This is a genomic window from Flavobacterium sp. SM15 (genome assembly GCF_022012335.1).
Classification (GTDB): Bacteria; Bacteroidota; Bacteroidia; order Flavobacteriales; family Flavobacteriaceae; genus Flavobacterium.
In genome coordinates, this window is the sequence record NZ_JAKLTO010000001.1 from 288,357 (window position 1) to 403,699 (window position 115,343).

At 39.6% G+C, this 115,343-nt stretch carries 104 protein-coding genes and 1 tRNA gene (2 of these 105 cut by a window edge); 55 read left to right on the forward strand and 50 right to left on the reverse strand.

Translation table 11 applies throughout. The features are described 5' to 3' along the window. The 18 genes from aspS to LZZ90_RS01465 form a co-directional block, all read left to right on the forward strand. On the forward strand, positions 1 to 130 hold the end of the coding sequence (aspS, locus tag LZZ90_RS01380; RefSeq protein ID WP_237788891.1) for an aspartate--tRNA ligase. The gene continues 1,625 nt to the left of window position 1, outside the view; 130 of the gene's 1,755 nt are visible here — the last part of the coding sequence; its start codon lies beyond the left edge, outside the window; the stop codon is at positions 128 to 130. A gap of 168 nt (positions 131 to 298) precedes the next feature. After that, on the forward strand, positions 299 to 499 hold the full coding sequence (locus LZZ90_RS01385; protein ID WP_023569437.1) for a cold-shock protein: 201 nt from the start codon (positions 299 to 301) through the stop codon (positions 497 to 499). Positions 500 to 732: 233 nt separating this feature from the next. Continuing rightward, on the forward strand, positions 733 to 1,098 hold the full coding sequence (locus LZZ90_RS01390; RefSeq protein WP_237788892.1) for an NADH-quinone oxidoreductase subunit A: 366 nt from the start codon (positions 733 to 735) through the stop codon (positions 1,096 to 1,098). 12 nt (positions 1,099 to 1,110) lie between these two features. Next, complete coding sequence (locus tag LZZ90_RS01395) at positions 1,111 to 1,662, forward strand: NADH-quinone oxidoreductase subunit B (RefSeq protein WP_237788893.1); 552 nt, start codon at positions 1,111 to 1,113, stop codon at positions 1,660 to 1,662. A 1-nt stretch (position 1,663) separates the two neighbouring features. After that, entirely contained in the window at positions 1,664 to 2,185 is a 522-nt protein-coding gene (locus tag LZZ90_RS01400; protein WP_237788894.1) for an NADH-quinone oxidoreductase subunit C, read from the forward strand. 24 nt (positions 2,186 to 2,209) lie between these two features. After that, positions 2,210 to 3,445, forward strand: a complete 1,236-nt coding sequence (locus tag LZZ90_RS01405) for an NADH-quinone oxidoreductase subunit D (RefSeq protein ID WP_237788895.1) — start codon at positions 2,210 to 2,212, stop codon at positions 3,443 to 3,445. Positions 3,446 to 3,450: 5 nt separating this feature from the next. Continuing rightward, complete coding sequence (gene nuoE, locus LZZ90_RS01410; RefSeq protein WP_237788896.1) at positions 3,451 to 3,981, forward strand: NAD(P)H-dependent oxidoreductase subunit E; 531 nt, start codon at positions 3,451 to 3,453, stop codon at positions 3,979 to 3,981. 4 nt (positions 3,982 to 3,985) lie between these two features. Then, complete coding sequence (gene nuoF / locus LZZ90_RS01415; RefSeq protein WP_237788897.1) at positions 3,986 to 5,353, forward strand: NADH-quinone oxidoreductase subunit NuoF; 1,368 nt, start codon at positions 3,986 to 3,988, stop codon at positions 5,351 to 5,353. Between the two features lie 50 nt (positions 5,354 to 5,403). Next, entirely contained in the window at positions 5,404 to 6,432 is a 1,029-nt protein-coding gene (locus LZZ90_RS01420; RefSeq protein ID WP_237788898.1) for a 2Fe-2S iron-sulfur cluster-binding protein, read from the forward strand. 3 nt (positions 6,433 to 6,435) lie between these two features. After that, positions 6,436 to 7,485 (forward strand): NADH-quinone oxidoreductase subunit NuoH, encoded by a 1,050-nt coding sequence (gene nuoH / locus LZZ90_RS01425; RefSeq protein WP_237788899.1) that lies wholly within the window; start codon positions 6,436 to 6,438, stop codon positions 7,483 to 7,485. An 11-nt stretch (positions 7,486 to 7,496) separates the two neighbouring features. Next, a complete protein-coding gene (gene nuoI, locus LZZ90_RS01430; protein WP_237788900.1) occupies positions 7,497 to 8,039 on the forward strand; it encodes an NADH-quinone oxidoreductase subunit NuoI in 543 nt (180 codons plus the stop codon). 7 nt (positions 8,040 to 8,046) lie between these two features. Next, positions 8,047 to 8,559, forward strand: a complete 513-nt coding sequence (locus tag LZZ90_RS01435; RefSeq protein ID WP_237789178.1) for an NADH-quinone oxidoreductase subunit J — start codon at positions 8,047 to 8,049, stop codon at positions 8,557 to 8,559. 1 nt (position 8,560) lies between these two features. After that, positions 8,561 to 8,881, forward strand: a complete 321-nt coding sequence (gene nuoK / locus LZZ90_RS01440; protein ID WP_237788901.1) for an NADH-quinone oxidoreductase subunit NuoK — start codon at positions 8,561 to 8,563, stop codon at positions 8,879 to 8,881. Between the two features lie 6 nt (positions 8,882 to 8,887). Further along, positions 8,888 to 10,768 (forward strand): NADH-quinone oxidoreductase subunit L, encoded by a 1,881-nt coding sequence (nuoL, locus tag LZZ90_RS01445; protein WP_237788902.1) that lies wholly within the window; start codon positions 8,888 to 8,890, stop codon positions 10,766 to 10,768. Between the two features lie 10 nt (positions 10,769 to 10,778). Next, on the forward strand, positions 10,779 to 12,212 hold the full coding sequence (locus LZZ90_RS01450; RefSeq protein WP_237788903.1) for a NuoM family protein: 1,434 nt from the start codon (positions 10,779 to 10,781) through the stop codon (positions 12,210 to 12,212). A gap of 14 nt (positions 12,213 to 12,226) precedes the next feature. Further along, complete coding sequence (locus LZZ90_RS01455; RefSeq protein WP_237788904.1) at positions 12,227 to 13,594, forward strand: NADH-quinone oxidoreductase subunit N; 1,368 nt, start codon at positions 12,227 to 12,229, stop codon at positions 13,592 to 13,594. Between the two features lie 76 nt (positions 13,595 to 13,670). Beyond that, entirely contained in the window at positions 13,671 to 14,933 is a 1,263-nt protein-coding gene (locus tag LZZ90_RS01460; protein ID WP_237788905.1) for a Y-family DNA polymerase, read from the forward strand. Next, complete coding sequence (locus tag LZZ90_RS01465) at positions 14,927 to 15,364, forward strand: LexA family transcriptional regulator (RefSeq protein ID WP_237788906.1); 438 nt, start codon at positions 14,927 to 14,929, stop codon at positions 15,362 to 15,364. The genes LZZ90_RS01460 and LZZ90_RS01465 overlap by 7 nt, the downstream gene beginning before the upstream one ends. Here LZZ90_RS01465 and LZZ90_RS01470 read toward each other — a convergent pair. From LZZ90_RS01470 to LZZ90_RS01495, 6 genes are read right to left on the reverse strand one after another with little or no spacing between them, the layout of a single operon-like run. Continuing rightward, positions 15,361 to 15,717: a hypothetical protein gene (locus tag LZZ90_RS01470; RefSeq protein ID WP_237788907.1), complete on the reverse strand. Its 357-nt coding sequence runs from the start codon at positions 15,715 to 15,717 to the stop codon at positions 15,361 to 15,363. The genes LZZ90_RS01465 and LZZ90_RS01470 overlap by 4 nt on opposite strands. 49 nt (positions 15,718 to 15,766) lie before the next feature. After that, a complete protein-coding gene (locus LZZ90_RS01475) occupies positions 15,767 to 17,023 on the reverse strand; it encodes an MFS transporter (protein WP_237788908.1) in 1,257 nt (418 codons plus the stop codon). Beyond that, complete coding sequence (gene recJ / locus LZZ90_RS01480) at positions 17,016 to 18,710, reverse strand: single-stranded-DNA-specific exonuclease RecJ (protein WP_237788909.1); 1,695 nt, start codon at positions 18,708 to 18,710, stop codon at positions 17,016 to 17,018. Before recJ ends, LZZ90_RS01475 begins: the two co-directional genes overlap by 8 nt. Positions 18,711 to 18,758: 48 nt before the next feature. Beyond that, positions 18,759 to 19,184 carry an OsmC family protein gene (locus LZZ90_RS01485; protein WP_237788910.1) on the reverse strand — a complete coding sequence of 142 codons (426 nt, stop codon included), beginning with the start codon at positions 19,182 to 19,184 and terminating at the stop codon, positions 18,759 to 18,761. 11 nt (positions 19,185 to 19,195) lie between these two features. Then, on the reverse strand, positions 19,196 to 19,873 hold the full coding sequence (gene rsmI / locus LZZ90_RS01490) for a 16S rRNA (cytidine(1402)-2'-O)-methyltransferase (protein ID WP_237788911.1): 678 nt from the start codon (positions 19,871 to 19,873) through the stop codon (positions 19,196 to 19,198). Then, positions 19,874 to 20,848 carry a hypothetical protein gene (locus LZZ90_RS01495; protein ID WP_237788912.1) on the reverse strand — a complete coding sequence of 325 codons (975 nt, stop codon included), beginning with the start codon at positions 20,846 to 20,848 and terminating at the stop codon, positions 19,874 to 19,876. Positions 20,849 to 20,950: 102 nt separating this feature from the next. Between LZZ90_RS01495 and LZZ90_RS01500 the strand changes: the two genes are divergently transcribed. Then, positions 20,951 to 21,577, forward strand: a complete 627-nt coding sequence (locus LZZ90_RS01500) for a thymidine kinase (protein ID WP_237788913.1) — start codon at positions 20,951 to 20,953, stop codon at positions 21,575 to 21,577. A gap of 44 nt (positions 21,578 to 21,621) precedes the next feature. Here LZZ90_RS01500 and LZZ90_RS01505 read toward each other — a convergent pair whose 3' ends face one another. Beyond that, on the reverse strand, positions 21,622 to 22,395 hold the full coding sequence (locus tag LZZ90_RS01505; RefSeq protein WP_237788914.1) for a T9SS type A sorting domain-containing protein: 774 nt from the start codon (positions 22,393 to 22,395) through the stop codon (positions 21,622 to 21,624). Positions 22,396 to 22,573: 178 nt separating this feature from the next. Between LZZ90_RS01505 and LZZ90_RS01510 the strand changes: the two genes are divergently transcribed. The 6 genes from LZZ90_RS01510 to LZZ90_RS01535 all read left to right on the forward strand — a co-directional run bounded on the left by LZZ90_RS01510 (position 22,574) and on the right by LZZ90_RS01535 (position 31,585). Then, complete coding sequence (locus LZZ90_RS01510) at positions 22,574 to 25,009, forward strand: bifunctional UDP-N-acetylmuramoyl-tripeptide:D-alanyl-D-alanine ligase/alanine racemase (RefSeq protein ID WP_237788915.1); 2,436 nt, start codon at positions 22,574 to 22,576, stop codon at positions 25,007 to 25,009. Between the two features lie 85 nt (positions 25,010 to 25,094). Then, complete coding sequence (mscL, locus tag LZZ90_RS01515) at positions 25,095 to 25,520, forward strand: large conductance mechanosensitive channel protein MscL (RefSeq protein WP_237788916.1); 426 nt, start codon at positions 25,095 to 25,097, stop codon at positions 25,518 to 25,520. 155 nt (positions 25,521 to 25,675) lie between these two features. Continuing rightward, on the forward strand, positions 25,676 to 26,665 hold the full coding sequence (locus tag LZZ90_RS01520) for an aspartate-semialdehyde dehydrogenase (protein ID WP_237788917.1): 990 nt from the start codon (positions 25,676 to 25,678) through the stop codon (positions 26,663 to 26,665). A gap of 76 nt (positions 26,666 to 26,741) precedes the next feature. Next, on the forward strand, positions 26,742 to 27,092 hold the full coding sequence (locus LZZ90_RS01525) for a hypothetical protein (RefSeq protein ID WP_237788918.1): 351 nt from the start codon (positions 26,742 to 26,744) through the stop codon (positions 27,090 to 27,092). Between the two features lie 56 nt (positions 27,093 to 27,148). Next, positions 27,149 to 29,356, forward strand: coding sequence for a TonB-dependent receptor (locus LZZ90_RS01530; RefSeq protein WP_237788919.1), 2,208 nt, complete (start codon positions 27,149 to 27,151; stop codon positions 29,354 to 29,356). A 144-nt stretch (positions 29,357 to 29,500) separates the two neighbouring features. Further along, a complete protein-coding gene (locus LZZ90_RS01535) occupies positions 29,501 to 31,585 on the forward strand; it encodes a prolyl oligopeptidase family protein (RefSeq protein WP_237789179.1) in 2,085 nt (694 codons plus the stop codon). 45 nt (positions 31,586 to 31,630) lie between these two features. Here the strand turns inward: LZZ90_RS01535 and LZZ90_RS01540 are convergent, their stop codons facing one another. The 7 genes from LZZ90_RS01540 to LZZ90_RS01570 are packed head-to-tail and all read right to left on the reverse strand — an operon-like array spanning position 31,631 to position 37,576. After that, positions 31,631 to 32,098 carry a hypothetical protein gene (locus LZZ90_RS01540; protein WP_237789188.1) on the reverse strand — a complete coding sequence of 156 codons (468 nt, stop codon included), beginning with the start codon at positions 32,096 to 32,098 and terminating at the stop codon, positions 31,631 to 31,633. Further along, entirely contained in the window at positions 32,079 to 32,879 is an 801-nt protein-coding gene (locus tag LZZ90_RS01545) for a TIGR00266 family protein (RefSeq protein WP_237788920.1), read from the reverse strand. Before LZZ90_RS01545 ends, LZZ90_RS01540 begins: the two co-directional genes overlap by 20 nt. Before the next feature lie 60 nt (positions 32,880 to 32,939). Further along, positions 32,940 to 33,755: an SDR family NAD(P)-dependent oxidoreductase gene (locus tag LZZ90_RS01550; RefSeq protein WP_237788921.1), complete on the reverse strand. Its 816-nt coding sequence runs from the start codon at positions 33,753 to 33,755 to the stop codon at positions 32,940 to 32,942. Then, the gene (mtgA, locus tag LZZ90_RS01555; protein WP_237788922.1) at positions 33,756 to 34,517 is read right to left on the reverse strand and encodes a monofunctional biosynthetic peptidoglycan transglycosylase; all 762 of its coding nucleotides are present in this window, start codon (positions 34,515 to 34,517) and stop codon (positions 33,756 to 33,758) included. Then, entirely contained in the window at positions 34,517 to 35,629 is a 1,113-nt protein-coding gene (locus LZZ90_RS01560; protein WP_237788923.1) for an FAD-binding oxidoreductase, read from the reverse strand. The genes mtgA and LZZ90_RS01560 overlap by 1 nt, the downstream gene beginning before the upstream one ends. A 6-nt stretch (positions 35,630 to 35,635) precedes the next feature. Then, entirely contained in the window at positions 35,636 to 36,319 is a 684-nt protein-coding gene (locus LZZ90_RS01565) for a DedA family protein (RefSeq protein WP_237788924.1), read from the reverse strand. A 21-nt stretch (positions 36,320 to 36,340) separates the two neighbouring features. Next, on the reverse strand, positions 36,341 to 37,576 hold the full coding sequence (locus LZZ90_RS01570) for a dicarboxylate/amino acid:cation symporter (RefSeq protein WP_237788925.1): 1,236 nt from the start codon (positions 37,574 to 37,576) through the stop codon (positions 36,341 to 36,343). Between the two features lie 335 nt (positions 37,577 to 37,911). Here LZZ90_RS01570 and LZZ90_RS01575 point away from each other — a divergent pair, with 335 nt between their 5' ends. The 4 genes from LZZ90_RS01575 (at position 37,912) to LZZ90_RS01590 (ending at position 47,375) form a co-directional block, all read left to right on the forward strand. After that, the gene (locus LZZ90_RS01575; protein WP_237788926.1) at positions 37,912 to 41,580 is read left to right on the forward strand and encodes a reprolysin-like metallopeptidase; all 3,669 of its coding nucleotides are present in this window, start codon (positions 37,912 to 37,914) and stop codon (positions 41,578 to 41,580) included. 125 nt (positions 41,581 to 41,705) lie between these two features. Next, positions 41,706 to 43,607: a S9 family peptidase gene (locus LZZ90_RS01580; RefSeq protein ID WP_237788927.1), complete on the forward strand. Its 1,902-nt coding sequence runs from the start codon at positions 41,706 to 41,708 to the stop codon at positions 43,605 to 43,607. A gap of 130 nt (positions 43,608 to 43,737) precedes the next feature. Beyond that, positions 43,738 to 44,934, forward strand: a complete 1,197-nt coding sequence (locus LZZ90_RS01585; protein WP_237788928.1) for an aminopeptidase C — start codon at positions 43,738 to 43,740, stop codon at positions 44,932 to 44,934. A gap of 155 nt (positions 44,935 to 45,089) precedes the next feature. Further along, positions 45,090 to 47,375, forward strand: coding sequence for a GH92 family glycosyl hydrolase (locus LZZ90_RS01590; protein ID WP_237788929.1), 2,286 nt, complete (start codon positions 45,090 to 45,092; stop codon positions 47,373 to 47,375). A gap of 79 nt (positions 47,376 to 47,454) precedes the next feature. On the opposite strand, the gene accC is transcribed toward LZZ90_RS01590, so the two are convergent. The 6 genes from accC to pdxA all read right to left on the reverse strand — a co-directional run bounded on the left by accC (position 47,455) and on the right by pdxA (position 52,424). Next, positions 47,455 to 48,795, reverse strand: a complete 1,341-nt coding sequence (gene accC / locus LZZ90_RS01595) for an acetyl-CoA carboxylase biotin carboxylase subunit (RefSeq protein WP_237788930.1) — start codon at positions 48,793 to 48,795, stop codon at positions 47,455 to 47,457. Between the two features lie 96 nt (positions 48,796 to 48,891). Then, entirely contained in the window at positions 48,892 to 49,374 is a 483-nt protein-coding gene (gene accB / locus LZZ90_RS01600; protein WP_237788931.1) for an acetyl-CoA carboxylase biotin carboxyl carrier protein, read from the reverse strand. Between the two features lie 26 nt (positions 49,375 to 49,400). Continuing rightward, on the reverse strand, positions 49,401 to 50,399 hold the full coding sequence (locus LZZ90_RS01605) for a beta-ketoacyl-ACP synthase III (protein ID WP_237788932.1): 999 nt from the start codon (positions 50,397 to 50,399) through the stop codon (positions 49,401 to 49,403). 158 nt (positions 50,400 to 50,557) lie between these two features. Then, positions 50,558 to 50,752 carry a 50S ribosomal protein L32 gene (gene rpmF / locus LZZ90_RS01610; RefSeq protein ID WP_081694205.1) on the reverse strand — a complete coding sequence of 65 codons (195 nt, stop codon included), beginning with the start codon at positions 50,750 to 50,752 and terminating at the stop codon, positions 50,558 to 50,560. A 9-nt stretch (positions 50,753 to 50,761) separates the two neighbouring features. Next, positions 50,762 to 51,304, reverse strand: coding sequence for a DUF177 domain-containing protein (locus LZZ90_RS01615; protein WP_237788933.1), 543 nt, complete (start codon positions 51,302 to 51,304; stop codon positions 50,762 to 50,764). Between the two features lie 70 nt (positions 51,305 to 51,374). Beyond that, complete coding sequence (gene pdxA / locus LZZ90_RS01620) at positions 51,375 to 52,424, reverse strand: 4-hydroxythreonine-4-phosphate dehydrogenase PdxA (protein ID WP_237788934.1); 1,050 nt, start codon at positions 52,422 to 52,424, stop codon at positions 51,375 to 51,377. 58 nt (positions 52,425 to 52,482) lie between these two features. Here pdxA and LZZ90_RS01625 point away from each other — a divergent pair, with 58 nt between their 5' ends. Next, complete coding sequence (locus tag LZZ90_RS01625) at positions 52,483 to 53,073, forward strand: riboflavin synthase (protein ID WP_237788935.1); 591 nt, start codon at positions 52,483 to 52,485, stop codon at positions 53,071 to 53,073. Between the two features lie 19 nt (positions 53,074 to 53,092). Here LZZ90_RS01625 and LZZ90_RS01630 read toward each other — a convergent pair whose 3' ends face one another. From LZZ90_RS01630 to mce, 3 genes are all read right to left on the reverse strand, one after another. Then, positions 53,093 to 53,287, reverse strand: coding sequence for a hypothetical protein (locus LZZ90_RS01630; RefSeq protein WP_237788936.1), 195 nt, complete (start codon positions 53,285 to 53,287; stop codon positions 53,093 to 53,095). Between the two features lie 504 nt (positions 53,288 to 53,791). Beyond that, positions 53,792 to 53,865 (reverse strand) — tRNA-Ile (locus LZZ90_RS01635). A 45-nt stretch (positions 53,866 to 53,910) separates the two neighbouring features. After that, entirely contained in the window at positions 53,911 to 54,315 is a 405-nt protein-coding gene (gene mce / locus LZZ90_RS01640) for a methylmalonyl-CoA epimerase (protein ID WP_237788937.1), read from the reverse strand. Between the two features lie 178 nt (positions 54,316 to 54,493). On the opposite strand from mce, the gene rbfA reads away from it, so the two are divergent. From rbfA to LZZ90_RS01655, 3 genes are all read left to right on the forward strand, one after another. Next, positions 54,494 to 54,886, forward strand: a complete 393-nt coding sequence (rbfA, locus tag LZZ90_RS01645) for a 30S ribosome-binding factor RbfA (RefSeq protein WP_237788938.1) — start codon at positions 54,494 to 54,496, stop codon at positions 54,884 to 54,886. A gap of 3 nt (positions 54,887 to 54,889) precedes the next feature. Next, positions 54,890 to 56,089 carry an FtsX-like permease family protein gene (locus tag LZZ90_RS01650; protein ID WP_237788939.1) on the forward strand — a complete coding sequence of 400 codons (1,200 nt, stop codon included), beginning with the start codon at positions 54,890 to 54,892 and terminating at the stop codon, positions 56,087 to 56,089. A gap of 155 nt (positions 56,090 to 56,244) precedes the next feature. Then, entirely contained in the window at positions 56,245 to 57,672 is a 1,428-nt protein-coding gene (locus tag LZZ90_RS01655) for an MATE family efflux transporter (RefSeq protein ID WP_237788940.1), read from the forward strand. A gap of 158 nt (positions 57,673 to 57,830) precedes the next feature. On the opposite strand, the gene dusB is transcribed toward LZZ90_RS01655, so the two are convergent. Next, positions 57,831 to 58,823: a tRNA dihydrouridine synthase DusB gene (gene dusB / locus LZZ90_RS01660; protein WP_237788941.1), complete on the reverse strand. Its 993-nt coding sequence runs from the start codon at positions 58,821 to 58,823 to the stop codon at positions 57,831 to 57,833. A gap of 276 nt (positions 58,824 to 59,099) precedes the next feature. On the opposite strand from dusB, the gene lepA reads away from it, so the two are divergent. From lepA to thiL, 3 genes are all read left to right on the forward strand, one after another. Next, positions 59,100 to 60,896: a translation elongation factor 4 gene (gene lepA / locus LZZ90_RS01665; RefSeq protein WP_237788942.1), complete on the forward strand. Its 1,797-nt coding sequence runs from the start codon at positions 59,100 to 59,102 to the stop codon at positions 60,894 to 60,896. A 142-nt stretch (positions 60,897 to 61,038) separates the two neighbouring features. Further along, positions 61,039 to 65,214 (forward strand): T9SS type B sorting domain-containing protein, encoded by a 4,176-nt coding sequence (locus tag LZZ90_RS01670; RefSeq protein ID WP_237788943.1) that lies wholly within the window; start codon positions 61,039 to 61,041, stop codon positions 65,212 to 65,214. 82 nt (positions 65,215 to 65,296) lie between these two features. Next, positions 65,297 to 66,349 (forward strand): thiamine-phosphate kinase, encoded by a 1,053-nt coding sequence (thiL, locus tag LZZ90_RS01675; protein ID WP_237788944.1) that lies wholly within the window; start codon positions 65,297 to 65,299, stop codon positions 66,347 to 66,349. Between the two features lie 33 nt (positions 66,350 to 66,382). Here thiL and LZZ90_RS01680 read toward each other — a convergent pair whose 3' ends face one another. Beyond that, positions 66,383 to 67,921: a glycine--tRNA ligase gene (locus LZZ90_RS01680; protein WP_237788945.1), complete on the reverse strand. Its 1,539-nt coding sequence runs from the start codon at positions 67,919 to 67,921 to the stop codon at positions 66,383 to 66,385. Between the two features lie 66 nt (positions 67,922 to 67,987). Then, on the reverse strand, positions 67,988 to 68,653 hold the full coding sequence (locus LZZ90_RS01685; RefSeq protein WP_237788946.1) for a hypothetical protein: 666 nt from the start codon (positions 68,651 to 68,653) through the stop codon (positions 67,988 to 67,990). 59 nt (positions 68,654 to 68,712) lie between these two features. On the opposite strand from LZZ90_RS01685, the gene LZZ90_RS01690 reads away from it, so the two are divergent. After that, the gene (locus LZZ90_RS01690) at positions 68,713 to 69,399 is read left to right on the forward strand and encodes a ComF family protein (RefSeq protein ID WP_237788947.1); all 687 of its coding nucleotides are present in this window, start codon (positions 68,713 to 68,715) and stop codon (positions 69,397 to 69,399) included. Positions 69,400 to 69,469: 70 nt separating this feature from the next. Next, positions 69,470 to 71,068, forward strand: coding sequence for an Ig-like domain-containing protein (locus tag LZZ90_RS01695; RefSeq protein ID WP_237788948.1), 1,599 nt, complete (start codon positions 69,470 to 69,472; stop codon positions 71,066 to 71,068). Here LZZ90_RS01695 and LZZ90_RS01700 read toward each other — a convergent pair. Continuing rightward, positions 71,052 to 71,819 (reverse strand): amidohydrolase, encoded by a 768-nt coding sequence (locus tag LZZ90_RS01700; RefSeq protein WP_237788949.1) that lies wholly within the window; start codon positions 71,817 to 71,819, stop codon positions 71,052 to 71,054. The genes LZZ90_RS01695 and LZZ90_RS01700 overlap by 17 nt on opposite strands. 209 nt (positions 71,820 to 72,028) lie before the next feature. On the opposite strand from LZZ90_RS01700, the gene LZZ90_RS01705 reads away from it, so the two are divergent. After that, positions 72,029 to 72,613, forward strand: coding sequence for a fasciclin domain-containing protein (locus LZZ90_RS01705; protein ID WP_237788950.1), 585 nt, complete (start codon positions 72,029 to 72,031; stop codon positions 72,611 to 72,613). A 70-nt stretch (positions 72,614 to 72,683) separates the two neighbouring features. Here the strand turns inward: LZZ90_RS01705 and LZZ90_RS01710 are convergent, their stop codons facing one another. From LZZ90_RS01710 to LZZ90_RS01730, 5 genes are all read right to left on the reverse strand, one after another. Next, the gene (locus tag LZZ90_RS01710) at positions 72,684 to 73,445 is read right to left on the reverse strand and encodes a succinate dehydrogenase/fumarate reductase iron-sulfur subunit (RefSeq protein ID WP_237788951.1); all 762 of its coding nucleotides are present in this window, start codon (positions 73,443 to 73,445) and stop codon (positions 72,684 to 72,686) included. 45 nt (positions 73,446 to 73,490) lie between these two features. After that, positions 73,491 to 74,069, reverse strand: a complete 579-nt coding sequence (locus tag LZZ90_RS01715) for a DUF2846 domain-containing protein (protein ID WP_237788952.1) — start codon at positions 74,067 to 74,069, stop codon at positions 73,491 to 73,493. Positions 74,070 to 74,075: 6 nt separating this feature from the next. After that, the gene (locus LZZ90_RS01720; protein WP_237788953.1) at positions 74,076 to 76,085 is read right to left on the reverse strand and encodes a fumarate reductase/succinate dehydrogenase flavoprotein subunit; all 2,010 of its coding nucleotides are present in this window, start codon (positions 76,083 to 76,085) and stop codon (positions 74,076 to 74,078) included. 17 nt (positions 76,086 to 76,102) lie between these two features. Next, complete coding sequence (locus LZZ90_RS01725) at positions 76,103 to 76,954, reverse strand: succinate dehydrogenase cytochrome b subunit (RefSeq protein ID WP_237788954.1); 852 nt, start codon at positions 76,952 to 76,954, stop codon at positions 76,103 to 76,105. A 150-nt stretch (positions 76,955 to 77,104) separates the two neighbouring features. Beyond that, complete coding sequence (locus LZZ90_RS01730; protein ID WP_237788955.1) at positions 77,105 to 77,983, reverse strand: hypothetical protein; 879 nt, start codon at positions 77,981 to 77,983, stop codon at positions 77,105 to 77,107. A gap of 179 nt (positions 77,984 to 78,162) precedes the next feature. Between LZZ90_RS01730 and LZZ90_RS01735 the strand changes: the two genes are divergently transcribed. The 4 genes from LZZ90_RS01735 to LZZ90_RS01750 all read left to right on the forward strand — a co-directional run bounded on the left by LZZ90_RS01735 (position 78,163) and on the right by LZZ90_RS01750 (position 83,562). After that, positions 78,163 to 79,455, forward strand: a complete 1,293-nt coding sequence (locus LZZ90_RS01735) for an aminopeptidase P family protein (protein WP_237788956.1) — start codon at positions 78,163 to 78,165, stop codon at positions 79,453 to 79,455. Positions 79,456 to 79,537: 82 nt separating this feature from the next. Beyond that, positions 79,538 to 81,610, forward strand: a complete 2,073-nt coding sequence (locus LZZ90_RS01740) for a T9SS type A sorting domain-containing protein (RefSeq protein WP_237788957.1) — start codon at positions 79,538 to 79,540, stop codon at positions 81,608 to 81,610. A gap of 104 nt (positions 81,611 to 81,714) precedes the next feature. After that, positions 81,715 to 82,773 (forward strand): DUF2891 domain-containing protein, encoded by a 1,059-nt coding sequence (locus LZZ90_RS01745; protein WP_237788958.1) that lies wholly within the window; start codon positions 81,715 to 81,717, stop codon positions 82,771 to 82,773. 6 nt (positions 82,774 to 82,779) lie between these two features. Further along, the gene (locus LZZ90_RS01750; protein WP_237788959.1) at positions 82,780 to 83,562 is read left to right on the forward strand and encodes an alpha/beta fold hydrolase; all 783 of its coding nucleotides are present in this window, start codon (positions 82,780 to 82,782) and stop codon (positions 83,560 to 83,562) included. On the opposite strand, the gene LZZ90_RS01755 is transcribed toward LZZ90_RS01750, so the two are convergent. The 6 genes from LZZ90_RS01755 to LZZ90_RS01780 form a co-directional block, all read right to left on the reverse strand. Continuing rightward, positions 83,559 to 84,227, reverse strand: coding sequence for an ATP-binding cassette domain-containing protein (locus LZZ90_RS01755; protein ID WP_237788960.1), 669 nt, complete (start codon positions 84,225 to 84,227; stop codon positions 83,559 to 83,561). The genes LZZ90_RS01750 and LZZ90_RS01755 overlap by 4 nt on opposite strands. Continuing rightward, positions 84,224 to 84,562 carry a hypothetical protein gene (locus LZZ90_RS01760; protein WP_237788961.1) on the reverse strand — a complete coding sequence of 113 codons (339 nt, stop codon included), beginning with the start codon at positions 84,560 to 84,562 and terminating at the stop codon, positions 84,224 to 84,226. The genes LZZ90_RS01755 and LZZ90_RS01760 overlap by 4 nt, the downstream gene beginning before the upstream one ends. 14 nt (positions 84,563 to 84,576) lie before the next feature. Then, a complete protein-coding gene (locus LZZ90_RS01765; RefSeq protein WP_237788962.1) occupies positions 84,577 to 87,339 on the reverse strand; it encodes a PD-(D/E)XK nuclease family protein in 2,763 nt (920 codons plus the stop codon). Between the two features lie 61 nt (positions 87,340 to 87,400). Further along, entirely contained in the window at positions 87,401 to 88,807 is a 1,407-nt protein-coding gene (locus tag LZZ90_RS01770) for an OmpA family protein (RefSeq protein ID WP_237788963.1), read from the reverse strand. A gap of 113 nt (positions 88,808 to 88,920) precedes the next feature. Then, positions 88,921 to 90,111 carry a glycine C-acetyltransferase gene (gene kbl / locus LZZ90_RS01775; protein ID WP_237788964.1) on the reverse strand — a complete coding sequence of 397 codons (1,191 nt, stop codon included), beginning with the start codon at positions 90,109 to 90,111 and terminating at the stop codon, positions 88,921 to 88,923. A gap of 35 nt (positions 90,112 to 90,146) precedes the next feature. Then, on the reverse strand, positions 90,147 to 93,299 hold the full coding sequence (locus LZZ90_RS01780; protein WP_237788965.1) for an exodeoxyribonuclease V subunit beta: 3,153 nt from the start codon (positions 93,297 to 93,299) through the stop codon (positions 90,147 to 90,149). Between the two features lie 121 nt (positions 93,300 to 93,420). On the opposite strand from LZZ90_RS01780, the gene LZZ90_RS01785 reads away from it, so the two are divergent. Beyond that, a complete protein-coding gene (locus LZZ90_RS01785) occupies positions 93,421 to 94,026 on the forward strand; it encodes a superoxide dismutase (RefSeq protein ID WP_237788966.1) in 606 nt (201 codons plus the stop codon). 233 nt (positions 94,027 to 94,259) lie between these two features. On the opposite strand, the gene LZZ90_RS01790 is transcribed toward LZZ90_RS01785, so the two are convergent. The 5 genes from LZZ90_RS01790 to purN are packed head-to-tail and all read right to left on the reverse strand — an operon-like array spanning position 94,260 to position 98,900. Beyond that, positions 94,260 to 96,158 carry an amidophosphoribosyltransferase gene (locus tag LZZ90_RS01790; protein WP_237788967.1) on the reverse strand — a complete coding sequence of 633 codons (1,899 nt, stop codon included), beginning with the start codon at positions 96,156 to 96,158 and terminating at the stop codon, positions 94,260 to 94,262. A gap of 60 nt (positions 96,159 to 96,218) precedes the next feature. After that, positions 96,219 to 97,148, reverse strand: coding sequence for a PfkB family carbohydrate kinase (locus tag LZZ90_RS01795; protein WP_237788968.1), 930 nt, complete (start codon positions 97,146 to 97,148; stop codon positions 96,219 to 96,221). A gap of 57 nt (positions 97,149 to 97,205) precedes the next feature. Next, entirely contained in the window at positions 97,206 to 97,823 is a 618-nt protein-coding gene (locus LZZ90_RS01800; RefSeq protein ID WP_237788969.1) for an START domain-containing protein, read from the reverse strand. Between the two features lie 27 nt (positions 97,824 to 97,850). Then, the gene (rnhA, locus tag LZZ90_RS01805; RefSeq protein WP_237788970.1) at positions 97,851 to 98,321 is read right to left on the reverse strand and encodes a ribonuclease HI; all 471 of its coding nucleotides are present in this window, start codon (positions 98,319 to 98,321) and stop codon (positions 97,851 to 97,853) included. 15 nt (positions 98,322 to 98,336) lie between these two features. Further along, a complete protein-coding gene (gene purN, locus LZZ90_RS01810) occupies positions 98,337 to 98,900 on the reverse strand; it encodes a phosphoribosylglycinamide formyltransferase (RefSeq protein WP_237788971.1) in 564 nt (187 codons plus the stop codon). 198 nt (positions 98,901 to 99,098) lie between these two features. Here purN and LZZ90_RS01815 point away from each other — a divergent pair, with 198 nt between their 5' ends. From LZZ90_RS01815 to LZZ90_RS01840, 6 genes are all read left to right on the forward strand, one after another. Beyond that, complete coding sequence (locus tag LZZ90_RS01815; protein WP_026980165.1) at positions 99,099 to 99,335, forward strand: acyl carrier protein; 237 nt, start codon at positions 99,099 to 99,101, stop codon at positions 99,333 to 99,335. Positions 99,336 to 99,516: 181 nt separating this feature from the next. Further along, positions 99,517 to 100,770 carry a beta-ketoacyl-ACP synthase II gene (fabF, locus tag LZZ90_RS01820; protein ID WP_237788972.1) on the forward strand — a complete coding sequence of 418 codons (1,254 nt, stop codon included), beginning with the start codon at positions 99,517 to 99,519 and terminating at the stop codon, positions 100,768 to 100,770. Positions 100,771 to 100,779: 9 nt separating this feature from the next. Further along, positions 100,780 to 101,529: a ribonuclease III gene (gene rnc / locus LZZ90_RS01825; RefSeq protein WP_237788973.1), complete on the forward strand. Its 750-nt coding sequence runs from the start codon at positions 100,780 to 100,782 to the stop codon at positions 101,527 to 101,529. Positions 101,530 to 101,625: 96 nt separating this feature from the next. Continuing rightward, positions 101,626 to 102,111, forward strand: coding sequence for an IPExxxVDY family protein (locus LZZ90_RS01830; RefSeq protein WP_237788974.1), 486 nt, complete (start codon positions 101,626 to 101,628; stop codon positions 102,109 to 102,111). A 4-nt stretch (positions 102,112 to 102,115) separates the two neighbouring features. After that, positions 102,116 to 103,546 carry a pyruvate kinase gene (pyk, locus tag LZZ90_RS01835; RefSeq protein ID WP_237788975.1) on the forward strand — a complete coding sequence of 477 codons (1,431 nt, stop codon included), beginning with the start codon at positions 102,116 to 102,118 and terminating at the stop codon, positions 103,544 to 103,546. 51 nt (positions 103,547 to 103,597) lie between these two features. Beyond that, on the forward strand, positions 103,598 to 104,365 hold the full coding sequence (locus LZZ90_RS01840) for a Bax inhibitor-1/YccA family protein (protein ID WP_237788976.1): 768 nt from the start codon (positions 103,598 to 103,600) through the stop codon (positions 104,363 to 104,365). A gap of 57 nt (positions 104,366 to 104,422) precedes the next feature. Here the strand turns inward: LZZ90_RS01840 and dinB are convergent, their stop codons facing one another. Together dinB and LZZ90_RS01850 are read right to left on the reverse strand one after the other, a co-directional pair. Continuing rightward, positions 104,423 to 105,508, reverse strand: a complete 1,086-nt coding sequence (dinB, locus tag LZZ90_RS01845) for a DNA polymerase IV (RefSeq protein WP_237788977.1) — start codon at positions 105,506 to 105,508, stop codon at positions 104,423 to 104,425. 9 nt (positions 105,509 to 105,517) lie between these two features. Next, positions 105,518 to 107,563, reverse strand: a complete 2,046-nt coding sequence (locus LZZ90_RS01850; RefSeq protein WP_237788978.1) for a site-specific recombinase — start codon at positions 107,561 to 107,563, stop codon at positions 105,518 to 105,520. Positions 107,564 to 107,636: 73 nt separating this feature from the next. Between LZZ90_RS01850 and LZZ90_RS01855 the strand changes: the two genes are divergently transcribed. Then, positions 107,637 to 108,107 (forward strand): CYTH domain-containing protein, encoded by a 471-nt coding sequence (locus LZZ90_RS01855; RefSeq protein ID WP_237788979.1) that lies wholly within the window; start codon positions 107,637 to 107,639, stop codon positions 108,105 to 108,107. Here LZZ90_RS01855 and LZZ90_RS01860 read toward each other — a convergent pair whose 3' ends face one another. The 5 genes from LZZ90_RS01860 to LZZ90_RS01880 all read right to left on the reverse strand — a co-directional run bounded on the left by LZZ90_RS01860 (position 108,108) and on the right by LZZ90_RS01880 (position 111,182). Continuing rightward, positions 108,108 to 108,557, reverse strand: coding sequence for a septal ring lytic transglycosylase RlpA family protein (locus LZZ90_RS01860; protein ID WP_237788980.1), 450 nt, complete (start codon positions 108,555 to 108,557; stop codon positions 108,108 to 108,110). Between the two features lie 74 nt (positions 108,558 to 108,631). Continuing rightward, a complete protein-coding gene (locus LZZ90_RS01865; RefSeq protein WP_237788981.1) occupies positions 108,632 to 109,054 on the reverse strand; it encodes a hypothetical protein in 423 nt (140 codons plus the stop codon). A gap of 56 nt (positions 109,055 to 109,110) precedes the next feature. Beyond that, positions 109,111 to 109,770: an aspartate kinase gene (locus LZZ90_RS01870; RefSeq protein WP_237788982.1), complete on the reverse strand. Its 660-nt coding sequence runs from the start codon at positions 109,768 to 109,770 to the stop codon at positions 109,111 to 109,113. Positions 109,771 to 109,844: 74 nt separating this feature from the next. After that, positions 109,845 to 110,204 (reverse strand): YraN family protein, encoded by a 360-nt coding sequence (locus LZZ90_RS01875; protein ID WP_237788983.1) that lies wholly within the window; start codon positions 110,202 to 110,204, stop codon positions 109,845 to 109,847. Then, the gene (locus LZZ90_RS01880; RefSeq protein ID WP_370640594.1) at positions 110,205 to 111,182 is read right to left on the reverse strand and encodes an LD-carboxypeptidase; all 978 of its coding nucleotides are present in this window, start codon (positions 111,180 to 111,182) and stop codon (positions 110,205 to 110,207) included. A 123-nt stretch (positions 111,183 to 111,305) separates the two neighbouring features. On the opposite strand from LZZ90_RS01880, the gene LZZ90_RS01885 reads away from it, so the two are divergent. The 4 genes from LZZ90_RS01885 to LZZ90_RS01900 form a co-directional block, all read left to right on the forward strand. Then, positions 111,306 to 111,857: a hypothetical protein gene (locus LZZ90_RS01885; RefSeq protein ID WP_237788984.1), complete on the forward strand. Its 552-nt coding sequence runs from the start codon at positions 111,306 to 111,308 to the stop codon at positions 111,855 to 111,857. 113 nt (positions 111,858 to 111,970) lie between these two features. Further along, the gene (gene metG / locus LZZ90_RS01890) at positions 111,971 to 114,031 is read left to right on the forward strand and encodes a methionine--tRNA ligase (protein ID WP_237788985.1); all 2,061 of its coding nucleotides are present in this window, start codon (positions 111,971 to 111,973) and stop codon (positions 114,029 to 114,031) included. Between the two features lie 55 nt (positions 114,032 to 114,086). Next, the gene (locus tag LZZ90_RS01895; protein WP_237788986.1) at positions 114,087 to 114,776 is read left to right on the forward strand and encodes an HAD family hydrolase; all 690 of its coding nucleotides are present in this window, start codon (positions 114,087 to 114,089) and stop codon (positions 114,774 to 114,776) included. After that, positions 114,773 to 115,343: the 5' portion of a chloramphenicol acetyltransferase gene (locus LZZ90_RS01900; protein WP_237788987.1), read on the forward strand. The gene runs 59 nt beyond the window's last position; only the first 571 of its 630 coding nucleotides appear in the window; its start codon is at positions 114,773 to 114,775; the stop codon falls past the right edge of the window. Before LZZ90_RS01895 ends, LZZ90_RS01900 begins: the two co-directional genes overlap by 4 nt.

Sequence of the window (115,343 nt, forward strand, 5' to 3'; positions counted from 1 at the left end):
GGAAACGATTCGTGATTTCATCGCGTTCCCAAAGAACAATTCCGGCAGAGATGTCATGATTGATGCCCCAGCAGTTATCGATCCCAAACAACTCGATGAACTATCAGTAAAGCTGAACTTAAATTCTTAAACATAAAGCGACTTTCGGGTCGCTTTCTTATTTTATTAATAAATAATTAACTTTCGTTTAAACTTTTCAAAACTTAAACATTTTTTTTGAAAATTTCTTATCAAAAACTTGTTTGTTTTAAAAAAAAGTTTATCTTTGGAATATTATTAATTATTTTTTTATTACAGAATGCGCACAGGCAAAGTAAAATTTTTTATTGAATCCAAAGGATATGGGTTCATTACAGACGATGAAACAGGAAATGACATTTTCGTTCACGCTACAGGTCTAAAAGCTGAAGGCTTAAGCGAAGGCACTCGTGTTTCTTACGTTGAAGAAGAAGGAAGAAAAGGTAAAGTAGCTGCTGATGTAGCTGTTATCGAAGACTAATACATATTATTTTTTGATTACCTAGAGGTCTAGCCGCTCCAAAATTTGGAGCGGTTTTTTTATTAAGAAAATTCAGAAAAACACTAACAACACTACGTTAATTATTTGTAATTAGTCTAAATATGTTTTACATTTATAAGTGATCTAACGTCAAAATCATTAAAAAATTACATTGTGTATATCTTTTAGGAATGTATATTTGTGAATTAATTTTCTTTTAAGAGATTTTAAACATGCAAACGAACCAAATCGACTACATTCCAATTATCATGCAGTTGCTGTTAGCAACCGGGTTTGTAGGTACTACAATAGTAATTTCAGGTCTTTTAGGACCGAAAAGACATTCGGCAAACAAAGACAAAAACTTCGAGTGTGGAATTGAGTCTGTAGGTAATGCCCGAATTCCGTTCTCAGTAAAGTATTTCTTGGTTGCCATCTTGTTCGTTCTTTTCGATGTAGAGGTGATTTTTATGTATCCTTGGGCCGTAAATTTCAAAGAAATGGGCTGGGAAGGATTGGCAAAAATGGGCATCTTCATGACGCTTTTGGTAATTGGTTTTTACTACGTTATCAAGAAGCGTGGTTTAGAATGGGAATAAAAAATTAAAACAATGAGCGATTCATCTAAATATACAATGGTAGACGCTCCGGAAGGATATGCCGGAGAAGGTTTTTTTGCTACCAAATTAAGCGACGTGGTAGGATTGGCAAGAGCAAATTCACTATGGCCTTTACCATTCGCAACTTCTTGTTGTGGAATTGAATTCATGGCAACCATGGCCTCTCACTACGATGTGGCACGCTTTGGATCCGAGCGTATGAGTTTCTCTCCGCGTCAGGCCGATATGTTGTTGGTAATGGGAACCATCGCTAAAAAAATGGCCCCGATTTTACGTCAGGTGTACGAACAAATGTCAGAACCTAAATGGGTTATCGCTGTTGGTGCCTGCGCTTCTTCAGGAGGGGTTTTCGATACTTATTCTGTACTACAGGGAATTGACAAAGTAATTCCGGTTGACGTTTACGTACCGGGTTGCCCTCCAAGACCGGAACAAATCCTTGACGGGATCATGAAATTACAGGAAATTGTAAAAAATGAATCGGTAAGAAGAAGAAGTTCCGACGAATACAAAGACTTATTAGGTTCTTATAACATCAAGTAAAATGGCCTTAGAAACCTCAGTAATACAAAACAAACTGATTGAAAACTTCGGATTAAACGTTTCCGATTTTGTTCAAATCCACGATATTTTAACCTTTGAAGTAGCACCGGATTCCATCTTGGAAATCATGAAATTTTTAAGAGACGATGCTACGATGCGTTTTAACTTCCTAACTGATGTTTGCGGTATCCACTACCCGGATTACGTCAAAGACCGCCAATTTGCCGTGGTATACCATATGCACAATTGGATCGACAATGTGCGTATTCGTATCAAATGTTATCTAAACGGAGACAATCCTGAAATCGATTCAGTGACTTCATTGTTCTTGGGAGCCAACTGGCAGGAAAGAGAAACCTATGACTTTTACGGAATCATCTTCAAAGGACATCCGCAGTTAAAACGTATTTTAAACATGGACGAAATGACCGTGTTCCCAATGCGAAAAGAATTCCCGTTGGAAGACGGCGGAAGAACCGACAAAGACGATCGTTTCTTCGGAAGAACCAAACAAAATTGCTAATAGTAACCTGAAATAACAACCCAAATGTCAGATCTATTATTAACGCCGGAAGCCCGATTTGCAAAAGAAATCGAGAATCGAAGAAACGAAGACGGAAGCGAACTTTCGGTTTTGAATCTTGGGCCGACACACCCGGCTACCCACGGAATTTTCCAAAACATCCTGTTAATGGATGGAGAACGTATTGTTGATGGAGAAGGAACCGTTGGATACATTCACCGTGCTTTCGAAAAAATTGCCGAAAACCGACCTTTCTACCAAATCACAGTATTGACTGACCGTATGAACTATTGTTCGGCTCCGATCAACAATATGTGCTGGTGGATGACTTTGGAAAAAGCCTTAGGCATTGAAGTTCCGAAACGTGTACAATACATGCGAGTGATCGTGATGGAATTGGCGCGTATCGCAGACCATATCATCTGTAACTCTGTATTAGGAGTAGATACGGGAGCCTTAACCGGCTTCTTGTACGTGTTCCAGTTCCGCGAAAAAATCTATGAGATTTACGAGGAAATCTGTGGCGCGCGTTTAACGACCAACATGGGACGTATCGGAGGTTTCGAAAGAGACTGGAGCCCTGCAGTTTGGGAAAAATTGGACAAATTCTTAGAAGAATTCCCTCCTATCTGGGAACAATTCGAAAACCTGTTGACTAGAAACCGAATCTTTATGGATCGTACCATTAACGTGGGGCCGATTTCTGCAGAAAAAGCGATCAGCTACGGTTTTACAGGTCCTAACCTGCGTGCTGCCGGGATAGATTACGACGTGCGTATCGCGCAACCGTATTCTTCCTATGAAGATTTCGACTTTAATATTCCGGTTGGACAATCCGGAGATACTTACGATCGTTTCTGTGTGCGTAATGCAGAGGTTTGGGAAAGTTTGAGCATCATCAAACAAGCCTTGGCTAAGATGCCTGAAGGCACTTTCCACGCTGATGTTCCGGAATACTACCTACCTCCAAAAGAAGACGTGTATTCCACTATGGAATCTTTAATCTGGCACTTTAAAATCGTAATGGGCGAAGTTCCGGTGCCGTTAACCGAAGTATACCATGCAGTAGAAGGCGGTAACGGAGAATTAGGTTTCTATTTGATTACCGACGGAAGCCGTACCCCATACAGATTACATTTCAGAAGACCTTGTTTTATATATTATCAGGCATTTAACGATATGGTTAGAGGACAAATGCTATCCGATGCCATTGCAACCTTATCAAGTTTGAACGTAATTGCCGGAGAATTAGACGCTTAATGATTATGGAAAAATATATCTACAAACAGGATATCAACATCACTCCCGAATTGATGGTGCGTATCAACGAACTGATCAGCCACTATCCGGAAGACAAAAGAAAATCGGCTTTATTACCAGTACTGCATGAAGTTCAGGATGCTCACGATAACTGGTTGAGCTACGAACTACAAGACAAAGTAGCCGAAATCCTAAACATTCAACCGATTGAAGTATACGAAGTGGTTTCCTTTTATACCATGTTCAATCAAAAACCGATTGGGAAATACATGTTCGAGTTTTGCAGAACCTCTTGTTGTGCAACACGCGGTGTGGAAGATTTAATGGACTACACTTGCAGTAAATTGGGCATCAAAGAAGGAGAAACTACCGTTGATGGCATGTTTACCGTGGTAGGCGTGGAATGTTTAGGCGCTTGTGGTTATGCTCCAATGATGCAAATCGGGGATTTCTACCACGAGAATTTAAACCAGGAAAAAGTAGATCAGTTAATCGCCGACTGCAGAGCCGGTAAAGTAACGTTACACGATAAATAATACCATGGGAAGAAAGATATTATTAGATAAGATAAACATTCCGGGTATCAAAACCTATGAAGTATACCGCCAAAACGGAGGGTATGCTTCTGTGGAAAAAGCATTAAAAGCGATGACGCCGGATGAAGTAACCGAGGAAGTAAAAACTTCAGGACTTCGCGGACGTGGTGGTGCAGGATTCCCAATGGGATTGAAGTGGAGTTTCATCGATAAAAAATCAGGAAAACCAAGACACCTTGTTTGTAACGCCGACGAATCCGAACCGGGAACCTTCAAGGACCGTTACCTAATGGAATACATCCCCCACTTGCTAATCGAAGGAATGATTACTTCAAGTTATGCTTTAGGCGCGAACCTGTCGTACATCTACATTCGTGGCGAATACATGTGGGTTTATAAAATTCTGGAAAGAGCCATCAAAGAAGCCTATGCAGCCGGATGGTTAGGCAAAAACATCCTAGGAAGCGGATTCGACCTGGACTTGCACGTTCATTGTGGCGCGGGTGCTTACATCTGCGGTGAAGAAACGGCATTAATCGAATCGTTGGAAGGAAAAAGAGGAAATCCGAGAATCAAACCACCCTTCCCTGCTGTTAGCGGATTGTGGTCAAATCCTACCGTGGTAAACAACGTAGAATCCATTTCTGCAGTGCCATGGATTGTGATGAATTCCGGAGAAGAATACGCGAAAATCGGTGTTGGTCGTTCAACCGGTACAAAACTGATTTCAGCATCAGGACACATTAAAAATCCGGGGGTTTATGAAATCGAATTAGGATTATCCGTAGACGAGTTCATGAATTCCGACGAATATTTAGGAGGAATGTTAAACGACAGACCGTTAAAGGCTTTAGTGCCGGGTGGTTCTTCGGTGCCAATTCTTCCTGCTAATTTAATATTCAAAACCGCTAACGGTGAAGACCGTTTGATGACCTACGAGTCACTATCCGATGGAGGTTTCGCTACAGGTTCCATGTTAGGTTCCGGAGGATTCATCGTGTACAACGACACCACTTGTATCGTTCGCAACACTTGGAATTTCTCCCGTTTCTACCACCACGAATCATGTGGGCAATGTACCCCATGTCGTGAAGGAACTGGTTGGTTGGAGAAAATCTTACACCGTATCGAAAACGGTCACGGTCGTGAGGAAGATATCGAACTGTTGTGGAGCATTCAGAGCAAAATCGAAGGAAACACGATTTGCCCATTAGGAGATGCTGCTTCTTGGCCTGTTGCGGCGGCGATCCGTCACTTCAGAGAAGAATTTGAATACCACGTTCGTTTCCCTGAAAAAGTAAAAAACAGAGACCACTTTGTAAACGAGCCTTTTGAAAAAGTTCGTCACTTAGTTGGAAAAACCATAGTATAACCCAAGTCGAAAGTTGAAAAAGTAAGTTTTTCGCTTTAAACAAAAGCAATATGAAAGTAACAATAGACGGTCAGGAAATACACGTAGAACCGGGGACCACCATCCTGCAGGCTGCGCGAATGATTGGAGGCGAGTCCGTACCGCCGGCGATGTGCTACTACTCCAAATTACAAGGAAGTGGCGGAAAATGTCGTTGTTGTCTGGTGGAAGTATCGAAAGGTAGTGACGCCAACCCTACTCCTATGCCTAAATTGGTAGCCTCGTGTGTTACCGGTGTAATGGACGGTATGGAAGTGAACAGTAAAAATTCTGCCCGTGTGGAAGAAGCAAGAAAATCGGTTACCGAGTTTTTGTTAATCAACCACCCGCTGGATTGCCCGGTATGTGATCAGGCCGGAGAATGTGATTTACAAAACTTGAGTTTCCAGCACGGAAAATCCGAAACGCGTTTCATCGAAGAAAAAAGAACCTTCGAACCGGAAGATATCGGTCCAAACATTCAATTACACATGAACCGTTGCATTTTGTGCCAGCGTTGTGTACTGACAGCGGACCAATTAACCGACGGACGCGTACACGGAGTAATCAGCCGTGGAGATCATGCACAGATTTCGACTTGTTTATCCAAAGCGATTGACAACGAGTTTTCCGGAAACATGATCGACGTATGTCCGGTTGGAGCTTTAACCGATAAAACCTTCCGTTTCAAATCAAGAGTTTGGTTCAACAAACCGTACAACGCACACAGAAATTGTGATAAATGTTGTGGAAAAACTACCGTTTGGATGTTTGGAAACGAAATTCAGCGTGTAACGGCCCGTAAAGATGAGTACCATGAAGTGGAAGAATTCATCTGTAACACTTGTCGTTTCGACAAAAAAGAAGTGAACGATTGGGTAATCGAAGGACCTCGTAAATTCGAGAAGTTCTCGGTGATCAACCGAAATAATTATGCGCTTCACGCTCCAAAAGTGGAAATCAAAACCGAAAAACACATTTTGGAAGGACGCGATCAGGATCAGAAACGCATCAGTATGATCGAAGTTCCTGAAAACACTAATGGTAATTCAAATTCATAAGAAATGGACAGTGCAATTATCATAGAAAAAGGAATTTTTATCCTAGCTATTTTCGCCGTGACGATGTTTATGGCGATGTATTCTACCCTTGCAGAACGTAAAATTGCTGCATGGTTACAAGACCGTATCGGTCCGAACCGCGCGGGTAAAGGAGGAATCTTACAACCTTTGGCCGATGGTTTGAAACTTTTCGCTAAAGAAGAATTCATGCCAAGTACCCAAAACACGTTCTTGTTCGTTTTAGGTCCGGCGATTTCCATGTCGATGGCTTTGATGACCAGTGCCGTTATTCCTTGGGGTGACAAACTGGAAATCGGTGGTAGAACCGTAATCCTTCAGGCTACTGATATCGATGTGGCGATGTTGTATATCTTCGCGGTACTGTCCGTGGGAGTTTACGGAATTATGATCGGAGGTTGGGCTTCTAACAATAAATTCTCATTAATGAGTGCCATGCGTGCGTCTTCCCAGATGATTTCTTACGAAGTAGCAATGGGATTGGCTATTATCGCTTTAATTATGGCAACCGGAACCTTGAGTGTACGTGAAATCGCAGCGCAACAATCTGGTTTTTGGAACGACGGTTGGTTTACTTGGAACGTGTTTAAACACCCGGTAAGTTTCCTAATCTTCTTAGTATGTTCTTTTGCGGAAACCAACAGAACACCGTTTGACTTAGCAGAATGTGAGGCAGAGCTAATCGGTGGACACCACACGGAATATTCTTCGATGAAAATGGGATTCTATTTGTTCGGGGAATATGCGGCGATGTTTATTTCCTCCGCAATTCTATCTATTTTATACTTCGGAGCTTACAACTACCCAGGGTTTCAATGGGCTGTTGAGAACTGGGGCGTAAATGTGGCAAACATCCTAGGAATCATTGCTTTATTTGCTAAAATCTGTTTCTTCATCTTCTTCTATATGTGGGTACGTTGGACGATTCCACGTTTCCGTTACGACCAGTTAATGAACTTAGGATGGAAAATGTTGATTCCATTAGCAATCGCTAATATTGTGATTACGGGATTGGTAATTATACTAACCCAATAAATTTGTAAGAGATGTCATTAGATACCATTTCATTATCAGGAAAGAAAAAAGAGGTTTCCAACAAGAAGATGACCTTCTGGGAAAGCCTTTATCTGGTTGCGATCTTCAAGGGATTGATGATTACCATTCGTCACTTGTTCCAGAGAAAAGTAACCATTAAATATCCGGAGGAAAAACGTCCGTTAAGCCCGGTTTACCGTGGTCAGCACATGCTAAAACGCGACGAATTCGGTAGAGAAAATTGTACCGCTTGTGGTATGTGTGCCGTAGCTTGTCCTGCAGAAGCGATTACCATGAAAGCAGCGGAAAGAAAACCGGACGAAAAGCTATTGTACCGCGAGGAAAAATATGCCGAAATCTACGAAATCAACATGCTGCGTTGCATTTTCTGCGGTTTGTGTGAGGAAGCGTGTCCAAAAGACGCTATTTACTTAACCGAAACCAAAGTAATGGTTCCTTCGGCTAGTAAACGTGAAGATTTCATCTTCGGAAAAGACAAATTAGTGATGCCTCTTACCGAGGCTATGAAAAACCGTCAAAATCAGTTGAGTTAATATGGGAATGGGAGAAATTATTTTTTACGCGTTAGCCACTATTACCCTTGGAACTGCTTTATTGACCATTTTCAGCAGAAACCCAATTCATAGTGCCTTGTCTTTGGTGGTTTGTTTCTTTTCAATTGCCGGACATTATTTATTACTGAATGCTCAGTTTTTAGCCATAGTACACATCATTGTTTATTCAGGAGCAATCATGATTTTGATGCTTTTCACCATCATGCTTATGAACCTGAACAAAGACGACGAATCGCATAAACCAATCGCCGCTAAAATTGCTGCCACCATTGCCTTCTGCTTGGTTGGACTTGTTTTATTAGCCGGTTTATTGCGCACAAAACCAGTAGTGGAAAGCTACTACTACTCAGGTGAAGACTTCCAGTCGATTAAAGTGCTTGGAAAAGTATTGTTGAACGAATATATGGTACCGTTTGAATTTGCTTCCGTATTGTTATTGGTGGCAATGATCGGAGCGGTGTTGATATCCAAAAAAGAAAAAGAAAAAAGCCTAAAATAATATGGAAACGATTTTAAAAGAAATTGGGGTAGAAACCTACTTGTACCTGTCCGCCTTATTATTCAGCATAGGCGTTTTCGGAATTTTATTTAGAAGAAATGCCATCGTAATGTTCATGTCTATTGAAATTATGCTGAATGCCGTGAATATGATGTTGGTCGCTTTCTCTACTTACCATCAGGATGCTTCCGGACAAGTGTTCGTATTCTTCTCGATGGCGGTTGCTGCTGCCGAAGTAGCAGTCGGACTAGCGATTCTGGTATCAATTTTCAGAAACCACGGATCGGTAGATATTGACAATTTAAAGAATTTAAAAGGATAAGCCCGAATGGAGACAAGTTTAGTTTTACTCTTATTGTTGGCCCCGTTTGTTGGGTTTTTATCTAATGTTTTTATAGGAAAGCAATTCGGCAGAACCGGTTCCGGAGTTTTGGGAACTTTGGCTGTTGTGGCTTCTTTTATTGCTACTGTTATTTTCTTCATGCAGGTGAACACCACCAAAGAACCGATCAACATTCATTTGTTCGATTGGATTGCCATGGGGAAATTCAGCATTGGTTTTGACATTTTATTAGATCAGTTGTCTTTATTGTGGCTTATGTTCGTTACAGGAATTGGTGCGCTAATTCATATGTATTCGATCAGCTACATGCACGACGACGAGAATACACACAAATTCTTCTCTTACTTAAACCTGTTCGTTTTCTTTATGATCATGTTGGTGGTGGGAAGTAATTTACTGATCATGTTCATCGGATGGGAAGGTGTTGGATTATGTTCCTACCTACTTATCGGATTCTGGTACAAAAACCAGGATTATAACGATGCAGCTAAAAAAGCGTTCATCATGAACCGTATCGGAGATTTAGGTTTCCTTATCGGAATCTTCATCATCGGTTATTTGTTCAACACGTTGGATTTCGTTGCCTTGAAACAAGCAATCTTAGCTGGTAACGGGACTGCGAATGTAGCTTTAATCGGAACAGCAGCTTTATGTTTATTCATCGGTGCTTCCGGTAAATCGGCGCAAATTCCATTGTACACTTGGCTTCCGGATGCGATGGCAGGACCTACTCCGGTTTCAGCTTTAATCCACGCTGCCACGATGGTTACCGCTGGTATCTTTATGATTACCCGTTTAAACTTTTTGTTCGAATTGGCACCCGATGTAAAAATGATCATTGCTGTTGTTGGGGTATTTACCGCTTTAGTAGCAGCTGCTATCGGATTAGTTCAAAACGACATTAAAAAAGTATTGGCTTACTCAACCGTATCGCAATTAGGATTGATGTTCTTAGCTTTGGGATTAGGCGCTTATGAAGTAGCCGTTTTCCACGTGATTACGCATGCGTTCTTCAAAGCCTGTTTGTTCTTAGGTTCAGGTTCGGTAATTCACGCATTACACGGTGAGCAGGATATGCGTAATATGGGTGGTTTGAGAAAAGCCATGCCAATTACATTTATGACGATGTTAATTTCAACATTAGCTATTTCAGGAATCTTTCCATTTGCAGGATTCTGGTCGAAAGATGAAATCTTATTGACTGCTTTTCACGGAAATACCGTATTATGGGTGTTAGGATCGATTGCATCTATCATGACCGCTTTTTATATGTTCCGTTTGATGTTCCTTACGTTCTTCGGAGAATTCAGAGGAACTGAAGAGCAGAAACATCATTTACACGAAAGTCCGGCTTTAATTACGGTTCCTTTAATCGTTTTGGCGGCTTTGGCTGCAATTGGTGGAGCAATTAACTTGCCGGGAAGCAACTGGTTGAACCACTATTTAGCTCCGTTGTTCAAAGGACACGAAGCGCATCATTTAGACAACACGGCTTATATGTTGATGGGAATTGCAACGGTAGGTGCTTTAATTGGCATCGGTATCGCCTACAGCATGTACATCAGCAAAAAACAAGTTCCGGAAGCAGACGATAAAGTTCAAGGTTTACATAAAGTATTGGCTAATAAATTTTATTTGGATGAAGTCTATATGGCCGTTATTGTTAAACCGATTTACGCTTTAGCGAAATTCTCCCGCGATTATATCGAAAAAGGGCTTTCCAACATCGTGTTCGGTTTTGGAACGGTAGCCGACGGCTTAGCTTTACAAGGTAAAAAATTGCAGAACGGGAACATTGGTTTCTACCTGTTTGCCTTTGTATTCGGACTTTGTTCGATAGTATATTATTTATTCTTTGTACGATAATCTCATAAAAATGGACGTAACTCTATTACTCATACTTTTATTGATTGGAGCATTAGCCACCTATTTCTCAGGAAATGGCTTGGCTTCCAAAGTAGCCCTGTTTTTCAGTGTGGCGGCTTTGGGTGTTTCGTTGGCCCTTTTAAATCAATTTTCTCAAGGAACCGACATCGGTTTTTCGGCTCAATGGATTAAAAATCCAAATGTATTGTTTGCCTTAAAAGCAGACGGTTTATCCATAGCGATGGTGCTTTTGACCACAGCTTTAACACCGTTAATTATTCTTTCAGGTTTTGGAAACAATTTCAGTAACGCGAAGAATTACTATGCTTTAGTATTGTTCATGGCATTTGCGATGATTGGTACTTTCCTGGCATCAGACGGTTTTGTCTATTACATCTTCTGGGAACTTTCGTTGATTCCGATTTACTTTATCGCCTTAATTTGGGGGAACGGTGATGCGGAAGAACGTAAAAAAGCAGTAATCAAATTCTTTATCTATACTTTCGCAGGATCGTTGTTCATGTTGGCGGCTTTCATCTACTTGTACCAAAAAGCGGGATGTTTTAAATGGGATGTATTGGTAGGACTGAATTTATCATCTACTGAAGAATTCTGGATTTTTTTAGCTTTCTTCTTAGCCTATGCGATTAAAATTCCTTTGATCCCGTTCCACACTTGGCAGGCGAACGTATACCAAAAAGCACCGACTATCGGAACGATGCTATTATCCGGTATCATGCTAAAAATGGGACTGTACTCCGTTTTACGTTGGCAATTGCCCCTTGCACCAAACGCTGCCAAAGAATTACAGTACGTAATCATCGGAATGGCGCTTGCCGGAGTGATTTATGGTTCCATCGTAGCTTTAAAGCAAAAAGATTTAAAGAAATTATTGGCTTACTCATCACTTGCACACGTTGGTTTAATCGCTGCGGGATGTTATGTTATGAATATGGACGGTTTACGCGGAGCTGTTTTACAGATGATTGCTCACGGATTCGTAATCGTTGGTTTGTTCTTCGCTGCAGAAGTAATTTACAGACGCTATGAAACACGAACCATCAGTGAAATGGGTGGTATTCGTCAGCAAACTCCAAAATTCTCCTCCATGTTCATGATTTTGGTCTTGGCTTCCGTAGCCTTGCCGGGAACATTTAATTTTGTGGGAGAGTTCACTGTTCTATACAGTTTATTTACAGAAAATATGGCGTTCGCTGTTATCGGTGGAACCACGATTATATTAGGAGCGTTCTATATGTTGAGAATGTTCCAGCATGCGATGTTGGGTGAAACCAATGCAAGAGCTTTTGCCGATGTAACTTTATCGGAGGGAATTGTATTTGTAGCTGTTATCGGTTTCTTATTATTCTTCGGATTGTACCCGAAACCGATAATCGAGCTGATCACACCAAGCATCCAGGAAATTTTAGTACACGTTAAATAATTTAGACCTACAGAATGAATACACTTATAGCAATTGCAGTTTTAGGCGTTATCGTCCTTCTAGCTGAAATTTTCAACTTAAGAAAAGCCATTATTCCTGTAACAATCGCAGGTTTAATCGCAACTTTAGGTCTTACCGTAACTGACTTTGGCGTAAGCGAAAGCCATTACAACAACATGATCAAAGTCAACAATTTTACGGTGACTTTCTCCAGTTTGTTTATCGTATTAACTATTTTCTTAATTACCTTAAGCGCTAATTTTTATCAGGATCGTGCTTCCAAAATTTCGGATTTCGTTTCCATTAAATTATTTCTTTTGGCAGGAGCGGTTTCAATGGTATCGTTTGGAAATTTAGCCATGTTCTTCTTAGGAATTGAAGTATTGTCGATCTCCCTATATATTTTAGCAGGAAGCGACCGTTTGAATATAAAAAGTAACGAAGCGGGGATGAAATACTTCTTGATGGGATCTTTTGCCTCAGGAATTATCCTTTTCGGTATTGCCTTAATTTATGGTGCCGTAGGTTCTTTCGATATGGACATGATTTACGAAGCTTCCAATTCGGCCACCACAGTAGATTGGTTTTATATCGGAGTTTCGATGATTACCGTGGGAATGTTATTCAAAATCGCAACGGTTCCGTTCCATTTCTGGGCTCCGGATGTTTACGAAGGCGCGCCGGCTTTAACAACGGCTACCATGAGTACTTTGGCTAAAGTTACAGCAATGGCAACGTTCTTCAAACTAAATCAGGCCATGAATGGCAACATGAAATTCGAATACGAATTGGTAATCGTGATTGTTGCTATTGCATCGATGACTGTGGGTAACATTATGGCATTACGTCAGAACAATATCAAAAGAATGTTGGCGTTTTCGGGAATTTCTCATGCCGGTTTCATGCTGATGGCGTTATTGAACCTGCAAAATGCAACCGGAAGTTTATTCTACTACACGGCGGCTTATGGTTTAGCCGGTATTGCTGCCTTTACGGTGATTTTATACGTTTGTAAAGGAAAAGACAACGAAAATATTGAAAACTTCAACGGTTTAGGAAAAAGAAGTCCGCTTATGGCCGGAATTTTAACTGCTTCTTTATTATCTATGGCAGGTATTCCGATTTTTTCCGGATTCTTCGCTAAATTCTTCTTATTAAACCAAGTGTTACAAGCCGGATGGTTGATTCTTGTGATTGCCGGAGTAATCAATTCGATGCTAGCCGTATACTACTATTTCAAAGTAATTAGTGCAATGTATACTAAAGAAGCGACCGAAGAAGCAACCAAAGTACCATTTGAATTTTACATTGTGGCGGTTTTAGCCATCGGTTTGAACATCGCTATCGGTATTTTCCCATCAGCTTTAATGGATTTATTCTAGAAAAACATCTTTACTATAGAAAAGGCTGTTCATAAGTTTGAGCAGCCTTTTTTCTTTTTCTCCGTACCTTTACACTATGTATGCTTTAGTTGATTGCAATAATTTTTACGCTTCGTGCGAACGGGTGTTTCAGCCGCAGTTTGTAGGCAAACCGATAGTGGTTTTGTCCAACAATGACGGTTGCATCATCTCACGCAGTGAAGAAGCCAAAGCACTCGACATTCCCATGGGCGCCCCGGAATTTCAGGTTCGGGAGCAATTAAAAAAGCATAACATCCTTGTTTTTTCTTCCAATTACACCTTGTACGGAGACCTCAGCGGGCGTGTGATGAATATTTTACGGGATTTTACCCCAAATGTAGAAGATTATAGTATTGACGAGGCCTTTTTGAATTTCGAAGGCATAACCATAAATGATTATCACACCCACGGATTGCAGATCCGAAAGCGCATCCATAAATGGTTGGGGTTACCGGTTTGTATCGGCATTGCTCCTACCAAAACACTGGCAAAACTCGCCAATCGTATTGCCAAAAAATTCCCTGAAAAAACTTTAGGCACACATGTAATTGATACTGACGAGAAGCGACTCAAAGCGTTGAAATGGGCAAAAATTGAAGACGTTTGGGGTATCGGTTACCGGTTGTCCAAAAAAATGAAAGCCAAAAAAATTCTTACCGCTTACGATTTCATTCAGCCCGAAAACGAAGCTTGGATCAAAACGACTATGGGGGTTTTAGGCAAACGAATGCTCAGCGAACTCAAAGGCATTCCCGTCCTGGATTTGGAAACGCCTCTGGAAAGCAAAAAAAGCATCGCCATCACCCGAAGTTTCAAGACCAAACTGACCCAGCTGCAGGATCTGAAAGAACGCGTTTCCACTTTCGGAACGGTTTGCGCGGAAAAACTCCGCAAGCAAAATTCATGTTGCTACACCGTTAATGTGTTTTTGGCTAAAGATCCGCATAAAACAACGGGAAGAACGTATTTCAGCAGAACAGAAACCTTGCCTTTTGCCACCAATTCCAATTTAACCATCAGTCAATTGGCGGTTGAAATGCTGGAGAAGATTTACCAGCCAAATCAAATCTATATGAAAGCCGGGGTGATTGTCACGCAAATCATTCCGCAAAACCAAAAACAATTCCATTTGTTTGAAGAGGAAAATCCGAAGCATCAAAAACTCATGGAAGCGATCGACAAGTACCATTCGAAAATTGGTCAGCGAAAAATCCGTTTGGGCAATCAGGATTTACAGCAAACCTGGATCATGAATCAAAATTTTCTATCGAAAAACTATACCACCGATATTAACGAAGTAATTACCGTAAAATGTTAGGAGATCAGGCTAAAATATCCATGTTTGAAGCACAGGAAAACAATCCTTCGGAAGTTCCTTTTGTGAGCAGCGGGATCAAAGCCGGTTTTCCATCGCCGGCCGCAGATTTTGACGGGACTAAGATCAGTCTGGACAACATCGTTATTAAACATAAAGACGCCACATTTTACGCTAAAGCCAGCGGAAATTCGATGATAGGTGCCGGAATTGACGACGGTGATATTTTGGTAATTGATCGAAGTTTAGAGCCCACACACAACAAAATTGCCGTATGCTTTATCGATGGGGAATTTACAGTAAAACGCATTCAGATTGAAAAAGATTGCGTCTATCTGATGCCGGAAAACAACGCATACCAGCCCATAAAAGTTACCCAAGACAATGAACTGCTTATCTGGGGCATTGTCACCTATGTACTGAAGAGTCTTTAATTTTTACAAAGATTGTTCAGATAGGTGCTCAATTGCAATTGAAATAATGCGCCTTCAACCAAATCTTTAATGAGTAGCGCTTCGTTTGCAGAAACGGCCAACTCCATGCCTTCAAAAGGAGTACGCAACAAATAACGCTGGCAGGAATTTTGAAATTTACAATCGGAACAACCGATTTTCGAACAAGTGGCATCGAGTTCATGAGCAAATTTCAGCAAATCGCTTTCTGATAGGTAAAACCCCGATTCCTTAAAGACCAATTGTACTTTTTCCAGTATAACAGTTTCATTCTTACACCAGAAAAAAGCGACACCTAAATCATTTTGATAAATTTCCTGTAACTGTTGCATCATGATCGATTTTCAACAAATATACAAATTATTTAAAATGATTCTAAATAAATTAGGTTTCTAAATCTTTTTCAATATTAAGATTTCGAAATTTGGGAGAAACAATTCCCATAGTACCAACAACAACAAGGGTCATAACCCCGCCAAAGACAACAGCCGGCACAACACCCATTAGCTTGGACGTAAAACCACTTTCGAAAGCCCCCAATTCGTTAGAAGAACCCACAAAAATTGAATTTACGGAAGACACGCGCCCTCGCATATGGTCAGGCGTATAAATTTGCAGGATAGTTTGACGGATTACTACGGAAATTCCATCGGTGACTCCGCTCAAAAACAAGGCGACAACCGACACCCAAAAATTGGTAGACAAGCCAAAAACAATGATACAGATCCCAAAGCCAAAAACGGCAAATAGTAATTTTTTTCCCGCGTTGTGGTTCAAAGGCATTGAGGTTGCTATTAGCATCGTAATCAAACCTCCAATGGCGGGTGCAGCACGCAAAACACCGAAACCTTCCGACCCCACTTTGAGGATATCTTGGGCAAAAACAGGCAATAGCGCAACAGCTCCTCCAAAAAGCACCGCGAACATATCCAAAGAAATGGCATTGAGAATTGTTTTATTCTGGAACACAAAAGAAATCCCTTCCTTCAAACTTTTGGTAATCGGTTCCCCTACTTTGGGGTTAAGAATTGGCTTGGATTCAATTTGAGTAAGAACGATCAATCCGATGACAATACAACTCACAACAAACACCATCGACCAGAAAACACCGATCCAACCAATGGTAAAACCTGCAAGCGCAGGTCCGAAAACAGCGGAAATTTGCCAAGTCGAACTACTCCAGGTTGCGGCATTAGCATATTCTTTCTTCGGCACAATCAATCCTAACAAACTGAAAACCGAAGGAATGATAAAAGCGCGCACAATTCCTCCAAGAAAAACCAAGGCGTAAATCCCATAAAGCACCATATCTTGACTGAACATTGCAGATAACTCAGGCTTTACCAGCATACACATTAAAAAACTAATCAAGCCTAAAGCCGAAAAACACTTCAACAACAAGCCTCGCTTTTCGCTCTGGTCTACGATATGTCCTGCAAAAAGCGCCATTGAAATTGCGGGAATCACTTCCATAAGTCCTATTAAGCCTAAAGAAAATGGGCTTTTGGTGATACTGTACACTTCCCATTCTATCAACACGAATTGCATTGACCACGCCAGTACAATAGCCAATCGCATGGCCAAAAACCATCGAAATTCTTTTATTTTCAGGGAAGAAAAGGGATCTTTTTTCTTAGTCATTTTTTATATCTCTTAAACGCAATTGTAGCGAAACGGTTCCATTCCACTCATTTTCCTCTACTGAAAAAACAGCGTCAAACTTCTTTTTAGTATCAGTGAGTTCTTTTTTTGAAGCCAAACCGAAACCAATGGCTCCAAATCCTTCAGAATCCTGTTGCCTGACAAACAATTTCAAATGTTCTTGCTCTGAACCTATTTTCTTAGCAAAACCACTGTCTTGCAAATCTTTACCTAAAAATATTGGGGTCATGTTTTGCGGACCGAATGGTTCAAACTGTTTTAAAATCCTAAAGAACTTAGGATTAATTTCCGAAAGATTGATCTCAGCATCTATGGAAATTTCAGGCGTTAGCAAATCCGGATGGATTGTATTGGCAACTACCTGTTCGAAAGCATCCTTAAATTTTTCGTAATTCTCTTCTTTAAGGGTCATTCCCGCAGCGTACATATGACCGCCAAACTGTTCCAAATGTTCAGAACAAGCCTCAAGTGCATTATAAACATCAAAATCTTTAACAGAGCGTGCCGAGGCCGCCAATTTATCGCCGCTTTTAGTGAAAACCAAGGTGGGACGATAATAGGTTTCGGTTAAACGTGAAGCTACAATTCCGATCACGCCTTTGTGCCAGTCTTCCTGATACACCACCGTTGTAAACCGCTCCTGCTCGTTATTTTCGATGATTTGTTGTAATGCTTCCACCGTAATCTGTTTGTCTAAATCACGGCGGTCTGCGTTCAAACTTTCTATATTAGCTGCAAATTCTTCCGCTTGTTGTAAATCGAATTCCGTCAACAATTCAACAGCATAATTACCGTGTTTGATACGTCCGGCCGCATTAATTCTCGGAGCTACCACAAACACAACATCTGTTATCGTTAAGGTTTGTCGTTTTAAATTTTGAATCAGGGCTTTAATTCCCGGTCGTGGATTGGTATTGATTACTTCCAAACCGAATTTTGCCAATACGCGATTTTCTCCTGTAATCGGGACAATATCCGCAGCAATAGCCGTAGCTACCAAATCCAGATAAGAAACCAGATCATAAATGGTTTGATTTCTGTTTTTGGCTAAAGCCTGAATCAGTTTAAAGCCTACACCACAACCACATAATTCATCGTAGGGATACGTACAGTCAGCTCTTTTCGGATCAAGAATTGCAACAGCATCGGGTAAAACCTCTCCCGGTCTGTGGTGATCGCAAATAATGAAATCTATATTTTTTGCTTTAGCATAAGCAACATGATCAATGGATTTTACCCCGCAATCCAACGCAATGATTAACGAAAAGCCGTTATCATCGGCAAAATCGATTCCCTGATACGAAACACCGTAGCCTTCCTGATAACGATCCGGTATGTAAGTGGCCACATTCGGATAAAAACTTTTCAGATAAGAAGCCATCAAAGAAACCGCAGTAGTTCCGTCAACATCGTAATCTCCGAAAACAAGTACATTTTCTCCTTCTGCAATGGCTTTTTCAAGACGATCTACCGCCTTGTCCATGTCTTTCATAAGGTAAGGGTCGTGCAGATCTTCCAGACTTGGTCGAAAGAATTGACGGGCCTGATCAAAAGTCCCTACACCTCTTTGCACTAAAAGCTTGGCAATAATGGGCGCAACATTCAGCTCGTTAGCTAATTGGTTAACTTTTTCAGATTGGGGTTCGGGTTTAAGGGTCCAGCGCATGTATTCAAGATTTTGGATTATAAAAAATTAATTTAGTTTGGCTTGTACTTACTGTTGATGATAGTGTATTTTAATATCGATTTTGGCAAACTGGCGGAACATTTCCATCACACCGCAGTATTTCTCTACCGAAAGATTCACAGCGCGTTCAATTTTTTTCTCATCCAGATTACTTCCGTAAAAATGATAATCCAGTCGAACGGTATGGTATGTTTTCGGATGTTCTTCGGTTAAATCACCTTCGGTTTCAATTTTAAACTCGTCTACTTCGAGTTTCATTTTTTCCATTAGTGAAGTGACGTCTAAACCTGTGCAGCCCGCCAATGCAGAAAGCATCAAGGCTTTAGGACGAAATCCTTTCCCTTCTCCCCCGTTTTCAGGCCCGGCATCAATTTGCATCACATCGCCACTTGGGTTAGTAGAATCAAACTGCATTTTTCCTTGCCAGGTAGTAGTTATTTTGTGTGTGTCCATTTTTCAAATAATTATTTTGCAGATTTACCCGCTACAATTACCACGATTTCTCCTTTCGGTGGTTTGGCTTCGAAATGTTTCAGCACTTCTTCTGCTGTACCGCGCACGGTTTCCTCATGGAGTTTAGATAATTCCCTTGATACCGAAACCTGTCGGTCGCCTCCGAAATATTGTATGAATTCCGCTAAGGTTTTTACCAGTTTATGTGGTGATACGTATAAAATCATGGTTCGGGTTTCTTCCGCTAAAGCCAAATAACGCGTTTGACGTCCTTTTTTATCGGGAAGAAATCCTTCAAAAACAAATTTATCGTTGGGTAAACCACTGTTAACCAATGCTGGAACAAAAGCTGTAGCTCCAGGCAAACATTCTACCTCAACTCCATTTTCCACACACGCCCTGGTTAACAAAAATCCCGGGTCGGAAATTGCAGGTGTTCCTGCATCGGAAATTAAGGCAATGTTTTCCCCAGCCTGCAAACGACGAACAATTCCTTCAACGGTTTTGTGCTCGTTGTGCATATGGTGACTGTGCATTTGGGTGGCAATTTCGAAATGCTTGAGCAATTTTCCACTATTACGGGTGTCTTCGGCTAAAATCAAATCGACCTCCTTCAGAACCTTAATAGCTCTGAAGGTCATATCTTCTAAGTTGCCGATGGGCGTGGGCACCAAATACAATTTTCCCATTTAAGCGAATTTTTTCTCTACCAATTCCATAAAACGCTCGGCAAATTCATCTTTACCTTTCCAGTTATTGTAATCGGGTTTTACCAAATCTTCGATAAAACTTTTGGCCTCATCTAAGGTATTGAAGGTATTTAACTGGGAAACCACGCGATTAAGGTCTTCCCCGCTTCCGTCGAAAAGGTATTTTTCAAAGGTAATACGATCGTTCAAACCTAAAGTGATGCTCTTGCTGAATTTATCATTAAGGTTAAGGGAAGACGTTTTGTATTCTTCTTTCTCCTTGGCGATTTCTTCTTTGATCGTGGCAATTACTTCCTCTTTTTTAGTTTCTTCAACTATTGACTCTTCTGCTTTGGTTTCAACAACCGGTTCTTCAGTTTTTTCAAATACGACATCAGTAACTTTTTCAACTTCAGCAGGCACATCATCTACCTTTACAAACTCAGGCTCTTTATAACTGTCGCCCAATAAATCTTCAAACGAAATTTGCTGGGTCTTTTTTTCTTCTTTTAGTTCTTCAACAGGTTCTTCTGCAACCGGTTCAAAAAGCGGCTCGATGATTTCTTCCTGATGCTCCTCAGTAGTAACAACAGGCTCTTCCTCCTCTTCTTCGATGTCGTTTTCGTCTATGTCAACCTGACCAACCAAGACTTTTTCCTCTTCAACCGGGATTTCTTCCGTGGTAACCTCAGCAACATTCTCTTCAGCTTTAACTACCTCAACAATTTCTTCAGGTTTTGATTCCTTAACAATTACAGGTTTCTCAACATAAGCCGTTTCGATCTTTTCCTCCAGTTCTTCATGGGTAAGCGTTGGTTTTAAAGCTTCGAAATTTTCCTCATAAAAACGTAAAATCGACAGTTTCTCATACAATTTTTGCGCTTCCTGATGCAGTAAAACAACATCTTCCTTCCCTTTCAACTTTAAAATACGGTGTGCAATACTGATTAATTCGGCTTCTAATTTTTTCTTCATAACTTTTGAATTTATATGGAGTAAAGCAATGTTTTTTTGATATTTTTGTTTCAGTTACAAATCTAAACAGAAAAAGATTCTGTTGCGTCTGAAAATTACAAAATGTTTCTCGAAAATACGGTAAATCATAAAGAACAATTTGGGTGGATTGAAGTCATCTGCGGCTCGATGTTTTCCGGGAAGACCGAAGAGCTTATCCGAAGGCTCAAACGTGCCCAGTTTGCCAAGCAGAAAGTGGAAATTTTCAAGCCTGCCATCGATACGCGCTACCACGATGAAATGGTAGTTTCCCATGATTCTAATGAGATTCGCTCCACTCCGGTTCCTGCTGCGGCCAACATCCGCATTTTGGCCCAAGGCTGCGATGTGGTAGGAATTGACGAAGCCCAGTTTTTCGACGATGAAATTGTTTCAATTTGCAACGATTTGGCCAATTCAGGAATCCGTGTGATTGTGGCTGGACTGGATATGGATTTTAAAGGCAATCCTTTCGGACCAATGCCGGCTCTTATGGCTACCGCAGAATATGTTACCAAAGTGCATGCGGTTTGCACGCGCACCGGAAACTTAGCCAATTACAGCTTCCGAAAAGCACAAAGCGATAGCCTGGTACTCTTGGGAGAAACCGAAGAATACGAACCTTTAAGCCGTGCCGCTTATTTTAACGCCATGAAAGAACAGGCGGAAAAAGAAGAAAACGATTCAAAAGATAAAAAAAATCAACACTAAAAAAAGCCCTTATTTCAAAGGGCTTTTTGTTGCTTATTCAAGACTTATTTCTTTATAAACTTTCCAGTTGTTCCATTGATTTTGTAAACATAAACTCCGCTGCTTAACGCTGAAGTATCTAACGCAGTATTGGTTTCAGCTCCTGAAAGATCTTTCTGCAATACTTTCATCCCGTTAGTAGTAAACACTTCCAATTTTCCTTTTTCTCCATTCAGTTTTAGGTTCTCAAACGTAATTTGCCCTTCTGTAGGGTTAGGAAACGCAAAAACGTTTTTGGAGAACAATTCATACTGATTTACCGTTAACGTTCCTTGTAAAGAATACACTTTCAAATCTGCAAACCAATTTACAGAAAAGTCATCACTATATATTTTTTTGGTAATCAACTTATACTGCCCCGCAGAATCCTTGAATACACTTGCATAGGTCGCCCCCGCAAACTCTTGAATTAATGAACCATCACTGCTAACTAAAACAATTTTACTCTCCATCGTGACATCATTATATTCAGAAATTAAAAATTCAATATTCGCATCGTTATTAAACAATTTATCAGAGATTAATAAGAAATTATTGAATTTCCAATCCGGCATTATTGGAACTGTAAATGAAGTTGTCAATACATGCGTCTGATTGAAAATCTGGACACCCCCGGTATTTTTATCAAACGTAAAATGATTTAATTCTGTTTGTGTGTAAAAAGCCGAAACAAAATCATCTCCTCCTAGTGAAGAAGTTGTATATTCATGCTCAAAGGTTATTTGAGAAAAAGCATTCAAACTAAAAAGGGAAGCAACTAAAAATAATTTTAATTTCATTAGTGTTATTTTTTAAGATTAGCTGCAAAAAAACAAAAAAAACCTACAAAAACAAAAAAACATTGTTCAACAATAAAGCTATTTTATTAAAAAAGAAGTCCTATTTTTGAAAACGATATGACCAAATAGTTTTCATTGTTGCAAATCAACACATTAGACCAATCGCTTACCTGGAAAAATGAGTTTACTTATCCAAAATATCATCCCTGTTATCCATGCCAAATGGTTGGGAAACGATCAAATATGTTCTATTGACAACGTTTCCATAGATAGCCGTTCACTACAAAACAATAACGGCACACTGTTTTTTGCCTTGGTGGGACAGCACCACGATGGGCATCAGTACCTATCTGAACTCATTGAAAAAGGGGTTCAGAATTTTGCAGTTCAACATGTTCCGGAAAAACTGATAAACAAAGCCAATTTTCTTATTGTAGAAAACACCTTGAACGCGCTACAAGAATTCGCCGCTTTTTACCGCCAACAATTCAACTTCCCAATTATCGGGATTACCGGAAGTAACGGCAAAACCATCGTAAAAGAATGGCTGAATTTCCTTTTGAGTCCGGAATACAACATCATCCGAAGCCCGAAAAGTTACAACTCACAGGTTGGTGTTCCGCTTTCGGTTATCGGCATCAACGAAAAACACAATTTGGGAATTTTTGAAGCCGGAATTTCCCAAGTGGGCGAAATGGAAAAACTGGGCAACATCATTCAACCGACGTTAGGAATCTTAACCAATATCGGCTCGGCTCACAACGAAGGCTTCCGTTCTGAGGAAGAGAAAATCCAACAGAAACTCAAACTGTTCGATAATGCACCAGTGGTAATCCTTCAGAAAAACGATACTATCGAAGCCTATTTAAAACCGGAAACCAAAGCGTTTACCTGGAGTTTCAACAACACTTCCGCAGATGTACAAATTACCAAAAAATCGTCATCCGTTTTAGAAATCAAACATAAGGACGAAACGTTTTCCGTAACACTTCCGTTTCACGATAAGGCCTCAGAAGAAAATTCCATTACCTGTTTAATGGTGCTTTTGTATTTCGGTTACGATGTCAAAACGATTCAGGAGCGCCTTGCCAATTTGTATCCGGTGGAAATGCGTTTACAGGTAAAGAACGGCATTAACAATTGTACGATTATCGACGACAGTTACAGTTCCGATTACCAGTCGCTTAAAATCGCGCTGGATTTTCTGGAACAACACAAAACCCATAAAAAGAAGACAGTCATCCTATCCGATATTTTTCAAAGCGGTTTTACAGCAGAAGAACTCTATTCAAAAGTAACCAAACTCCTGAAAAACAACCATGTGGAACGTGTTTTCGGAATTGGCGACAACATCGCAAATCATTTGAAAGACTATCCGAATTTTATTCCGTTTGCCACCACTCAGGAGTTTGTAGCCCATTTCAATTCGCACGAGTTTGAATATGAAACCATCCTGATTAAAGGAGCACGCAGTTTTCAGTTTGAAGAAATCGTGGTGCTTTTAGAGGAGAAAACCCATGAAACGGTTCTGGAAATCAATTTGAATGCGATTAGTCATAACCTGAATTTTTACAAATCGAAACTCAAACCTACCACCAAAATGATGGCAATGGTAAAGGCTTTCGGTTATGGCAGCGGTAGTTTCGAGATTGCTAAATTATTAGCCCATCATAAAATTGATTATTTAGGTGTAGCTTTCGCCGATGAAGGTATTGCACTTCGCAACGCGGGAATCACCATGCCAATTATCGTGATGAACCCTGAAAACAGTGCGTTCGCGGCGATGGTAGCTTACAATCTGGAACCGGAGATTTATTCGGCTTCGGTATTGAAGAAATTCATTGTTTTAGCTCAACAGAAAAACTTATACAATTATCCGATTCATATCAAACTCGATACCGGTATGCATCGATTGGGATTTGAAGAACGGGATTTAAACGAGCTTATCAGCTTACTGAAGAACAACAATCTGGTAGAAGTGAAAAGTATTTTTTCACATTTGTCTTCAAGTGATGTACCCGAATTCCGTGAGTTTACTTTAGAGCAGATTCATAAATTCAGCGCTTGGTCCTCTCAACTTATAACAGAGCTGGATATTACACCAATTCGTCATATTTTAAATACTTCCGGCATTTATAATTTTGCGGAATACCAATTCGATATGGTGCGTTTGGGCATCGGTTTGTATGGTGTAGGCAATGATACTGAAGAAATGAAACAACTGGAAAATGTAGGAACTTTAAAAACCATCATTCTTCAGATAAAAGAAATCCCAACCGGAGATAGTGTAGGTTACAGCCGAAGATTCCGAGCCGACAAACCTACAAGAACCGCAACAATTCCTATTGGTTATGCCGACGGCATCCCAAGAAGCTGGGGCAATGAAAAAGGCTATGTTTTGGTGAATCATCAAAAAGCGCGAATTGTAGGCAACATCTGTATGGACATGCTCATGATTGACGTTACCGACATCCCATGCGAGGAAGGCGACATGGTAATTGTCTTTGGAAAATCACCACGGGTAACCGAACTCGCTGAAGTGGTCGGGACCATCCCCTACGAGATTTTAACCAGTATTTCCCATCGTGTAAAACGTGTTTTCTATAAGGAATAAGTCACTTTTTGTTAAAAAAAGTCAAATTGTAATTTAATTTTTACTAATTTAGCGTGAAACGAATTTTTAACTAAAATCATATTCTATGGGATTTATTTCAGAATTTAAGGAATTCGCCATGAAAGGCAACTTGGTGGACATGGCAATTGCATTCGTTATGGGAGGTGCTTTCGGTAAAGTAGTTACCGCATTTGTAGAAAAAATGTTTGCTCCAATCATCGGATTAATCATGGGTGGAATTGACCTGAACGACAAGAAATTAATCGTTAAAGACGGTGTTGCCGAAGTTAAAGATGCGGCCGGTGCGGTAGTCACTCCTGCGGTAGCCGAAGTTGCCATTGAGTGGGGCGCTTTCCTAACCGCCTTAATCGATTTTATCATCGTGGCTTTTGTGATGTTTATGATCATCAAAGCGATGAACAAAATGAAAAAACCTGAACCAGCTCCGGCACCTGCAGGACCAACTCAGGAAGAATTGTTAGGCGAAATTCGTGATTTATTGAAAAAATAATCCGCTACACAACATATTCTAACCTAAACCGTCTGAAGAGGCGGTTTTTTTATGCTAAAATAATTCTTGTGATTTTTATTTTTTAGCACTTTTTAACAGTCGTTTTGTGTTAATTTTGCAACTCTAATTAACTATAATCAAACACACTAAGTAAAATGAAAGTAGCCGTTGTAGGTGCCACCGGTATGGTGGGCGAAGTAATGCTTCAGGTTTTAACCGAAAGAAATTTTCCCGTAACTGAATTAATCCCAGTAGCTTCCGAGAAGTCGGTGGGTAAAGAAATCGAATTCAAAGGAAAGAAGTTTAAGGTGGTAAGCATGCAAACGGCTATCGATATGAAACCGGAAATTGCAGTGTTTTCTGCAGGTGGCGACACTTCCAAAGAATGGGCACCAAAATTTGCCGAAGTTGGTACAACAGTAATCGACAACTCCTCAGCTTGGCGAATGGATCCAACTAAAAAATTAGTGGTTCCGGAAATCAATGCTTCTTCTTTAACTAAAGACGATAAAATCATTGCCAACCCGAACTGTTCAACCATTCAGATGGTACTGACTTTAGCACCGCTTCATAAGAAATACGACATCAAAAGAATCATTGTTTCGACTTACCAATCCATTACAGGAACTGGGGTGAAAGCGGTTCGTCAGTTGGAAAATGAATATGCAGGTGTTCAGGGAGAAATGGCTTACAAATACCCAATCCACCGAAACGCCATTCCTCAATGTGATGTTTTCGAAGAGAACGGTTACACTAAAGAAGAAATGAAATTGGTGCGCGAAACCCAAAAAATCCTTGACGACAAAACCATCGCAGTAACGGCTACTGCTGTTCGTGTTCCGGTTGTTGGAGGACATAGTGAAGCGGTTAACGTGGAATTTGAAAATGATTTCGAAGTAAACGAAGTCCGTTCCATCCTTCACAACACCCCGGGAATTACCGTTCAGGATAATATCGACACGTTCACCTATCCGATGCCTTTATATGCTGAAGGAAAGAACGATGTTTTTGTTGGAAGAATCCGTCGCGATGAAAGCCAGCCCAACACGTTAAACATGTGGATTGTTGCAGACAATTTAAGAAAAGGTGCCGCTACCAATGCGGTTCAGATTGCTGAATATCTTGTAGCCCATCAGTTGGTATAATTCCAGAAAAATAAATACAAAGATCCGTTTGATGTAAAATTGAACGGATTTTTTCTTTTTTGCTATCTTTGTAAAAATGAATAAAAAACTGCAAAACCTAAGCCTCTCGTTACTGATAAGCATATTGTTCGCAATATTGTTTCAATCAGCGCACTCCTTTGAGCATTTGGCAAAGCAGTTTACCCAGGAGCATTGCGACCATAAATACGACCCTTCCAAAACGGAATTCACCCACAGCCATCACAATTTTGACGACTGTTTCGTTTGTGAGTTTTCGTTTAGCAATTACATTCCGGTCGAGTTTTTCTCCTTTTCATTTCATCAAACTCCTGTTGCAAAAAGCCTTATGTTTTTCAATAGTGAAAAACCAATTGTTTTTTCCGGCAGTTTCTTCAGCCTTCGGGCTCCTCCTTGTTTTATTGCATAATTTCTTATTGCCGAATCCCGGCCAGGCTTTTTGTACAATAAATCAATCTAAAAAACATGAAATCTTATTTAACAACCCTAGTACTATTAGGGTTTTCGATAATTGCTTTCGGGCAAAACAAACTTATTGGCACCATTACCGATCCTCATAACAAACCGCTTGAAAATGTTACGGTTTCACTACCGGAACTGCACAAAGAAGCTTTTTCAGATGCAAACGGAACCTTTACTTTTGAAAATCTTGCAGATGGAGACTTTAGTGTAACATTTTCTTCCATCGGATATGCAAACAAAACCGTTACGGTTGCACTGAATCAGAAGGAAACCACCGTAACTGTTATCTTAGAGGAAACTTCCACACACATGGATGAGCTGATCGTTTCTACCGTTTTCAACAAATTACAATCGCAAAACGTGATGAAAGTAGAGCATCAATCCGTGAAAGAATTGCAGCAAAAAGGTGCTGCTACTCTTGTGGAAGGTTTGGCTAAAATTCCCGGAGTTGCTCAAATCTCCACCGGAACCTCCATCGGGAAACCGGTAATTCGCGGATTGAGCGGCAATAGGGTTTTGGTCTATTCCCAAGGCATTCGTATGGAAAACCAACAGTTTGGTGAAGAACACGGCTTGGGCATGAGCGATGCCGGCGTGGAAAGTGTGGAAGTCATCAAAGGACCGGCTTCATTGTTGTACGGTTCCGATGCTTTAGGCGGTGTCCTTTATTTCAACCCGGAGAAATTTGCCAAAACCAATACTTTTACTGGAAATTTCAATCAGAAAGTTTTTTCTAATACTCAGGGAAGCAATACGTCTTTAGGCATCAAAACCTCAACAGACAACTGGAAATTTCTAACCCGGGCAAGTTATTCCACCCATGCGGATTATAAAATCCCGGACGGAGATCGGATAACCAACACCCGCTTCATCGAAAAGGATTATAAAATCGGAATCGGCTATTCTACCGTAAAATATCAAAGTGAGTTCCGATACAATTACAACAACCTGAACATCGGTTTACCCGAAACGGATATTGAACCTTCTAATTTTCGCACGCCTCTATATCCGAAACAAGATATCGACAACCATATGCTGAGTTTGCATCAGAAATATTTCTTTAAAAACTCTAAACTGGAAGCTGATTTAGGTTACATTTTCAACAACCGAAAAGAATTGGAAGCTCAGGACGAAATCGCTTTACACATGAAACTGAAAACCGCGAGTTACAACCTGAAATATTATCTGCCGAAATCCGGAAACCTGGAAACCATTATTGGTATTCAAGGCCTTCGTCAAACCAATAAAAACAATGGAGAAGAACTTTTGATTCCGGATGCCACCACCAATGATTTCGGTGCTTTGATTACCTCTAATTACGAATGGAAAAAACACTCCTTTCAGGCAGGAATTCGGTATGATACAAGAAAAATCGACTCCGAAGCCCATGGTGTTTTCGGCGAAGACGGTTATTTTGCGCCTATAAGCAAAACCTTCGAAAGCTTTAATACTTCCTTAGGCTACAAAACCAAATTGATTGATAATTTAACTCTTCGCCTAAATTTAGCCTCAGGTTTTCGAGCGCCAAACTTGGCCGAATTGACTTCCAATGGCGTTCATGAAGGAAGTAACCGCTACGAAATAGGAAATGCAAATCTGAAAAACGAACAAAACTTCCAGACCGATTTAAACCTGGAATACGGCAACGCCCACTTTGAATTTTTTGCCAACGGATTTTACAACCACATCACCAATTATATTTTTTTAGCGCCTAACGGAACGATTATCGACAGCAACAACGCTTACGATTACCTTCAGGACAATGCTGCGCTTTACGGAGGAGAAGTTGGAATCCACTTTCACCCGCACCCGCTGGATTGGTTGCATTACGTAAGTTCTTTTGAAACCGTGACCGGCAAAAAAGACAATGGCGATCATCTACCGCTGATTCCCGCCAATAAATTCTCCAACACGCTTCGCACGGAGTTTGATTTGCAAAACTGGTTTAAAAAAGGCTATGCGCTTATCAATGTAGATTATGTTTTCAAACAGAACAACATCAGTGCTTTTGAAACATCATCAATGGATTACTGTTTGGTAAATTTAGGTTTCGGAGGAACTGTCAGCCTTGGAAAATCGAAATTTGATCTTTCCGTAAATGCCAATAATTTATTGAACAAAACTTATATTGCTCACCTTTCCCGATTAAAAACAGATGGGATTCCTAACATGGGTAGAAATCTGGTTTTGGGTATCAACTTTAATTTTTAACACCGAAAAGCTATCCGTTTTGGGTAGCTTTTTCATTGATAAATTAATCGATTCCTTATATTTGTTTACAACTAAAAACAACACGTAAAATCATCAATCATGAAAAATTCACTTACCGCTGCGGCTGTAATCTGCAGTTTGACTATGAATGCACAAAGCCCCAAAGATTCGGGAAAACTAAAATATCCTGAAACCAAAAAAACAGATCATACCGATATGTATTTCGATACTCAGGTAAATGACCCTTACCACTGGCTTGAAGACGACCGCTCCAGCGAAACAGGGGCGTGGGTAAAAGCACAAAACGAAGTAACCAATGAATATTTAGCTCAGATTCCTTTCCGTGAGGCGATCAAATCCCGCATGGAAAAACTTTGGAATTACGAGAAAATCAGTGCTCCTTTTAAAGAAGGAAATTATACTTACTACTATAAAAACAACGGTTTACAGAATCAATCCGTTTTATACCGTAAAGATGCTTCCGGGAAAGAAGAAATTTTCTTGGATCCAAATACGTTTTCCAAAGACGGAACCACCTCTTTAGGCGGTTTAGATTTCTCCAGAGATGGTTCAAAGGTAGCTTATGCTATTTCAGAAGGCGGAAGTGACTGGCGTAAGGTTATTATCATGGACGCTATCACTAAAAAAATAATTGAAAATACGCTTGTGGATGTAAAATTTAGCGGAGTTTCATGGAAGGGCAACGACGGTTTTTACTATTCCAGCTACGACAAACCAAAAGGAAGCGAACTTTCAGCAAAGACTGATCAGCATAAATTATACTATCACAAATTAGGAACGGCTCAAAAAGAAGATAAAGTCATCTTCGGTTTAGACCAAAAAAGAAGATACGTAGGCGGAAGCGTTACCGAAGACGATCGTTATTTAGTTATTTCCGCAGCCAATTCTACCTACGGAAATGAATTATACATTAAAGATCTGACTCAATCAAACAGTCCAATTATCACCATTGTGGACAACTTCGAAAATTCGAGCTACGTGATTGAAAACGAAGGAAGCAAACTTTTTATCAGTACTGATTTTAAGGCGCCTAATCAACGTGTGGTAACTGTAGATGTGTCAAATCCTAAACAAGAAAACTGGAAGGATTTTATAGCCGAAACCGAAAACGTACTTTCACCTTCTACAGGAGGCGGCTATTTCTTTGCCAATTATATGAAAGATGCAGTATCGGTAGTAAAACAATACGACTACACCGGAAAATTAATCCGCGAAATTGCCTTACCGGGACTGGGTTCTGCTGGTGGTTTCGGAGGAAAAAAAGCCGAAAAGACGCTTTACTATTCTTTCACGAATTATACTACACCGGGAACAATCTACTCCTTCGAACCCAATAAAGGAACTTCAGAAGTGTATGAAAAACCGAAAGTAGATTTCAAATCGGAAAACTATGAGTCCAAACAGGTGTTTTACACTTCAAAAGACGGAACCAAAATCCCAATGATTATCACCTATAAAAAAGGTCTGAAACTGAATGGTAAAAATCCGACAATGCTTTACGGCTATGGTGGTTTCAACGTGAGTTTAACTCCAAGTTTCAGCATCTCTAATGCAATTTGGATGGAAAACGGTGGTGTTTATGCTGTTCCGAATTTACGCGGTGGCGGCGAATACGGAAAAAGATGGCACGATGCCGGGACCAAAATGCAAAAGCAAAACGTGTTTGATGATTTTATCGCCGCAGCAGAATATCTGATTGCCAACAACTATACTTCTAAAGATTATCTTGCCATCCGTGGAGGTTCTAACGGGGGATTGTTAGTGGGGGCAACCATGACTCAACGCCCTGATTTAATGAAAGTAGCTTTACCAGCAGTGGGAGTAATGGACATGCTGCGTTACCATACGTTTACAGCAGGTGCAGGTTGGGCGTATGATTACGGAACTGCGGAAGATTCTGTGGAAATGTTCAACTACTTAAAAGGCTATTCTCCAGTGCACAACGTGAAAAAAGGAGCAAAATATCCTGCAACTATGGTAACCACCGGAGATCATGACGACCGAGTAGTACCGGCGCACAGCTTCAAATTTGCTGCCGAATTACAAGACAAACAAACCGGAAACAACCCAACCTTAATCCGTATTGATATTAATGCGGGTCACGGTGCAGGAAAATCGGTAGCGGCAACCATTCAGGAAAATGTAGACATTCAAGCATTTACTTTGTACAACATGGGCATCATGAAATTGCCTTTAGCAAAGAAATAATTTGACATTATTCAATAAAAAAAGCGACCAATTTGGTCGCTTTTTTTATTGAAATTTTTTATACGGAATGTACTTCCCTGTTGAAATATCGAATTTGAATTTTGTTTTTGATGTAAACCCAGCGTTTTTGATTTTTATAGTATCCGTAACTTCATAATCTGTATACAAAGTTAAATGATTGTCTTCTGAAGGATTGCTAATTCTAAAAAATCTTCCAACCAACGATTCATCATAATGAGCGATCCCATCTTCAGCTACTTTCTTTTTCCCTTGATAATAATAAACAAATTTTGCTCCTTCATAGTTTTTTCCAGATGTAATTTCATATACTCTTCCAATAACAATCTCTTGCTCAAACTGATTACTGGAATTCAACATTTCAAGTTCTTTTTCCTGTTTTTTATCAAGATTGGAAACAGAATTGAAAATCATCAAAACTACAATCGCTAGAATAAACAAAGCGATGCCAGTCTGCTTAAAAAAGTCTTTCAAATTAGAATCGGTTATCCCCATCCAAAAGATTTCCTAAACCGCCTAACAAGCTTCCTTCTTCTCTACCGCTTCCTCCCGCTTTTGGAGCTGAAGCAATGATTCGGTCGGCCAATCGGCTAAATGGCAACGACTGGATGTACACAATGCCCGGTCCACGTAAGGTGGCATAAAACAAGCCTTCTCCACCGAAAACAGAATTCTTGATTCCGCCGATGAATTCGATATCGTAATCTACATCTTTGGTAAACCCTACAATACATCCGGTATCTACTTTTAACACTTCACCCGGTTGCAATTCCTTACGGGCTAAAGTACCTCCAGAGTGAACAAACGCCATTCCGTCCCCTTCAATCTTTTGCATAATAAACCCTTCACCTCCAAAAAGACCACGTCCTATTTTTCTAGAAAATTCAATTCCTACGGAAACCCCTTTAGCCGCACATAAGAACGAATCTTTCTGGCAGATGAATTTCCCTTGGTATTTCGTTAAATCAATGGCTACAATTTTACCTGGATACGGTGAAGCGAACGATACTTTGCGTTTACCTGCATCTTGATTCATATAAGCAGTCATAAACAAACTTTCTCCCGTTAGAACACGTTTTCCGGCTGTCATCAGCTTTCCTAAAAACCCTTGTTGCTCTCCGGAACCGTCCCCAAAAATAGTCTCCATCTTGATGCCGTTGTCCATCATCATAAAACTTCCGGCTTCGGCAATTACAACTTCCTGCGGATCCAATTCAATTTCCACATATTGCATTTCTTCACCATAAATATGGTAATCGATTTCGTGTGCTGTCATTTTTATTGTTTTTTGATTATGGAAATTAGACGCTCAATCTAAGCAGATGTTACAAGAAAATTAACCTAAAACCGATTTCCTAATAATGCGGTTGAACAATTTATACCCTAATTTTGAACGCAGAAAATTCATTGCATTGGCATCAAAACCAACCTTATATCTTGTGAAATTTTTGCAGGGTTTATTGGCAATTGCAAAAAGTGTTTTAGTAATCTCTGAGGTAAGATTGGTGTTCTTTTTGGTTTTTTTATGAAGAATCGAAGTGATTTTTTCCATCATTCGTTCATAGGAAGGAATTCCTCCGGTTTCCGATTTGGTCACATGGCTCTGAAACGCGGTAGGCGCATTTCCAAACTGAACCGTGCAAACACTGATATTGAATTCCAAGAGTTCATACGACATACATTCCGAGAAACTTTCCACCGCTTTTTTAGTAGAGTGGTAAAAACTTCCCAAAGGCAAATTCACCAATCCGGCAATAGACGAAATATTGATAAACTGACCAAAATTCTGCTCACGAAACACAGGAATGAACGCGCGGCAAACTTTTACCACACCCAACCAGTTTACATCTACAATGTGCTGGATTTTATCATCATGGGAAAGTTCCACAAAACTACGGTATCCGATTCCGGCGTTATTAATAATCACATCAATAACCGGATGCTTTTTTAAAATTTCAGCTTTGGCAGATTCAATGCTGGCCGTGGAGGCAACATCCATTAGATAACTGCTTACATTAGGCAGACCGACAGTGTCTTTTCCGTGGTCAAAACACGTCATGGTAGCAATAACATGCCAGCCGTTTTGGGAAAAATATCTTGCGGTAGCCTGACCAATACCACTGGAGGCCCCTGTAATTAGAACGGTTTTCATTTATTCCGGTTTTTTGTCGTAATCGATTTTACCAATGTGGCGCATCACTCGAACAATCTTATCCTTCCTACGGTTGGTATAAGAGGAAGAATTAATGGCTTTGAATTTTCTTGGATTGGGAAGAATTGCCGCTATTCCGGCTGCTTCATATTTGGTTAAATCTTTAGCATCTTTACGGTACCAGTATTCGGAAGCTGCCTGTGCTCCGTAAATTCCGTTACCCATCTCGATACTGTTCAGATAAACTTCCATGATGCGCTCTTTCCCCCAGATTAATTCGATTAAAACGGTAAAATAAGCTTCCAGACCTTTTCGCAAATAACTTCTGCCCTGCCAAAGAAAAACATTTTTCGCAGTTTGTTGTGAAATTGTACTTCCCCCTTTTAGTTTTTTTCCTTTCTGATTGCTTTCATAGGCATTGGCCAAGGCTTTAAAATCAAAACCGTTGTGACGAAGAAAATTACCGTCTTCACTGGCTATAACCGCCTTTTGCAGGTTTACAGAAATCTCTTCCATAGGAACCCAATCGTGATTAAGGTACACTTCTTTTTCAGCCTGCGTGTTTTCAATGGCTCGAATGGCCATTAAAGGCGTATAAAACACCGGGACAAATTTAAAAAGCACCACAAAAAACAAAGAAAGTCCAAATCCCCAAAGGAAAAGCTTGAAGATAGAACGGATGATTTTTCCCATTAAACTCGCGTTTCCTTTTTTGGAAGAAGATTTTGAAGGTGTTTTTTTCGCTGTTTTTCTCGTTGCCATTATGCTAAATCTGCTAATTCTTGTCCAACTAAACTTCCTATAGCCACACCCATACCTCCAAGTCGAACACCACAATACACATTTTGACTGAGCTGCTCTACGATCGGTTTTTTATGAATTCCTAAACCCATAATACCACTCCAACGGTGGGCAATTGTATATTCCGTATTTGGCAGGATGACTTCACTTAAGAGTTGCTCCAAACGGTTTTGGATTTTTTCGGTCAAGCCGAATTCAGAAGTGGTTTCTCCTTCAAAATCAAGGTTTCTCCCTCCTCCAAATAAAATACGATCGCCAATATTGCGAAAGTAATAATACCCTCCGTCAATATGAAAGGTTCCTTTGATATCTAAGTTTGGAATCGGTTCGGTAATTAAAACCTGTGCGCGTGCCGGTTTGACAGCTCCTTCGGTAATTGCACCGGCAAAACCATTGGTTGCAAATAATACTTTTTTAGAAGTAAAGGTAAAATCGTTGGTTTGGAGCTGAACTCCTTCATCAGTATCGTGAAAATCGGTAACCGTTTGTTGGTTCAGGATTAGAATGTTGTTGGTGATTACTTCTTTGAGCAAAGCCTGCATCATATTTCCGGTATCGATTTGTCCCTCCAGAGGATTAAAAATCAAGTACTCATGAATGCCTTTAAAATCGAAGCGATCCACTTCTTTGGCAAAAACATCGTTTCGGAACAATGGTTTGAGGATCTCATTCACAAAAGGCAATTTCTGTAAACATTCCGCATAAGTGCTTTCGTCTTCTTTTAGAAACAGTTCGTAGCCGCCATAAGGCTTATAATCCAAAGCAGCATCTCCTATGCGTTTGCGCAGTAATTGCAAACCGTTCCAGCGCTTTTGGATGAGTTGGATAACGTCTTCTTCCGAATAATTTTTTAGATCTTCAATAATTTCCGAAAGACTCCCAAAACAGGCAAACCCTGCATTTTTGGTACTGGCGCCTTCGGGTAAAATCCCTTTTTCAAGTACCAGAATCTTACTCTGAGGAAAACGTTCACGCAAACGCAATGCCGTATGAAGCCCGACTATACCGCTTCCAACAACGGTATAATCTACGTTGGTAAACCAATTTTTTAGTTCCCAATAGCTAACATTCATAGTTGGTTACTTGCGTGCTTTAAGTTTATTTTTGATGGAATTGATTACAATTGGCGCTGTCGAAATAAGAATGATTCCAACAACAATAAGTTCAATGTATTTTTTTAAATCGATTTGATGGTTTTCCAACAAATAGCGGTACAGGTAATGTCCTGAAAAAATCAAAGTAAATGCCCAAAGGAAGGAACTTAAAATATTATAGAACATGAATTTTTTCTTTTCCATCTGAACAATTCCAGCCACAATTGGCGCAAAAGTTCGGATAATGGGAAGGAAACGGGCAAAAACAATGGCGCGTCCACCGTGTTTCTCAAAAAACAAACGGGACTGGATCAGGTATTTTTTCTTAAACCAAAAATTATCTTCTTTAGAGTATAGGAAATGTCCGCTTTTAGCGCCAAACCAATAGCCAAATATGTTTCCAATGATACCGGCAACTCCAACCATAGTAGACAAAACAGCCACGTTGGTGAATTCATTCTCAATTACAAAAAGCTCCTGCATTAAGGTTTCGCTGTAAATTCCGGAAAGGAAAAGCAAGCTGTCTCCCGGTAAAAAGAATCCGGCAAACAAACCGGTTTCGGCGAAAACAATAAATAAAACCACATAAATTCCGATGTGGTGTCCGGCAATTTCAAGGTTGATGTAAAATTCAGGATTCAGTAATTGGGTCCAGTGAAAATCTTTCATTTGGAAATATCTTTAAAAAAATTAGTTAACAGTTTTGGTTTCCCATTTGTCTACAGCACTTGTTGCCAAAGCATTTCCTAACACATTGGTCATGCTTCGTGCCATATCACAAAAATGGTCAATTGGTAAAATCAGGGCAATTCCTTCCGGCGGAATACCAAACATCGCACAAGTAGCCACTACCACAATTAAGGACGCCCTTGGAACACCCGCTACTCCTTTACTGGTAAGCATAAGTACCAACAACATCGTCAATTGTTTGTCCAGCGGCATATCGATTCCGTAAACCTGAGCAATGAAAATACTGGCGAAGGTCATGTACATCATGCTTCCGTCCAGATTGAAGGAATATCCTAAAGGCAAAGTGAAGGATACAATTCTCGGCTGACAACCGAAACGCTCCAATTCTTCCACCATTTTTGGAAAAACCGCTTCACTACTGGTAGTTGAAAACGCAATCAGTAAAGGGCTTTTGATTCTTTTTAGCAAAGTAAACAAGCGTTTTCCTAATATAAGGTAGCCCACAAAAAGTAATAAAATCCATAAAACGATGATTCCGATAGCAAAAGCTAAAAGGTAGTTTGCATACAAGCTAAAAATTTCAAAACCGTAATTAGCTACAGCCGCCGCAACAGCACCAAAAACACCAAGTGGAGCCAACCACATGATATAAGTAACCATCTTTAAAACGACGTGCGAAATTTTGTCGAATAATTTGATCAACGATTTTCCTTCTTTTCCTAAAGTGGATAAAGCAATTCCGAAAAGGATGGAAAAAATAACGATTTGAAGGATTTCATTGGTTGCAAAAGCTTCAAAAATACTTTTGGGAACCACGTGTTTCACAAATTCTTCCAAAGAGAACGATTGGGTTTTCTCTAACAATTCACTAGCGGAAGAAGTATCATCCATTTTTATATTGGTTCCTTTCCCCGGAGCTAATGTATTTACCAGCACCATCCCTAATAATAAAGAAACCAACGAAGCGGAGATAAACCAACCCATCGCTTTGGCTCCAACGCGTCCTACCATTTTCATATCGCCCATTTTAGCAATACCCACAACTAGGGTTGAGAACACTAAAGGCGCTATAATCATCTGAACCATTCGGATAAAAATAGTTCCTAACAACTTTATATTTTTGGAGAAAACTTCCTTAGAATCAGCAAATTGATAGTGAACAATTCCACCTAAAATGACACCCAATACCAGTGCTACAATTATTGCTATAAAAAGTTTATTGTTGTTGCTCTTCACTTCAAAATCAATTTTAGTCCGTGAAAATAATCATATTTTTTTAAAACCGCAGAGATTTAACCAACAAAAGGAAAATTATTTGGTATTTAATCAATTCTTAAGAAATGCGTTTTTCATAATTTTCAGTGCTTGTTAAATTTATTTTTTACAGAATTTTCATCAAAAACGAACATTACTTGAAAAACGTGTTAAGTTTTACAAAATCATCAACTTAACAATTGATTTTAAAACAATTCTTTATTAAAAAATGTTAAATTTATTTGTTATTTTAATCAAAATGTTAAATATATTTGCGCTGAAACTATTAAACCTTAATCAATTAACAACAAAAAACTATGAAGTTCAAATTACTTTCAGTAGCCTTACTGGCCTGTACGAGTATCACTTTCGCACAAAGTGGTGGCTCGTTTTGGAAGGCTGCCTCAAAAAAGGGAACAATAGTCACCACACAAAGAGGTGCTACCCTACCAACCAAAAATTTATTTGAATTAGACATCAACGGATTAAAAAACATTTTACTCCGTTCCCCAAAAAGAGGAATTAATTCCGGAGTATCCAATGTAATTGTAGCCTTCCCAAATGCTGAAGGGCAAATGGAACGCTTCAGAATTTTGGAAGCTTCTAACATGGAGCCAGGCTTAGCCGAACGCTATCCGGATATCAAATCCTATGTAGGACAGGGAATCGACAATCCATCTTCAACCATCCATTTCAGTATTTCACCGCTGGGTTTACAAACCATGCAAATCAACGCAGATCAGTCGGCGGTTTTTATTGAACCATATTCAAAAGATTTATCGACTTATTCGGTATTTAAAAAATCAGACAAAATTGCATCGTTATCCCACTTCGAGTGTAAAGTGATTGAAAACGGAAAAGCATCTGCTGCTGCTTCAGGAGAAGCTTTAAGACCAAATGCTGATGATGGCACTTTAAGAACTTTCCGTTTAGCCATGTCGGTAACCGGAGAATATACCGCTTATTTTGGAGGTACAAAAGCACTTGCTTTAGCGGCGATCAACAATACTATGACTCGTGTGAACGGAGTTTTTGAAAAAGATTTCGGGGTGCACATGAATTTGATTGCCAATACAGACGTTGTAATCTATACTAGTGCTTCAACAGACCCTTACTCTGCAGCTGCAACAGGTTCAGGTGGTGCTTGGAACCAAGAGTTACAAACAACCTTAACCAACAACATCGGAAATGCGGCTTACGACATCGGGCACTTATTTGGTGCTTCCGGAGGAGGAGGTAATGCAGGATGTATCGGATGTGTGTGTACCAACCCTACAACTTCTGTTCCTCTAGGAAAAGGAAGTGGATTTACTTCACCTGGAGACGGAATTCCTTCAGGAGACAATTTCGACATCGATTATGTAGCGCATGAAATGGGGCACCAGTTTGGAGCGAACCACACCTTTACTCACAGTAATGAAGGAACGGGAGCACAGATGGAGCCAGGTTCAGGATCGACCATTATGGGGTATGCCGGAATCACTTCTTTGGATGTTCAACCGCATTCGGATCCTTATTTCCATGCGGTAAGTATCCAACAGGTTACCAACAATATTAAATCTAAAACTTGTCAAACTAATACTGCAACCGGAAACTCTGTTCCAACTGCTAATGCAGGTTTAGATTATACAATTCCAAAAAGTACCGCCTTCATGTTAACCGGTTCTGGTACGGATGCCAATGGTGATGTATTAAACTATTGCTGGGAAGAAATGGACAACGGTTCTTCTTCTACTGCTCCTAGTGCAACTAAAACCACTGGTCCCAACTACAGATCGTACAACCCTAGTACTTCTGCGGTACGATATTTTCCTAAAATGTCTTCTACTTTAACAGGAGCAACTACTACAGCGGGTACTGAACTTACTGTTGAGGCTTTATCTTCTGTAGCAAGAACATTGAATTTCCGTTTAACAGTTCGTGATAACAGAGCCGGTGGACCTGCGAACAACAGTGACGACATGATCGTAACGGTAAACGCAACAGCTGGACCATTTACAGTAAGTGCACCAAATACTGCCGTTTCTTGGGCGGGAGGTTCTTCTCAAACGGTTACATGGAACGTAGCAGGAACAACTGCTAATGGAGTAAACTGTGCTAATGTAGACATTTTATTATCAACGGATGGCGGAAACACTTGGTCTACTGTTTTAGCGGCTACTCCAAACGACGGAACACAAGCTATCACTGTTCCTAACACGCCAAGTGCTTCTTGTAGAATTATGGTTAAAGGTTCTAACCACATTTTCTTTGATGTTTCCAATGCGAACTTTACCATCACTGCTGGTTCTTCAGATACTACAGCGCCATCAGCTCCGACTAATTTAGCAGCTTCCGGAACAACTCAAACAACAACCAATTTATCATGGACAGCTTCTACTGACAATGTAGGAGTAACCGGATATGATGTTTACCAAGGCGCTACCTTATTAGGAACTGTTGCCACTACAACTTATAACGTTACTGGTTTGGTTGCTTCAACTGCTTATACATTCTCTGTAAAAGCCAAAGATGCAGCGGGTAATATTTCTGCGGCCAGCAACACGGTTAACGTAACCACTTTAGCTCCGGCTACTGATACTACTGCTCCAACAGCTCCAACTAATTTGGCAGCTTCCGGAACTACTCAAACAACAACTAATTTATCTTGGACTGCATCAACAGATAACATAGGTGTAACTGGATATGATGTTTACCAAGGTGCTACTTTAAAAGCAACAGTAACTACTACTACTTATGCGGTAACAGGATTAACTGCTGCTACGGCTTATACATTCTCTGTAAAAGCAAAAGATGCTGCAGGAAATGTTTCTAGCGCAAGTAACACGGTAAACGTAACTACTTTAACAGCTACAGCATCTTACTGTGCTTCTCAAGGAAACAGTGTGGCAGACGAATCTATCGGAAGAGTACAAATCGGAACGATCAACAACGCTTCAACTGGCGGAACTGGATATACTGATTTCACAGCGATTTCAACTAATTTAACAAAAGGAGCTTCGGCAACTATTACCGTTACTCCAACCTGGACTTCATCAGCTTATGCCGAAGGATATGCCGTTTGGATTGATTACAACGGTGATAAAGATTTTGACGATGCAGGTGAGTTAGTATGGAGCAATGCAGCTTCTACCACCACTCCGGTAAGCGGAACATTTACTGTATCTTCAACAGCTACGGCAACTTCTACAAGAATGCGTGTTTCCATGAAATACAACGGAGTTCCTACACAATGTGAAGCGTTCTCTTATGGTCAGGTAGAAGATTATACCGTGAATTTAGTTACAGGAAGCACTCCACCATCGTATTGTACTTCTCAAGGAAACAGCACTGCGGATGAGAAAATCGGTAAAGTAGTTTTTGGAACGATCAACAATACTTCAACAGGTACTGCTGGTTACGAGAACTTCACGGCTCAGTCTACAAATGCAGGCAGAGGAACAGCTTACACTATCACCATTACACCATCTTGGACATCATCAGTATATGCTGAAGGATATGCAGTTTGGATCGACTACAACCAAAACGGCTTATTTACTGATGCAGGGGAGTTGGTATGGAGCAACGCCGCTTCTACAACTACTCCGGTAAGCGGAACCATCACAATTCCAGCTACAGCAACTTTAGGTACAACCAGAATGAGAGTTTCGATGAAATACAACGGAGTACCAACTTCTTGCGAAGCGTTCTCTTACGGTCAGGTTGAAGATTACACAGTTAACATTACTTCTACGGCAAAACCTGCTGAAACATCAAGTGCTTTAACTGAAGTGAAGTTATACCCGAACCCGGCTACTTCAACTTTAAATATTTCTGAAGTGTCTGAAAATGCAACTTTCAGAGTGTTCAACTTAATGGGACAAACCGTTTTAAACGGAAAATTAAACAATGGAGCTATCAACGTTTCTAACTTAGAAGGTGGTAACTATATTATTGAAATTTCCGATAACGATGCGGTAATCACAAAACGTTTCATTAAAAAATAATTGAACACGTTTCCAATACAAAAGGTCTTCTGTTACAGAAGGCCTTTTTTGTTAAATGCAATTTTCGATTCTGCTTTATGGATAATTTCACTACTTTTAACCTTTCTTTTCAAAAACAATCAACAATGAAAAAACTCCTTATCTTAACACTTGGAATGATGGGATTAACAGCAAGCGCACAAGAGGTCATGACGCCCGAACTTCTTTGGAAAGTGGGCCGCGTGACACCAATTGGAATTTCCAAAGACGGAAAAAATATCGTTTACAAAGTGGCCATCCCTTCGATGGAGGAAAACAAGTCGAATTCGAAATTTTACACCATTCCGATTAACGGAGGGTCAGCAGTAGAAGTGACCGACACCAAAGATTTGGTAAAAAACAAAAACGTATCTCCAGACGGAAAAAACCTGCTTTCACACAAAGAAGTTAAAGTAGACAAAGTGTTGGGAAAAGATATTTATCCTGAACTTAAAAAAGCAGACGCACAAGTATACAACGGCTTGGATTACCGCCATTGGGACACATGGAGGGACGGCACTTACAATCACGTTTTCTTCGGTGAGAACAACGATAAAGCAACTCCTGTAGATATCATGAAAGGCGAGAATTTCGATTCCCCTCAAAAACCTTTTGGTGGTGACGAAGATTACATCTGGGCTCCGGACGGGAAAAGCATCGTTTATGTTTGCAAAAAGAAAGCGGGAACTGATTATGCTATCAGTACCAATACCGATTTGTACCAATACGATTTGGCAACCCAGAAAACCAAAAACCTTACCGAGAACAACTTAGGTTATGACACCCATCCTTTATTTTCACCAAATGGCGATTTGACTTGGTTGCAGATGAAGCGCGACGGATATGAAGCGGATAAAAACGATATCATCGTAAGCTTTAAAGGGATGCACATGAATTTAACCGGAGGTTGGGACGGAACCGTAGAAAGTTTTAAATGGGCAGAAGACGGGAAAAAAGTTTATTTCATCGCAGCAGTTGACGGAACTAAGCAACTTTTTGAAGTAAACTTCCCTGGGTTAACCCGAATCGCTATCACAGTAAAACAACTTACCAATGGTGATTTTGATGTTACGGAAATCATCGGTTTCAATCAAGGAAAAGTGATCGTTGCCCGCAACGACATGAACCACGCTTCTGAAATTTATTCGTATGAATTGAAGAAAAAAATCTGGAAACAAATCACCAACGTTAACACCGATTTATACAAAAAACTTGCTTTAAGCAAAACCGAAAAACGATACGTAACCACAACCGACGGTAAAAAAATGGTGGTTTGGGTGATCCTTCCTCCTAACTTTGACAAAACCAAAAAGTATCCAGCTTTGTTGTACTGTCAAGGTGGACCACAGTCTGCTTTAACCCAATACTACTCTTACCGTTGGAATTTCCAGACAATGGCTGCACAAGGTTATATTGTGGTAGCTCCAAACCGTCGCGGAATGCCGGGTCATGGTGTAAAATGGAACGAAGACATCAGTAAAGACTGGGGCGGACAGGTAATGGACGACTATCTATCAGCCATTGACGATGTTGCTAAAGAATCCTATGTAGACAAATCCCGCTTAGGAGCTGTTGGTGCTAGTTATGGAGGGTATTCGGTGTTCTATTTGGCTGGAATCCACAAAAACCGTTTCAAAACGTTCATTTCACACTGCGGCGTTTTCAACCTTCAGAGTATGTACGGCACAACCGAAGAAGTGTTCTTCAACAACTTCGATCATGGTGGAGCGTATTGGGAGAAAAACAATGCCGATGCACAAAAAGCTTACAGCCAATTCAACCCGATCAATATGGTGAACAACTGGAACACCCCAATTTTAATTATTCAAGGCGGAAAAGATTACCGAGTGCCAATTGGACAAGGACAGGAAGCTTTCCAAGCTGCTCAGTTAAAAGGTATTAAGAGTCGCTTTATTCTTTTCCCGGAAGAAAACCACTGGGTACTAAAACCGCAAAACGCTTTGGTTTGGCAACGTGAATTTTTTAAATGGCTGAAAGAAACACTATAATAAATTGAAATCCTGAGGTTTAACTTCAGGATTTTTTTCTTAACAAAACCCTAAATTGCTGTTAAAATTACTTTTAGAGTGTAACAATTTTTAATTTTACCAACCAATTGAGAAACCAAAAAATAAAACTATGTTATCAATACCTTTGAAACCTTTTCTTGTGGCATCTTCGCTTATTGTAAGTGCAGCTTCTGCTTTTGCTCAGGATAATTTAGTAAACTCGTTAAAAATTAATGCGAGTGAAAAAAGTAAAGAACTTTACAAATTCTCCGATGTAATCAACATTGAAAACACTTCGATAAAAAACCAAGGTTCCTCAGGTACTTGCTGGAGCTATTCTGCAAACTCTTTCTTAGAATCGGAAATGATCCGTATGGGAAAAAAACCAGTAGAACTGTCTCAGATTTTCTCGGCGCGTAACGCTTATATCGAAAAAGGAAGAAATTATGTTCGCATGCACGGTTCAGTTGCTTTAGGTGATGGTGGTGCCTTTCACGATGTAATCAATATGTATAAAAAATACGGTGCGGTTCCTCAATCAGTGTATACCGGTTTGAACTATGGCACTGATAAAAACAAATTTGCTGAAATGGCGGCATTAACCGAAGGTGTTTTGAAAGCGGTAGTGAGCAATCCAAACGGTGAATTGACTCCGAACTGGGAAAAAGCGTATACGGCAGTGATCGACTCCTATTTAGGCCAAGCTCCAAAATCATTCCAATACAACGGAAAAAACTATACTCCGGAAACTTTTGCTAAAGAAGTAGTTGGAATCAATGCGGATGATTATGTGGAAATTTCCTCATTAATGGAATACCCTTATTATACTAAATTCACGTTGATGGTACCGGACAACTGGTCGTACGATCAAGTGTACAACGTAAAAATGAACGAACTTACCGATATCATCGACAATGCTTTGAAAAACGGTTACTCAGTAGCTTGGGCAGGTGATGTTAGTGAGAAATCTTTTTCTTGGAAAAACGGAGTTGCCTTCGTTCCGGAGAAAAAAGTAGAAGACATGACTGCAGATGAAAAAGCAGATATGTTCAACGGACCTAAAAAAGAAGCTACGGTTACGGAAGAAATGCGTCAGAAAGCATTTGACAACTACACTACTACTGACGATCACGGTATGCACATCGTAGGAATTTCCAAAGATCAAAACGGTAAAGAATACTATATCGTGAAAAACTCTTGGGGAACTACCAACGATTACAAAGGATACCTATACATGTCTAAAGAGTTCGCAAAATACAAAGCCACGGCGATCATGCTACACAAAAAAGCGGTTCCTACAGCAATCGCTAAAAAATTGAGCATCTAATTAAGACAGTCATCAATCAGATAAGATCCCGGAGTTTAGGCTTCGGGATTTTTTTGTTTGGCAAATTAACTGCTTAAATTGTACCTTAGTAAAAGCTTATAAATAAAGTGCCAATCAACATAACACAACCGCTTTTATCCAATCAACCTCTAGAAATGAAAAAACTGGTAATTCTGCTGATCTGTTTTTTTTCTGCAACTCTTTTTTCACAAAAAAACGACAAAAAACTAATTTCCTATGTAAAACCGATTATCGGAACACAGCGCATGGGACATGTATATCCAGGTGCCACCGCTCCCTTTGGAATGGTACAACTGAGTCCAGACACCGACACCATACCCTATGCTGTCAACGGAAAATACAATCCGGAGGTTTACAAATATTGTGCAGGTTATCAGTATGATGATAAAACCATCGTGGGATTTAGCCATACGCATTTCAGTGGAACCGGACACTCGGATTTAGGCGATTTTTTAATCATGCCAACCACAGGACCATTGCAACTGAATCCCGGTATTTCCAAAAATCCTGCTTCTGGTTTCCGTTCTGCTTTTTCCCATGAAAACGAAACTGCTCAAGCGGGATATTACAAAGTAAAGCTAGACGATCACGCAATTGTGGCTGAACTTACCGCTACCAATCGTGTTGGTTTTCATCAGTATACTTTTCCAAAATCTGAGGAAGCACACATCATTTTAGATCTGATGAGCGGCATTTACAATTATCCCGAAAAGAACGTTTGGACCTATGTTCGGGTAGTTAACGACACCTTAATCACCGGATACCGACAAACCAACGGATGGGCAAAAAACAGAGTGCAGTATTTTGCACTTTCATTTTCAAAACCGTTTATCAGTTATGGCAGTAAGAATTTTGAAGATAAACTAGTTTACAGAGGTTTCTGGGGAAAGTTCAATCAAAACAAAAATTTTCCTGAAATCTCCGGAAAACAAATTCGTATACATTTTGACTTTAAAACCGAAGCACAGGAAAAAATAAAAATAAAATTGGCACTTTCTTCTGTAAGCATGAGCGGAGCCTTGGCAAACCTTAAAGCCGAAATTCCGCATTGGAATTTTGAGACTATTAAAAAACAGACCCAGGATTTATGGGAAACAGAATTGCATAAAGTAACCATTGAAGGAGATCAAGAATTAAAAGAAAATTTCTATACCGCGCTTTACCATTCGTTTTTGGCCCCTACCACTTATATGGATGCCGACGGCAAATACAAAGGACTTGACCAGGAAACCCATAAGGCTGAAGGTTTTACAAACTACACCACCTTCTCTCTTTGGGATACTTACAGGGCCTTGCATCCACTTTTTAACATCCTTCAAACCAAGAGAAACAATGACATGGTGCATTCCATGATGAAGCATTATGAGCAAAGTGCACAAAAAATGTTACCGATCTGGAGCCATTATGCCAACGACAATTGGTGCATGAGCGGTTATCACGGTGTTTCCGTTGTAGCTGATGCACTACTTAAGAATTCCTATACAGGAGACCCGCTAAAAGCTTTAGAAGCCTGTGTAGCCACAGCCAACAAACGCAATTATGAAGGTATTGGAGATTACATCGACAAAGGCTATATTCCTTCCGAAAAAAGTAATATTTCAGTTTCAAATACTTTGGAATACGCTTATGACGATTGGGCTATTGCGCAACTTGCAAAAAAACTAAATCAGGAAGCCATTTACACACAGTTCCTAAAACGCTCCGAGAACTGGAAAAACAATTTTGACAAAAGCATTGGTTTTATGCGTCCAAAATCCGTGGATGGAACTTTCAAAAAAGAATTTGACATCCTGAGTACGCATGGACAAGGTTTTATCGAAGGAAACAGCTGGAATTACAGTTTTTTTGTTCCTCACGATCCATCGGGTTTAATCACACTAATGGGAGGTCAAAAACAATTCGTCAAAAAACTGGATCAATTGTTCTCGATGGATTTACCGGATAGTTTTTTTGCCGAGACAGAAGATATTACCCGAGATGGCATTATGGGTGGTTACGTACACGGAAACGAACCGGCACATCACGTGGCGTATTTGTACAACTGGACCAATCAACCTTGGAAGACACAGGAAAAAATAAGACAGATTTTAAAAAAGCAATACAAACCAACACCAGATGGTCTGGGTGGTAATGACGATTGCGGTCAGATGAGCGCCTGGTACATTTTCTCTTCTTTAGGTTTTTATCCGGTAGCACCGGGTTCAAATGAATATGCCATTGGAAGCCCAAGCATCCATTCCGCAAAACTACAATTGGAAAACGGCAATGTCTTTGAAATTGAAGTCTTAAATCCATCGGACAAAAACATCTATGTAAAAAGCATGACTTTAAACGGCGCGCCTTTGCAAAACTATTTTATAAGTCACGAAACCATTATGAAAGGCGGCAAGTTAAAATTCATCATGAATGATAAACACTAAAGCTATTGTCTGGTTTATTATTCACTGGAAACAGTTACATCATAAAAAAAGCCCAATCTAAGATTGGGCTTTTTTCTATTTATTCTTTCATTTCGAAAGATTCCATGAACTTGGTTGTATAGTTTCCAGCAACATAATCCGGATGATCCATCAACTGTCTGTGGAATGGAATCGTGGTCTTGATTCCCTCAATGTAAAACTCATCCAAAGCGCGTTTCATTTTTGAAATCGCTTCTTCACGGGTTTGTGCCGTTGTAATCAACTTAGCGATCATCGAATCATAATTTGGCGGGATCGTATATCCTGCATATACGTGTGTATCCAAACGAACCCCGTGGCCTCCCGGTGAGTGTAAAACCGTGATTTTACCTGGAGAAGGACGGAAATCGTTGTAAGGATCCTCCGCATTGATACGACATTCGATCGAGTGCAATTGTGGTAAATAATTTTTACCTGAAATTGGAATTCCTGCCGCTACCATAATTTGCTCACGAATCAAATCGTAATCGATAACCTGCTCCGTAATTGGGTGCTCTACCTGAATACGGGTATTCATTTCCATGAAGTAGAAGTTACGGTGTTTATCCACTAAGAATTCCACTGTACCTGCTCCTTCGTATTTAATGAATTCTGCTGCTTTAACCGCTGCATCACCCATTTTCTCACGTAATTCATCAGTCATGAAAGGCGAAGGTGTTTCCTCTGTTAATTTCTGGTGACGACGCTGAACCGAGCAATCTCTTTCAGAAAGGTGACACGCTTTACCGTAGGAATCCCCAACCACCTGAATCTCGATATGACGAGGCTCTTCGATTAGTTTCTCCATGTACATCCCGTCGTTACCGAACGCTGCTCCGGCTTCCATACGGGCACCTTCCCATGCTTTCAATAAATCTTCCTGTTTCCAAACCGCACGCATACCTTTTCCTCCACCTCCGGCAGTAGCCTTTAGCATTACCGGATAACCCATCTCTTTTGCGATTTTTTCTGCTTGTTCGTAGGATTCTAAAATTCCATCCGATCCTGGTACACATGGTACACCAGCAGCTTTCATGGTTGCTTTAGCCGTAGCTTTGTCTCCCATTTTTTCAATCATTTCCGGAGAAGCACCAATAAATTTGATATTGTGTTCCTGGCAGATTTTAGAGAATTTAGCATTCTCTGATAAAAATCCGTATCCCGGGTGAATGGCATCTGCATTGGTGATTTCCGCTGCAGCGATGATGTTCGACATCTTTAAATAGGAAAGATTACTTGGCGCTGGTCCGATACATACCGCTTCGTCTGCAAACTTAACATGTAAGCTTTCCGCATCGGCAGTAGAATAAACCGCAACCGTTTTGATTCCCATTTCTTTACAGGTTCTGATTACACGAAGTGCAATTTCCCCCCTGTTTGCGATTAATATTTTTTTAAACATCTTGTTTCAATTAGATAATTAGACAATTGATTATTGGATAATTAGACCGTCAAACTTCACAAAAGCCTGACATACTAATAATCTAATGATCTAAAATTAAGATGGGTCAACTAAGAATAAAGGTTGATCGAATTCAACTGGTGAAGCATCATCCACTAAAATCTTAACGATTTTACCTGAAATTTCAGATTCGATTTCGTTGAATAATTTCATAGCTTCGATCACACAAACCACATCCCCTTTCGATACTGAGCTTCCTACTTCAACAAACATTGGTTTATCTGGAGCAGGTTTTCTGTAGAAGGTTCCAATCATTGGCGATTTGATAGTGATATATTTTGAATTGTCGTCTGCTGCTGGAGCTGCTGCAACTGGAGCCGCTGCTACTGGAGCTGCTGCTACTGGAGCTGCAACTTGTGACATAGCCTGCATTGGAACATGTTGAACATAAGTTGTTTCAGCTGCTCCTCCTTCAGTTGTTTTGATGGTGATTTTAAAATCATCCATTTCTAATTTTACTTCTGTAGCACCAGATTTTGCTACAAATTTGATTAGGTTTTGAATTTCTCTGATATCCATACTATTCTAAATTTGGTTTTGGTTGTTTATTGTTTGTTATAAGCCCATTTCAGGTAAACTGCTCCCCAAGTGAAGCCGCCTCCAAAGGCCGCAAAAATAATGTTATCTCCTTTTTTTAACTGAGTTTCGAAATCGCTTAACAAAAGAGGTAGTGTAGCCGAAGTCGTATTTCCGTATCGGTGAATGTTCACTAAAACTTTTTCTTCGTCTAATCCCATTCTGTTTGCCGTAGCATCAATAATTCTTTTGTTAGCCTGATGCGCTACCAACCAATTCACATCGTCTTTGGATAGGTTGTTGCGCTCCATAATTTTCTCACTCACATCAGCCATTCCGGAAACTGCATATTTGAATACCGTTTTCCCGTCCTGAAATACATAATGTTGTTTATTTTTCACCGTTTCTTCTGAAGCCGGTAAAATCGAACCTCCTGCATCAATTTTCAAAAATTCTCTACCGATTCCATCACTTCTTAAGAATTCATCTTGAAACCCTAAACCTTCATGGTTCGGTTCAAACAAAACAGCACCGGCACCATCTCCAAAGATGATACAAGTTGCCCTGTCAGTATAATCTATAATGGAAGACATTTTATCAGAACCGATTAAAAGTACTTTCTTGTAACGGCCGGATTCAATGTAAGCAGATGCTGTGGAAATTCCGTAAAGGAAACTGGAACAAGCCGCATGAAGATCGTAAGCAAAAGCATTGACCGCTCCAATTTGTGTAGCTACATAAACTCCTGTAGAAGCTACCGGCATATCCGGTGTTGCTGTAGCCATTAAAACCAAGTCTATCTCTTTGGGGTCGATGCCTGATTTTTCAATTAAGTTTTGCGCTGCCCGAATAGCCATGAAAGACGTTCCCTGTCCTTCTTCTTTAAGCATGCGTCTTTCTTTAATACCTGTACGACTGGTAATCCATTCGTCATTTGTATCTACCATAGTTTCCAGCACTGCGTTTGATAAAACAAAGTCTGGAACGTAGGCTCCCACTGCGGTAATAGCGGCTGATATTTTATTCATAAAAAAAACATTTTCTTTTTGAAAAAACGTTCTCAAAAAGTGGTGGAAATTACAAAAAAAATCCCAAACCTAAATTCTTTTATCCACTTAATTCGTTTCGAACAGGTTTTAACAAAAAAAACTCCCACATAGTGAGAGTTTTCTCTATAATTTTCGGATTAAGCTTCCGCTACTTGTTTGTCAATAACAACTTGACCTCTGTAGTACATTTTACCTTCATGCCAGTAAGCTCTGTGGTATAAATGTGCCTCTCCAGTTACAGGACATGTTGCAATTTGAGGAGTTGTCGCTTTGTAGTGCGTTCTTCTCTTATCTCTTCTTGTTTTCGAGGTTTTTCTCTTAGGATGTGCCATCTTACTATATTATTTATCCGTTAATAGTTGTTTTAATTTATCCCATCGGGGATCTGTTTTCTCTTCTTCTTCTTTTTCCTTTAATGGTTCTTTTGGAGCCAGTTCGTTTAGTTTTTCGATTGCTTCAGACTTCAAGGTTCCGTCTTTCACCCCAGGATGAACACGTTTTGAAGGTACCGAAAGCACAATCATTTCATAGATATACTGCGCCACGCTAACTTGAAATTCGCCGTGAGGCAACACCAGCCACTCGTCATTCTCATTGTTAAAAGCATCCCCGAATTTTACAATTAAATTCAGTTTTCCTTTTACCGGCAAATCAAAATCCTCACCGGTTAAATCACAAGGAACATTTACCGTTCCTTTTTGCTTAAAGGCAAGTTCAAGCATGGTACTTTTTTTATCCAGAACTAAATCCACTTTGATTGCAACGTCGTTATACTCGTCAAAATCAAAGCTCTCAAAGAACTTTTTATCTATTTGATAATCAAACTGGTGTTTTCCCTGCTTTAATCCGACAAACGGAATTAAAAAATCTTTCTCAATATTCATAACAACAGTTTTGAGCGTGCAAAGATATAAAATTATTGTAAATTCAAACGAGTTGTAAACATTTTTTTGTTTATAACTGTTTTTGCTTTGTTTTCAGAGGGTTTTTCACCAACTCATTGTGCTGGTTACGGTTATGAAAAACATCTACCGCCAAATAAACCGCCTCTTTAAACGAATTAAAATCCGCCAAACCTTTTCCCGCAATTTCGTAAGCCGTTCCGTGATCCGGTGAGGTACGTATTTTATCCAATCCCGCGGTGTAATTCACCCCTTTACCAAAAGACAACGTTTTAAACGGAATCAGTCCTTGATCGTGATAAGCTGCTATAACCGCATCGTATTTCTCGTACTGGCCGCTTCCGAAGAAACTGTCTGCAGAAAACGGTCCGAAAACCAAAACTCCTTCTTCAAAAAGTTTTTTTAATGCCGGCTTAATTACCTCGTCGTCTTCTTTTCCAATCACCCCATGATCTCCACAATGAGGATTCAGACCTAAAACCGCAATCTTTGGCTTATTTATGGAAAAATCCTGAACCAAAGAATGGTTAATGGTTTGAATTTTAATTCTAATTAACTGCTCTGTAAGATGATTTGAAACCTCATTTACCGGCACATGATCGGTCAAAAGACCAACTCGTAGATTATCCTGTACCATCAGCATCAAAGCATCACCTTGTAATTCTTTATCCAAATAATCGGTATGACCCGGAAAATGAAATTCTTCCGACTGAATATTATACTTATTAATAGGAGCTGTTACCAAAACATCCACTAAACCATCTTTCAGCGCCGCAGTAGCAGCCACAAACGATTTAATTGCATATTTCCCAACAGTTTCGTCATTAGCCCCAAATTCAAGATTCACCCCTTCTTTCCAAATGTTGAGCACATTGATTTTTCCGTGAACCAACTGCTCCAATTTATCTATCCCGTGAAGACTGGATTCTAAATTAAGAGTTTTTTTCAGGAACGATAAAATCTTAACATTGGCAAAAATAACCGGCGTACAAAGCTCCAGCATGCGAACGTCTTCAAATGTTTTCAGTATCACTTCGCTTCCAATACCGTTTAAATCTCCTATTGAGATTCCCACAATTATATTTTCTGCCTTTTTAACCATGTTGCGTAGTTATTTATTACTAATTTTGATGTGCAAATTTAGCAAAATAAATCTAGTTATGTTTACCGGAATCATTGAAACTCTCGGAACGATCAAGTCCATCGAAAAAGAAAACGAAAATATTCACGTTACCATCAACTCCAGTATTACGGAAGAACTGAAAATCGATCAAAGCGTGGCACACAACGGCATCTGTCTTACGGTTGTGAAAATCGAAAACAACAACTACACCGTAACCGCCATTAAAGAAACCATCGAAAAAACCAATTTAGGAAAATGGCAAACCAACGATGTTGTCAATTTGGAACGCGCCATGAAATTAGGCGACCGCCTCGACGGCCATATTGTACAAGGTCACGTAGACCAAACTGGCATTTGTAAAAAGATCGAAGACGCTGGCGGAAGTATTTACTTCACTTTTGAATACGACAAATCCAAAAGCAACATTACTATTGAAAAAGGATCAATTACAGTTAACGGGGTAAGTCTAACTGTTGTAAATTCTAAAGAAAACGAATTTAGTGTAGCAATTATACCCTACACGCTTGAGCACACCAATTTCAAAGAATTCAAAGTAGGTACGGTCGTAAATTTAGAATTTGATGTAATCGGAAAATATGTTGCCCGGATTGAACAACTACGAAACTAAGAAACAAAAAAGCTTCAAATTATTTTGAAGCTTTTTTTATACTTGTAGTTTTATAATAATAGAATGCTAATGCCAATGCACTAAAAAATAGCACAATCACCCCTTCATTAATAGGCAAACCAGGTAGTGGTGTTGGCGGCGGCGGCGGAGGTGGATCCTGCGCAAACGTTGGCACAACCGTAAACAACATTACGATAAGTAAAATTAATCTCATATGTGGGGCATTTTTCATAATCTCAAAAGTAAAAAAATTATTTTTCATTCAAAAAATAAAAGCATTTTTCATTAAAAAATAACCGTTCGATAACATTAAATTCTCTCTATCCACCAGATAATTAAAAATCCCTTAAGGCTTTAACTAATCATTACTGGAATCACGAAAATAAAAAGATTTTTCAATAACACAATACTTTTTGAAAAAAAATCTTAAAATTTTCTTAAACAATTTCAATCTCGGTTTCCTGCAAAGAACTCAACAAAATCTTTCGGTTTCGCACCCTTTAAAATCATAAAAAGCTGATTTTGAAGCACATTTATTATGATTTAAATTTCTCTCAAAACAATACTATCATCTTGAGCGGGCAAATATATAAAATTAAAAATCATTTTTTTTAACAATTTTGCTTCTTTTTTTTAATTTTATAAAACCTATTCCTTAAAAAACATTTCAACAAAAAAAAAGCGCCTGTGATTTTCACAAACGCTTTACCCATTTTTGTGGTCCCACCTGGGCTCGAACCAGGGACCACCTGATTATGAGTCAGGTGCTCTAACCAACTGAGCTATAGGACCGGTTAAGAGGTTGCAATATTACTATTATTTTTTGGCAAACAAAAATTAATTCGGAATTTCTTGGCACAACTCCACCAAAACCCCATTGGTTCCTTTCGGATGCAAAAAAGCAACTAATTTATTATCAGCACCTTTTTTGGGAATTTCGTTCAAAACCGTAAAGCCTTCCTTTTTTAATCGCTCAATTTCCGAAACAATATCTTCCACATCAAAAGCGATGTGATGAATCCCTTCTCCTTTTTTCTCAATGAATTTGGCAATCGGACTTTCCGGATTGGTCGCCTCTAGCAATTCTATTTTATTGGGCCCGTTCATAAAGAAAGAGGTCTTTACCCCTTCACTGGCCACTTCTTCTTCTTTATAAGCCGGAGCTCCGAACAATTTTTCAAAAAGCAAATTGGAAGCCTGCAGGTCTTTTACCGCAATGCCGATATGTTCTATTTTTCTCATTTGGTTTTTATTTGATCACAAAGTTAGCAAAAATTAAAACGATTTCCCTTTTAGCCCTGATGGCAGCGGCATCCTCGCAGCACCGCGAAGAGATAAAGCGGACAGCAGGAATATGGAATCCTAAGAAACCCAAACAATTCGCTCCTAAAAATTCAGTTAAAAATCGTATTTTTGCCCCATGGAAACAAACAGACAGAAAAAAATCGGAACGGTTTTACAGAAAGACTTGGTGGATATCTTGCAGGGAGAAGTGCGTAAAAACGGCATCAGCAACCTGATTATTTCCGTATCAAAAGTAAATGTAACTACCGATTTATCGATCGCAAAAGTATATTTAAGCATTTTCCCGGTGGAAAAAGGCCCGGAGCTTTTAAACGCTATTCGCACCAATACTCCGCTAATTAAGCATGATTTGGCACAACGCGTGAAACAGCAATTGCGCCGTGTTCCGAACCTAATGTTCTTTATTGATGACTCGCTGGACTATATCGAGAAAATCGACACCGCTTTAAAAGGAGAAGAAAACCCTATCGAAAACCGCGATTTGCTGGCCAAAAGAAAGAAATCGTAACCTTTGAATTTTCCTTTTTACATAGCGCGCCGTTATACTATTAGTTTCAGTAAAAGCACTGCGATTAATATCATAACCGGTATTGCCACTCTTGGTATTATCGTAAGCACTATGTCTCTTTTTGTGGTGCTTTCCGTTTTTAGCGGACTCCGGGAATTCAGCCTTTCTTTTACCAATGCGACCGATCCGGATTTAAAAGCTTTACCGGCAACCGGAAAATCATTTCTGATAAACGATACTCAAAAAAACGCGCTTAAAAACTCCAAAAACATTGCTTTTTACAGTGAAATAATTGAAGAGCGCGTGCTTTTTTCCTTTAAAGGAAAACAGGAGGTCACCTATTTAAAAGGAGTGGATCCCAATTTCATTAAAGTTACCCCTTTCGAAAAAAAAATATACGCCGGACAGTGGCTTAAACCGGGGACTTCACAAGTTGTGGTCGGTTATGGAATTGCCAATAAACTCTCCATGGGACTTTTTGACTTCAACAATGCGCTGGAAGTTTTTGTTCCGAAACCCGGAAAAGGACCTATTGAAAATCCGGAAGAAGCTTTCAACGAAGCGGCTTTAATCCCGATGGGAATATACGCAATCAACGATGATCTGGACAAAAAATACGTTTTCACCGATTTGACTTTAGCACAACAATTACTGCAATACCAACCGAATCAGGTTACGGGAATTGAATTCAAGTTGCACTCAAACGCTTCCGAGGATGAGGCTTTACAGGAAATCCAAACGCTTTTCCAAAACAAAGTAACCGTAAAAAACAGAACCGAATTAAACGACAGTTTACACAAAATGCTCAATACGGAAAACATTGTGATTTACCTCATCTTCACTTTGGTAATTATTATTGCGTTATTCAATTTAGTGGGCGCATTAATCATGATGATTTTAGATAAAAAAGCCAACCTGAAAACTCTTTTCAATTTAGGAGCCGAAATCAAGCACCTTAGATCAATTTTTCTTTTACAGGGAAGCATGCTTACTTTTTTTGGCGGCATCATTGGATTACTTTTAGGAATTACGCTGGTTGTTTTACAAAAGCAGTTCTCACTAATAATGATTACCGCTTCGATGGCTTATCCGATCGAATTTGAAATTTCGAACATTCTTATCGTTATGGCAACCATCCTCTTACTTGGATTAACCGCTTCCTGGATTGCCTCAAGCCGAGTGCGTAAAAATTTACTCGACTAATCCCGATTTCGAAAATAGTTTTATATTTGCTTTCACATAATTGAACGCCCATGATTGTTTTTGTCGCGTCCTAAACGTATCAAGAAGATAGATAGGACATCTCACTTTCACTCGAACAACCTGTTCGACAGTATTAATATTTATCCTAATTTATCATGACAGAAGCAACTTTTTCAAAACATACTTTATCCCGTATTTTTTCTACAATCAAAACCGCTGTTAAAGGCGACGAATCTTTTGATTATACAAGTGGAAGCATTAAAAAAGCCGTAATTCTCTTAGCCATTCCGATGGTACTGGAGATGATGATGGAATCCGTATTTGCCTTAGTCGATTTGTACTTCGTAGGGCATCTGGAGCACAGTAGTTTTGCTATTCAGACCGTAGGATTAACCGAATCGGTACTCACTATTATTTATTCGCTGGCCATTGGCATCAGTATGGCGGCAACAGCTGTAGTAGCGCGACGAATCGGCGAAAAAAACCCGCAGGCCGCAGCCAAAGCAGGTATGCAGGCCATTTTAATCGCTTTTGCCATCAATACAATAATCAGTATTTTAGGTTTTCTTTATGCGAAAGAAATTTTATTGCTGATGGGCGCTTCCCAAGAAGCCGCCGACTACGGCGTGAATTTTACCCGCATCATGATGGGCGGAAGTTTGTGCATCATGCTGTTATTTCTTATTAACGGAATATTCCGAGGTGCCGGAAATGCCGCCATTTCCATGCGCAGTTTGTGGCTGGCCAACCTTTGCAATATTATATTGTGTCCGATTTTCATTAACGGTTTAGGGCCGATTCCTGCTTTTGGGCTAATCGGTGCAGCAATCGCAACGACCACCGGACGAAGTATTGGGGTACTGTATCAATTGTACCATTTATTCAACGGAAAAGGCATCCTGAAAATCGTTTGGTCGCATTTTACCCCAGATTGGGAACAGATTCGACACATCGTTAAAATTGCTGCTCCAGGTGTTTTACAATTTGTCATTGCTTCCTGTAGCTGGATTTTCTTAGCACAATTGGTTGCCACTACAGGAGGCGATCAGGGTTCGGCAGGATATCAGACCGCATTGCGCATCATGATGTTTTTTATTCTTCCGGCATGGGGGCTGAGTAATGCAGCAGCTACTTTGGTAGGACAAAACTTAGGAGCAAAACAAATTGAACGTGCGGAAAAATCGGTATTTACCACCGCAAAATACAATGTGATTTTCATGGCAACCATTATGGTTATCACTTTGCTTTTCGGAAGCTATGTGATTTCGTTTTTCACCAACGATACTATAGTTCAGAGAATTGCCGTGGAAGCCTTGCAAACCATGAGCCTTGGCTACATTTTCTACGGAATCGGGATGGTTCTAATCAATACCTTCAATGGAGCCGGTGATACTTGGACGCCTACTAAAGTTAACTTTGTTGGGTTTTGGTTGTTTCAAATACCGCTGGCGTATTTTTTAGCAAAACATCTTAAAATGGGACCGAGTGGGGTTTTTATGGCCGTGCCGATTGCAGAAACTGCGATTACTTTAGCCAGTATAGTGTTGTACCGTAAAGGGAAATGGAAAAAGGTTCAGGTTTAAAACCAATACTTCAGAAATTGTGACAAAAAATAATTTTAAAAAAAAGTCATAGTTTTTGTTTCAAAAAAATAAAAAATAAAATTTTGAAACAGTTAAAATCACCCATAAAAAAATCCGTCTGATTTGTAACCAGACGGATTTTATATTTTAAAGTATCGTTATACAATCTGATAATCCGAAAAGGCATCGCGGATTTCATCAAAAATTTGCATCAATTCTTCTGCACTGTTATTCGTTACCAACTTTTGTCGGTACTCCTTAAAATGAGGAATTCCCTTGAAATAATTGGTATAATGACGGCGCATTTCTACGATACCTACATGTTCGCCTTTCCACTCCATTGACCAGTTCAAATGGTTTTGAGCTGCTTGAATGCGAGCTACCATATCTGGTGGTGGTAATAATTCTCCAGTTTTGAAGTAGTGCTTGATTTCGTCAAAAATCCAAGGATAACCAATTGCAGCGCGACCGATCATCATTCCGTCAAGTCCGTATTTGTTTTTGTACTCCAAGGCTTTTTCCGGGGAATCAATGTCGCCGTTTCCAAAAATCGGCATGGTGATTCTCGGATTTTCTTTCACCCTTTGAATGTGTGACCAATCCGAATGGCCTTTGTACATCTGGGCGCGGGTACGCGCGTGAATGGTTAAAGCCTGAACTCCCACATCTTGCAAACGCTCGGCAACCTCATCGATATTGATGGAACTTTCATCCCAACCCAAACGGGTTTTCACCGTTACCGGAAGATTGGTTCCTTTGATAACCGCTTTGGTTAGGCGCACCATCAAATCCACATCTTTCAAAACTCCGGCACCTGCTCCTTTACAGACCACCTTTTTCACCGGGCAACCAAAGTTGATGTCTACCAAATCAGGTTGCACTGTATCAACAATTTTGGCCGATAGTTCCATCGCTTCTTCATCACCTCCGAAAATCTGGATCCCTACCGGGCGCTCGTAGTCAAAGATATCCAGCTTTTTTTTGCTTTTCATGGCATCACGGATCAGTCCTTCGGAAGAAATGAATTCCGAGTACATCAAATCGGCTCCGTGCTGTTTGCACAAACGACGAAACGGTGGATCGCTCACGTCTTCCATAGGCGCGAGCAACAAAGGGAAATCCGGTAATTCTATGTTGCCAATCTTAACCATCCTGCTGCATTTTGCGGCAAAATTACAAATTTTTATGAGTTTCGACTACTGTTTAACGTTTCCAATGCTGAATCTGCGCTTCACAATCAAAACTTTGACTATATTTGCCGATTAAATTCACTACCTTTAAAGTGAAGTTGCGTTAGGGGTTGCAGCGGCATCCTTTTTGATGGCTGAGGCTCCCGAAGTCACCAAAAAGATACAGCGGAAGACCCGACCCTTGTGGGAACGCCTGCTTCGACAGGCTCAGCCACCTAAATTTGACAGTATTTGAAGATGAAGAAAATAAGAAACTTTTGCATTATTGCACACATTGACCACGGAAAAAGTACGTTGGCGGATCGTTTATTGGGCGCAACCCAAACCGTAACGGCCCGTGAGGAAAAAGCTCAGTTGTTGGACAATATGGACTTGGAACGCGAACGTGGGATTACCATTAAGAGTCACGCCATTCAGATGGAGTACACCTACAAAGGCGAACAATACATCCTGAATTTGATTGACACTCCGGGACACGTGGATTTCTCCTATGAGGTTTCCCGCTCCATAGCGGCGTGTGAAGGCGCACTTTTAATTGTGGATGCAGCGCAAAGTATTCAGGCGCAAACCATTTCCAACTTATACCTTGCTTTAGAGAATGACCTGGAAATTATCCCGGTACTAAACAAAGTGGATTTACCAAGTGCGAATCCGGAAGAGGTAAGCGATGATATTATCGATTTATTAGGTTGTAAACTGGAAGACATCATCCACGCTTCGGGGAAAACCGGGTTTGGAGTCGATAAAATTTTAGAAGCAATCGTAGAGCGTATTCCTGCACCGGAAGGAAATCCGGACGAACCGCTTCAGGCACTAATTTTCGACTCGGTGTACAATCCGTTTAGAGGAATTGAAGTTATTTTCCGTGTGAAAAACGGGGAAATCAAAAAAGGCCAGAAGATTAAATTCATGGCCACCGGGAATGAATATTTTGCAGATGAAATCGGGACTTTGAAATTAAATCAGGTGCCGAAAAATGTAATCTCTGCCGGAGACGTAGGGTATTTGATTTCAGGAATCAAAGAAGCAAAAGAAGTAAAAGTGGGGGACACGTTAACCGACGCAAAAACCCCAACTACCAATATGATCCACGGATTTGAGGACGTAAAACCAATGGTATTCGCCGGAATCTATCCGGTTGATACGGAAGATTATGAGGATTTACGCGCTTCCATGGAAAAATTACAGCTGAACGATGCTTCGTTAGTGTTTGCTGCGGAAAGTTCGGCGGCTTTAGGGTTTGGTTTCCGATGCGGATTCTTGGGAATGCTGCACATGGAGATCATCCAGGAGCGTTTGGAGCGTGAATTCGACATGACGGTAATCACAACGGTTCCGAACGTTTCGTATTTGGCCTACACCAAAAAAGATCCGGATACGCCGTTTGTGGTGAACAACCCTTCGGATTTACCGGAACCTTCCAAATTAGACCGTGTAGAAGAACCTTACATCAAAGCAACGATTATTACCAAAGCGGATTTCGTAGGAAACGTAATGAGTTTGTGTATCGAGAAACGCGGATTGATCACAAATCAGACCTATTTAACTACTGAGCGTGTTGAATTGAATTTCGATATGCCACTGGCGGAGATCGTATTCGACTTCTACGACAGATTGAAAACCGTTTCTAAAGGTTATGCCTCTTTTGATTACCACCCAATTGGAATGCGTACTTCGAAATTGGTGCGCTTGGATGTACTGTTGAACGGTCAAAACGTGGATGCTTTATCGGCATTAATTCACGAAGACAATGCCTACCATATCGGTAAAAAAATGTGTGAGAAATTGCGCGAACTGATCCCGAGACAACAGTTTGATATTCCGATTCAGGCTGCGATTGGTGCAAAAATCATCGCGCGTGAAACCATCAAAGCCTTACGTAAAGACGTAACTGCAAAATGTTACGGAGGGGACATTTCCCGTAAACGTAAACTATTGGAAAAACAAAAAGCCGGTAAAAAACGTATGCGTCAAGTAGGAAATGTAGAGATTCCACAATCGGCATTTATGGCAGTTTTGAAACTGAACGATTAATTTCTGAACTACTTTTCAACTATAAAAACCCCAGCAATGTAACAGATTGCCGGGGTTTTGTTTTTAAACCTTCAACTAGCTACATTTCAATTATTTACAGTATATTTTTTTGTAACTTTAACTGGTTCCGAATGCAGTGGTTATGAAAAAAAATTACTTCATATTACTTTTTTCAATTTGCTTTGGCGTTAACTCTCAGACCATAACTGTTGACGACACCTCAACTCCTCCCGATGCTTTGGTAAACCTTTTACTTGGGAATTCCTGTGTAGAAGTTTCCAATATTTCGGTTTCCTCAACACAATCAGTGGCTTACTTTAATAAAAACGGCTCTTCATTTCCTATTAATGAAGGGATTATTATAAGAAACGGGCAAGCAATTTTAACACAAGGACCTTATACCAACACAAATTTAAGCAGTCAAAGCAACAGCACTACCGATGCTTATCTGCAAACCATTAGCAACAACAGCGGACAATCTGCAGCTATTACCGATGTTGCCTTTTTAGAATTTGATTTTGTACCGCTTTCCAACCGGTTCAGTTTCGACTTTCTATTTGCATCCAACGAATACGGCGAATACCAATGTGGCTTTAGTGATGTTTTTGCTTTTGTACTGACCGATTTAATCAACGGAAACGTCACGAACTTAGCGGTAATCCCAGGAAGCTCAACTCCTGTGACCGTAAAAGACATTCGTGACCAAGCCTATAACAACCTTTGCAACTCGTCCAATCCAAATTTCTTCGACGTTTATAATGTGAATAATCCTACAGCTTCCACTCTAAATATGAGAGGACATACGGTAGTAATGAATGCTTCTGCAGCGGTGTCCCCTGGGAATTCCTATAAAATAAGATTAGTGATTGGAGACTACAACGACTTCAATTATGATTCGGCTGTTTTTTTAGCTGCCGGAAGTTTTACCACAACTTTAGATTTAGGTCCGGACAAAACAATCTGCAACGGCGATTCTTATACCTTGGACACCTTTCTGGGTAACGCCTTTAGTTATCAGTGGTTTTTAAACGGGAATCCGATAAGCGGTGCCAACGCTTCAACTTATACCGTAACACAATCAGGCACTTATAGTGTTGAGATAACCAGAGGAACCTGTTTTATTACCGACACCATTGTTTTTAGTGATTTAAACGTAAATGCCCCTCAAAATCTTCAAACCTGCAATACCGGCAGCAGTTCGTACAATTACAATCTGACCCTCAATAATGAATCTTTTTTAGGGATTGATCCACAAGTGTACGATGTTTTTTACTACGAATCCCTTGCCGATATCGCTTCCAATACTCCCATCCCTGCAGGAACCCTCGCTTCTTATTCGAGTACGGGGGGAGAAACAATTTATATCAAAATTTTAAATACCCAAACCGGTAATTTTTGCGATGCCGTGTACTCTTTCGATCTGATTGTTAACAGCCCGATTACCCCGGGAAGCAACATCAACGTAAATACCTGCAGCGACCCCGCCGGAACGACCTATAATTTACTAAATCTTAACCCTACTGTTTTAAACGGACAACCTTCTGCCAATTACAACATTACCTATTACAATTCCCAATCGGATGCCCAACAAGGAATTAACAGTATTGGTTTTTCATTGGCTATTCCTGCGGGAGCTTCCAGTATTACCGTTTGGGCACAAATGCAGGATGTCTCAAACCCAAGTTGTATTGGAGTAACAAGCGCTATTATTACAGTTAATCCATTGCCTTTAGTTGATGACATTTCAGATACTGTTGAATGTACGGATTACATCTTACCCCCCATTAGCAACGGAAATTATTTCACCGGAACAAACGGAAGCGGGATAGCTCTAAATCCAGGAGACACAATTACGAACGGAGGGACTTATTATATTTTTGCCGGACCAGATGCCAACGGCTGTACCAACGAAACGAGTTTCACAGTTACAATGATCGACGAATTTTCTCCTTCTTTGGAGAATTGCGGCTCATTCACAGTACCGGTTCCTCCGAACAATATTGGGGCTTTTTACACAGCTTCGGGCGGTCCAACGGGAAGCGGAGTACTCATACCTTTTGGGACTGTATTTAACAACACCGGTCAAAGTACCATAACCCAGAATCTTTATTATTATGCGGAAATGAACGGCACTCTTTGTGTAGACCAATTGTTCACCATCAACATTCATCCGATTCCGCTGGCTGATGATCCGGCAGACATTACCACGTGTACTTCTTATACTTTACCGGCCTTAACCAATGGAGGCTACTTTTCATTATCAGGCGGACCTTCTGCATCCGGACAAATTCCTCTGTCTGCAGGGGATTCTATAAATGTTTCCCAAACGATCTACGTTTACAATTCCAACCCGAACTGTTCCACAGAAAACCCTTTTACTGTTAATATAGTCGACACCACCATCTTCACGCCCCAATCCGGCTGTGGAACCTACTCCTTACCTCCAATATCTTTCGGTGGTTATTTTGACGCTCCAATGGGTGGTGGAAATCCAATTGACCCAACAGAGCCTATTACCAGCTCACAAATCATTTATTATTATGCGGTAACTACTTCTTCACCAAATTGCACCGACAACTTAAGTTACAACATCACCATAAACCAAAAGCCTCTTGTAGATACAATTATAAGCGGAGTATATTGTGGGGAATTCATCCTTCCGGTTTTAACCAATGGAACTTATTTTACTTTATCCGGAGGAACAACAACTCCGGGAAATCAACAATTAAATCCAGGAGACAAAATCGATTTGACAGGAACCCAGCTCGGTCCGGGAACCTATTATATTTATAATGGACCCGATACAAATGGGTGCTGGGACGAAAGTTCTTTTACCATTAACCTTAATCCTTTCCCCTTAGCTGATGGGGTGATTGACCGATTTGAATGCAGCCCGTATTCCATCGCTCAACCAGTAAACGGAACTGTCTATACCGCTCCAGGCGGACCTTCTGGCGGAGGAAGTATTGTTTCTCCAGCCGATGTATTTACCTCTTCACAAATTTTTTATCTGTACAATATCGATAATGGTACAGGCTGTTCCCTTGATAAGAAATTCAATGTAACTTATAACGGCTTGGACTTACCCGATTATCCTCATGTAACAGTGTGTGATCATGATAATTATACTTTACCTGCTTTAACCCATGTTCCTTCCACTCCTTTAAACTATTCTATAGGTTATTATTACGATCCGAATGGGGTGAACCCTGTACCTTCAGGAACTGTTTTTAACACTCCAAACACCCAAACAACCCTTTACGTTTTTGCCAGAAATGGAGATCGGGTTATCTGTACCCAAGAAGATAGTTTTGTACTTACGGTTTCCGAAACTCCAACGCTACCCAACTACCCTACCGGAAAGGAGTACTGCGGTAGTTTCACATTGCCGGCATTGCCCACTACGAATTACAACGTCAACTATTACAGTCAATCCGGAGGTAATGGATTGATAAGCGCTTCGAATTACACCTATTCACAGCCAGGCACTTACACCGTTTACGTTTATGCGACTGCTGTCAATAATACCAACTGTTTTGATGAAGCTTTCTTTACCTTTACGATACATCCGTTATTAGAAATTGATTTTCCCGATGGTGTCATCTGTGTTGATCCGGTAACTAATACCTCTATTCGAGATTATACGGTTAACACAGGTTTAAACCCGGCAATCTACACTGTTAACTGGTATTTAAATGGCACCTTAATGGGAACAGGTCCTAGTTATACTGCAACACAAGAAGGGATTTACGATGTTCGTTTTACCAAAATTACTCCTGATGTAGGAGCAAATTGCAATTATAAAGACACGCAGGTTGAGATCACAAAATCCAGCAAAGCAATAGCTTCTTATACGGCAAGTGGAGCTTTCGAAGACCAGATTGACATTGCAGTTTTAATTACTGGAGGATATGGTGACTATCTTTTTCAGTTGGATAATGGTCTTTTTCAGAGTAGCCCAGTTTTTTACGATGTGCCTTCCGGAGAGCATCTGATCAACATCAAAGATACTAAAGGGGATTGTGGCGATTTGACGCTAGTTGTTCATGTATTAAAATATCCGCATTTCTTCACTCCTAATGGCGATACGTACAACGACTTTTGGAACATTACCGATTTAAAACACCAGCCCAGTGCCGTAATCAATATTTACGACCGCTATGGAAAACTCCTCAAACAAATGAGTCCGGACAGCCCGGGTTGGGATGGCACCTTAAATGGCAAAGCACTTCCTTCCACCGATTATTGGTTTCAGGTTTTTTATACGCTTAATGGACAATCAGCAGAATTCAGAGCTCATTTTAGCTTGAAACGATAATCATTTTACCTTCTAGTCAATACGTTTTTTAGTTTGGAACTTTACTTTGTACCTTTGCGCTTCAAAATTAAGCCGAAACATCATGATAGAAGATAAAAACCAACAACGCACCAGCATTGCCCAATTGGGAGAGTTTGGACTGATTGACCATTTGACGGGACAATTCGAAATCACTCAACCCTCAACCCTAAAAGGAATTGGAGACGACGCTGCTGTTTTAGATTTCAAAGGAAAAAAAACTGTTGTTTCCACCGATTTACTGATTGAAGGTGTGCATTTTGACTTGGCCTACATGCCTTTAAAACACTTAGGGTACAAAGCGGTTTCGGTCAATGTGTCTGACATTTGTGCAATGAATGCAAAGCCTACACAAATTACTGTTTCTTTGGCAGTTTCAAATCGTTTTCCTCTGGAAGCTTTAGAAGAATTGTATGCAGGAATTGCTTTGGCTGCAAAAACGTACAACATTGATGTTATTGGAGGCGACACCACTTCTTCTCAAAAAGGTTTATTGATTTCTATTACCGCTTTAGGTGAAGCCGAGGAAAAGGAAATTGTTTACCGAAAAGGAGCAACCTCTACAGACTTATTAGTTGTTTCGGGTGATCTTGGTGCGGCTTACATGGGTTTACAGATTTTGGAGCGCGAAAAGCAAGTATTTTTAGTGAATCCGAACAACCAACCGGATTTGGAAAATTACACCTACTTGATTGAACGCCAATTAAAACCGGAAGCGCGAGTAGATGTTCGTGAAATCTTGGAAAAACTGGAAATCAAACCTACTTCTATGATTGATATTTCGGATGGTTTATCTTCAGAAATAATGCATTTGTGCAAGCAATCAAATTTAGGTTGTAATTTATACGAAGACAAATTACCGCTGGATCCGCAGTTCATAAATGTTTGTGAAGAGTTCAACATCGACAGTACAACAGTAGCCATCAACGGTGGAGAAGATTACGAATTGCTATTCACCATCAAAATGGAAGATTACGACAAAATTAAAGGGAATCCCAACTTTACAGTAATTGGTCACATGACTCAGGAAAGTGAAGGAAAACATTTGGTTACCCGAGCCAATACTAAAATTGAACTAAAAGCAAGAGGCTGGAATGCTTTAAGCGAAGAAGAATAAAAAAGGCTTTCCGATTGGAAAGCCTTTTTAGTATTACATTTTCATCAGCCAGTTTCTCATGGAAACTTCGTTATTAATGATTCCTCTTAATTCTGAAATAGCCACGCGATCCTGTTGCATCGAATCTCTGTGACGGATTGTTACGGTTTTATCCTCCAAAGTTTGGTGATCCACCGTGATACAGAATGGTGTTCCTAGAGCGTCCTGTCTTCTGTAACGACGACCTACCGCATCCTTCTCATCATAAGCTACGTTGAAATCCCATTTCAAATCTTCGATAATCTCTCTTGCAACTTCTGGTAAACCGTCTTTTTTCACTAACGGAAGAACCGCCGCTTTAGTTGGCGCTAAGACCGAAGGTAAACGCAGAACAGTTCTTGTCGAACCGTCTTCCAAGGTTTCTTCTTGTAAAGCTTTAGAGAACACCGCTAAGAACATACGATCCAAACCTACCGAAGTTTCCACTACATAAGGTACATAGTTTTGGTTTAATTCGGTATCGAAATATTGCAGTTTTTTTCCGGAATATTCTTCGTGGGCTTTCAAATCGAAATCGGTACGGGAGTGAATTCCTTCCAATTCTTTAAATCCAAACGGGAAGTTGAATTCGATATCCGCTGCGGCATTCGCATAATGCGCTAATTTCTCATGGTCGTGGAAACGGTAATTCTCACGTCCCAAACCTAAAGACAAATGCCATTTTAAACGCGTATCCTTCCAGTACTCGTAGTATTTCATTTCCTCACCCGGACGCACGAAAAACTGCATTTCCATCTGTTCAAACTCACGCATACGGAAAATAAACTGACGCGCTACAATCTCGTTACGGAACGCTTTTCCGGTTTGTGCAATACCAAAAGGCACTTTCATACGGCCCGTTTTTTGCACATTTAAAAAGTTTACAAAAATTCCCTGAGCTGTTTCCGGACGCAGGTACAAATCCATGGCGGTATCGGCAGAAGCTCCCAGTTTGGTTCCGAACATTAAGTTGAACTGACGTACTTCGGTCCAGTTTTTAGATCCGGTTTCCGGATCAGCGATTTCCAATTCATCGATTAAGGCTTTTACGTCTGCCAGATCGTTTTCCAAACCTTTCGCCAAACGATGTAGAATCTCATCCTTTTTAGAAAGATATTCCACAACTCTTGGGTTAGTTGAAACGAATTGCGCCTCATCAAAAGCATCGCCAAAACGCGCCTTTGCTTTTTCAATTTCTTTTTGTGCTTTCTGGTTTAATTTCTCGGCATAATCCTCGATTAACACATCGGCACGGTATCTTTTTTTAGAATCTTTGTTGTCGATAAGCGGATCGTTAAAGGCATCCACGTGACCCGAAGCTTTCCAGGTTGTTGGGTGCATAAAAATGGACGCATCAATCCCCACGATGTTCTCGTGCATCTGCACCATCGACTTCCACCAGTATTCTCTAATGTTTTTCTTTAATTCCACTCCGTTTTGAGCATAATCGTACACTGCGCTCAAACCATCGTAAATTTCGCTGGACGGAAAAATAAATCCGTATTCTTTTGCATGCGAAACTACATTTTTAAATAAGTCTTCTTGTTTTGCCATAATGACGCAAAAATATAAAAATAGGACGGGAAATAATAGCCTGAAAACTATCTTTTTGGAAGAATTTTAATTCACTCTGAAATTTGTTGAACCAATTAGATTCCCTTCACAAATAAGGTTAATTTTGTATTCCCCTATACTTAAATGCTCTTTCAGATCGATAAAAAGGCACGCATCGGGATTGGAACTGTCTTTAAAAAACTCTTTAGACAAAAACTTAGAGGCAAATCGAATTTTTTCCGTTCCATTTCCCTGAAGATTAACCAGCTGAACCAATATTTTCTTGGCTCCCGATTGCAAGGCATTGTCTTTTTCCAGAGTAAAACGAATGCGCATTTGATTGATCTTATCAGCGCTGGAGGTTTCCAAAATATCGTTTGATTTTACCCGAACCCCACGAACACTTACGTTGGAAGCTTTTAAAAAAGTTAAACCCTTAGTTTTAGACGGCTTATTCGAAGTGCCGGAATCAAATTTTGCATCGTTTATTAACTCGGTATTCCTTTTTGCTCCAGAGTTAGTTTGTATGGATATATTTTGATAAAGCGAATCGTACCGCTTTAAAAATTCATTCAATTGATTTTTATACAAGGTATTCTCCATGAGCAGCCTCTTTTGAAGCAACTGGTTCTTTTGAAAAGTTTCGTACCACTGAAGGCAAACCACAAATAAGCCAACGCTTAAAACGCATATAATGGCTAAGTTGAAGGTTATGGTTTTATTTCGTGGCATTTGAATAAAGAATTGTATTACAATTTAGTTTTTATAAAATTTGTAGAAAAATTTAATCGATGAACACACTAAAAAATTTGATGAACGTTTTTTTTCCCAGATCCTGCAAAGGCTGTTTGACGCTTTTGCTTCTTAATGAAAAAACAATCTGTTCAAATTGCCGCCACGAATTACCGTTAACCAATCATTACAGAAATCCTGAAAATGAAACCTTCAAACGCTTCTACGGAAGACTGCCGTTACAACACGCTTCTTCCATCGTATATTTTCATAAAAAAGGCATTGCTCAACAGCTTATTCATCAGTTAAAATACAAAGGTGCACAGGAAGTGGGAACTTTTTTCGGAACCTATTATTCCGAATTCCTCTTGGAAGTTCCTTCCTTAAACGATGTAAGCGAAATCATTCCCGTTCCATTACATCCGAAGAAAACAAGAGAACGAGGCTACAATCAGGTCACGGAATTTGGAAAAACATTAGCATCCGGACTTAACATCCCTTATAACGACACCCTTTTGCACCGCAACTTTTATTCCAACACCCAAACCAAGAAAAACATACTCGGCCGCACCGAATTAACTTCCGAACTCTTTGGAATTAAGTATTCTGAAAAAGATTACGGGAAACATTTTTTACTTATTGACGATGTGATAACCACGGGATCTACCCTTGAAGCTTGCGCAAAAACACTCTTGAAGATCCCAAAGGTTAAAATCAGTATAGTTACCATTGCCTATGCTCAATGATAATTTTGAGAAAACATTTCGTTTCCAGTAAATATAATTGTTATTTTGTGCTGTTAAAATGAATTTCAAAATGCTGAAGTCTAAGTTTCCTTTTTATTTAATCCTGCTTGCTGTTCTGTTCAGTTGTGCAAAAAGAGGTCATATCACGGGAGGTGAAAAAGACACCACGCCACCTGTGATTACAAGCAGTTCTCCAAAAAATTTCAGTACAGGTTTTACGGGCAACTTCATCAAAATTAATTTTAACGAATACATTAAGGTGAAAGACATCAACAAACAGCTGATCATTTCCCCGCCGATGAAAAATGCTCCTGAGATTGTTCCTATGGGAAGCGCGAGTAAATTCATCACTATTAAACTTAAAGATACGCTTGAACCCAACACCACCTACAGTTTCAATTTCGGGCAAAGTATTTCTGATAATAACGAAGGTAATCCGTATTCACAGTTTAAATATGTTTTTTCTACCGGAACCAGCATCGATTCTTTAAAACTGGGCGGAACCATCAAAGATGCAAAATCTAAAAAAACCGATAATTTTGTTTCGGTGATGCTCTATGAGGCAAGTAAATTCAATGATTCTACGGTTTACAAAAAACAACCGCATTATGTAACCAACACCTTAGACAGTCTAAAAACGTTCACTTTGGAGAATCTGAAAGCCGGAAGTTATTATCTAGTCGCTTTGAAAGACGAAAACAAAAATTACCGCTTTGACCCCAAAACGGATAAGATTGCTTTTTTCAAAAATCCGATAAACGTTCCAAACGATACCTCATACAACCTAGGACTTTTCAAAGAACAACTACCATTTAAAGCCGAAAAACCAAAACAGGTCAGTGCCAACCAATTACTTATGGGGCATGAAGGAAAGCCTAAAAACATCGTGGTTTCCATAAAAGATAAAGGAGTTGACCTTCCGGTAGTGGTTACTAAATTCGAAAAGAAAGATTCCCTACAGCTTTGGGTTCCAAAAATCAAAACCGATTCTTTGCAAATCAGCATAAGCAGTAATCAATACTCTAAATCTTTTTCTGTAAAGACAAAAGAGATGAAAGTTATCGACACACTTTCCTTCAAAACCAAACAAACCGGACTACTGGATTTCAGGGATTCATTTACGGTATTGCCTTCCACCCCTTTGGTGAAAATTGACAATTCTAAAATCCGAATCATTAAGAAGGATTCTACAGAAGTAGCTTTTACATCTAAATACAAAGAATGGGAAAATGAGCTGGTGTTCGATTTCAAAAAAGAAGAAGACCAGAAGTACAGTATTACTTTGTTGCCAGGTGCTTTAAAGGATTTCTACGAAAAACAAAACGACACCTTAAGCTACACAGTAAGTACCCGAAAATTAACCGATTACGGAAATTTAAAAATTGTTCTTGAAAATGTGAACCGTTTCCCTATCCTTGTGGAATTGCTGGATAAAGACGAAAATGTGATCATTTCACAATATTCCGAAAAAGAAACCGAATTCAATTTTGAAACTGTCGAACCTCAAAAATACATCCTGCGCGTTATCTACGACGATAACAAAGACGGAGAATGGACAACCGGAAGTTATCTTGAAAAGCGTTTGCCGGAGGAAGTAATTTACCACCCAAAAGAAATCGATTTACGAGCCAACTGGGATTGGGAAGAACGTTTTATTCTGTCAAAGTAAAAGCGTCCCGATCGCGCAAAAAACCGAATTTATTACGGTTAGCCAGCATAAGTTCTTTATCCAAACGAACGGAAAAGACCATTTCTTTTTCGGAAGGTTCTGCTAAATAATTGCCCAGATAATCCAAAACTTGAGAATGTCCCGGATAATTGTTATCGTTCTCATCATCTCCAATTCGGTTGACCCCGATGACATAACTCATGTTTTCAATTGCGCGGGCTTTAAGCAGTGTGTCCCAAGCGTTAATTCTCGGCTGGGGCCAGTTAGCAACATAAATCAACAAATCGTAATCGTCGTTGAAACGGGAAAAAACCGGGAAACGCAAATCGTAACAAATAAAAGCAGCGATTCTCCAACCTAAATAATTGATGATTTTCTTCTCACTTCCTTTGGTGTACACTTTATGCTCGCCGGCTAAGGAAAACAAATGGCGTTTGTCGTAATATTCGACCTCCCCTGTTGGAAACACAAACAACAATCTGTTATAATATTCATCTTTTTCTCGTATGACCATGCTCCCCATGATCGCCAAATTACGGTTTTGAGCCGTTTCTTTCATCCAAGTAACCGTTGCACCGTCCATGTCTTCGGCCACTTCATGCGGATTCATGGTAAACCCTGAGGTAAACATTTCCGGAAGTACTACCAACAGCGTTTCTTCAGGGATGTTTTGAATTTTAGCAGCAAAATAATTACGGTTTACTTCGGGATTTTCCCAAAAGAGCGGGGCCTGGATAATCGAGATTTGCATAAAAATAAAATTTTACAATCAACCCTTAAAGATACTATAATACAAGATGAAATTCTAAAGAAAATGTTAAATACATTAATCACCAATAATTAATTCATCTATTTGATTACCAGATAGTTATTATTTTGTTTAACTTTACTTTAATTTTGTTAAACAATTTAAATTATATTTTTATGAAAACTTTAAACTATATTCAAACGAAGTTAAGTATGCTTGTAATAGTAATGACCACTTCCTTTATGCTGTGTTCTTGTGAGAACGAAACTCAAGAAAGCACATTAGATCAAGGCGCTAAAATGAATCTTCATGAGACCCTAATTAGCATGAGAAATGGGGCACCAGCTCCTGGGATGAATTCAATTGGGGAAATTGCAATTTCCTCAGGATTTAATGAACTTGTAAGTGCATTAGTTTATGTGGATACTGAATTGAATGCCGGTTTGGTTAACTTATTTGTCAACGGAAAAGACCAATATACTGTTTTTGCACCAACAGATGAAGCTTTCATGAATTTATACACCGCATTGGGAGTTACCTCTATTGAGGAGCTACCGGCGGAACTGGTAAGAGACGTATTGCTGTATCATGTTACTCAAGGCAGAAGAGCAGCAAATTCTGTAGTTCCCCAAAATAGTCCCAGAGAAATCGAAACACTTCTAGGGGTGAGCTTTTATGTGAATCCAAATGCTTCCATAACAGCAATTGGGAATACGGCAAACATAAGTGCAGCGAACATTTCAGCTTCAAACGGTATCATTCATGTAGTTGATGCGGTACTTTTACCTATTGAGTGATTGTGAAAACAAAGGCATAAAAAAACGCATCCAACAGTTGGATGCGTTTTTTATAAATTCGATTAAAAGCTTATTTCAAACTTGCTTTTAAGTATTCTCTGTTCATACGAGCGATGTTCTCTAAGGAAATTCCTTTAGGACATTCGATCTCACAGGCTCCGGTGTTGGTACAGTTTCCGAATCCTTCTTCATCCATCTGACGCACCATGTTCAGTACACGTTCGGTAGCTTCTACGCGACCTTGTGGCAATAATGCATACTGAGATACTTTAGCTCCAACGAATAACATCGCAGAACCGTTTTTACAGGTAGCCACACAAGCTCCACAACCGATACAAGCTGCTGCTTCAAAAGCTTTGTCTGCATCTGGTTTTGGTACCGGAGTTGCATTAGCATCGATGGTTCTACCCGAAGTGTTTACCGATACGAAACCACCCGCTTGCTGAATTCGGTCGAACGAACTACGATCTACAACCAAGTCTTTGATTACCGGGAAGGCTTTACTTCTCCATGGTTCAACAAAAATGGTATCTCCGTCGTTGAACATACGCATGTGCAACTGACAGGTTGTGATTCCTGTATCTGGTCCGTGAGCGCGCCCATTGATGTACAACGAACACATACCGCAGATTCCCTCACGACAATCGTGATCGAACGCCACCGGCTCTTTTCTTTCGTTAACTAATTGCTCGTTCAATTGGTCTAACATTTCTAAGAACGAACTGTCGGTAGAAACGTTGTCCAATTTGTATGTTTCCATACTTCCTTTAGTTTTAGCGTTTTTCTGGCGCCAAATCTTAAGGTTTATATTGATGTTCTTTTTAGAAGCCATAATTTTAAATATTTGTTTTACACAAAATCTTACTGAATTATACGTTTATTCTGGTTTGTTTGCGTTTTGAAAAAACATAAACGGGTAGAGCTTTTTAATCTTATCAGATTCTTTATCTTTCAATTTTTTAAATCTAGCTAATCCATCGGCTATGTTTTGAGCTTTCTCATCACTGTTAACATTTTCAGGATTATAAACAACCTCTTTGTGTTTTTTTAATGCACGGTGAAAATTTTTCTTATGTTTAAAATTCTTAGGATCCAAAGGCTCTAAATTAACTGAAGCAATAAAAGCTCCCATTCGCCCTTGTACATCTATAACATATACTTTATTGGGTTCAAAATTAGTTTCAACATAATCTCTGTTTTCTGAAGTTGCCCAAAACATATGTTCTCCCGGGTCACATTCATAAAGAATATAATCTCCGTAAGAAATTTTACCTATAAATTTGTCATTTTCATAAATTCTAAAATTAACCAAAGGCGCAACAGAAAGAGAACGTGTAAAATAAACTAATGATTTTCCTTCTGAAGGTTTTTTGATTTCAATTACATCCTGCGCAAATAGAATAGATGTGAAACTAAAGAAAACAAACAAAAATGCTACTGTTTTATTAAATTTCATAAACTATTACTTATAATTTCTAGCTGCGATTTTAATGTACTCGTATACCAACTCTTCTTTGTGAAGTACTTCCTGGTTGATATCGCTACCTTTATATTCCCAAGCACCTACAAACTTGAAGTTTTCGTCGTCACGAAGCGTTTCTCCTTCAGCATCCTGGTACTCTTCACGGAAGTGACCTCCGCAAGATTCTTTACGCTGTAAGGCATCCATCGCCATCAATTGTCCTAATTCCATGAAATCGGCCACACGTAGTACTTTTTCCAATTCAGGATTCAATTCATCTGCGCTTCCCGGAACATAAACTTCTTTATAGAACTCTGCACGTAAAGCATCGATTTCCGCAACAGCTTCTTTCAAGCCCTGCTCGTTACGTCCCATACCTACTTTATTCCACATGATGTTTCCTAAAGCTTTGTGGAAATAATCAACCGATTTAGTTCCGTTGTTGTTTAAGAACATATTGATTTGTTCGTTCACACGGTTTTCTGCCTCAACGAATTCCGGCAAATCTGTAGAAATTTTACCCGTACGGATTTCATCCGCCAAATAATCAGAAACGGTGTAAGGCAATACGAAATATCCATCTGCCAAACCTTGCATTAGAGCAGAAGCTCCTAAACGGTTCGCCCCGTGATCCGAAAAGTTCGCCTCTCCCGCCACGAAACATCCTGGAATGTTAGTCTGTAAATTATAATCTACCCAAACACCACCCATGGTATAGTGTACCGCTGGGTAAATCTTCATTGGGGTTTCGTATGGGTTTTCGTCGGTAATTTTTTGGTACATGGTAAATAAGTTACCATATTTCTCCTCTAACCACTGTTTCCCTAAAGCGGTAACTTCCGCATCTGTAGGGTTGTGATTTCCTTTTGCGTACGCTGCTTGTTTTCCTTTAGAGATAATCTCTGAAGAGAAATCCAAGTAAACTCCTTCGTTCGTATCGTTCGCCTCGATCCCGAAACCGGCATCACAACGCTCTTTTGCCGCTCTGGATGCAACGTCACGAGGAACCAAGTTACCAAACGCTGGATATCTTCGCTCTAAATAATAATCTCTGTCTTCTTCCGCAATTTGCGTCGGTTTTAATTTACCGGCACGGATTGCTTCCGCATCTTCTTTTTTCTTCGGAACCCAGATACGTCCTGAGTTACGTAACGATTCAGACATCAACGTTAATTTCGACTGGTTCGTTCCGTGTACCGGAATACAAGTCGGGTGAATCTGTACATAACAAGGGTTCGCGAAGAATGCTCCTTGTTTGTGGATTTTCCAAGCTGCTGTTACGTTCGATCCCATTGCGTTGGTTGAAAGGAAATAAACGTTTCCATAACCCCCAGTTGCAATGATCACCGCGTGTGCCGAATGTCTTTCGATTTCTCCTGTAATCAAGTTACGAGCAATGATCCCACGAGCTTTTCCATCCACTTTTACTAGGTCTAACATTTCGTGACGGTTGTACATTTGCACACGTCCTAAACCGATTTGTCTTGATAAAGCCGAATAGGCTCCTAATAATAATTGTTGACCTGTCTGACCTGCCGCATAAAACGTTCGTTGTACCTGAGTACCTCCGAACGAACGGTTATCCAACAATCCGCCGTAATCACGAGCGAACGGTACACCTTGCGCCACACACTGGTCGATAATGTTGGCTGAAACTTCCGCTAAACGGTGAACGTTTGCCTCACGTGCACGGTAGTCTCCTCCTTTAATTGTATCATAGAACAAACGATAAGTACTGTCCCCATCGTTTTGGTAATTTTTTGCTGCATTGATCCCTCCCTGTGCCGCAATGGAGTGCGCACGACGTGGAGAATCCTGAAAACAAAATGCCTTAACATTGTATCCCATCTCCCCAAGAGAAGCGGCTGCCGAAGCACCTGCCAATCCTGTACCTACAACGATAACATCGATTTTAGGACGGTTGTTTGGAGCTACTAATTTTAAGTGATTTTTATGGTTGGTCCATTTTTCTGCAATTGAACCTTCTGGTATTTTAGAATCTAACTTCATAATAATAGTGAGGTTGATTATTTAACAAAGTGAATGTAAACTGGAATAATTGCAAACAACAACGGAACGATAATCGCAAACAATTTTCCGAAGGTTTTAATTGCCGGAGTGAATTTATTGTTAATTCCCAAAGACTGAAAAGCACTTTGGAATCCGTGCATTAAATGGAACGCTAACACTCCCATTGACAAAACGTATAAAATCGTAGCAATTAAACCGAATTTAGGATTTTGAAAGAACGCAAAAGTGATTTTATGCAAATCTTTATACCCTTCTCCAACTTTGATTTTAGCTTGAGTATTGTAAAAATCCTTACCGTGGTCGATATAAATCTGAGCGCCCATTGCCTCTGCTTCTTTCAAATCTTTAGCTACCTGTGCTACAGGAATATAAGCTCCTGCTGTTGTAACATACAAATCCTGCTTTTGACCCATCATGTCGATTGTAGTAGCGTATACCGGCATTTTTTTATCAAAGTGCATTCTTGCCCAGAAATTTGCCATGTGCGTTACAATGAAAATCAAAATCAAGGTTCCCAACACCGCCATGTTTCTTGAAGCCATAGAACTGTTCGCGGACGGATTGCTTTTTGCATAAGCGATTGGTCTAGCTTTTTTGTTTTGGATTGTTAACATAATCCCGTCAACCGCGTGGAATAAAATCGAGAAGTACGTTAAGTAAGATAATAATTTTACCGCCGGATTGGAAGTCATGAACAATGCATACTGGTTGAATTGTAATGCATCACCAAAAATCAACTGAAGGTTTCCAGCTAAGTGACCTGCCAAAAACAAGCATAAAAATAAACCCGTAAGAGCCATCCAGTATTTTTTTGCGATAGATGACTTTAGAAGCGCAGATTGTGCCATAGTATTTGTTTAGTGTAATAGTTTTTAAAAATCAGACAAAAATAAGGGTATTTGATGGTAACCACAAATCTTTAGCGCTAATTTATAATGAATTTAAAGTGCTTACACAAGCAAAAAAAATCGCTTGTAAAAAAGCGGTTTCAAATTACACTATTGATAACTGGGAATAAGGCCTCGTAAACCCATATCCACAACATTTTCTCCTATGGATGGCTCATATTTCCCATCAGCGTTTTGCTCGTGCCATTCAAAGCTTTTGTTAATCGATAACGACAAGGTCAAAACCATATTTGTAGTTTCATTTCCGGTAATCGTTAAATTGTTGGCAAATTTTCCGGTAACCACACAAGAGCCGGGCGGGATTGTTGAAGTTGCATGCAAAGGATTTGGAACCGTCGTTGCTCCGGGAGGCGTTTGTCCGGAAGTGGAATAATTCACCCCCTGCAAACCGAAAGTCCAATACCCTTGGTCTTTATTAGCATTAACCGTGTAATTGTATCCTCCGGAAGTAAAAGAGGCTATATAAGTAGACTTACCCACAAAACTGGCCAAGGTCCCAATGTAATTCACACCAGAGCTCAACACATTAATGTTATAATCCTGATAGGATAACGAACAACGCACCCATTGGTAACTGCCAGGCGCAATGTTCTTAAGAGGAATCGACAGGAATGCTTCTCCCTCCCCAACAATTATCGCTTTACTAAAATCAAAAGCATTTGCGCCTCCGGCTGTAGTTTCTGCACCATGGTATAAGATTGTTCCTTGCCCTAATTGTGTTGTCGCACTTTGCGCCAATTCAAGATAATGCGAACTTATTTTATTAAATACAGGGGTTTGCGCTGCGTTACCTGAGGCAACCGTAGAAGGCTCACCTAAATTATTAAGACGCACCTGATTCGGATCAAATTTAAACTTTACAATTAATTGAGGCCCAGCAGGTCCTTGGGCAACCGCATCGTCTTTATCATCACACGAAACAAAAAAAACACTCATTAAAACAAGTCCTAAAATTACATTCATCTTCATAATACAATGGAATTAAACAGGTTAGTCTTTTATAGATTTTAACGAAAATAAAAAGAAATTCGTGGTTCAGCTTTTCTCAAGAACTTTTTTTGTTAAATAATTTTAGGCTTGCATTAACAGGTTTTGCCTTTAAAGTTGTTAAATTTGGATTCTTGTAATTCTATAAATTCATTTCAATTATGAAATACCATCAGATAGACCGTGATTTGTTCATTAAGAACCGAAGCAAGTTCGCGGCACAAATGAAACCCAACAGTGTAGCGGTTTTCAATTCCAATGATATTTATCCGGTTTCCGCAGACAGCACGCTTCCTTTTGCCCAGCACCGCGACATCTTTTATTTATCCGGTGTGGATCAGGAAGAAAGTATTTTATTGCTTTCCCCGGATGCACCCTATGAACACCTGAAAGAAATCCTTTTTTTAAGAGAAACCAACGAGCACATTGCCGTTTGGGAAGGCGAAAAACTAACCAAAGAGCGCGCGTTTGAAGTTTCGGGAATCAAGACCGTAATTTGGTTGCAGGATTTCCACAAGACCTTGAAAGAAGTTATGGCGTATGCCGATACGATGTACATCAACACGAACGAGCATTACCGAGCAAGCATAGAAACCGAAACCCGTGAGGCCCGTTTTGTGAAATGGTGGAAAGAAACCTATCCGGCACACAAAGTGGAAAAATCCAACCCGATTTTACAACGTTTGCGTTCCATCAAAGAAAGTGAGGAAATCGATTTGATTCAACACGCCTGCAACATCACCGAAAAAGGGATCCGCAGATTGTTGACCTTTGTAAAACCAAATGTAATGGAATATGAAATCGAGGCGGAACTGGCACACGAATTCTTGAGAAACCGTTCCAAAGGTTTTGCTTATACTCCGATTATCGCCTCAGGTAACAACGCGAATGTATTGCACTATATCGAAAACAACCAACAGTGTAAAGCCGGTGATTTGTTATTGTTAGATGTAGGAGCGGAATACGCCAATTATTCCAGTGATTTAACCCGTACCATTCCGGTTTCCGGACGCTATACCGACAGACAACGCGAAGTGTACAACGCCGTTTTACGTGTAAAAAACGAAGCGACCAAAATGTTGGTTCCGGGTACTTTATGGAAACAATACCATGTGGAAGTAGGTAAAATCATGACTTCGGAATTATTAGGCTTAGGCTTAATAGACAAAGCCGATGTACAGAACGAAAACCCAGACTGGCCGGCTTATAAAAAATATTTCATGCACGGAACTTCGCACCATTTAGGTTTGGACACCCATGATTACGGACTATTGCACGAACCAATGCAGGCCAATATGGTATTTACCGTTGAACCGGGAATTTATATCCCTGCGGAAGGCTTCGGAATCCGTTTGGAAGATGATGTGGTGATTCAGGAGAATGGCGAACCGTTCAACCTGATGCGCAACATTCCTATTGAAGCGGAGGAAATCGAAAGCTTGATGAATTCTTAAGTAAAATAGTACAGATTAAAATTACGGCTCACTTTTAGTGGGTCGTTTTTTTATACCTTTGCGCCTTCAAAAAAGATTAAAAATGAATATCATTACCTTCTCTAAAAAGAAATTTTACTTTCTATTTATTGTATTTTTCTCATTTATTGTTTCAGGTTTACAAGCGCAGACAGCGCCTGAAAACACAAGATTAATACAAATTAATCAAGATCATCGTGCTTTTTTTTACAAAATCTATTGCAAACATTTGAAAACCCAAAATAGTGATTTATTTATCAGTTGTTTAGCCCAAGCTAATCTCAGTTTTTTCAACCAACCCGTAAACAACGGCTTTGCTTATGCAAGACACATTGCCCGTTTAAGCGAAGATGGTTTACCGCGTTGGACGGCACAGTTTGTTCCAGATACAGAATCTGATCAACTCCACGTATCCGGTGATTTGACCTGTGTGGACAAAGATGATAACTTTTTATTTTTAAGCAAACTAAGTGGTAGCTACTCTTTTTTTAAGGATGCTTCGGGGACTACCATTAATTTTTCACAAACTGCCGAAAACGGAACAGCTAAAGCACTTGTAAAGATTGATAAAAATGGAAATTATCTTTGGTCAAAAACAATTATTCCTCCCTCAATATTTCAATTTCAAGGAGCGGTTACTACAGATAATAATGGTGATGTGTATCTAGTTTTTAATATCGGATTACTCACTATTGACAATACAATTATAGGCACTACGACTGATTCTTTATCATTTATAAAGTTAAGCGGTATTGATGGCAGTATCATTTACAGCAAGAACTACGATTACCGATGCTATTCGTTTCTTCCAGTATTTGATGCTCAAAACAATCTTTATGTTTTCACAGAACCAGCGATTTCAACAGATAATAACAGTTATGTTTTTGACTCAACAACCATTCAAGGGAACACTCAAGGAATAGGAAGCTTAATGTTGAAATTCAACGCTCAAGGTGATGTGGTTTTTGGTAAAGATTTTTACATGAATGCCTCTAATGTTTTCTACTCTTGGCCTAATGATGTAGTTTTTGACGGGACAGACTTTGTTCTCCATGGAACTTTATACGCAGATCCTCCTTCTGACTTTGTTGGCATGGATGGACTTATTATTCCTCGAAGCTATACAGAAAATTATGGCGAAGGTTTTTTTGCAAAAATTACTACTTCAGGAACTGTCTTATGGCAAAAGCCACTTGAAACCAACATGGATAGTGAATTAAGCTCCTACACAAACATAGATGTTGATGAGAATCATAACTTTTATGTTTATTATACTGGCGTGAAGGACAAATTAAAAATCAATGGCACGGAATACAATTTTAATACCGTAAAAGGTGAAAAAGTGTTAATTAAATTCGATACCGATGGAAATCAAACCTATTTAAAATCAGTTGATTTTGGGGACCACAAAGCATCTATTGATGTTTTTGGTGTTGATAAAATAAATGTCAGCAGTTATACCACAGAAAATAATATTCTGAATTACCCAATTAACACTATCAACAATTATGATAACTTTCCTAATCGGCCTAAACCTTATGTAGCAACATTCGGCAATTTAAACAGCCTATATTTAACACCTGTTGTAAACTATTCAGAAGTAAATAATGCAGTCATTTCAAATAATGGAAGTGACACCAACACCTATACTTTCAACCTTGTTAACAATGTAAACTGGACTGCAACCAGTAATCAGCCTTGGCTTAGTTTATCTCAAGTAAATTTAGCTGGTAAAAATACATTAGACACTTCTCTTTCAGGTTCTGGAGATGCCAAGATCACTTTAACAGCAGGCCCAAACACTACAGGAAACGACCGATCTGCAACCGTTACTCTTAGCGGAACAGGTGTTACTACCAAAACGATTTTAGTTACCCAATCAGGCACTTTAAGCACTCCTTCAAACGAGTTCAACGCAAACGCATTAGTTTTATATCCTAATCCGGCGCACTTCTCAATTGCTTTTTCAGAACCGGTAAAAGAATTGGAAATTACGGATGTAAGCGGCAAAACGATTAAAGTTTTTAAAGGATTCAATTCCGATTATACTATTAACGATCTTGCCAAAGGGATTTATTTTGTAAAAGGAACAACCCAAAACGATAGTAGGTTTATTAAAAAACTAATCAAAGAATAAAAGTTCATACCTCATAAAACGACCCACAAAAAACGGGTCGTTTTTTTATTAATTTTTGTTTCCCCAAAATCTTGAATAAATTTGTAGTTCTAACCAAAAGCACCATGAGGTTTATACTCTTTTTTCTTTTTTCGGTTTTCAATTTAAGTGCCCAGCAACTTACCGAGGAAACAGCGTTGAAATTAAGCCGATTACCCTTGCATTGCATCGGTACTGAATTTCCAAACAAAACCTCCCATCTTTCGGATTCAGAAAAAGATGCCGCTTTACTTCCGCACGAGCTGCATCCGGTTTTTTACGGTTGTCTTGACTGGCACAGTAGCGTTCATGGTCATTGGATGCTGGTCAAACTTTTAAAAGAATTTCCGAATCTAAAAAACAAAGATTCCATCACAACCGTTCTGAACAATTCTTTTCAAAAAGAAAAAATGCTCTTGGAAGCCGATTATTTCGGAAAATACACCTCTTCAAACAATTTTGAACGCACTTATGGCTGGGCATGGCTCTTAAAATTAGACGAAGAACTTTACACCTGGAATACTCCGCAAGGAAAAAAATGGCATGTAGCGCTACAACCCTTAACCGTTAAAATTGTACAGCTTTGGAAAGCCTATTTACCCAAACAAACCTATCCGAACCGAACCGGGGTACATCCAAACACCGCTTTTGGACTCTGTTTTGCTTACGATTGGGCCAAGACCACAAAGGATCAAAACTTTTTACAGCAAATCACCCAAAAAGGAATCGATTTTTATCAAAACAATACCCAAATTCCTGCTCATTTGGAACCGGATGGCAGTGACTTTTTTTCGCCTAGTCTTCAAGCAGCAGATTTAATGACCCGAATTCTCACTAAGGATAAATTCCTGAAATGGTTTAAATATTATTACACTAAAGAAGGTTTGAAACGAATCTATAGTCAACCCACAGTAAGCGACCGAAACGACTATCAAATTGTACATTTGGACGGATTATCGTTCAGTAGGGCATGGAACATGAAAAGCATTGCAAAACAACTTCCCAAAAATAACGCCGCAAAAAAACAACTGGAGCAAACTGCCGATAGCTTCATAAGCAAATCATTGCCTGTTTTGTTTGGAAGCGGTTATGGTGGTGAGCACTGGCTGGCTTCGTTTGCTATTTATGCCTTAACATTAAAGTAATTCCTTTTGAAAACACTCCTATACAAAAACACCAAAATTGCGTATGCCGAAACCGGTAAAGGAACTACTGTAGTGTTGCTTCACGGATTTTTGGAAAACTCAACCATGTGGAATTTCTATATTGAAGAATTATCTAAAAAATACCGTGTGGTTACCATCGACCAACTCGGACATGGTCAAACCGAATGTATGGGATACCTGCATACCATGGAAGACATGGCCGATACCGTTCATGCCGTTTTAAACGAATTGCGCATCCGAAAGGCAATTTTTGTAGGACATTCCATGGGCGGTTATGTGGCTTTGGCCTTCGCCGAATTGTATCCGGACAACGTAAAAGGGATTGTACTTTTAAACTCCACTTCCCGCGCCGACAGCGAAGAGCGCAAACTCAACCGCGACCGTGCCATCAAAGCAGTAAAACAAAGTTACACAACCTTTATCAGCATGTCGATTGCGAATTTATTCAGTGAAGAAAATCGTGAAGTACTTACCGAAGAAATCGAACAGGTAAAACTGGAAGCTTTGAAAACACCGCTTCAGGGAATAGTTGCCGCTTTGGAAGGTATGAAAATACGAAAAGACCGTGAAGTTCTGCTTCATTTCGCCCCATATCCCGTCTTGCTGATTTTAGGCAAAAAAGATCCGGTTTTAAATTACCAAGACAATCTGGAACAAATTGAAGGAACCGCCACCAAATTAGTCACCTTCCCCGACGGCCACATGAGCCATATCGAAAACAAGGATCAACTAGGGAAAGTACTTTTGGATTTTTTCAAAGGAATTTAAAGCATCCCCTCCATTAAATACCCTCTTTCTATTAATTCCTGCTGATTTTTTAAATGATAGGTTTTTCCGTCTTTCATTAAAATAAGCCTGGTGGAAATTTTAAGCACATTTCTATAGTTGTGGTCGGTAATAATGATCCCTTTATGTTGCGTTGCATCGGTTATTAATTGGTTTACCTGTTCCAACATAAGTGGCGATAACCCATTGTAAGGTTCGTCCAACAAAGCAAATTTAGATGCGCTGGACAAAACAAGTTTTATTTCAAGATAACGAAGTTCTCCTGTGGAAAGACGATCAATTTTTTTATCCAAAAGTCCTTGAAGGAATGCATCGGTATTAAAAGTACTTCTTCTAGACTTTTCAACCGTCAAGGCAATGGCTTTCTTTACCGTAAAATGTTTCGGAATAAAATGATTTTGGGACAAATAACTAACTTCCTTAAGCAGCTCTGAGGTTTTGTATTTGGTTTTCCAGTCAATGCGAATAAATTTTTCATCGGCGGCTACCAACCCAAAGATGATCTTCAGAAGTGTGGATTTTCCGGAACCGTTTCTGCCAAGTAAACCGATAACTTCACCGGTTTCACATTTTAAAAACACATCTGAAAGCACCTTTTTATGGCCTAAGGTTTTCTGAACACTGTCAACCTCTAAAACATGTTTCATAAGCTTTTAAAAATAAAAACGTAAATACAACTTAGGATAAGTGCAACTAAAAAATTAATCAGCAAGGAAGAACCCCAAAGCGCTAGACGTGATAAACCGTTATTAAAGTAAAACAAATACTCCTCTTTGCTCTTTACTTCCTTAATGGCCAGACTCGTGATGAACCCAAAACTGACAAACATCAAAATTGATTCTGAAAATCCTCCGAAAAGAAAACCCGTCAAAGACAAAAGCACATTGACTGTTAAAGTAGTGCTGTAAAACGCTGCTATGTTAAGTAATTTTCTGATGTTTTTTTGATAAAGAACTTCATTTTTCAGGAATAAAATTCTCAAAGAGGTGTTAAATTTTAGTTCAATTTTTCCTCAAAGGAAACTTCAGGATTCAGAATCTCGTTAATTAAGTGGATAATTTCCGTTTTGAAATCTGCCAACACTTCCGTTCCAATCAAGGTGTCTGCCGATCTGTCTTCTTTAAAACCAAAAGGCATAAACCCAGCTTTCATGTTTTTAAAAGAAATAATACCCGCCTCGAGTTCCAGACCGTTAAGCTGCTCTTCATACATCAAAGCATAACAAAGCAACTGGATAATTTTATCATTTTTGATCTCGGAAGTAAGTCCGTTCCAGCTTTTTAACTGAACGTTTCGAAGTTCTACCTTACCGGTTTTATAGTCAATGATTCGGATTTTCCCATTTCGTTGCTCAATACGATCTACATTTCCGGCAATTTTCACAGGGTAAGGCAAACGCTGATCTTCCAACAAACAATCCAAAGAGGTTTCCAAAGCAAGTACCTTAACAGCATCTCCTGCTTGAATATTTTTCTTTTCTTCGCTGAGGAAATTGAAAACGTTACGCTTAGCCACTTCAAAAGCCAGCAGGTTTTTTCCTTTTTTGATTTCGCCTTCTTTATAAACTTCCCGGAATTGTCGCTCCACTTCTTCATTTGCCTTTGAGAACATTTCATCAAGGAGTTCCACGGTAAGAAAACGATTCAGTAATGGCTTGTACAATTCCTCCAAAACACCATGAATAATTGTTCCCAAGGTGTTTAAAGCGATGTTTTCCTCAACCTCTTCCACTTCCGAAATGCGCAAGACGCGTTGATTGTAAAACTGAATGGGATTTCGAATGTAACTGGTTAGTCCGGAAGGTGAAAACCCTTTATCCGTAGCAATTTCCTTTAAACGTTCCATAACCTTTTTCGACTTCGGAATCTGTACTGGTTCGTAGGCTTTATCAGGCAAATAAGCGTTGAAAATTTGATTTGTAATGGTGTGTTTAGGTTGTCGTTCAATTTCCAATTGCGTAATGAAACGGCTTTTTTCTCCAGCATCCAACCCCTCACTTTCAGTGTTGTACAACAAATAAATGTTCTTAGCCCTTAAAAGCAAATGATAAAAATGATAGCAGTAAATGGCATCTTTTTCCTTATAAGTCGGTAAGCCCAATTCGCGTTTTACATCATACGGAATAAACGAATTGGTAGATTTACCGGCAGGAAAAACACCTTCATTCATTGAGGTGATGATTACATTTTCAAAGTCAAGAACCCGACTTTCCAATACGCCCATAATCTGCAGCCCGGAAAGTGGCTCGCCTTCAAAGGAAACTTCAGCCAGATCGATAATCTGCTTATAAATAGTATGCAGGGTAGCAATGGAATCGATCTTAGAATAAGTTTCACAATACGTAATAAGTTTGTTGAGTACTTTAAAAACAGAATGCAGAAAGGCTTTGGCAATTTTATCGTCTTCCGTATCGTTTGATAAGTTACTTTTGATCACCAGCAATAACTCCGATAAGCGTTTGGTCACTAAAAGCGCATCGTCTTCCCAACGTTCAAAAAGAAGCTTGAACAAGGCAGTCGGCTCAGGATTCATTCCCACAAAATGCTGTTGCGATAAAAAAGTAATATTGTTTTTATTGATGATTTGAACTACCTCCTTTGCCTTAACATAAGGCTCAATCAAAGGATGCGTGAGCACCTCAAGCACTTCTTTGTAATAAAACGTATAACTTTTGGCGTTACGTTGAAGAGCATTGGCATGCAATTTAAAGAGCTTACCGACCAAAATTTGCGCCGGATTGTTTTTACTGCCATAACCCATAGTGATGTTTAGACTCGTTACCGAATCCGGCAAGGCATACAAAGCGGGAATCAATAAATTTTCTTCTCCTAGAACTAAAGCGGTTTTATCCAGACTTGCACCCTCGGCCTGAATTCCCTCAATAATCTTACCGGCAATTTTAGCCTGACCGATAGTTTTTGGGGTTCCGATAATGCGAATGTTTTTGGCTTGGGAAAACTCCTTTACTAACCATTCAAAGGGAGTACTGGTATATTGCTTCCACTCTTTTCTGAACCTTCGGATAAAAAGCCCGGCATCGTGAAAGGAGTCGTTAAGGAAAGTCTCATCAATATCCCAGTAGATTTTGGCCTGGTCATTAAAAAGCAACTGCTGAATGATTTTTTCTTCTGCCTGATTTAAAGCATTGAATCCGGCAAAAATCAACTTTTTAACCCCTAGAGTCTCCGAAAAATGATTAAGGTTCTCCACTGCCTCCCTATATATAAGTCCTTGATAGCCTATTCCCTTAATCAGAAGATGCTGGTAGAAGCTAGCATAATATTCAGGAAGCTTACTCCAAAACTCCAAATGATTATCGATTAAGCGTGTGGTCTGTGAAGCTTCCAAATCCCAACGCTTCAATACTTCAATATCTTTTAAGTAACTGAAAACATGATTTGGCGGTAACAGGTAACGATCGATTTCATTAAAATCCTGTAACAGTGTTTTTCCCCAATTGGCAAAAAGTTCGAAATCCTGTTGTTTTTCCAACGGCGTGATGGAAAGATAAACGTTGTAAAATTCAAACAACAATTCAATAGGATCAGCATTGCGAATGCCCGACACATCTTGAACAAAATCCTCAATACTTATAATTTCAGGAGCAAAAACAGTCTCCGGTAATTGACGCTTCAACGCTTCAATTAAAAAAACCTTAGCCCTTTTATTTGGCAAAATAATCTGAACTGCATCCAGAGATTCTCCAAATTGGCGAACCAGTTCAGCACTTAATGTATCAAGGAAAGTAGGATTTGTCATAGGATAAAAATAAAAAAACGCCCCGAAATTCGGAGCGTTTTCTTAATTTATTTAGAGGTGATTAGTTAACTAATTTAACTTCTACACGTCTGTTGTTTGCTTTACCTTTAGCAGTTTTGTTAGAATCGATTGGTTTAGCCTCACCGTAACCTTCAGAAGTTAATCTGTCAGCAGCGATACCGTGATCGATTAAGTAAGTTTTAACTGCAGCAGCTCTATCTTTAGATAATTTCAAGTTAGCAGCATCTTTACCATCTGAATCTGTGTGACCTTCGATAGAGAATTTAGATGTTGGGTACTCTTTTAAGATCGCAGCGATAGACTCTAAAACTGGGTAAGTTTGTTTTTGGAAAGAAGACTTACCAGAGTTGAACAAGATCGTTTTAGCGTAAGCGTTTAATTTTTTGATAGCATCTTCAGATACTTCAGGACATCCGTTGTTAGCAACAGTTCCTTTTACGTCTGGACATTTATCATCTTTGTCAGCTACACCGTCTCCGTCTGTATCAGGCCAAGGACAACCAGCGTTTTCTCTAGGACCTTTAACGTCAACACATTTGTCATCTTTATCAGCTACACCGTCTCCGTCTGTATCAGGACAACCTTGCATAGCAGCAGGACCAGCAACTTCAGGACAAGCATCGTCTTTGTCTACGATTCCGTCTCCGTCAGTATCAGGACATCCGTTGAATTCTTTAGGACCAGCAACTTCTGGACAAGAATCATCTTTATCAGCGATACCGTCAGCGTCTGTATCAGGACACCCTTGGAATTCTTTTAAACCAGCAACTTCTGGACAAGCGTCATCTTTATCATAGATTCCGTCTCCGTCTGTATCTTTACCTCCAAATTTGAAAGTAAGACCTGCGAAATGCTGTAAGTGAGAAGCAACATCTACATCTGGAGTTCTTGTATCGTCAAATGAATGCTTGTAAGTCGATTGTAAAGATAAACCAACTTGCTCAGTAAACCAGAAGTTGAAACCTAAACCTCCATTTACAGTTCCTGTAGAAGCATCACCTAAGAAAGTGTAACCTCCACCAACGTGCAAATATGGATCTAACCATTTAGATTTTAACATATCCATAAAGCTATACTTGATAACTCCATCGATACCGTAGTACATTAAATCACCAGGGTTCCCTACTGGATAGTCACCTGGATTAGTCATTCTTTCCCCAACGAATTTGTCAATTTTGTTAACAGATCCTGTTACACCAAAAGAGAAATTGTTACCAACGTGTCTTGAAACGTTCACGTAAGATACTGAAGGAAGGATGTTCCAATACTTGTTTGCATTAAAATACTGAGAAAACTGATCTTCTACTTTAGAAGCAGCACTCACTCTACCACCATCTACTGCGTTCGCACCAAATGAGATAGCCCATGGATTGTTACTATCCTGTGCTTGAGCGTTTAAACCTGCAAACATAAGAGCAGCAACAAATAATCTGTTTAGATGTTTCATACTTTTTTTATTTAATTACAATACGTTATAATTGAGACAAAAATAAGAGGTTAATAATTAACTACAAAGACTTTCGTTAAAAAAATCGCATTTTCTTACTAAAAATTATTTAATTAGATCACTTTTAGCATTTTTCCCACCTCAGTAAAAGCTGAAACCGCTTTATCCAAATGTTCTTTGGAATGTCCGGCAGAAAGCTGTACACGAATTCGCGCCTTATCTTTCGGCACTACCGGGAAGAAAAATCCGATTACATAAATTCCTTTTTTCAAGAGCTCATCTGCCATAACCTGAGACAATTTCGCATCGTATAACATCACCGGCACTATAGCCGAATCTCCATCAATAATATCAAAACCGGCTTGTTTCATCCCTTCCTTGAAATAATTGGTATTCCACTCCAATTTATCGCGCAACGAAGTGTCTTTTTCCAACAATTCAAATACTTTAATGGAAGCTCCAACAATAGACGGTGCCAATGAGTTCGAGAACAAATACGGACGGGAACGTTGGCGTAAAATTTCAATGATTTCTTTTTTAGCTGTAGTATAACCACCCATTGCACCTCCCAAAGCTTTCCCTAAAGTTCCGGTAATAATGTCCACACGGCCCATCACACCTTTAGCCTCCAAAGTTCCTTTTCCAGTCGCTCCGATAAAACCGGCTGCGTGGCATTCGTCTACCATCACCATAGCATCGTATTTATCAGCAAGGTCACAAATCTTATCCAGTGGCGCTACCAATCCGTCCATAGAGAACACTCCGTCGGTTACGATTAACTTAAAGCGATGACCGGCTTCAGTAGCTTTAATAAGCTGCGCTTCCAAGTCTGCCATATTGTTGTTTTCATAACGGTAACGCGCCGCTTTACACAAACGCACCCCGTCAATGATCGAAGCATGGTTCAAGCTATCAGAAATAATACAGTCTTCCTCTCCTAACAAAGGCTCAAAAACTCCTCCGTTGGCATCAAAAGCAGCGGCGTATAAAATGGTATCTTCGGTACCGTAGAAATCGGCAATTTTTTGTTCAAGGGTTTTGTGAATGTCCTGAGTTCCGCAGATAAAACGCACTGACGACATCCCAAAGCCGTGGGTATCCAAAGCATCTTTAGCAGCCTGAACCACTTCTGGATGCGACGATAATCCTAAATAATTGTTGGCGCAGAAATTCAAAACCGTTTCACCGTTCACGGTAATTTCCGCTCCTTGTGGCGAAGTGATGATGCGCTCTTTTTTGTACAATCCGTTTTCCTGAATCGTTTTTAACTCATTTTGCAAATGGTCTTTTATTTTCCCGTACATGCTTTTATGTTTAAGGTTTGTAGTTTGTGTTTGGATTACAAATGTACTATTTCTAATTTTTCTCCTATATACACCAGCGTTTTTTTCTCCACAACATAACCCATTTCCTGCAATGCTTTTTCGTACTCCAACAACTGTTTTTCATATTTAGTCTGATGCGCCCCGGTTTTATAATCCAGTAAATAGGCCGCATTATCCTTCACAGATACACGATCCGGCTTAATGGTAGCGGTTCCTTTTTTAATAATTGCCTGCTCGTTAAAAACTTTATTATCCGAAGAAAAGAACACCTCCAGCTCCGGATGCGTAACAATTTCCTGCAAAGTCACTAAAACTTCTTGCTTTTGCGACTCGGTAATTAATCCGTTTTCAATTGCTTTTGTTGTGGCCAAATCGATATCGGTTTCGGTTTTTACAAATGACAAAATTTCGTGCATTACATTTCCGAATTCGATGGCTTTGATCTGATCGGTTCCCCACATTAAAGCTTCACGCTGGGCAATTTTGATTTTCTTCGGATTAAAAATTTCGTTAACAATTTCAATGGTTGGCTGCTTTTCCTTCCCTTTTCCTACTTCGGAAAGGCGTTCTTTCTTACCAAAATCAAATTCCATTTTCCCCTCTTCATATTTTTTTACAAAGTCAAGATATTTGATAAAATAAGACGACATATTGTTGGTCAACTCCCCTTTCGCGCTCAGATTTTTGCCGGAAATAATGTAAAGCTGCTCTTCGGCTCTGGTAAGCGCTACGTACAATACATTAATATTATCCAGCAATTCTTCCTGACTCTTTTCATTATAAATTTCTGAAGCTTTTTCTCCGTATTCAGCCACTTCTTTTTTAGTGTCGACCAGTGCTTTAGGAAGATTCAGGTTTTCGTCTTCCAGATCCAGCCACATTTTGTTTCGTGGTTTTTTGGCGTAATCTTCTTCGGCAAAGGGAAAAATCACCACCGGAAATTCCAGCCCTTTAGATTTGTGAATGGTCATGATTCGTACCGCATCGTTCCCTTCCGGCGAAGGAATACTGAATTTCGAACCGTTGTTGTCCCAATACTCCAGAAAATCCGCAATACTCGACTGAATCCTTACATCGCGCTCAAGCACCAAGTCCATAAAATACTGCACGTAAGAAACCGTACTTTTTTCCTTGATGAACGTCGAAACAATAATTTCAACCGCTTCATACAACGATTTTTTACGGCAATTTTTAAACGAAATCGACATTCCGAACTCCTCCAGCCATGCTTCCAGTACTTCTTCTGAAAATTTTGCCATTCCGGTTTCGATAAAATCATGAATCGGGAATTCGGTTTGTTTGTTTCTGGCGATAAAATAAAGCACGGCCGCTTTGGCTTCTTTGTCGTTATTGTTTTTTAGGTAACGAAGCACGTTCAAGATCAGCTTTACTTCGGTGGCATTTTCAATTAAAAGGGTTTCCGAGGAAAGAATCGGAATGTCGTTTTCGGTTAAATAATTCGCCAAGGCTACTCCGGAATCTCTTTTTCGGGTAAGCAACACCATATCCCGATACTGAAAACCTTGCGCTTTTACTTTATTTATGGTAGCCAGTGTGGCTTTTAGATACAATTGTGTTTTATCGTCGGCTTCCTCATCCGTGCTTTCATCGGATTTCTCAACTTTCGGAATAAAAGAAATGTTCACATAACCGCCTTTTTTGGCATTGGTTTCCTGATGACTTTTGTTGCGGTACAACTCCTGATAATCTTCATTGGCAAATTCATCGGCCAACATAGCAAAGAACGCATTGTTGAATTCAATTACTTCCGAATAACTTCTGAAATTCCGTTCCAATCTTACCACGCCTTTGTCTTTGTTGGAAAACGGATTTTCATCGTGACTTAAGCTGATGAACTGCTCGGCTTTTCCACCACGCCAACGGTAAATCGATTGTTTGGGATCGCCTACAATCATTAATGAGCCGCGCGTACCCGACAAATCTTCTGAAGCCAGCGCATTATCAATTAACGGAACCAAGTTGTGCCACTGCATTTGAGAAGTATCCTGAAACTCGTCAATAAAAAAATGCCTGTACCGCTCCCCCAATCGCTCGTAAATAAACGGTGCGGGCTGGTTTTGTATTTCTTTGTGAATGATAGCATTGAATTCGGAAATCGACAAGATATTTTGGTCTTTTTGAATCGTTTCCAACTCCTGTGCAATCGAATTCAAAAGCGATAAGGGCGTAATGTTTTTCTGAAAAGCCGAATAGAAATTTTTCTTCTCATAATTTTTATAGACTTTGGCCAGAATTGCTATCAATTCAGGCGCAATACTTTCAATTACGGTTTTGTCTTTAGCTCCTTTTTTAATTGCAATCGCTTCCGGTTCCCTGAATTTATGGTTATTAGCTTTGGGATCGTTGTTTGCGATAAAATTCAAATGTTTTGGAAACGTACCATAAGGAAATGATGCTTCATCCACTCCGCTATTCTTCAATAATTGCAACGCTTCATTAGCTAAACTTGCCGAAATCTCTTCCAGTTGTTTTATTGCTTCGGATAATTTGTCCCGAATTACCAAAAATTCATCGATGGTTTTCTCATGAAAATGCGAGATTTCGTTACGGTTGTTTTCGTTTACCAGCAGTTTGCTCACATCAAGCAATTCGTGGGTTACGTCCCAGCTTTTATCGCTATCGGTTTTATCAATAGAGAAATCAACCAGAATTTTGGTTAGCAATTCATCTTCACCGGCTTTGGCAATAATTGCATCTACGGCTTTCTGTAAAAGAAGGTCGGTTTCCAACGATACGTCAAAAGTTTGCGGAAGGCCTAAATCATGGGCAAAAGTTCGAATGACTTTGTGGGTGAACTTGTCAATGGTGGAAATATCGAACGCCGCGTAATTATGGATGATATTTTTGATAATCGCCTTTGATTTATCTTTAAGGGTAGCCATCGACAATTTGGTTTCCTCCGAGATGTTTTTCATGAAATCCTGTGCTTTTTCACTTGGATTGTCTTTCGAAAACTCGTGCAAAGAAGAAACAATACGGCTTTTCATCTCCTCAACCGCTTTGTTGGTAAAAGTGATGGCCAGGATTTTTTTATACGCATCGTTAGTATCCGAAAGCATCAGAATTTTTAAATATTCTTTTACCAGCGTATAGGTTTTTCCGGAACCGGCAGAAGCGTCGTAAAGGGTGAAGGCGTGTTTATTCAACTTTTTTAAATTATTAAATTGAGTTTATTAATCAAGGTATAGAGAATTACTATTTTCTTTTACGAAGATAAATTTATAATTTTGAATGAATTTAATTATTAATCTTTAAATATAAAACATCATGGCATTCGAGTTACCAAAATTACCATACGCTTATGACGCTTTAGAGCCGCACATCGACGCGCGCACTATGGAAATCCACCATTCTAAACACCATAACGCCTACATTACCAACTTAAACGCAGCTATCGCTGGAACGGATTTAGAAGGAAAATCAATTGAAGACATCCTTAAAAATCTTGATATGAACAATATGGCAGTACGTAACAACGGTGGTGGACACTACAACCATACTATGTTCTGGGAAATCATGGCTCCAAACGCTGGTGGTTTACCAACAGGTGAATTGGCAGACGCTATCAACGCAGCTTTTGGTTCTTTCGAAGAATTTAAAGCACAATTCGCTAAAGCTGGAGCAACTCGTTTCGGATCTGGTTGGGCTTGGTTGTGTGTAAAAGACGGAAAACTGGAAGTTTGTTCAACGCCTAATCAAGACAACCCAATCATGCCGGGCGTACCTTGTGGAGGTCAGCCAATTTTAGGAATGGACGTTTGGGAACACGCTTACTACTTAAACTACCAAAACAGAAGACCGGATTATATTGAGGCGTTCTTTAATGTAATCAACTGGGCGGAAGTAGCTAAACGTTACGCAGCAGCGAAATAAAAACTGCTTTATAAAAATAAAAAAGCGTTCATTAACCTGAACGCTTTTTTTATGCGGTATAACTAACTTTAAAAATAAAAAGGTGGAATTTCTTCCACCCTTTTTGCCCCAAATCTACCATAAACTTAACCTACTAATGCTATGGTGATACGAATGTATGGCGAGGTTTCTCATCGTTCAAAAAAATCAGATAAACTGCATATAAAGTCGACGAAAAACACATTTGTCAGATTTTAGTACGCCCTTGCATCCTTACCTTCGTAGAAGTTCATGAATGCTCGGTTTACCACGCGGTTTCCACCATCGGTAGGGTAATTCCCTGTGAAGTACCAGTCTCCCAAGTTCTTAGGACACGCTTTATGTAAATTATCTACTGTTTGGAAAATAATTTTCACTTCGGCTTTTACTGATTCTTCGGTAAGCATCTCAGCTATTTTATCGGAGATCTCCTGATCGGTAAACGGCGCGTAAATTTCTTTTACATAATTCACTACTTCACTGTCGTGAAAATGCTCCTGCGCTTTCGATTTTTGATACACTTCTTCCACAATGTGGTACAGGTTTCGTTCTTTTAATAACGCCATCGCCGCGCGGAACGCCACCAGACCTTCCAGTTTTGCCATATCGATCCCGTAACAGTCCGGATAACGGATTTGTGGTGCCGATGAGACAATTACCAGTTTTTTAGGATGCAGGCGATCCAACATTTTGATGATACTTTGTTTAAGTGTGGTTCCGCGTACAATACTGTCGTCGATGATTACCAGATTGTCCGTTGGTTTTACCACGCCATAGGTAACATCGTAAACATGTGCCACCATATCATCACGGCTACTGTCTTCGGTAATGAACGTTCTTAGTTTTACGTCTTTGATCGCAATTTTTTCCGATCTAAGCTTTACCGATAAAATTTCCTGTAATTTCTCTGCAGAAAGCGAATCTTTATGAGCTAAAATATCGTTGATTTTGCGCTGGTTCAAAAAGTCATTGGCTGCTTCTACCATTCCGTAGAATGAGGTTTCTGCAGTGTTTGGGATATAGGAAAAAACCGTGTTGTCGGTATCATTATCAACTGCTTTTAAAACTGCCGGCATGATTAATTTTCCTAAATCTTTTCGTTCCTGATAAATTTCGGCATCACTTCCTCTGGAGAAGTAAATACGCTCAAACGAACAGGCTTTTAATGGCAAGGCCTCACGGATTTGTTCATCAATAACACGGCCATCTTTTTTAACAATAATAGCATGTCCTGGAGTGATTTCCTTAATGGTCTCAAAAGGAACATTGAAAACTGTTTGGATTACCGGACGCTCGGAAGCCACCACCACAATTTCATCATCCTGATAGTAAAACGCCGGACGAATTCCAGCAGGATCACGGGTAACAAAAGCATCTCCATGACCTAACAAACCGGCCATCGCGTAACCCCCATCCCAGTTTTTAGAAGCTCTACGTAAAATTCTTCCGATATCCAGTTTTTCAGCAATCACCGGAGAAGCTTCTCTTTTGCTTAACCCGTCATTTTTGCATTGTTGGTACAAATCGGTTACTTCATCGTCCAGAAAATGACCAATTTTTTCCATAACGGTAACCGTATCCGCCATTTCTTTCGGGTGTTGCCCTAAACGAACCAAATCCTCAAACAATTCCTTAACGTTGGTCATGTTGAAGTTTCCAGCCACAATCAAATTACGGTGCATCCAGTTGTTCTGACGCAAAAACGGGTGAACACTCTCGATGCTGTTTTTCCCAAAGGTACCGTAACGAACGTGTCCTAAAAACAACTCACCGATGTAGGGAATGTTTGCTTTTTGAAGCGCTACATTGTTTTGGTATTCAACATTTTGCTCCATTTCCTCATTAATACGATGATTGATTTGTGCAAAAATATCCTGAATCGGTTGCGCTTGATTGGAACGCACTCGGCTAATGTATCGTTCTCCCGGCTCCACATCGAGTTTGATGCTGGCCAGACCGGCACCGTCCTGACCACGGTTGTGTTGCTTTTCCATTAACAGGTACATTTTCTGCACCCCATAAAAAGCCGAACCGTACTTTTCTTTATAGAATTCTAAAGGTTTTTTTAATCTTAAAAGGGCAATGCCACACTCGTGTTTTAAAGCGTCGCTCATAGTTGTTGTGTTGTTGTATTAATTAAAAGAGCCCCGTTTCCGAGGCTCATGATTGTATAGTTAGTTTTCTAACGCGATTTCAAATTGTGTCAAGGCTTTAAACTGCTGCAAACGAGCGGAAACCTCTTCTTTTTTCAGGTTTTCCATTCGCTCGGTTCCGAATTTCTCCACACAGAACGAAGCCAGGTTTGAACCGTAAATGATTGCATTTTTCATGTTCTCGAACGAAACGTTTTCACTTTGGGTGATGAATCCTGCAAAACCTCCCGCAAAGGTATCTCCTGCTCCGGTTGGATCGAATACTTCTTCTAATGGTAAGGCCGGTGCGAAGAATACGTTTTTCTCATTAAACAATAAAGCGCCGTGTTCTCCTTTTTTGATCACTACATATTTAGGTCCCATCGTATGAATTTTAGCCGCTGCTTTTACCAAAGAATATTCACCTGATAACTGACGTGCTTCTTCATCGTTGATTGTAATAACATCCACACGTTTGATTACGTCCATTAATTCCGGTAAAGCACAATCCATCCAGAAGTTCATTGTATCCAAAACCACTAATTTCGGCTTCACTTCCATTTGGTCCAAAACGCTGCTTTGTACCAGTGGGTGTAAATTTCCAAGCATTACCACATCAGCATTTTTAAAATCTGCTGGCACTTTTGGTTGAAAATCTGCCAATACGTTTAACTGTGTATCTAAAGTATCTCTTGAATTCAAGTCGTTGTGGTAACGACCACTCCAGAAGAACGTTTTTCCGCCCTGAACTACTTCAAGACCAGAAAGATCAATGTTTTTATTTTTTAATAAATCAATATGTTCCTGTGGAAAATCATCCCCAACAACCGAAACAATTGCGGATTTCAAGTTAAAATGAGAAGCCGAAAGACCGATATACGTACCTGCTCCACCTAAAATTTTATCGGTTTTTCCGAAGGGAGTTTCAATTGCATCAAAGGCTACTGTGCCTACAATCAATAATTTATTCATAAAAGGTTTCTAATTTTGAAGCTGCAAATGTACGATTTTGTTTTGGTTCTGAAAAGCCTATTTTTTGTTAAGATTTTCTACGCGTTTCCGGAGTTCTTTAAACGACTCGAACGGCCCTTTGGTAACAACCATATTTACCATAAACGCCGGTATACTCCCCCCTGGATTCCCGTAAATTTGCTGCACTACATAGGTTTGCTGTTCATTGATTTTTTTTAAAAACCAAAATCCTTTAAAGCTTTTCAAACGAACAATTCCTTCTTTCTCTTTCATCAAATTGTTTATCGGTAAAATGGTTATGAGTTGTTCGTTGGGTTTCTTACTAAGTGTAACACGCGATACATGATCCCGATCCTGAATCGGCCATCCCAAATGGTGCTTCATATAGAAAACCCAACTGGTGTCTGAGGTCTTCCTGATCAGTTCACTGGTTCGGGTTTTGAAATTCCACTTTTTCAAGCTGTTAATGTCCAGAATTTGTTTAGCCACTGTATCAATATTCGCTTGAACTGTCATCACAGCACGATACTCCTTAAATGGCGTAGTGTCAAGTTTAGTCAAATAAATCTTTATGCCTTCCCTATCTAAGGCAAGCTCCGATTTTTTCTGGGCATAAGTACAAAACCCCATCCACAGAAAAAAAACAACTAAAAAACGAAATTGGGACGTTCTCATCCCTTAAAGTTATGAAAATCAAGCAAATTAATCACCCTGGTTTTCGTAAAAAGTATCTATAGAAAGATTTTTTTCAGCAGAAGCCATTACCGCAAGCGCATCACAACGCTCGTTTTGCGGATGGTTGTTGTGTCCTTTAATCCATTTGAAATCGACTTGATGCTTTCGGTAAATTTTTAAAAAACGCATCCATAAATCAGGGTTTTTCTTGCCTTTATATCCAATTTTCTCCCAACCGAACACCCAACCTTTGGTTACCGAATCCACTACATACTTCGAATCGGAAACCACTAACACTTTCGTACCTTGAATTTTAAGTTTTTCCAGACCTACAATTACCGCCAAAAGCTCCATTCGATTATTGGTCGTTAAACGAAAGCCTTCATAAAATTCTTTTTTATACGGTTTCCCAACCCACTCCAAAACAACACCATAACCGCCCGGGCCAGGATTTCCTTTGGCTGCACCATCAGTATAAATATGGACTTCGTGGTTCAAAATTGTCGGTTAAAATTATTGATTTATGAGCTGCTCAATTACCCGAGGAAAATGTTTATGTTCCAGTTGATGTACTTTTTGCGCAACCTCTTCCGGGGTCAAGCAATCTTCAATATTTGTGGAAGCCTGAAAAATAATCGCCCCTTCGTCGTAATGTTCGTTTACATAATGAATGGAAATTCCGGTTTCCTTTTCATTATTTTCCAAAACAGCCTTATGAACATTCATCCCATACATCCCTTTTCCTCCATATTTTGGAAGCAAGGCCGGATGCACATTAATTACTTGATTTGGATATTGGGCGATAATTTCAGCCGGAAACATTAAAAGAAAACCGGCCAGCACAATTAAATCCGGTTGGATTTCATTTATTTTTTGCAGTACCGTACCGTCGGAAAGCTCAGTTTTATTAAAAACAATCGTTTCAACATTTTGATTTTCAGCACGCTGCAAAACTTTGGCATGTGGATTGTTAGTAAGAACTGCGACTACGGTTCCTTGACTTTTATTTTTGAAATGTAAGATGATGTTTTCGGCATTCGAGCCGGAGCCGGAAGCAAAAATTACTATTTTTTTCATCTATCCTGTAATTTTTATTACGCAGAAACAAGCGTTTTCACACTGCAAAAAAAAGAATAATAAATGATAATAAATAGAAAATGGAAGCCTTTGTAAAATTATTTTTTTAATTTCGTAGTCACATTTATTAACTAAAATGTTGTTTTAAAATAAAGTTTTTTATTTTTGCCAACAAATTAAATTTAAAAATTGAAAATTATGTCAGACATTGCATCAAGAGTAAAGGCGATTATCGTAGACAAATTAGGTGTTGACGAAAACGAAGTTGTTTCAGAAGCAAGCTTCACTAACGATTTAGGAGCTGATTCATTAGACACTGTTGAGCTAATCATGGAGTTCGAAAAAGAATTCGACATTCAAATTCCAGACGACCAAGCGGAAAACATTTCTACAGTTGGTCAGGCTATCTCTTACATCGAAGAAGCTAAAAAATAATAAATATACATCCCATGTGCTCTTAGGAACACATGGGAGTTATTATTTTTTACTCACCTTTTGATTAAAGTGAACATCCGATTGGAAACAATCAACAAAATAAAACTTAATTGCCCATGTTTCCTTTACCTTACAGAAAGTAGCATGGGTTTATTTGTTTCAATACAATAACAATTATATTATGGCATTAAAGCGAGTTGTAGTAACAGGTTTAGGCGCATTGACCCCGATTGGCAACAACATCCAGGAATACTGGGATGGTTTGATAAACGGAAAAAGTGGCGCTGCCCCAATAACATATTACGATACCGAAAAACACAAAACCAAGTTTGCATGTGAGGTTAAAGGCTTCAACATTGAAGACTATATGGATCGTAAGGAAGCTCGCCGTTTGGATAAATTTGCCCAATATGCTATTGCCGCTAGTGATGAAGCCATCAAAGATGCAGGGATTACTTTAGAAAACGTTGACAAATACCGAGTTGGAGTTATCTGGGGAGCCGGAATCGGAGGTTTGGAAACTTTCCAGGAGGAAGTGATCAACTATGCTAAAGGCGATGGAACGCCTCGTTTCAATCCGTTCTTTATCCCTAAAATGATTGCCGATATTGCTCCGGGACACATTTCGATGAGAAATGGGTTTATGGGACCGAACTATACAACCGTTTCGGCTTGTGCTTCTTCGGCAAATGCATTGGTTGATGCTTTCAACTACATTCGTTTGGGTATGTGTGACGTAATTGTTTCCGGAGGTTCGGAAGCAGCCGTGACCATTGCCGGTATGGGTGGATTCAACTCTATGCAAGCCTTATCCACTAGAAATGAGAGCCCTGAAACGGCATCGCGTCCCTTCGATGCAACCCGTGACGGTTTCGTCTTAGGAGAAGGAGCAGGAGCCTTGGTTTTAGAAGAATACGAACACGCAAAAGCGCGTGGGGCGAAAATATATTGTGAAGTAGGTGGTGGAGGTTTATCTTCGGATGCTTACCATTTGACCGCTCCGCACCCGGAAGGAATCGGTGTTATTGCCGTAATGAAAAACTGTTTGAACGACGCTGGTATGAAACCGGAAGATGTAGACCACATCAACACACACGGAACATCCACTCCTCTAGGAGATGTTGCAGAATTAAAAGCAATTAGTGCGGTTTTTGGTGAACATGCGAAAAACATCAACATCAATTCGACAAAATCCATGACCGGTCACTTATTAGGTGCTGCAGGAGCTATCGAAGCCATTGCCTCAATTTTAGCGATGCAAAACGGAATCGTTCCACCAACGATCAATCACTCAGTGGTAGATGAAAACATCGACCCTAGTTTGAACCTAACATTAAACAAACCACAAAAAAGAGACGTAAAAGTAGCCATGAGCAACACGTTCGGTTTTGGGGGTCACAATGCTTGTGTATTGTTCAAAAGACTAGAGTCATAATACGTTTTTATGAAACGCATCATCAAGAAAATATTTCAAAATTCCCGCTCTGCAGAAGACGGGATTTTTTTTGATGAACTTCAGAAAATCTTAGGTTTTAATCCTGTCGACTTAAATAATTATCGGACAGCTTTTACGCATCGTTCCATGAACAAAACCGATGAAAAAGGCCATCCTTTAAATTATGAACGTTTGGAATTTTTAGGCGATGCGATGCTGGGTTCTGTAATTGCCGCACATCTTTTTAACGAAGTACCGGCCGGAGACGAAGGCTATCTCACCAAAATGCGTTCTAAAATTGTGAGCCGCGACCATTTAAACGAATTAGGTAAAGACCTGAACCTGATTAAACATGTACAGAGTAAAGTTTCTTCTCAACATTTTGGAGAAAACATACACGGAAATTTATTTGAGGCTTTAATCGGAGCCATTTATCTGGATCGAGGCTTTGCATTTTGTGAAAAATTCATCCAGAAAAAAGTAATTGCCCCTTATGTAGACATTCCGAAATTAGAAGGAAAGGTCATCAGTTATAAGAGTCTGGTAATTGAATGGTGTCAAAAAGAAAAAAAATCTTTCCATTACGATGTTTTTGAAGACAACGGTAACGAAGGTGTTAAATATTTCGGGGTAAAACTCAAGATTGACAACAAAATAGTCGCCCGTGCCCGAGCTACTTCAAAGAAAAAAGCAGAAGAAAAAGCTTCACAACGAGCCTATTTCGCTTTTCAGGAAAAAATGGACACTAAAAACAACTAACTACTACAACTTTAGGGTACTAATTTAACGTTAACAACGCGGCACACTGTTTTTTTCATAGTTTAATGTAGTATATTTACGTTAGAATAAAAACCAATGGGCATTATCAAATTACAAATCGACGATTTCAGTTCGGTAGATTATCAGCTGATTGCAATCCATTCCACATTGGAAGATTATCGATTGGCCTATTTTGTTAACCAGACCCTTTCGGTTTCCTTCGAAAAAAGCCAGAAAGACATCGGCATTCAAATTCCGGAAGGCAAAAGTCATTTTACCCGCTTCATTTACGAAGACCAGGAAAATGAACTGTTCTGGAATCTGATCCCCAACAAAACCAAAGTTATTACAAAACAAACCAAAGCGACTTCCCTGTTCGAGGAAACAGAATTGGACATCACCACCAATATTTACCTGCTTCCCGAGCTTAAGAAAGTCGATTATTTATTAAAAATTGAACAGGTAGACGATTTTTTTGATACGGAAACCCTCTTGGAAGAGTTACTTACCATCCGACAAATCACCACTGCCTATTCCATAGATCAAAGCAAACTAAAATCGAAAAATAATTTAATATTCTGATACAATGCCAACAAGAAAAAAGACGAAGATTGTAGCGACACTTGGCCCTGCATGCAGCACCAGAGAAGTGATAAAAGAGATGATTGATGCAGGAGTAAACGTTTTTAGAATTAACTTTTCCCATGCCGATTATACCGATGTACAAGAGCGCATCGACATCATTAGAGGTTTAAATGACGAATTTGGCTATACCACCTCCATATTAGCGGATTTACAAGGACCAAAGTTACGCGTTGGCGTAATGAAGGAAGATGTTGTAGTCAATAAAGGCGACAAAATCACTTTTACCACCAAAGAAGACATCTTAGGAACGTCCGAAAAGGTCTATATGAATTATAAAGAATTCCCTAAAGATGTAAATCCCGGGGAGCGTATTCTTTTGGACGACGGAAAACTGATTTTCGAAGTTTTAAAAACTGACAAAAAAACAGAAGTACAGGCGGTTGTTGTTCAAGGCGGGCCTTTAAAATCTAAAAAAGGCGTAAACCTTCCCAATACGAAAGTTTCCTTGCCGGCACTAACAGAAAAAGACATTCGAGATGCTCACTTTGCCATTAAAGCTGATGTGGATTGGATCGCGCTATCCTTTGTAAGAACTCAGGAAGATTTAAAAGATTTACGCGATTTGATCAGCGCTAATTCCGATCATAAAATTCCGATTATAGCCAAAATTGAAAAACCGGAAGCCGTGGACAATATCGATAAAATTGTCGCATATTGTGATGGTTTGATGGTGGCTCGTGGTGATTTGGGCGTTGAAATTCCGGCGCAGGAAGTTCCTCTAATTCAGAAAAAATTAGTGCACCGTGCTAAAACGGCTAGAATACCGGTAATTATCGCAACCCAAATGATGGAAACCATGATTACCAGTTTAACTCCAACGCGTGCCGAGGTAAACGACGTGGCGAATTCAGTAATGGATGGTGCCGATGCCGTAATGCTTTCCGGAGAAACTTCGGTTGGTAATTATCCGGTACAGGTAATTGAGACCATGACCAAAATCATTGAAAGTGTGGAAGATTCACCACTAATTCAGGTGCCACAAAATCAGCCTCAAATCAAAACCAATCGTTACATTACCAAAAACATCTGTTACCACGCAGCGGTTTTAGCCAATGATATTGATGCGAAAGCCATTACTACCCTAACCAACAGTGGTTATACGGCTTTTCAGGTTTCAGCTTGGCGTCCGCACTCTCATGTTTTGGTATTTACATCCAACAAGCGCATCCTTACCCAATTGAATTTATTATGGGGAGTAAATGCTTTTTTTTACGATAAATTCGTTAGTACAGACGACACGATCGACGACATTAATGCTATTTGTAAAGAAAAAGGATTTGTAAAACAAGGGGATATGTTGGTAAACTTAGCTGCCATGCCGGTTACTGCTAAAGGAATGGTAAACACACTTAGAATTTCCGAAATCGAATAGGTTATTTTCCTACAAATTAATATATTTGATTTTATACAAAAAAAAAGTTTTATGAATTCAAGAAATCCTTTTTTCAAAAACAAATCGTACAACGAAACTAAAGTAAGCGCCCAACAATTAGAGGATGGTGCTGTAGTAATTGAGCATCTTGAACCGATGACCGTTTCGGGAACCATCAACAAGAGTTTTCTTTTATTGCTGTTGATCGTCGCTACGGCAACTATAACCTGGACTCTTGCTTTTGCAGGTTACAACCCTATTTTTCTAACCATTGGAGGGGCGATTCTTGCTTTTATTATCGTACTGACAACTTCATTTAAACCGCAATGGTCCGGTTATTTAGCCCCAGGCTATGCATTGTTTGAAGGATTATTTTTAGGAGGATTGTCAGCTTTTTTTGAGGCAGCATATCCGGGACTTGTGATTCAGGCCGTTGGTGCAACCTTCGTGACTTTTTTGGTTTGCTTTGGATTGTATAAATATCAAGTGGTAAAAGTAACAGAACGTTTTCGTTCCATTGTAATTGCTTCCACTTTAGCAATCCTGAGTTTTTACCTGATTTCCTGGATTTTATCTTTTTTTATTGAATTCCAGCCCATTCATCACGGTAACTCGTTAACTAGCATTGGAATCAGCGCTTTTGTAGTGGTAATTGCTGCTTTAAATCTGTTCCTTGATTTTGACAATATTGAAAAAGGCGTTCAAAACCGACTACCTAAATACATGGAATGGTTTGGTGCTATGGGACTAATGGTTACCCTGGTTTGGCTTTACGTTGAATTTTTACGTTTGTTGTCTAAAATTTCCAGCAGAGACTAAATATTCAAAAAAACATAATGAAAGAGAGCCTTTTCTAACAGGCTCTTTTTTTTATGCTTAAAAGTCAAATTTCAACTGAACCACTACTGCTTTTTTGGCTTCCGTATTTAAGTTATGAAGTGATATTCCCAGTAAACGGACGGATTCTTTTAATTTTTCCTGATACAACAATTCTTTAGCGGTTTCCTGTATCAAACTTTTATCAGAAATGAAATAAGGCAAAGTTTTACTTCGGGTTTGCAAGGTAAAATCAGAATATTTTATTTTAAGGGTAATCGTCTTGCCAGCAATTTTGCTTTTCTGTAAACGACGCTCCAATTCATTGGCAATATTCTCCAGACGTTCTTCCATGAAAATTTCCGAAGACAAGTTTACATTAAAGGTTCGCTCTGCTCCTACCGATTTAAGGGTTCGGTTGGGTTTTACCTGACTGTAGCTGATACCGCGTGCCAAATTGTAAAACGATTTTCCGCTGTTGCCAAAATGTTGCTCGAGGTATTCAAATGATTTACTTTTCAAATCAGCTCCAGTAAAAATCCCTAATTGATACATGCGTTCTGCGGTAACTTTCCCCACGCCGTAGAATTTCTTTACATCCAGCGCTTCTAAGAAAGGCTCAACTTCATCGGGGTTAACGGTCTTTTGTCCGTTGGGTTTATTGTAATCGGAAGCAATTTTTGCCACAAATTTGTTGATGGAAATTCCCGCAGAAGCCGTGAGTCCTACTTCTTCAAAAATGCGTTTGCGAATCTCCTGGGCAATTAAGGTCGCGCTCGGGATTCCTTTTTTGTTTTCGGTTACATCTAAGTAGGCTTCGTCCAGAGAAAGTGGTTCGACCAAATCAGTATAATCCAGAAAAATTTTGCGTATTTTTTTGGAAATTTCCTTATACCGATCAAATCGCGGCCGGACAAATATTAGTTCAGGACAGAGTTTTTTGGCCATATAACCACTCATAGCACTGCGTACACCAAACTTTCTTGCCTCGTAACTGGCAGCAGAGACCACACCACGCACTTCACTTCCGCCAACAGCCAAAGGTTTTCCTTTAAGCAACGGATTGTCCATCTGTTCCACCGAAGCGTAAAAAGCATCCATATCCACGTGGATAATTTTTCTGTATTTTACTTCTTCGGTTTCCATCCGATAAATTTACTTTTCTTTTATGGGAAAGAAAAATGCCAGTGGTCGTTTTTTAAAGTAAACCCAGATTGCTTTGTTCAGAAAATGCAACTCGGAAAAAGGAATATTTCTCGAACGAAAAGCCAACCCTAATGATAGGGAAAAACTCACGATAAAATTCACAAAACCGATTACTCCAATTCCGACAATTCCCCAAAGAAGCATGCCCGAAGTTACTTGAAAATTGGCTCCAAAAAGCCCTAAAGCCAAATTACCGCTCACAAAAGTAATGTGACGCACATCTAAATCCAGCCCTAAAAAAGCACCAATTGAAGCGGTGCTTCCCATAAAAACTCCAAACCAGAAATTAGAAATCACTCCAGCCCAGTTGCCTTCAATCCAGTTGGCAATTCGTTTTGTTTTTTCAGTTCCAAAAGTAAGTTTCAAAAACGGATGCTCCTGAATTCGGTAGTAAACTTGCTGGTGCTTGTTGCGATTAGAAACACTCCCGGAAATAATGCCCGAGAGAAAAAGAAACACCCCGGCAATGGCTGCATGAAAAATCGCCGGAGAATCCACTGGGCTGATGTCGGTTAATAGTTTAGTCCATTTCGTTTCTGCTATATTGTAATGAAAAGCCAAATCAATCAGCCAAATCCCTAACAGAGAAACCGGAAAAGCCACAAACACATTGCCCACAAAAGCGATAAACTGCGAGCGAAACAATCGGGCAAACAAATGGGCAAACGAGCTGTGTTTTTCTCCATTTTTATTCGGTCTCTTCATTCCGCTTTCCAAAGCTTTTGCAATAGTGGCAGCTGTCATTGCCGGTTGTTTTGTAGCCAAGGCAAATCCAAGTAGAAAAATAGTAATGAAACCCAAGGCATAATTCATACTATAAAGAAAAGCATGACCAAAATAACTGGTTTCAACTTTTCCCAATAAAACCTTGAAAATGCACAGAATACCAACAACTAAACCAGCTCCCATTGCGGCTTTAAGCATTTGAAAATACTCTTTGGAAGTTTCGGTAATGTAATGCTCGCCAGTCTTGGCGGTATGCTGAGTGATTTCATAAGACAACAGTTGCGTACTGTCGTTAATAAGTTTCCCTACATTGTTCTTGAAACAGTTGTATTTAATCAGTTTAAGAGCCAATTGCAAACTTTTTTCTTTTTTTTCCGCTTCTTGATTAACCACCAATAAAGGCACTAAAATCTTCAAGCGGTACAATTGCTGACGGATTCTTAGTAAATTCTGATTTACCTTAAGAGATATCCCATACTTTTGACTGTTGCTAAAAGCTTTATCTACATACTCTTCGCATTGCTTGTGCAGGATCAAAAATTGTTTATAGTGCAGGTTTTCCGAAGTAACCCAATGCTCATTATTGGTGCGAACTTGCTCTTCAATACGCAATAGTTCCTTTTCCATTGCCGTAAACGGGCTGTCGTACGCATCGTATTCGGGAACCATTTTTATTACATCGTATTCCATGGCTCTTCCGCTCATTCGCTGAGAAAGTAAAGTCATTGCATTAAGGAGTTCCGACAAGGGAGTGGTCTCCTTGGAAGAAGGGTAGATGTCTGAAAATGTCAAAATCGTAAACAAACGATACAACTCTTCCTTAGGAATTTTATTTACCCAAATCGTGTCGGTATCCAGATAAAACACTTGGTTAAGAATGTATTCCAACGTATCTTTTTCCGGTTGGTAGGGTAAAATTTTGGCGATGAGTCGTTTTTTTACTTCATAGAGAAAATCCGAATCCTGAAGTATTCCCGCATCAGATAAAATTTTGCTGAATTTACGCTGTTGGAAAACGGTTTTGAAATACGCAATCAGCAATCTTTTTTCAATTGGATTTTCCGCTAAAAAAAGCAGCAGCGGCGCAATGGAAACCGAAGCGCTTTTAGGTTGTTTTGGTCGGAAGAAATTTACCAATTCAATTAACAAACCCAAGTTTTCAGAAGCAGAATACTGTCCTGTACCGAAATACTTTTCAAAAAGTTCTCCTAGTGTCTGAGTGTTTGGGTGTGGTCTTCCTAAATTCATGCGGTTTTTCTTAATGCTCATGTAGTGTAAAAATACAATTTGAACCGCTTAATTTTCTTAACTTGGTCCTAATTTAAGTTAATCACATCATAAAATGCAGGAAATCGAGCGAAAATTTCTGGTAAATTCGGAAGCTTTTAAAAACGAAGCTTTTGTCCAAAACCGTATTGTTCAAGGATATTTAAATTCAAATCCGGAGCGAACTGTCCGAATTCGAATTAAGGGAAACAAAGGTTTTTTAACCATAAAGGGAAAAGGGAATGACTCCGGAACCACCCGTTTAGAATGGGAAACCGAAATTTCAGTTGCCGATGCCGAAAAACTGCTGCCGCTTTGCGAAAAAGGCACTATTGAGAAGGTACGCTACGATATAAAAAAAGGGAACCACATTTATGAAGTGGATGTGTTTTCAGGAGAAAATTCAGGGTTAATACTTGCCGAAATCGAATTGTCCTTTGAGGAGGAAATTTTTGAAAAACCAGACTGGCTGGGCCTCGAAGTAACCGGAGATGAACGCTATTACAACGCATACCTAAGCCAACATCCCTATACAAGCTGGAAATAATTATTTCACCACTTCTAGGTTTACATTAAGGAAGCCGCGTCCTTTGGCGTGCGTAATTTCCATAAAGGCTTTTTTGGTCAGGTCGATTTCACGTCCTCGGGTAAAAGGCCCTCTGTCGGTCACGGTCACAATTACCGATTTGTTATTGGCAGGATTAGTCACTTTAAGTTTTGTTCCGAAAGGCAACTTTTTATGAGCCGCCGTTAACTTGGAGTTGTCAAAACGTTTACCGCTAGCTGTACGTCTTCCGTTAAATTTATCGTGATAGTACGAAGCGTGAACGGCTTTTTTATAAGGTTTGAACTTTAAATCGATATCTAAAGTATCTGCGGGAATCGTATCGCGGACCGTTTTGGCTTTTTCCTGTAAACTAATCTTATGACTGGTGAAACTGCTCCCCAGAAATATAAAAACAAAAAGTAATAAAATAGGGGCAATTATTTTTTTCATGCTTTTATTATTGGTTGAACATCAGTTAACAAAAAATGTGCCGAGGATAAAAAAAGCCCTTTTCAGGGCTTATATTAGAACCATAAATTCCATGGTATTCGGCTTAACAAAAACAACAAACCGGCTAAATACAAAAAGGCAATCTTCTTGAATTTACCGTTGTCAGTTTCTTCTTTCTTATGCTTAGACCATCCTACGGTAATTAAAGCGATGGCTAAAATATTTACCAACGGATGTTCCAAAGAAGTTAAACGTAATTCTGCATTGCTCATTTCTCCCAAAGCATCCATTCCTAATGGTGAAACAAAATACAACACCAATCCAACCAACAACTGCATATGGCAGAATATCAGCGCAAAAAGCGAAATTTTTCTATCAGTAGCTGAAAAAACTTTCTTAGAACTATAGCCGATAAAGGCATTCACAACGGCAATTACCAAAACTAAAAGTGCTAGATAAGCAATCCCAGAGTGGGCTTTCTGAATAATTTCGTACATAAGTATTCTTAATGATTTAAAACAAATATAGTAAAACGGTAAAAGTAATCAAACAATTACAAGTTTTTTAAGTCTTTGATGATTTTGAAAGCCAAATCTACCTGTTCCTCGCTTACTACAATAGTAAATTCAAAATTGGTTGAAATTACCTCACAGATATTAATCCCTTCCCAAGCCAGTTTTTGGAAAACATAGTAGAAAAGCCCGGAAACCCCAACGTTATCTTTAGGAAGTTTTACCGTAACCGAAGCCAGTTTATCAACTTTATGAATCCATTTTTCATCTGCAAAATGTTTCTCCATCAAATGGCTTACCGAATCACTTACAATAATGTTGGTTTCGTTAACCCCGCGGGAAGAAGTATAAAAAATATCGGTAAGGTTACTGATTTCAGAAATAAATTCCGCCTGACGCTGTAAAACTTTAGGGTTAATCGTGAAGTTGTAATCTGTTAAAGAAGAACGAACGGTTATGTCTCCTAAGTTCTTAAGTACACGCTCTACTTTATGGTTCAAACGGAATTCCAATTCTTCAGAAAGACGTTTTAAAGCCATTACAATAGCGCCTTGCTTCACCTCTTTCCCCATTTCCTGTTCCAACTCCTGCTGCATGATTCGTGCAAGTGAAGTCAGATTGACAATTCCCAAGGTTAAGCCGTTAAGCAAAAAAGGTTTGTTCTTTATGTACGTTTCAACTACGGAAGAGATGGTTTTCATAATAATTCTTAAATAATAATTAAAAAATTTGCGAAATATACGATAAAAAACAAAATGTTATAGTTATAACAGTGTTAAAAGTAATAAAACGCATCTTGAAGATGTTCGATTTCGTATTTGGTTGCGTCTTTTTTTATGGCAATAATATCAAAACGTGTGTTACAATCAAGATCATTCAAAGTAACATATTCATTTACAGCCTTAACCAGCAACTTTATTTTTTTAGGATTGACAAAATCCTGTGGGTTTCCAAATTCAAGATTAGAACGTGTTTTTACCTCAACTATTATAAGTGCTTCATTTTTTTGGGCAATGATATCGATTTCAGCTTTTTGAAAAACCCAGTTGCGCTCCAAAATATCATAGCCTTGATCTCGAAGGTAGTTCACTGCCAAATCTTCCCCGAGTTTTCCTAAATCATTGTGCTTGGCCATTTAATTTTTGAACTCTAAAATGATTTCACTCTGATTCACCTCAAACTCAACTTCTTTCCCTAAAACAAGAGTTCGATTGTCTTTTACGTGTCCCGCCGGAAAATAAAAACAAACCGGAATATTATAGTGCTTTGCGATTTCAGTGATAATACCTACTTCATTTTGACCAAAAGGAATTTCGTTATCATGCATGTCGGTCATCCCACCAACAATCAACCCTTTGAGATGTTCCAAATAACCGTTGCGCTTCAAATTTTGCATCATTCGGTCGATATGGTATAAATATTCATCCAAATCTTCGATAAAGAGGATTTTATCTTTTGTATCCAAGGAAGACTTCGAACCCAACAAGCTGTAAAGAATAGACAAATTCCCACCCACAAGTTGTCCTTTAGCCTTACCTTGAAGCTCATAACCTTTAGCCTCCACCACATATTTCAGTTTTTCACCGAACAAGGCTTTGCGAAGGGTTTCTTTCACTTCTTCCGGGGCTTTGGGAACCGTAAAGGGCATGATGGAATGCAAGCTTGCAATGCCTAACGTATTCAGATGACTGTGCAGCACCGTTACATCACTAAAACCCATGATCCATTTGGGATGCTTTTTGAATTTGGTAAAATCCAGGCTATCGATGATTCGCACTGTTCCGTAACCGCCACGGGCACACCAAATTGCTTTAATGCTCTCATCGTCCAACATTTCCTGAAAATCGGCAGCGCGTTCCTTATCGGTTCCACCTAACTGGCAACTGTCCAGTCCGATGGTTTTTCCTAATTTCACTTCCAAACCCCATGATTTCAAGAGTTCAATAGCAGGCTGAGCATCTTCCGGAAAAAATTTTCGTGCAGTACAAACTAGGGCAACTTTATCGCCTTTTTTAAGATACGGTGGTATTTTCATGCGTTTTTGAGAATATCCCCCAAAGCTAGCCATAAATACCAAAGTTGCCAATACTATTTTCAAAAATACATTGCTCATACTTTAAAAATTTCTGAAATTCTGATGTGCAATTCTTACGTATTAAATGTAAGGACTTTAATTTAACTTTTCTTATAAACTTAAAAGGAAAGTAATTTCTATTTTTGAAAAAACAATTCCACTATGAAAACTTTTACGCTTATTGCTTCTGTTGCCGTTCTTTGTTTTTCATGTCAGAAAGAAGCAAAACCATCCGATAAAATCGACGGTAAAATTTCCGACAGTATTGCTACAAATATGGCTGAAGAAAAACAAATTCAACAAAATCCTCAACCAATCCAAAATCAGCAGATACAGGCACAGCCGCAAACAATCTCAACAACAACTGTTGCTCCAGCCACCAGACCCGGAATGAATCCACCACACGGACAACCCGGGCATCGCTGTGATATTCCTGTAGGAGCCCCACTCAGCAGCAAGCCAACAGCAGCAAAAAATACCACTACCACAACCAATACAAACGCAACAAGATATACCGTTTCATCACCAAACAGTCAAAGTCAGAATGCCGGTGCAGAAACTTCAACCATGACGCTTCCAAGTGCTAACATAACTCCTATGAAACCCGAAGTTAAAGCACAAACAACTGCTCCGGGCATGCAGGGGAAACCCAATCCGGCCCATGGTGAAGAAGGCCACCGCTGTGACATTCCTGTTGGCGTAAATCTTCCATAACTTCAAACCACTCGCTTAACGAGTGGTTTTTTGTCTTTTTACCAAATGATTCTTTCCTTAACCTATGAAAGGTTCCATTTTGTTGCGTACTTTTGCACTCAAATTGACAGTTTATGATACAAAATCCAAAACGTTATACGATTACCGCCGCATTACCTTATACCAACGGTCCTATCCACATTGGACATTTGGCCGGTGTTTATGTGCCTTCCGATATTTACAGTCGTTTTCTTCGTCTTCAAGGAAAAGACGTGGCTTTTATCTGTGGAAGTGACGAACATGGAGTTGCTATTTCTATGAAAGCCAAAAAAGAAGGAATTACACCTCAAGAGGTAATCGACAAATACGACGGAATTATTCGTAAATCGTTCGAAGATTTTGGAATTTCATTTGACAATTATTCGAGAACCTCGGCGGAAATTCATCATAAAACCGCTTCGGAATTCTTCAGAAAATTATACGATGAAGGTAAATTCATCGAAGAAGTAACCGAACAATTGTACGACGAAAAAGCCGATCAGTTTTTAGCTGACCGTTTCGTAACGGGAACCTGTCCAAAATGTGGTAACGAAGAAGCGTATGGTGATCAGTGTGAAAGATGCGGATCGTCTTTAAACGCAACGGACCTTATCAACCCAAAATCGACCATCACCGGAACCAAACCCATTTTAAAATCAACCAAACACTGGTTTTTACCTTTAGACCAATACGATGCTTTTTTGCGCGAGTGGATTTTAGAAGGTCATAAAAACGACTGGAAACCCAATGTTTACGGACAGGTAAAATCTTGGTTGGAAGACGGTTTGCGTCCAAGAGCCGTAACCCGAGATTTAGACTGGGGAATTGACGTTCCCGTTGAAGGAGCAGAGGGCAAAAAATTATACGTATGGTTCGATGCACCGATTGGATATATTTCCTCTACTAAAGAATGGGCAGCACGCGAAGGTAAAGATTGGGAGCCTTATTGGAAATCAGAAGATACCAAACTAGTACACTTTATCGGAAAAGACAACATCGTATTCCACTGTGTAATTTTCCCTGCAATGCTAAAAGCGGAAGGCTCATATATTTTACCGGATAATGTCCCGGCCAACGAATTCTTAAATTTAGAAGGCAACAAATTGTCCACTTCTAAAAACTGGGCGGTTTGGTTGCACGAATACTTATTGGATTTCCCTGAAAAACAAGACGTTTTGCGTTATGCTTTAACGGCGAACGCTCCGGAAACCAAAGACAACGATTTCACCTGGAAAGATTTTCAGGCGCGCAACAACAACGAATTGGTGGCCATCTTCGGAAACTTCATCAACCGTGTAGTGGTGCTTACCAATAAATATTACAACGGAATCATTCCTGAACCAAATGAATTGACACAAATCGACGAACAAACACTGACAGAACTCAAAGCCTATCCATCTGTGATTGCTTCTTCTGTAGAACGTTACCGATTCCGTGAAGCACTAGGCGAATTAATGAACGTAGCCCGTTTAGGAAACAAATATTTAGCCGACGAAGAACCTTGGAAAATCGTAAAAGAGGATCCGGCGCGTGTGCAGACTCAAATGTATGTGGCCTTACAGATTGCTGCTGCACTTAGTGTTTTGGCCGAACCCTTTTTACCGTTCACGGCTAACAAACTGAAAAACATGCTGAAATTGAACAACGGTTTCAATTGGAACGAGATCAGCAGCAAATCGGATTTGATTCCAGCCGGTCACCAAATTGGAGAAGCCGAACTATTATTCGCAAAAATAGAAGACGAAGAAATTCAAAAACAAATAGATAAATTAGAAGCAACCAAAGTAGCCAACAAAGCAGAAAACGCTAAAGCAGAACCGCAAAAAGACATTATCGCTTTTGAGGATTTTGCCAAAGTGGATTTGCGTATCGGAACCATTATCGAAGCCGAAAAAATGCCGAAAGCCAACAAACTTTTAGTATTGAAAGTGGATACGGGAATCGACGTTCGCACCATCGTTTCAGGAATTGCAGAGCATTTCACCCCGGAAGAAGTGATCGGAAAACGCGTAACGGTTTTGGTAAATTTAGCACCAAGAGCTTTACGCGGTGTGGAAAGCGAAGGAATGCTGCTACTCACCAATACCGCCGAGGGCAAGCTGGTTTTTGTAAACCCGGATGCCGAAGGTGTAATCAACGGAGCAATGATAAGTTAAATACAAACCCAACCCTTTTAGTAAATGCTGAAAGGGTTTTTTGATACTGAAAATTATGGATTTAAAAGTAATAGCCTTCGATGCGGACGATACCTTGTTCATTAACGAGCCGTATTTCGAGGAAACCGAAAATAAATTCTGCGGAATGATGAGCAATTACCTCTCCGCACAAAGTTTATCGCAGGAATTGCTAAAAACACAAGTGGACAATTTACCTTTGTACGGTTACGGCATCAAAGGATACGTGCTTTCGATGATTGAAACCGCAATCAAAGTATCCGACGGCACCATCAGTTCCAAAGGAATCAAGAAGATTACCGATTTAGGCAAAGAACTCATTCAAAAACCTATTGAACTACTTGATGGTGTTGAAGAAACCCTACAAGCCCTGCAGGGCAAATACAAATTAGTAGTGGCCACAAAAGGCGACTTGAAAGACCAACAACGCAAACTGCACGATTCCGGTTTAGGGCATTATTTCCACCATATCGAAGTGATGGCCGACAAACAGGAAGTAAATTACGAAAAACTCTTGGGCCGCTTGGACATTCAGCCGGAAGAATTTTTCATGATTGGGAATTCCTTAAAATCCGATGTGTTGCCAGTTTTGAATATTGGCGGCTACGCGGTTCATGTTCCGTTTCACACCACTTGGGCTCATGAGCGTATTGACCACGAAATCGTCCACCCAAATTTTTATGCCACTGAAAAAATTACCGACGTTTTACCCATTCTTTTACAATGAAGCAAAAGTTAGACCTTACTACCTGGAACCGCAAAACCCATTTCGAATTCTTTAGTAAATTCGATGAGCCTTTCTACGGCCTAACTTTTACCGTAGATTGTACCAAAGCCTACGAAACTGCCAAAGAAAAAGGTATTTCATTCTTCATTTATTACCTTTACAAAACTTTGGCAGCAGTAAATGAAATCGAAAACTTCCGTTACCGAATTGTTGACGGTGAGGTATTTGTGTATGACAAGGTTAATGTTTCGGCTACCATAATGAGAGAGGATACCACTTTTGGTTTTTCTTTTATGGAATTTTTCCCTGATTTTGAAGAATTCAACAAAAAAACCCTTCAGGAAATCAAGCGCATTCAAAATACGGAAGGCCTTTTAACCCGTGATTTCAGCGGAGAGTACAATCTGATTCATTTCTCCTCGATTCCGTGGGTAGACTTCACCTCGGTTTCCCATGCGCGAAGTTTTACCTTTGCGGATAGTTGTCCTAAAATATCGTTTGGAAAAATGACCCAAACAAACGGTAAAAAATCCATGCCAATGTCTGTACATGTGCACCACGGTTTGG

Bases quoted from the DNA above. Each gene is read 5' to 3' on its own strand.
- LZZ90_RS01385 (WP_023569437.1), top strand. From the start codon at position 299: ATGCGCACAGGCAAAGTAAAATTTTTTATTGAATCCAAAGGATATGGG.
- LZZ90_RS01390 (WP_237788892.1), top strand. From the start codon at position 733: ATGCAAACGAACCAAATCGACTACATTCCAATTATCATGCAGTTGCTG.
- LZZ90_RS01395 (WP_237788893.1), top strand. From the start codon at position 1,111: ATGAGCGATTCATCTAAATATACAATGGTAGACGCTCCGGAAGGATAT.
- LZZ90_RS01400 (WP_237788894.1), top strand. From the start codon at position 1,664: ATGGCCTTAGAAACCTCAGTAATACAAAACAAACTGATTGAAAACTTC.
- LZZ90_RS01405 (WP_237788895.1), top strand. From the start codon at position 2,210: ATGTCAGATCTATTATTAACGCCGGAAGCCCGATTTGCAAAAGAAATC.
- nuoE (WP_237788896.1), top strand. From the start codon at position 3,451: ATGGAAAAATATATCTACAAACAGGATATCAACATCACTCCCGAATTG.
- nuoF (WP_237788897.1), top strand. From the start codon at position 3,986: ATGGGAAGAAAGATATTATTAGATAAGATAAACATTCCGGGTATCAAA.
- LZZ90_RS01420 (WP_237788898.1), top strand. From the start codon at position 5,404: ATGAAAGTAACAATAGACGGTCAGGAAATACACGTAGAACCGGGGACC.
- nuoH (WP_237788899.1), top strand. From the start codon at position 6,436: ATGGACAGTGCAATTATCATAGAAAAAGGAATTTTTATCCTAGCTATT.
- nuoI (WP_237788900.1), top strand. From the start codon at position 7,497: ATGTCATTAGATACCATTTCATTATCAGGAAAGAAAAAAGAGGTTTCC.
- LZZ90_RS01435 (WP_237789178.1), top strand. From the start codon at position 8,047: ATGGGAGAAATTATTTTTTACGCGTTAGCCACTATTACCCTTGGAACT.
- nuoK (WP_237788901.1), top strand. From the start codon at position 8,561: ATGGAAACGATTTTAAAAGAAATTGGGGTAGAAACCTACTTGTACCTG.
- nuoL (WP_237788902.1), top strand. From the start codon at position 8,888: ATGGAGACAAGTTTAGTTTTACTCTTATTGTTGGCCCCGTTTGTTGGG.
- LZZ90_RS01450 (WP_237788903.1), top strand. From the start codon at position 10,779: ATGGACGTAACTCTATTACTCATACTTTTATTGATTGGAGCATTAGCC.
- LZZ90_RS01455 (WP_237788904.1), top strand. From the start codon at position 12,227: ATGAATACACTTATAGCAATTGCAGTTTTAGGCGTTATCGTCCTTCTA.
- LZZ90_RS01460 (WP_237788905.1), top strand. From the start codon at position 13,671: ATGTATGCTTTAGTTGATTGCAATAATTTTTACGCTTCGTGCGAACGG.
- LZZ90_RS01465 (WP_237788906.1), top strand. From the start codon at position 14,927: ATGTTAGGAGATCAGGCTAAAATATCCATGTTTGAAGCACAGGAAAAC.
- LZZ90_RS01470 (WP_237788907.1), bottom strand. From the start codon at position 15,717: ATGATGCAACAGTTACAGGAAATTTATCAAAATGATTTAGGTGTCGCT.
- LZZ90_RS01475 (WP_237788908.1), bottom strand. From the start codon at position 17,023: ATGACTAAGAAAAAAGATCCCTTTTCTTCCCTGAAAATAAAAGAATTT.
- recJ (WP_237788909.1), bottom strand. From the start codon at position 18,710: ATGCGCTGGACCCTTAAACCCGAACCCCAATCTGAAAAAGTTAACCAA.
- LZZ90_RS01485 (WP_237788910.1), bottom strand. From the start codon at position 19,184: ATGGACACACACAAAATAACTACTACCTGGCAAGGAAAAATGCAGTTT.
- rsmI (WP_237788911.1), bottom strand. From the start codon at position 19,873: ATGGGAAAATTGTATTTGGTGCCCACGCCCATCGGCAACTTAGAAGAT.
- LZZ90_RS01495 (WP_237788912.1), bottom strand. From the start codon at position 20,848: ATGAAGAAAAAATTAGAAGCCGAATTAATCAGTATTGCACACCGTATT.
- LZZ90_RS01500 (WP_237788913.1), top strand. From the start codon at position 20,951: ATGTTTCTCGAAAATACGGTAAATCATAAAGAACAATTTGGGTGGATT.
- LZZ90_RS01505 (WP_237788914.1), bottom strand. From the start codon at position 22,395: ATGAAATTAAAATTATTTTTAGTTGCTTCCCTTTTTAGTTTGAATGCT.
- LZZ90_RS01510 (WP_237788915.1), top strand. From the start codon at position 22,574: ATGAGTTTACTTATCCAAAATATCATCCCTGTTATCCATGCCAAATGG.
- mscL (WP_237788916.1), top strand. From the start codon at position 25,095: ATGGGATTTATTTCAGAATTTAAGGAATTCGCCATGAAAGGCAACTTG.
- LZZ90_RS01520 (WP_237788917.1), top strand. From the start codon at position 25,676: ATGAAAGTAGCCGTTGTAGGTGCCACCGGTATGGTGGGCGAAGTAATG.
- LZZ90_RS01525 (WP_237788918.1), top strand. From the start codon at position 26,742: ATGAATAAAAAACTGCAAAACCTAAGCCTCTCGTTACTGATAAGCATA.
- LZZ90_RS01530 (WP_237788919.1), top strand. From the start codon at position 27,149: ATGAAATCTTATTTAACAACCCTAGTACTATTAGGGTTTTCGATAATT.
- LZZ90_RS01535 (WP_237789179.1), top strand. From the start codon at position 29,501: ATGAATGCACAAAGCCCCAAAGATTCGGGAAAACTAAAATATCCTGAA.
- LZZ90_RS01540 (WP_237789188.1), bottom strand. From the start codon at position 32,098: ATGGGGATAACCGATTCTAATTTGAAAGACTTTTTTAAGCAGACTGGC.
- LZZ90_RS01545 (WP_237788920.1), bottom strand. From the start codon at position 32,879: ATGACAGCACACGAAATCGATTACCATATTTATGGTGAAGAAATGCAA.
- LZZ90_RS01550 (WP_237788921.1), bottom strand. From the start codon at position 33,755: ATGAAAACCGTTCTAATTACAGGGGCCTCCAGTGGTATTGGTCAGGCT.
- mtgA (WP_237788922.1), bottom strand. From the start codon at position 34,517: ATGGCAACGAGAAAAACAGCGAAAAAAACACCTTCAAAATCTTCTTCC.
- LZZ90_RS01560 (WP_237788923.1), bottom strand. From the start codon at position 35,629: ATGAATGTTAGCTATTGGGAACTAAAAAATTGGTTTACCAACGTAGAT.
- LZZ90_RS01565 (WP_237788924.1), bottom strand. From the start codon at position 36,319: ATGAAAGATTTTCACTGGACCCAATTACTGAATCCTGAATTTTACATC.
- LZZ90_RS01575 (WP_237788926.1), top strand. From the start codon at position 37,912: ATGAAGTTCAAATTACTTTCAGTAGCCTTACTGGCCTGTACGAGTATC.
- LZZ90_RS01580 (WP_237788927.1), top strand. From the start codon at position 41,706: ATGAAAAAACTCCTTATCTTAACACTTGGAATGATGGGATTAACAGCA.
- LZZ90_RS01585 (WP_237788928.1), top strand. From the start codon at position 43,738: ATGTTATCAATACCTTTGAAACCTTTTCTTGTGGCATCTTCGCTTATT.
- LZZ90_RS01590 (WP_237788929.1), top strand. From the start codon at position 45,090: ATGAAAAAACTGGTAATTCTGCTGATCTGTTTTTTTTCTGCAACTCTT.
- accC (WP_237788930.1), bottom strand. From the start codon at position 48,795: ATGTTTAAAAAAATATTAATCGCAAACAGGGGGGAAATTGCACTTCGT.
- accB (WP_237788931.1), bottom strand. From the start codon at position 49,374: ATGGATATCAGAGAAATTCAAAACCTAATCAAATTTGTAGCAAAATCT.
- LZZ90_RS01605 (WP_237788932.1), bottom strand. From the start codon at position 50,399: ATGAATAAAATATCAGCCGCTATTACCGCAGTGGGAGCCTACGTTCCA.
- rpmF (WP_081694205.1), bottom strand. From the start codon at position 50,752: ATGGCACATCCTAAGAGAAAAACCTCGAAAACAAGAAGAGATAAGAGA.
- LZZ90_RS01615 (WP_237788933.1), bottom strand. From the start codon at position 51,304: ATGAATATTGAGAAAGATTTTTTAATTCCGTTTGTCGGATTAAAGCAG.
- pdxA (WP_237788934.1), bottom strand. From the start codon at position 52,424: ATGGTTAAAAAGGCAGAAAATATAATTGTGGGAATCTCAATAGGAGAT.
- LZZ90_RS01625 (WP_237788935.1), top strand. From the start codon at position 52,483: ATGTTTACCGGAATCATTGAAACTCTCGGAACGATCAAGTCCATCGAA.
- LZZ90_RS01630 (WP_237788936.1), bottom strand. From the start codon at position 53,287: ATGAGATTAATTTTACTTATCGTAATGTTGTTTACGGTTGTGCCAACG.
- mce (WP_237788937.1), bottom strand. From the start codon at position 54,315: ATGAGAAAAATAGAACATATCGGCATTGCGGTAAAAGACCTGCAGGCT.
- rbfA (WP_237788938.1), top strand. From the start codon at position 54,494: ATGGAAACAAACAGACAGAAAAAAATCGGAACGGTTTTACAGAAAGAC.
- LZZ90_RS01655 (WP_237788940.1), top strand. From the start codon at position 56,245: ATGACAGAAGCAACTTTTTCAAAACATACTTTATCCCGTATTTTTTCT.
- dusB (WP_237788941.1), bottom strand. From the start codon at position 58,823: ATGGTTAAGATTGGCAACATAGAATTACCGGATTTCCCTTTGTTGCTC.
- lepA (WP_237788942.1), top strand. From the start codon at position 59,100: ATGAAGAAAATAAGAAACTTTTGCATTATTGCACACATTGACCACGGA.
- LZZ90_RS01670 (WP_237788943.1), top strand. From the start codon at position 61,039: ATGAAAAAAAATTACTTCATATTACTTTTTTCAATTTGCTTTGGCGTT.
- thiL (WP_237788944.1), top strand. From the start codon at position 65,297: ATGATAGAAGATAAAAACCAACAACGCACCAGCATTGCCCAATTGGGA.
- LZZ90_RS01680 (WP_237788945.1), bottom strand. From the start codon at position 67,921: ATGGCAAAACAAGAAGACTTATTTAAAAATGTAGTTTCGCATGCAAAA.
- LZZ90_RS01685 (WP_237788946.1), bottom strand. From the start codon at position 68,653: ATGCCACGAAATAAAACCATAACCTTCAACTTAGCCATTATATGCGTT.
- LZZ90_RS01690 (WP_237788947.1), top strand. From the start codon at position 68,713: ATGAACACACTAAAAAATTTGATGAACGTTTTTTTTCCCAGATCCTGC.
- LZZ90_RS01695 (WP_237788948.1), top strand. From the start codon at position 69,470: ATGCTGAAGTCTAAGTTTCCTTTTTATTTAATCCTGCTTGCTGTTCTG.
- LZZ90_RS01700 (WP_237788949.1), bottom strand. From the start codon at position 71,819: ATGCAAATCTCGATTATCCAGGCCCCGCTCTTTTGGGAAAATCCCGAA.
- LZZ90_RS01705 (WP_237788950.1), top strand. From the start codon at position 72,029: ATGCTTGTAATAGTAATGACCACTTCCTTTATGCTGTGTTCTTGTGAG.
- LZZ90_RS01710 (WP_237788951.1), bottom strand. From the start codon at position 73,445: ATGGCTTCTAAAAAGAACATCAATATAAACCTTAAGATTTGGCGCCAG.
- LZZ90_RS01715 (WP_237788952.1), bottom strand. From the start codon at position 74,069: ATGAAATTTAATAAAACAGTAGCATTTTTGTTTGTTTTCTTTAGTTTC.
- LZZ90_RS01720 (WP_237788953.1), bottom strand. From the start codon at position 76,085: ATGAAGTTAGATTCTAAAATACCAGAAGGTTCAATTGCAGAAAAATGG.
- LZZ90_RS01725 (WP_237788954.1), bottom strand. From the start codon at position 76,954: ATGGCACAATCTGCGCTTCTAAAGTCATCTATCGCAAAAAAATACTGG.
- LZZ90_RS01730 (WP_237788955.1), bottom strand. From the start codon at position 77,983: ATGAAGATGAATGTAATTTTAGGACTTGTTTTAATGAGTGTTTTTTTT.
- LZZ90_RS01735 (WP_237788956.1), top strand. From the start codon at position 78,163: ATGAAATACCATCAGATAGACCGTGATTTGTTCATTAAGAACCGAAGC.
- LZZ90_RS01740 (WP_237788957.1), top strand. From the start codon at position 79,538: ATGAATATCATTACCTTCTCTAAAAAGAAATTTTACTTTCTATTTATT.
- LZZ90_RS01745 (WP_237788958.1), top strand. From the start codon at position 81,715: ATGAGGTTTATACTCTTTTTTCTTTTTTCGGTTTTCAATTTAAGTGCC.
- LZZ90_RS01755 (WP_237788960.1), bottom strand. From the start codon at position 84,227: ATGAAACATGTTTTAGAGGTTGACAGTGTTCAGAAAACCTTAGGCCAT.
- LZZ90_RS01765 (WP_237788962.1), bottom strand. From the start codon at position 87,339: ATGACAAATCCTACTTTCCTTGATACATTAAGTGCTGAACTGGTTCGC.
- LZZ90_RS01770 (WP_237788963.1), bottom strand. From the start codon at position 88,807: ATGAAACATCTAAACAGATTATTTGTTGCTGCTCTTATGTTTGCAGGT.
- kbl (WP_237788964.1), bottom strand. From the start codon at position 90,111: ATGTACGGGAAAATAAAAGACCATTTGCAAAATGAGTTAAAAACGATT.
- LZZ90_RS01785 (WP_237788966.1), top strand. From the start codon at position 93,421: ATGGCATTCGAGTTACCAAAATTACCATACGCTTATGACGCTTTAGAG.
- LZZ90_RS01790 (WP_237788967.1), bottom strand. From the start codon at position 96,158: ATGAGCGACGCTTTAAAACACGAGTGTGGCATTGCCCTTTTAAGATTA.
- LZZ90_RS01795 (WP_237788968.1), bottom strand. From the start codon at position 97,148: ATGAATAAATTATTGATTGTAGGCACAGTAGCCTTTGATGCAATTGAA.
- LZZ90_RS01800 (WP_237788969.1), bottom strand. From the start codon at position 97,823: ATGAGAACGTCCCAATTTCGTTTTTTAGTTGTTTTTTTTCTGTGGATG.
- purN (WP_237788971.1), bottom strand. From the start codon at position 98,900: ATGAAAAAAATAGTAATTTTTGCTTCCGGCTCCGGCTCGAATGCCGAA.
- LZZ90_RS01815 (WP_026980165.1), top strand. From the start codon at position 99,099: ATGTCAGACATTGCATCAAGAGTAAAGGCGATTATCGTAGACAAATTA.
- fabF (WP_237788972.1), top strand. From the start codon at position 99,517: ATGGCATTAAAGCGAGTTGTAGTAACAGGTTTAGGCGCATTGACCCCG.
- rnc (WP_237788973.1), top strand. From the start codon at position 100,780: ATGAAACGCATCATCAAGAAAATATTTCAAAATTCCCGCTCTGCAGAA.
- LZZ90_RS01830 (WP_237788974.1), top strand. From the start codon at position 101,626: ATGGGCATTATCAAATTACAAATCGACGATTTCAGTTCGGTAGATTAT.
- pyk (WP_237788975.1), top strand. From the start codon at position 102,116: ATGCCAACAAGAAAAAAGACGAAGATTGTAGCGACACTTGGCCCTGCA.
- LZZ90_RS01840 (WP_237788976.1), top strand. From the start codon at position 103,598: ATGAATTCAAGAAATCCTTTTTTCAAAAACAAATCGTACAACGAAACT.
- dinB (WP_237788977.1), bottom strand. From the start codon at position 105,508: ATGGAAACCGAAGAAGTAAAATACAGAAAAATTATCCACGTGGATATG.
- LZZ90_RS01850 (WP_237788978.1), bottom strand. From the start codon at position 107,563: ATGAGCATTAAGAAAAACCGCATGAATTTAGGAAGACCACACCCAAAC.
- LZZ90_RS01855 (WP_237788979.1), top strand. From the start codon at position 107,637: ATGCAGGAAATCGAGCGAAAATTTCTGGTAAATTCGGAAGCTTTTAAA.
- LZZ90_RS01860 (WP_237788980.1), bottom strand. From the start codon at position 108,557: ATGAAAAAAATAATTGCCCCTATTTTATTACTTTTTGTTTTTATATTT.
- LZZ90_RS01865 (WP_237788981.1), bottom strand. From the start codon at position 109,054: ATGTACGAAATTATTCAGAAAGCCCACTCTGGGATTGCTTATCTAGCA.
- LZZ90_RS01870 (WP_237788982.1), bottom strand. From the start codon at position 109,770: ATGAAAACCATCTCTTCCGTAGTTGAAACGTACATAAAGAACAAACCT.
- LZZ90_RS01875 (WP_237788983.1), bottom strand. From the start codon at position 110,204: ATGGCCAAGCACAATGATTTAGGAAAACTCGGGGAAGATTTGGCAGTG.
- LZZ90_RS01880 (WP_370640594.1), bottom strand. From the start codon at position 111,182: ATGAGCAATGTATTTTTGAAAATAGTATTGGCAACTTTGGTATTTATG.
- LZZ90_RS01885 (WP_237788984.1), top strand. From the start codon at position 111,306: ATGAAAACTTTTACGCTTATTGCTTCTGTTGCCGTTCTTTGTTTTTCA.
- metG (WP_237788985.1), top strand. From the start codon at position 111,971: ATGATACAAAATCCAAAACGTTATACGATTACCGCCGCATTACCTTAT.
- LZZ90_RS01895 (WP_237788986.1), top strand. From the start codon at position 114,087: ATGGATTTAAAAGTAATAGCCTTCGATGCGGACGATACCTTGTTCATT.